At 68.9% G+C, this 112094-nt stretch carries 110 protein-coding genes and 5 pseudogenes (2 of these 115 cut by a window edge); 62 read left to right on the top strand and 53 right to left on the bottom strand.

Going from position 1 to position 112094, the window contains the following annotated elements; genetic code table 11:
* Positions 1 to 65 carry the beginning of a hypothetical protein gene (locus G6N56_RS04450; RefSeq protein ID WP_085257289.1) on the bottom strand. Its footprint begins 484 nt before the window's first position, so 65 of the gene's 549 nt are visible here — the first part of the coding sequence; the start codon lies at positions 63 to 65; its stop codon lies off the left edge, out of view.
* 107 nt (positions 66 to 172) lie between these two features.
* On the opposite strand from G6N56_RS04450, the pseudogene G6N56_RS04445 reads away from it, so the two are divergent.
* A pseudogene (locus tag G6N56_RS04445) lies at positions 173 to 319 on the top strand (cytochrome P450); the annotation flags it as partial.
* A gap of 80 nt (positions 320 to 399) precedes the next feature.
* Entirely contained in the window at positions 400 to 951 is a 552-nt protein-coding gene (locus tag G6N56_RS04440) for an FKBP-type peptidyl-prolyl cis-trans isomerase (RefSeq protein ID WP_232069301.1), read from the top strand.
* 28 nt (positions 952 to 979) lie between these two features.
* Here the strand turns inward: G6N56_RS04440 and G6N56_RS04435 are convergent, their stop codons facing one another.
* A complete protein-coding gene (locus tag G6N56_RS04435) occupies positions 980 to 1618 on the bottom strand; it encodes an O-methyltransferase (RefSeq protein ID WP_085257287.1) in 639 nt (212 codons plus the stop codon).
* A 46-nt stretch (positions 1619 to 1664) separates the two neighbouring features.
* On the opposite strand from G6N56_RS04435, the gene G6N56_RS04430 reads away from it, so the two are divergent.
* The 3 genes from G6N56_RS04430 to G6N56_RS04420 all read left to right on the top strand — a co-directional run bounded on the left by G6N56_RS04430 (position 1665) and on the right by G6N56_RS04420 (position 4271).
* Positions 1665 to 2321 carry a TetR/AcrR family transcriptional regulator gene (locus G6N56_RS04430; protein ID WP_232069212.1) on the top strand — a complete coding sequence of 219 codons (657 nt, stop codon included), beginning with the start codon at positions 1665 to 1667 and terminating at the stop codon, positions 2319 to 2321.
* A gap of 83 nt (positions 2322 to 2404) precedes the next feature.
* Complete coding sequence (locus G6N56_RS04425) at positions 2405 to 3193, top strand: NlpC/P60 family protein (RefSeq protein ID WP_142280736.1); 789 nt, start codon at positions 2405 to 2407, stop codon at positions 3191 to 3193.
* Positions 3194 to 3455: 262 nt separating this feature from the next.
* A complete protein-coding gene (locus G6N56_RS04420) occupies positions 3456 to 4271 on the top strand; it encodes a HugZ family pyridoxamine 5'-phosphate oxidase (protein ID WP_085257284.1) in 816 nt (271 codons plus the stop codon).
* Positions 4272 to 4313: 42 nt separating this feature from the next.
* On the opposite strand, the gene G6N56_RS04415 is transcribed toward G6N56_RS04420, so the two are convergent.
* Positions 4314 to 5762, bottom strand: coding sequence for an FAD-binding oxidoreductase (locus G6N56_RS04415; protein WP_085257283.1), 1449 nt, complete (start codon positions 5760 to 5762; stop codon positions 4314 to 4316).
* Positions 5763 to 5958: 196 nt separating this feature from the next.
* Between G6N56_RS04415 and G6N56_RS04410 the strand changes: the two genes are divergently transcribed.
* Positions 5959 to 6795 (top strand): LLM class F420-dependent oxidoreductase, encoded by an 837-nt coding sequence (locus G6N56_RS04410; RefSeq protein WP_085257282.1) that lies wholly within the window; start codon positions 5959 to 5961, stop codon positions 6793 to 6795.
* 332 nt (positions 6796 to 7127) lie between these two features.
* Here the strand turns inward: G6N56_RS04410 and G6N56_RS04405 are convergent, their stop codons facing one another.
* From G6N56_RS04405 to G6N56_RS04380, 6 genes are all read right to left on the bottom strand, one after another.
* The gene (locus G6N56_RS04405) at positions 7128 to 8363 is read right to left on the bottom strand and encodes an osmoprotectant NAGGN system M42 family peptidase (RefSeq protein WP_085257281.1); all 1236 of its coding nucleotides are present in this window, start codon (positions 8361 to 8363) and stop codon (positions 7128 to 7130) included.
* Between the two features lie 126 nt (positions 8364 to 8489).
* Entirely contained in the window at positions 8490 to 9263 is a 774-nt protein-coding gene (locus tag G6N56_RS28795; RefSeq protein WP_232069211.1) for a hypothetical protein, read from the bottom strand.
* Between the two features lie 174 nt (positions 9264 to 9437).
* Positions 9438 to 10172 carry a sulfite exporter TauE/SafE family protein gene (locus G6N56_RS04395; protein ID WP_085257279.1) on the bottom strand — a complete coding sequence of 245 codons (735 nt, stop codon included), beginning with the start codon at positions 10170 to 10172 and terminating at the stop codon, positions 9438 to 9440.
* A 48-nt stretch (positions 10173 to 10220) separates the two neighbouring features.
* The gene (locus G6N56_RS04390) at positions 10221 to 11213 is read right to left on the bottom strand and encodes a zinc-binding dehydrogenase (RefSeq protein WP_085257393.1); all 993 of its coding nucleotides are present in this window, start codon (positions 11211 to 11213) and stop codon (positions 10221 to 10223) included.
* 47 nt (positions 11214 to 11260) lie between these two features.
* Positions 11261 to 11965, bottom strand: coding sequence for a phosphonatase-like hydrolase (locus tag G6N56_RS04385; protein WP_085257278.1), 705 nt, complete (start codon positions 11963 to 11965; stop codon positions 11261 to 11263).
* A 13-nt stretch (positions 11966 to 11978) separates the two neighbouring features.
* The gene (locus tag G6N56_RS04380) at positions 11979 to 12722 is read right to left on the bottom strand and encodes a GntR family transcriptional regulator (protein ID WP_085257277.1); all 744 of its coding nucleotides are present in this window, start codon (positions 12720 to 12722) and stop codon (positions 11979 to 11981) included.
* 222 nt (positions 12723 to 12944) lie between these two features.
* Between G6N56_RS04380 and G6N56_RS04375 the strand changes: the two genes are divergently transcribed.
* From G6N56_RS04375 to G6N56_RS04360, 4 genes are read left to right on the top strand one after another with little or no spacing between them, the layout of a single operon-like run.
* Positions 12945 to 14378 (top strand): MFS transporter, encoded by a 1434-nt coding sequence (locus G6N56_RS04375; protein ID WP_158090744.1) that lies wholly within the window; start codon positions 12945 to 12947, stop codon positions 14376 to 14378.
* Between the two features lie 60 nt (positions 14379 to 14438).
* Complete coding sequence (locus G6N56_RS29575; RefSeq protein WP_169717543.1) at positions 14439 to 14753, top strand: DUF3253 domain-containing protein; 315 nt, start codon at positions 14439 to 14441, stop codon at positions 14751 to 14753.
* Positions 14746 to 15159: a TA system antitoxin ParD family protein gene (locus G6N56_RS04365; protein WP_085257275.1), complete on the top strand. Its 414-nt coding sequence runs from the start codon at positions 14746 to 14748 to the stop codon at positions 15157 to 15159. Before G6N56_RS29575 ends, G6N56_RS04365 begins: the two co-directional genes overlap by 8 nt.
* Positions 15160 to 15171: 12 nt before the next feature.
* On the top strand, positions 15172 to 15750 hold the full coding sequence (locus G6N56_RS04360; RefSeq protein WP_085257274.1) for an ATPase: 579 nt from the start codon (positions 15172 to 15174) through the stop codon (positions 15748 to 15750).
* A gap of 2 nt (positions 15751 to 15752) precedes the next feature.
* Here G6N56_RS04360 and G6N56_RS28785 read toward each other — a convergent pair.
* From G6N56_RS28785 to hrpA, 3 genes and pseudogenes are all read right to left on the bottom strand, one after another.
* A pseudogene (locus G6N56_RS28785) lies at positions 15753 to 17222 on the bottom strand (FAD-dependent monooxygenase).
* A 161-nt stretch (positions 17223 to 17383) separates the two neighbouring features.
* Positions 17384 to 18265, bottom strand: coding sequence for an HpcH/HpaI aldolase/citrate lyase family protein (locus tag G6N56_RS04345; protein WP_085257273.1), 882 nt, complete (start codon positions 18263 to 18265; stop codon positions 17384 to 17386).
* Positions 18266 to 18309: 44 nt separating this feature from the next.
* Entirely contained in the window at positions 18310 to 22218 is a 3909-nt protein-coding gene (hrpA, locus tag G6N56_RS04340) for an ATP-dependent RNA helicase HrpA (RefSeq protein ID WP_085257272.1), read from the bottom strand.
* Positions 22219 to 22435: 217 nt separating this feature from the next.
* Here hrpA and G6N56_RS04335 point away from each other — a divergent pair, with 217 nt between their 5' ends.
* The gene (locus G6N56_RS04335) at positions 22436 to 22615 is read left to right on the top strand and encodes a hypothetical protein (RefSeq protein WP_085257271.1); all 180 of its coding nucleotides are present in this window, start codon (positions 22436 to 22438) and stop codon (positions 22613 to 22615) included.
* A 26-nt stretch (positions 22616 to 22641) separates the two neighbouring features.
* A complete protein-coding gene (locus tag G6N56_RS04330; RefSeq protein WP_085257270.1) occupies positions 22642 to 23415 on the top strand; it encodes an enoyl-CoA hydratase/isomerase family protein in 774 nt (257 codons plus the stop codon).
* A 157-nt stretch (positions 23416 to 23572) separates the two neighbouring features.
* Here the strand turns inward: G6N56_RS04330 and zwf are convergent, their stop codons facing one another.
* Genes zwf through G6N56_RS04315 form a run of 3 tightly spaced genes read right to left on the bottom strand, consistent with a single transcriptional unit; the run spans position 23573 to position 26844 of the window.
* Complete coding sequence (gene zwf / locus G6N56_RS04325; RefSeq protein ID WP_085257269.1) at positions 23573 to 25072, bottom strand: glucose-6-phosphate dehydrogenase; 1500 nt, start codon at positions 25070 to 25072, stop codon at positions 23573 to 23575.
* A gap of 46 nt (positions 25073 to 25118) precedes the next feature.
* Positions 25119 to 26549 (bottom strand): MFS transporter, encoded by a 1431-nt coding sequence (locus G6N56_RS04320; RefSeq protein WP_197746654.1) that lies wholly within the window; start codon positions 26547 to 26549, stop codon positions 25119 to 25121.
* A 28-nt stretch (positions 26550 to 26577) separates the two neighbouring features.
* Positions 26578 to 26844, bottom strand: coding sequence for a type 1 glutamine amidotransferase family protein (locus tag G6N56_RS04315; protein ID WP_163645065.1), 267 nt, complete (start codon positions 26842 to 26844; stop codon positions 26578 to 26580).
* Positions 26845 to 27528: 684 nt separating this feature from the next.
* Between G6N56_RS04315 and G6N56_RS04310 the strand changes: the two genes are divergently transcribed.
* Complete coding sequence (locus tag G6N56_RS04310) at positions 27529 to 28347, top strand: aldo/keto reductase (RefSeq protein WP_085257267.1); 819 nt, start codon at positions 27529 to 27531, stop codon at positions 28345 to 28347.
* A 91-nt stretch (positions 28348 to 28438) separates the two neighbouring features.
* Here G6N56_RS04310 and G6N56_RS04305 read toward each other — a convergent pair whose 3' ends face one another.
* The 3 genes from G6N56_RS04305 to G6N56_RS04295 form a co-directional block, all read right to left on the bottom strand.
* On the bottom strand, positions 28439 to 29872 hold the full coding sequence (locus tag G6N56_RS04305) for a nicotinate phosphoribosyltransferase (RefSeq protein WP_232069210.1): 1434 nt from the start codon (positions 29870 to 29872) through the stop codon (positions 28439 to 28441).
* Positions 29850 to 31163, bottom strand: coding sequence for an NtaA/DmoA family FMN-dependent monooxygenase (locus G6N56_RS04300; RefSeq protein WP_158090743.1), 1314 nt, complete (start codon positions 31161 to 31163; stop codon positions 29850 to 29852). Before G6N56_RS04300 ends, G6N56_RS04305 begins: the two co-directional genes overlap by 23 nt.
* Before the next feature lie 108 nt (positions 31164 to 31271).
* Entirely contained in the window at positions 31272 to 32666 is a 1395-nt protein-coding gene (locus tag G6N56_RS04295) for a purine-cytosine permease family protein (RefSeq protein ID WP_085257264.1), read from the bottom strand.
* 552 nt (positions 32667 to 33218) lie between these two features.
* Here G6N56_RS04295 and G6N56_RS04290 point away from each other — a divergent pair.
* Both G6N56_RS04290 and G6N56_RS04285 read left to right on the top strand, forming a co-directional pair.
* A complete protein-coding gene (locus G6N56_RS04290; protein WP_232069209.1) occupies positions 33219 to 33491 on the top strand; it encodes a hypothetical protein in 273 nt (90 codons plus the stop codon).
* Positions 33492 to 33509: 18 nt separating this feature from the next.
* Positions 33510 to 33989, top strand: coding sequence for a winged helix-turn-helix transcriptional regulator (locus G6N56_RS04285; RefSeq protein WP_085257263.1), 480 nt, complete (start codon positions 33510 to 33512; stop codon positions 33987 to 33989).
* Between the two features lie 26 nt (positions 33990 to 34015).
* On the opposite strand, the gene G6N56_RS04280 is transcribed toward G6N56_RS04285, so the two are convergent.
* The 3 genes from G6N56_RS04280 to G6N56_RS04270 form a co-directional block, all read right to left on the bottom strand.
* The gene (locus tag G6N56_RS04280) at positions 34016 to 35002 is read right to left on the bottom strand and encodes an amidohydrolase family protein (RefSeq protein WP_085257262.1); all 987 of its coding nucleotides are present in this window, start codon (positions 35000 to 35002) and stop codon (positions 34016 to 34018) included.
* 47 nt (positions 35003 to 35049) lie between these two features.
* Positions 35050 to 35970 (bottom strand): DMT family transporter, encoded by a 921-nt coding sequence (locus G6N56_RS04275; protein ID WP_085257261.1) that lies wholly within the window; start codon positions 35968 to 35970, stop codon positions 35050 to 35052.
* Positions 35971 to 36104: 134 nt separating this feature from the next.
* The gene (locus G6N56_RS04270) at positions 36105 to 37682 is read right to left on the bottom strand and encodes a PecA family PE domain-processing aspartic protease (RefSeq protein ID WP_085257260.1); all 1578 of its coding nucleotides are present in this window, start codon (positions 37680 to 37682) and stop codon (positions 36105 to 36107) included.
* A gap of 299 nt (positions 37683 to 37981) precedes the next feature.
* Here G6N56_RS04270 and G6N56_RS04265 point away from each other — a divergent pair, with 299 nt between their 5' ends.
* Positions 37982 to 38530, top strand: a complete 549-nt coding sequence (locus G6N56_RS04265) for a thioredoxin family protein (protein WP_085257259.1) — start codon at positions 37982 to 37984, stop codon at positions 38528 to 38530.
* Positions 38531 to 38542: 12 nt separating this feature from the next.
* On the opposite strand, the gene G6N56_RS04260 is transcribed toward G6N56_RS04265, so the two are convergent.
* Complete coding sequence (locus G6N56_RS04260) at positions 38543 to 38806, bottom strand: alpha/beta hydrolase (protein WP_085257258.1); 264 nt, start codon at positions 38804 to 38806, stop codon at positions 38543 to 38545.
* A 159-nt stretch (positions 38807 to 38965) separates the two neighbouring features.
* On the opposite strand from G6N56_RS04260, the gene G6N56_RS04255 reads away from it, so the two are divergent.
* Both G6N56_RS04255 and G6N56_RS04250 read left to right on the top strand, forming a co-directional pair.
* Complete coding sequence (locus tag G6N56_RS04255; protein WP_085257257.1) at positions 38966 to 39628, top strand: cutinase family protein; 663 nt, start codon at positions 38966 to 38968, stop codon at positions 39626 to 39628.
* A 52-nt stretch (positions 39629 to 39680) separates the two neighbouring features.
* Complete coding sequence (locus tag G6N56_RS04250) at positions 39681 to 40331, top strand: DUF1345 domain-containing protein (RefSeq protein ID WP_085257256.1); 651 nt, start codon at positions 39681 to 39683, stop codon at positions 40329 to 40331.
* Between the two features lie 134 nt (positions 40332 to 40465).
* Here G6N56_RS04250 and G6N56_RS04245 read toward each other — a convergent pair whose 3' ends face one another.
* Together G6N56_RS04245 and G6N56_RS04240 are read right to left on the bottom strand one after the other, a co-directional pair.
* Positions 40466 to 41137: an IF2 family translation initiation factor gene (locus G6N56_RS04245; protein WP_085257390.1), complete on the bottom strand. Its 672-nt coding sequence runs from the start codon at positions 41135 to 41137 to the stop codon at positions 40466 to 40468.
* A gap of 36 nt (positions 41138 to 41173) precedes the next feature.
* A pseudogene (locus tag G6N56_RS04240) lies at positions 41174 to 41722 on the bottom strand (CsbD family protein); the annotation flags it as partial.
* Between the two features lie 159 nt (positions 41723 to 41881).
* Between G6N56_RS04240 and G6N56_RS04235 the strand changes: the two are divergent.
* The 11 genes from G6N56_RS04235 (at position 41882) to G6N56_RS04185 (ending at position 53562) form a co-directional block, all read left to right on the top strand.
* Positions 41882 to 42121, top strand: a complete 240-nt coding sequence (locus tag G6N56_RS04235; protein WP_085257255.1) for a hypothetical protein — start codon at positions 41882 to 41884, stop codon at positions 42119 to 42121.
* 273 nt (positions 42122 to 42394) lie between these two features.
* The gene (locus G6N56_RS04230) at positions 42395 to 43378 is read left to right on the top strand and encodes a sensor domain-containing protein (RefSeq protein ID WP_085257254.1); all 984 of its coding nucleotides are present in this window, start codon (positions 42395 to 42397) and stop codon (positions 43376 to 43378) included.
* 34 nt (positions 43379 to 43412) lie between these two features.
* Complete coding sequence (locus G6N56_RS04225) at positions 43413 to 44408, top strand: sensor domain-containing protein (protein ID WP_085257253.1); 996 nt, start codon at positions 43413 to 43415, stop codon at positions 44406 to 44408.
* Positions 44409 to 44601: 193 nt separating this feature from the next.
* Positions 44602 to 45897 carry a DUF7373 family lipoprotein gene (locus G6N56_RS04220; RefSeq protein ID WP_232069208.1) on the top strand — a complete coding sequence of 432 codons (1296 nt, stop codon included), beginning with the start codon at positions 44602 to 44604 and terminating at the stop codon, positions 45895 to 45897.
* Positions 45894 to 47120 carry a DUF7373 family lipoprotein gene (locus G6N56_RS04215; protein WP_085257252.1) on the top strand — a complete coding sequence of 409 codons (1227 nt, stop codon included), beginning with the start codon at positions 45894 to 45896 and terminating at the stop codon, positions 47118 to 47120. Before G6N56_RS04220 ends, G6N56_RS04215 begins: the two co-directional genes overlap by 4 nt.
* 5 nt (positions 47121 to 47125) lie before the next feature.
* Positions 47126 to 49135, top strand: a complete 2010-nt coding sequence (locus tag G6N56_RS04210; protein ID WP_085257251.1) for a serine/threonine-protein kinase — start codon at positions 47126 to 47128, stop codon at positions 49133 to 49135.
* Between the two features lie 147 nt (positions 49136 to 49282).
* Positions 49283 to 49897, top strand: coding sequence for a hypothetical protein (locus G6N56_RS04205; protein ID WP_085257250.1), 615 nt, complete (start codon positions 49283 to 49285; stop codon positions 49895 to 49897).
* A gap of 188 nt (positions 49898 to 50085) precedes the next feature.
* Positions 50086 to 50334 carry a DUF6480 family protein gene (locus G6N56_RS04200; protein ID WP_085257249.1) on the top strand — a complete coding sequence of 83 codons (249 nt, stop codon included), beginning with the start codon at positions 50086 to 50088 and terminating at the stop codon, positions 50332 to 50334.
* A gap of 341 nt (positions 50335 to 50675) precedes the next feature.
* On the top strand, positions 50676 to 50891 hold the full coding sequence (locus G6N56_RS04195; RefSeq protein ID WP_085257248.1) for a ferredoxin: 216 nt from the start codon (positions 50676 to 50678) through the stop codon (positions 50889 to 50891).
* Entirely contained in the window at positions 50888 to 52291 is a 1404-nt protein-coding gene (locus tag G6N56_RS04190; protein WP_085257247.1) for an NAD(P)/FAD-dependent oxidoreductase, read from the top strand. Before G6N56_RS04195 ends, G6N56_RS04190 begins: the two co-directional genes overlap by 4 nt.
* A gap of 14 nt (positions 52292 to 52305) precedes the next feature.
* Positions 52306 to 53562, top strand: coding sequence for a cytochrome P450 (locus G6N56_RS04185; protein WP_085257246.1), 1257 nt, complete (start codon positions 52306 to 52308; stop codon positions 53560 to 53562).
* A 12-nt stretch (positions 53563 to 53574) separates the two neighbouring features.
* Here the strand turns inward: G6N56_RS04185 and G6N56_RS04180 are convergent, their stop codons facing one another.
* The 3 genes from G6N56_RS04180 to G6N56_RS04170 all read right to left on the bottom strand — a co-directional run bounded on the left by G6N56_RS04180 (position 53575) and on the right by G6N56_RS04170 (position 55407).
* Positions 53575 to 54411 carry an MOSC domain-containing protein gene (locus G6N56_RS04180; RefSeq protein ID WP_085257245.1) on the bottom strand — a complete coding sequence of 279 codons (837 nt, stop codon included), beginning with the start codon at positions 54409 to 54411 and terminating at the stop codon, positions 53575 to 53577.
* Between the two features lie 136 nt (positions 54412 to 54547).
* The gene (locus G6N56_RS04175; protein WP_232069207.1) at positions 54548 to 54814 is read right to left on the bottom strand and encodes a DUF732 domain-containing protein; all 267 of its coding nucleotides are present in this window, start codon (positions 54812 to 54814) and stop codon (positions 54548 to 54550) included.
* Between the two features lie 185 nt (positions 54815 to 54999).
* Complete coding sequence (locus tag G6N56_RS04170) at positions 55000 to 55407, bottom strand: PPOX class F420-dependent oxidoreductase (RefSeq protein ID WP_085257243.1); 408 nt, start codon at positions 55405 to 55407, stop codon at positions 55000 to 55002.
* Between the two features lie 832 nt (positions 55408 to 56239).
* Here G6N56_RS04170 and G6N56_RS04165 point away from each other — a divergent pair.
* The 4 genes from G6N56_RS04165 to G6N56_RS04150 all read left to right on the top strand — a co-directional run bounded on the left by G6N56_RS04165 (position 56240) and on the right by G6N56_RS04150 (position 60863).
* Complete coding sequence (locus G6N56_RS04165; RefSeq protein ID WP_085257242.1) at positions 56240 to 57658, top strand: PPE family protein, SVP subgroup; 1419 nt, start codon at positions 56240 to 56242, stop codon at positions 57656 to 57658.
* Positions 57659 to 57704: 46 nt separating this feature from the next.
* Positions 57705 to 59132 (top strand): PPE family protein, SVP subgroup, encoded by a 1428-nt coding sequence (locus G6N56_RS29390; protein WP_085257241.1) that lies wholly within the window; start codon positions 57705 to 57707, stop codon positions 59130 to 59132.
* Positions 59133 to 59214: 82 nt separating this feature from the next.
* Complete coding sequence (locus G6N56_RS04155; RefSeq protein ID WP_085257240.1) at positions 59215 to 60255, top strand: class I SAM-dependent methyltransferase; 1041 nt, start codon at positions 59215 to 59217, stop codon at positions 60253 to 60255.
* A 53-nt stretch (positions 60256 to 60308) separates the two neighbouring features.
* On the top strand, positions 60309 to 60863 hold the full coding sequence (locus G6N56_RS04150) for a cupin domain-containing protein (RefSeq protein ID WP_085257239.1): 555 nt from the start codon (positions 60309 to 60311) through the stop codon (positions 60861 to 60863).
* A gap of 2 nt (positions 60864 to 60865) precedes the next feature.
* On the opposite strand, the gene G6N56_RS04145 is transcribed toward G6N56_RS04150, so the two are convergent.
* Together G6N56_RS04145 and G6N56_RS04140 are read right to left on the bottom strand one after the other, a co-directional pair.
* Positions 60866 to 62377, bottom strand: coding sequence for an FAD-dependent oxidoreductase (locus G6N56_RS04145; RefSeq protein ID WP_180150473.1), 1512 nt, complete (start codon positions 62375 to 62377; stop codon positions 60866 to 60868).
* 46 nt (positions 62378 to 62423) lie between these two features.
* Positions 62424 to 63230: a hypothetical protein gene (locus G6N56_RS04140; RefSeq protein ID WP_085257238.1), complete on the bottom strand. Its 807-nt coding sequence runs from the start codon at positions 63228 to 63230 to the stop codon at positions 62424 to 62426.
* A gap of 115 nt (positions 63231 to 63345) precedes the next feature.
* Between G6N56_RS04140 and G6N56_RS04135 the strand changes: the two genes are divergently transcribed.
* The 3 genes from G6N56_RS04135 to katG all read left to right on the top strand — a co-directional run bounded on the left by G6N56_RS04135 (position 63346) and on the right by katG (position 67438).
* Positions 63346 to 64632: a L,D-transpeptidase gene (locus G6N56_RS04135; protein WP_085257237.1), complete on the top strand. Its 1287-nt coding sequence runs from the start codon at positions 63346 to 63348 to the stop codon at positions 64630 to 64632.
* A 127-nt stretch (positions 64633 to 64759) separates the two neighbouring features.
* Positions 64760 to 65164 (top strand): Fur family transcriptional regulator, encoded by a 405-nt coding sequence (locus tag G6N56_RS04130; protein WP_085257387.1) that lies wholly within the window; start codon positions 64760 to 64762, stop codon positions 65162 to 65164.
* A 33-nt stretch (positions 65165 to 65197) separates the two neighbouring features.
* Positions 65198 to 67438, top strand: coding sequence for a catalase/peroxidase HPI (katG, locus tag G6N56_RS04125; RefSeq protein ID WP_085257236.1), 2241 nt, complete (start codon positions 65198 to 65200; stop codon positions 67436 to 67438).
* A 243-nt stretch (positions 67439 to 67681) separates the two neighbouring features.
* On the opposite strand, the gene G6N56_RS04120 is transcribed toward katG, so the two are convergent.
* Together G6N56_RS04120 and G6N56_RS04115 are read right to left on the bottom strand one after the other, a co-directional pair.
* Entirely contained in the window at positions 67682 to 68470 is a 789-nt protein-coding gene (locus G6N56_RS04120; RefSeq protein ID WP_085257235.1) for a DUF1906 domain-containing protein, read from the bottom strand.
* 29 nt (positions 68471 to 68499) lie between these two features.
* On the bottom strand, positions 68500 to 70053 hold the full coding sequence (locus tag G6N56_RS04115; protein ID WP_085257234.1) for a GMC family oxidoreductase: 1554 nt from the start codon (positions 70051 to 70053) through the stop codon (positions 68500 to 68502).
* Positions 70054 to 70363: 310 nt separating this feature from the next.
* On the opposite strand from G6N56_RS04115, the gene G6N56_RS04110 reads away from it, so the two are divergent.
* Genes G6N56_RS04110 through G6N56_RS04100 form a run of 3 tightly spaced genes read left to right on the top strand, consistent with a single transcriptional unit; the run spans position 70364 to position 73444 of the window.
* Positions 70364 to 71620, top strand: coding sequence for an MMP alpha-(1->4)-mannosyltransferase (locus G6N56_RS04110; protein WP_085257233.1), 1257 nt, complete (start codon positions 70364 to 70366; stop codon positions 71618 to 71620).
* Positions 71614 to 72381: a class I SAM-dependent methyltransferase gene (locus tag G6N56_RS04105; RefSeq protein ID WP_085257232.1), complete on the top strand. Its 768-nt coding sequence runs from the start codon at positions 71614 to 71616 to the stop codon at positions 72379 to 72381. Before G6N56_RS04110 ends, G6N56_RS04105 begins: the two co-directional genes overlap by 7 nt.
* Positions 72368 to 73444, top strand: a complete 1077-nt coding sequence (locus G6N56_RS04100; RefSeq protein WP_085257231.1) for an MMP endo-(1,4)-3-O-methyl-alpha-D-mannosidase — start codon at positions 72368 to 72370, stop codon at positions 73442 to 73444. Before G6N56_RS04105 ends, G6N56_RS04100 begins: the two co-directional genes overlap by 14 nt.
* On the opposite strand, the gene G6N56_RS04095 is transcribed toward G6N56_RS04100, so the two are convergent.
* The 3 genes from G6N56_RS04095 to G6N56_RS04085 form a co-directional block, all read right to left on the bottom strand.
* Positions 73425 to 74102 (bottom strand): class I SAM-dependent methyltransferase, encoded by a 678-nt coding sequence (locus G6N56_RS04095; protein WP_085257230.1) that lies wholly within the window; start codon positions 74100 to 74102, stop codon positions 73425 to 73427. The two genes, G6N56_RS04100 and G6N56_RS04095, sit on opposite strands and share 20 nt — an antisense overlap.
* Before the next feature lie 142 nt (positions 74103 to 74244).
* Positions 74245 to 75027 carry a class I SAM-dependent methyltransferase gene (locus G6N56_RS04090; RefSeq protein WP_232069206.1) on the bottom strand — a complete coding sequence of 261 codons (783 nt, stop codon included), beginning with the start codon at positions 75025 to 75027 and terminating at the stop codon, positions 74245 to 74247.
* Between the two features lie 14 nt (positions 75028 to 75041).
* A complete protein-coding gene (locus tag G6N56_RS04085; RefSeq protein WP_408632687.1) occupies positions 75042 to 76517 on the bottom strand; it encodes an HAD-IC family P-type ATPase in 1476 nt (491 codons plus the stop codon).
* A gap of 222 nt (positions 76518 to 76739) precedes the next feature.
* Between G6N56_RS04085 and G6N56_RS04080 the strand changes: the two genes are divergently transcribed.
* Together G6N56_RS04080 and G6N56_RS04075 are read left to right on the top strand one after the other, a co-directional pair.
* Positions 76740 to 77354: a hypothetical protein gene (locus G6N56_RS04080; protein WP_158090742.1), complete on the top strand. Its 615-nt coding sequence runs from the start codon at positions 76740 to 76742 to the stop codon at positions 77352 to 77354.
* A gap of 196 nt (positions 77355 to 77550) precedes the next feature.
* A complete protein-coding gene (locus tag G6N56_RS04075; protein WP_085257226.1) occupies positions 77551 to 78378 on the top strand; it encodes a glycoside hydrolase family 16 protein in 828 nt (275 codons plus the stop codon).
* Between the two features lie 4 nt (positions 78379 to 78382).
* On the opposite strand, the gene G6N56_RS04070 is transcribed toward G6N56_RS04075, so the two are convergent.
* Positions 78383 to 79228: a class I SAM-dependent methyltransferase gene (locus G6N56_RS04070; protein ID WP_085257225.1), complete on the bottom strand. Its 846-nt coding sequence runs from the start codon at positions 79226 to 79228 to the stop codon at positions 78383 to 78385.
* 23 nt (positions 79229 to 79251) lie between these two features.
* Positions 79252 to 79917 carry a hypothetical protein gene (locus tag G6N56_RS04065; protein ID WP_085257224.1) on the bottom strand — a complete coding sequence of 222 codons (666 nt, stop codon included), beginning with the start codon at positions 79915 to 79917 and terminating at the stop codon, positions 79252 to 79254.
* A 104-nt stretch (positions 79918 to 80021) separates the two neighbouring features.
* Here G6N56_RS04065 and G6N56_RS04060 point away from each other — a divergent pair, with 104 nt between their 5' ends.
* Positions 80022 to 81032, top strand: coding sequence for an NADP-dependent oxidoreductase (locus G6N56_RS04060; RefSeq protein ID WP_085257223.1), 1011 nt, complete (start codon positions 80022 to 80024; stop codon positions 81030 to 81032).
* Positions 81033 to 81044: 12 nt separating this feature from the next.
* Here the strand turns inward: G6N56_RS04060 and G6N56_RS28765 are convergent.
* The 3 genes and pseudogenes from G6N56_RS28765 to G6N56_RS04050 all read right to left on the bottom strand — a co-directional run.
* Positions 81045 to 81274 (bottom strand): annotated as a pseudogene (locus G6N56_RS28765) (class I SAM-dependent methyltransferase); the annotation flags it as partial.
* A gap of 76 nt (positions 81275 to 81350) precedes the next feature.
* Positions 81351 to 81575, bottom strand: coding sequence for a DUF2905 domain-containing protein (locus tag G6N56_RS04055; protein WP_085257222.1), 225 nt, complete (start codon positions 81573 to 81575; stop codon positions 81351 to 81353).
* A gap of 2 nt (positions 81576 to 81577) precedes the next feature.
* The gene (locus G6N56_RS04050; protein WP_408632686.1) at positions 81578 to 82174 is read right to left on the bottom strand and encodes an SOUL family heme-binding protein; all 597 of its coding nucleotides are present in this window, start codon (positions 82172 to 82174) and stop codon (positions 81578 to 81580) included.
* Between the two features lie 199 nt (positions 82175 to 82373).
* Here G6N56_RS04050 and G6N56_RS04045 point away from each other — a divergent pair.
* Positions 82374 to 82629: pseudogene (locus tag G6N56_RS04045) on the top strand (hypothetical protein).
* 386 nt (positions 82630 to 83015) lie between these two features.
* Here G6N56_RS04045 and G6N56_RS04040 read toward each other — a convergent pair.
* Both G6N56_RS04040 and G6N56_RS04035 read right to left on the bottom strand, forming a co-directional pair.
* Complete coding sequence (locus G6N56_RS04040) at positions 83016 to 83858, bottom strand: lysophospholipid acyltransferase family protein (RefSeq protein ID WP_408632660.1); 843 nt, start codon at positions 83856 to 83858, stop codon at positions 83016 to 83018.
* A 4-nt stretch (positions 83859 to 83862) separates the two neighbouring features.
* Entirely contained in the window at positions 83863 to 84675 is an 813-nt protein-coding gene (locus G6N56_RS04035) for a class I SAM-dependent methyltransferase (RefSeq protein ID WP_085257219.1), read from the bottom strand.
* Positions 84676 to 84758: 83 nt separating this feature from the next.
* On the opposite strand from G6N56_RS04035, the gene G6N56_RS04030 reads away from it, so the two are divergent.
* Entirely contained in the window at positions 84759 to 85337 is a 579-nt protein-coding gene (locus G6N56_RS04030; protein WP_085257386.1) for a TetR/AcrR family transcriptional regulator, read from the top strand.
* 54 nt (positions 85338 to 85391) lie between these two features.
* Here G6N56_RS04030 and G6N56_RS04025 read toward each other — a convergent pair whose 3' ends face one another.
* Complete coding sequence (locus tag G6N56_RS04025; RefSeq protein ID WP_085257218.1) at positions 85392 to 86297, bottom strand: NAD-dependent epimerase/dehydratase family protein; 906 nt, start codon at positions 86295 to 86297, stop codon at positions 85392 to 85394.
* Positions 86298 to 86479: 182 nt separating this feature from the next.
* Here G6N56_RS04025 and G6N56_RS04020 point away from each other — a divergent pair, with 182 nt between their 5' ends.
* Both G6N56_RS04020 and G6N56_RS04015 read left to right on the top strand, forming a co-directional pair.
* Complete coding sequence (locus tag G6N56_RS04020; RefSeq protein ID WP_085257217.1) at positions 86480 to 86806, top strand: hypothetical protein; 327 nt, start codon at positions 86480 to 86482, stop codon at positions 86804 to 86806.
* A 112-nt stretch (positions 86807 to 86918) separates the two neighbouring features.
* Entirely contained in the window at positions 86919 to 87560 is a 642-nt protein-coding gene (locus G6N56_RS04015; protein ID WP_232069205.1) for a PE family protein, read from the top strand.
* Here the strand turns inward: G6N56_RS04015 and G6N56_RS04010 are convergent.
* Positions 87555 to 88739: an acyl-CoA dehydrogenase family protein gene (locus G6N56_RS04010; protein ID WP_085257215.1), complete on the bottom strand. Its 1185-nt coding sequence runs from the start codon at positions 88737 to 88739 to the stop codon at positions 87555 to 87557. The genes G6N56_RS04015 and G6N56_RS04010 overlap by 6 nt on opposite strands.
* A 196-nt stretch (positions 88740 to 88935) precedes the next feature.
* Here G6N56_RS04010 and G6N56_RS04005 point away from each other — a divergent pair, with 196 nt between their 5' ends.
* Complete coding sequence (locus G6N56_RS04005) at positions 88936 to 89295, top strand: NYN domain-containing protein (protein WP_085257385.1); 360 nt, start codon at positions 88936 to 88938, stop codon at positions 89293 to 89295.
* A complete protein-coding gene (locus tag G6N56_RS04000) occupies positions 89292 to 90242 on the top strand; it encodes an NAD(P)H-dependent flavin oxidoreductase (protein WP_085257214.1) in 951 nt (316 codons plus the stop codon). The genes G6N56_RS04005 and G6N56_RS04000 overlap by 4 nt, the downstream gene beginning before the upstream one ends.
* 4 nt (positions 90243 to 90246) lie before the next feature.
* Here the strand turns inward: G6N56_RS04000 and tpx are convergent, their stop codons facing one another.
* On the bottom strand, positions 90247 to 90741 hold the full coding sequence (gene tpx / locus G6N56_RS03995; protein ID WP_085257213.1) for a thiol peroxidase: 495 nt from the start codon (positions 90739 to 90741) through the stop codon (positions 90247 to 90249).
* Positions 90742 to 90850: 109 nt separating this feature from the next.
* On the opposite strand from tpx, the gene G6N56_RS03990 reads away from it, so the two are divergent.
* Together G6N56_RS03990 and G6N56_RS03985 are read left to right on the top strand one after the other, a co-directional pair.
* The gene (locus G6N56_RS03990) at positions 90851 to 91801 is read left to right on the top strand and encodes a GlxA family transcriptional regulator (RefSeq protein ID WP_085257212.1); all 951 of its coding nucleotides are present in this window, start codon (positions 90851 to 90853) and stop codon (positions 91799 to 91801) included.
* Between the two features lie 16 nt (positions 91802 to 91817).
* Positions 91818 to 92561 carry a DJ-1/PfpI family protein gene (locus G6N56_RS03985; RefSeq protein WP_085257211.1) on the top strand — a complete coding sequence of 248 codons (744 nt, stop codon included), beginning with the start codon at positions 91818 to 91820 and terminating at the stop codon, positions 92559 to 92561.
* Between the two features lie 4 nt (positions 92562 to 92565).
* On the opposite strand, the gene G6N56_RS03980 is transcribed toward G6N56_RS03985, so the two are convergent.
* Entirely contained in the window at positions 92566 to 93042 is a 477-nt protein-coding gene (locus G6N56_RS03980) for a nuclear transport factor 2 family protein (protein ID WP_085257210.1), read from the bottom strand.
* A 53-nt stretch (positions 93043 to 93095) separates the two neighbouring features.
* Between G6N56_RS03980 and G6N56_RS03975 the strand changes: the two genes are divergently transcribed.
* Positions 93096 to 93869 (top strand): SDR family oxidoreductase, encoded by a 774-nt coding sequence (locus G6N56_RS03975; RefSeq protein ID WP_085257209.1) that lies wholly within the window; start codon positions 93096 to 93098, stop codon positions 93867 to 93869.
* 9 nt (positions 93870 to 93878) lie between these two features.
* On the opposite strand, the gene G6N56_RS03970 is transcribed toward G6N56_RS03975, so the two are convergent.
* From G6N56_RS03970 to G6N56_RS03960, 3 genes are all read right to left on the bottom strand, one after another.
* Complete coding sequence (locus G6N56_RS03970; RefSeq protein ID WP_085257384.1) at positions 93879 to 94640, bottom strand: YqjF family protein; 762 nt, start codon at positions 94638 to 94640, stop codon at positions 93879 to 93881.
* Between the two features lie 33 nt (positions 94641 to 94673).
* Entirely contained in the window at positions 94674 to 95339 is a 666-nt protein-coding gene (locus tag G6N56_RS03965; protein ID WP_085257208.1) for a hypothetical protein, read from the bottom strand.
* Positions 95340 to 95451: 112 nt separating this feature from the next.
* A complete protein-coding gene (locus G6N56_RS03960) occupies positions 95452 to 97281 on the bottom strand; it encodes a fatty acyl-AMP ligase (protein ID WP_085257207.1) in 1830 nt (609 codons plus the stop codon).
* Positions 97282 to 97523: 242 nt separating this feature from the next.
* Between G6N56_RS03960 and G6N56_RS03955 the strand changes: the two genes are divergently transcribed.
* The 4 genes from G6N56_RS03955 (at position 97524) to G6N56_RS03940 (ending at position 101312) form a co-directional block, all read left to right on the top strand.
* Positions 97524 to 98930: a TIGR00366 family protein gene (locus G6N56_RS03955; protein ID WP_085257206.1), complete on the top strand. Its 1407-nt coding sequence runs from the start codon at positions 97524 to 97526 to the stop codon at positions 98928 to 98930.
* On the top strand, positions 98927 to 99082 hold the full coding sequence (locus tag G6N56_RS03950) for a hypothetical protein (protein ID WP_158090741.1): 156 nt from the start codon (positions 98927 to 98929) through the stop codon (positions 99080 to 99082). The genes G6N56_RS03955 and G6N56_RS03950 overlap by 4 nt, the downstream gene beginning before the upstream one ends.
* A gap of 105 nt (positions 99083 to 99187) precedes the next feature.
* The gene (locus G6N56_RS03945) at positions 99188 to 99646 is read left to right on the top strand and encodes an SRPBCC family protein (protein ID WP_085257205.1); all 459 of its coding nucleotides are present in this window, start codon (positions 99188 to 99190) and stop codon (positions 99644 to 99646) included.
* An 88-nt stretch (positions 99647 to 99734) separates the two neighbouring features.
* Positions 99735 to 101312, top strand: a complete 1578-nt coding sequence (locus tag G6N56_RS03940; RefSeq protein ID WP_085257204.1) for an FAD-dependent monooxygenase — start codon at positions 99735 to 99737, stop codon at positions 101310 to 101312.
* Here the strand turns inward: G6N56_RS03940 and G6N56_RS03935 are convergent.
* The 4 genes from G6N56_RS03935 to G6N56_RS03920 all read right to left on the bottom strand — a co-directional run bounded on the left by G6N56_RS03935 (position 101299) and on the right by G6N56_RS03920 (position 106394).
* Entirely contained in the window at positions 101299 to 102462 is a 1164-nt protein-coding gene (locus G6N56_RS03935) for an LLM class flavin-dependent oxidoreductase (RefSeq protein WP_085257203.1), read from the bottom strand. The two genes, G6N56_RS03940 and G6N56_RS03935, sit on opposite strands and share 14 nt — an antisense overlap.
* A 163-nt stretch (positions 102463 to 102625) precedes the next feature.
* A complete protein-coding gene (locus G6N56_RS28760) occupies positions 102626 to 103033 on the bottom strand; it encodes a hypothetical protein (protein WP_163645081.1) in 408 nt (135 codons plus the stop codon).
* A 225-nt stretch (positions 103034 to 103258) separates the two neighbouring features.
* The gene (aceA, locus tag G6N56_RS03925; RefSeq protein WP_085257202.1) at positions 103259 to 105547 is read right to left on the bottom strand and encodes an isocitrate lyase ICL2; all 2289 of its coding nucleotides are present in this window, start codon (positions 105545 to 105547) and stop codon (positions 103259 to 103261) included.
* Positions 105548 to 105614: 67 nt separating this feature from the next.
* On the bottom strand, positions 105615 to 106394 hold the full coding sequence (locus G6N56_RS03920; protein ID WP_085257201.1) for an MBL fold metallo-hydrolase: 780 nt from the start codon (positions 106392 to 106394) through the stop codon (positions 105615 to 105617).
* Positions 106395 to 106489: 95 nt separating this feature from the next.
* On the opposite strand from G6N56_RS03920, the gene G6N56_RS03915 reads away from it, so the two are divergent.
* From G6N56_RS03915 to G6N56_RS03905, 3 genes are all read left to right on the top strand, one after another.
* Entirely contained in the window at positions 106490 to 107497 is a 1008-nt protein-coding gene (locus tag G6N56_RS03915; RefSeq protein WP_085257200.1) for a synaptic vesicle VAT-1 family membrane protein, read from the top strand.
* Positions 107498 to 107570: 73 nt separating this feature from the next.
* Positions 107571 to 108014: an SRPBCC family protein gene (locus tag G6N56_RS03910; protein WP_085257199.1), complete on the top strand. Its 444-nt coding sequence runs from the start codon at positions 107571 to 107573 to the stop codon at positions 108012 to 108014.
* A 50-nt stretch (positions 108015 to 108064) separates the two neighbouring features.
* Entirely contained in the window at positions 108065 to 108658 is a 594-nt protein-coding gene (locus G6N56_RS03905; protein ID WP_085257198.1) for a YbhB/YbcL family Raf kinase inhibitor-like protein, read from the top strand.
* Positions 108659 to 108682: 24 nt separating this feature from the next.
* On the opposite strand, the gene G6N56_RS03900 is transcribed toward G6N56_RS03905, so the two are convergent.
* Entirely contained in the window at positions 108683 to 109564 is an 882-nt protein-coding gene (locus G6N56_RS03900; protein WP_085257197.1) for a LysR family transcriptional regulator, read from the bottom strand.
* A 93-nt stretch (positions 109565 to 109657) separates the two neighbouring features.
* Between G6N56_RS03900 and G6N56_RS03895 the strand changes: the two genes are divergently transcribed.
* From G6N56_RS03895 to G6N56_RS03880, 4 genes are all read left to right on the top strand, one after another.
* On the top strand, positions 109658 to 110050 hold the full coding sequence (locus G6N56_RS03895; RefSeq protein ID WP_085257196.1) for a tautomerase family protein: 393 nt from the start codon (positions 109658 to 109660) through the stop codon (positions 110048 to 110050).
* Complete coding sequence (locus G6N56_RS03890; RefSeq protein WP_197746653.1) at positions 110047 to 111006, top strand: NAD(P)H-dependent flavin oxidoreductase; 960 nt, start codon at positions 110047 to 110049, stop codon at positions 111004 to 111006. The genes G6N56_RS03895 and G6N56_RS03890 overlap by 4 nt, the downstream gene beginning before the upstream one ends.
* Before the next feature lie 260 nt (positions 111007 to 111266).
* On the top strand, positions 111267 to 111908 hold the full coding sequence (locus G6N56_RS03885; protein WP_085257383.1) for a nitroreductase family protein: 642 nt from the start codon (positions 111267 to 111269) through the stop codon (positions 111906 to 111908).
* Positions 111908 to 112094, top strand: the start of a protein-coding gene (locus tag G6N56_RS03880) for an SRPBCC family protein (RefSeq protein WP_085257195.1). 308 nt of this gene lie beyond the right edge of the window; 187 of the gene's 495 nt are visible here — the first part of the coding sequence; the start codon lies at positions 111908 to 111910; the stop codon falls past the right edge of the window. Before G6N56_RS03885 ends, G6N56_RS03880 begins: the two co-directional genes overlap by 1 nt.

Here is a 112094-nt window from a genome sequence, read left to right as displayed (position 1 = left end):
GCTGCGGACGGCGTCGAGCCCGACACGGCGACCACGAGAGCCGCTACGAACATCGCCACGTTCACAGCCGCCAGTGTGCAGCGGGACTGGATCGCCGTCACTTCACCCGTTGGCGGCCGGCCGGCAAGGGGCACTATGTTGTCGCGTACCTCTGGACCCGGGAAAGGTCATGGAACTGCACATCGGCCTGCAATCACTTTTCGAGCGTTTCCCCCGACTGGCGCTCGCCGGGGAGCCCGTCCCGAACAACAGCACCGTGCTGCACGGAATCAAACACCTCCCCGTGAACCTCGGACCTCCACGGATCAAAACCGGGTAACTCGGGACGTTCGCCTCTTCGCCGCCTCGGGCCTACCTGCGGCGGGCCGACCAGTAGGCAGTAGCGTGGCCGCCGTGAAGTTGTTCCGGACGTATCCCACCGTCGCGCTCACCGCCTGTGTCGCAGCAACCGTTTGCACGCTCGCCACCTCGGGCACGGCGGCTGCGGCCGGCTCATGCCCCACCGCGGCGCCGCCCGCCGGCGGGTCGCCCGAGTGGACGCTGGCCGGGACCACCGGCAGCATCGGCGTCACCGGGTCCACGGACACCACGGCGCCGCGGGTGAACGTGACGACACCGTTCAGTGTCACCCAGACGCAGGTGCACACCCTGCGCGCCGGAGACGGCCCGGTGGTCCCGGCGACCGCCAGGGTCTCCGTCTGCTACATGGGCGTCAACGGGCGTGACGGATCGGTGTTCGACAGCAGCTACGACCGCGGCGCCCCGGTCGACTTCCCACTCAACGGCGTCGTGCCGGGCTTCCAGAAGGCGATCGCGGGGCAAACCGTCGGGTCCACAGTCGCGGTCGCGATGACGTCCGCGGACGGTTACCCCGACGGTCAGCCAAGCGCCGGAATCCGGCCGGGCGACTCGCTCGTCTTCGCGATCAAGATCCTCAGCGCATCGAGTTGAGCCGCACCGCGACCTCCGCGTCCCGTGGCTACATCCGGACGGTGAGCTCCAGGCCCTTGTCGAGGGGCACCGGAGTGCTGACATAGCCGTTCTGCGGGGCGCGGACGTAATCGAGGTAGGCGTGATCCGGGTCCAGGTTGACGTTGTCGCCGAGGATGAGCGAGCCGGGCTCGAGTACGGGTTCGAGAATCTTCAGCACCGTCAGGTCGAGGTCGGGCCAGCCGTCGAGAAGCAAGAACTCCACCGGCCCGCGGACCGTCTCGAGGGTCGTGCGGGCGTCGCCTTCGAGGATGGTGATCAAGTCCGAGACTCCCGCCTCGGCGAACGTGGCGCGTGCCGCCGCCAGCTTGCGGGAGCTCATCTCGGTGGTGATGATGTGCCCTTTGCCGTTGTCGCGGACCGCAGCCGCCAGGTGCAGGGTCGAAATCCCGTACGACATGCCGTATTCGACGATCGTCGTCGGTTTGACCGCGCGAACGAGGCTGTACAGCAGCCGGCCTGATTCGGGGGCCACGGAGAGGTAATAGTCCTGGCACGCGTCGGCGCGTTCTTCTACGGGATAGTCGCGCGGCGAAACTCCTTGTCGCCGTTCGGCGTCCAGGCGTGCATCGGCAAACAGCCGATCGATGATCGAGGCGTATTCCGGTTGGGTCAAGGTAGAGGTCATGCTGCCTAGAGTAGACGAAGCGTTGCGTCTAGTCTAGGGTTCGCCCGTGGTGTTTGATCGAACTGTGGCAGGTACCCAACCGCATCGCGGCAACCGGCACGGGCGCAGTGAGGCCGCGCGAGAGGCCATCCTGCGCGCCGCCGACGATTTACTCGTTGAAAAGGGGTTCGCGGGCGTCACGGTCGAGGGGATCGCCAGGGCCGCCGGGGTTGCAAAACAAACGGTCTACCGCTGGTGGAACTCCAAGACCGACGTGCTCATGGACGCCTTCCTCGAGGACGCGGCCGCCGACCTGGAGCCGCCCGACACCGGCAGCCTCGAGTCCGATCTGCGCACACACGTGCGCGACACCATCCGATTTCTGACTACTGACGACGCCGGTGCCGTCTATCGCGCGCTGGTGGGGCAAGCGCAGCACGATGAGGAGCTTGCCCGGACGTTTCGGGCCCGCTACTTGCACGACCAGCAGGTCCGGGACCAAAAACCGTTTGTCCGTGCGGTCGCCCGCGGTGAGCTGTCGCCCGAAACCGATGTGGCCTCGCTGGCCGAGTGGCTGATGGGCCCGGTTCACTATCGGGTCCTCGTGACGGGTGAACCGGTGGACGACGCCTTTGCCGATCGCATTGTCGACAGCGCCCTCTTGGTGTGCACTCGCTGGCCAACTCCGCAGCACTCGCGGCGCGCGAAGCCGAGCCCGGCCTAGCATTGCTTCGGCAGCGCGAACCGGTCGACCGAACAGAGGGCCTGTTGACGCATCGATCGAAGTTCCGAGTCATGGTCGCCTGCATGCTTTGGGGAGCGACTTCGGCGATAGGCATCGGCGTGCCTGGGTTGTCCCGCGCCGACGGCGGCGGGCTGTCCTACCCCTTCTCGTGCAGCTGGGGCTCGCTGACGGGGGATTTCGCCGGCCGTGACGAGTTGCCGCAAAGCCAAGAGCCGCCGGACACCTGGTACCGCACGGACGCCCAGGGGCACTACCAAAACGGAGGATGGGGGCCGCGGGCGGACGCCCTCCCCGCGCCGGACGTCCCCCAAAACGCGGGCTGTGATTCCGCCATCTGGAAGCGGGAACGCATCCTCGCGGTGGCCATGCGCTACATCTATTCGCCGGACAACCCGCTGGGCCTGCAATACCGCCACCACCACATCCCGGGTTGGCAGCCGCCTACCTCGACCTACGCGGGTGTTTCTGGAGAGAATCCCGACACCGACGCGCCGCAGGGATTGGCCGCCTGGGATCCTGGGCCAGGTTTGGACTGCTCCAACTTCACTGCGTGGGTCTACAACTACGGTCTGGGCATCAAGTTCGGCGGCGACGTCCATCGACAGGCGGACGGCACCGCGGGCCCGATGGGAACCCGCATCTCAGCAGACGGACCATTCGAGCCCGGCGACGTTGTCTACCTGCATCCCAAGGGGAATGCGAGCCTGGCGTCCCACGTGGTCATCTACATCGACGACGCACACATCATCGACAGTCGGGTCAGCGCCCAAAATCGTGTCGGGGTCCAGGTCCGCGATCGGACCGGCTGGTACCGGACCGCCGTGCTGGGGGCATGGCGGCCGATCGGCTGACGAGGACTCGTTCCCCCGATCCAATCAGCAGCGATCAGCCCGCGGTGAGGCTCGCGGCAATCGCCTGGAGGTTGATGCCCTGCACCCGGCCCAGGTATTCGACATGACGGCCGACGCGCCCGCCCGGAAACTGAGAACGATCAAGTTTTCCATCTCGCCCGTTGGTAGGCCGGCGGCTGGATTGGGCTCGCAAAGCCTGCGCAGTCCCGGCAGTCCGGCGTGGACGGGTCCCCGAAACCGCCGATGCAGTAGCGTCGGGATCGTGGTGATTCGTGACCATGGCGACCCTGGGGATGCGCCCTCCGCGCCGCCGCCGCTTCGGCCGCCGAGTTCGGGCGCGCGCCCGTCCGCGGCGGAGCAGGCCCGCACGATCGCGGCCGCCGCGAACGCCGCCACGCTCGCGTCGCTGACTGCCGAAGGCGACCCGTGGGCGTCGTTGGTGGCTTATGGGCTGCTCGACGGGACGGCGGTGCTGTGCGTGTCCAGCCTGGCCGAGCACGGCCGCAACCTGGCGGGCGATCCGAGGGCCAGTCTGTCCATCGTGGCGGCGGCCACCGGAGCCGACCCGCTGGCCTGCAGCCGAATCACCCTGGCCGGCAAGGTCGTTCGGCCCTCGGACATCGAACTGGACGCCGCCCGGGCGGCCTACCTGAGCGCGGTGCCCGCTGCCCGTTTCTACCTGGACTTCAGCGACTTCAGCCTGTGGCTGCTGCGGGTCGAGCGGGTGCGCTGGGTGGGCGGGTACGGCCGGATGGACTCGGCCTCCGGTGAACAGTACGCCGGGGCGGCGCCGGATCCGATCGCACCGGCCGCCGCTCGGGCGACGGCCCACCTCAACGCCGACCACGCCGACGCGCTCGCGGCGATGGCCCGGGCGTTCGGCGGCTACCCCGACACCGACACCGCAGTCTGCTCTGGCATCGACCGCTACGGCCTCGACCTGCGGGTGCACACGCCGCGCGGCGTGGCCTATACCCGCGTCGGATTCCCGGCGCCGCTCGTTTCCGCCGACCAATTGCGTTCCGCCACAGCGGACTTGGCCCGAGGCGCCGCGTCGTCCTGGACGCCGACGGCGTGATACCTGCGACGCCAGCTCGGCGCTGGGGGTGGGACCGGCGAGTCAGAAGTTCAGACTCGAGAACATGACGCGGCCCGGATCGTACTTCTGCCGCACGGCCGTCAGCCGAGCCAAGTTCGGCCCGAAGTAGCGTGCCGCCGGTTGGTTGGCCTCGATGTAATTGACGTAGCCGCCGGCCGAATAGGGTTGCACGGCTCGGTGTGCCGTGCTCAGCCAGTTGGTGGCCGCCGACGGATCATTCGTTTCGACGTACCACTGCACCAGCGACGACTGCTGGCGCCACGGGAAGGCGGTGGCGCTCGGCGCCACACTCGCCAGGGCGCCGTCGAGCGCGTGCATGATCGCCAGCATGCGGCCCGCTCCCCGGGGGAAGGCCTCGACCGCCGCGGCGATTCCCTGGGCCGCGCCCGCATTGAGGGTGGTGATCACGTCCGAGCCGCCGACGTATCCGAGCGGTGACGGGTTGAGATTGTTGACGGCCAGATACCGCACCAGATCCAAATAGTTGAACGTGTGATTCTCGGTCCCGGTCGGTTGCACCCCGACGGCCGACACGATGGCGTTGCCCACCTTGCTCGCCGACCCGACCGGGCACGTCGCGAGGATACGAGGGTGCGTGCCGAACCCATCGACGGTGTTGTCCGCCAGCGCCCAGCTGTTCCGGTCGGCGGTACGTAGCCAGTTCTGCCAGCCGACCAGCACCTGCGCGAACGACTGCGGCGGGAAGTTGAGGTTTACGACGTCGACGTCCTGGGTGGGGAACGTCGCGAACGTCAGAGAGGTCGTCACGCCGAAGTTGCCGCCCCCGCCGCCGCGCAGCGCCCAGAACAGGTCGGGATTACTCGCGGGGGACGCGGTGACCGCCTGGCCGCCGGGCAGCACGACCGTCGCCGACGTCAGTTGGTCACAGAGCAGGCCCGCGTGACGGGACTGGGCGCCCAGGCCGCCGCCCAGCGCGTGCCCCGCGGCGCCGACCGACGGGCAGGTGCCCGTCGGGATCCCCCGGCCGGCCGCGGCCAGCGTTTGGTGCATCTCATACAGACTGGTCGCGGGGGCCACCGTGACATACCCGGTGGACGCGTCGTACTTGACGTCCCCGGGCAGCTGACGCAAGTCGATCACCATGCTGCCGTTGGCCGTAGACGCCCCCACGTACGAATGCCCGCCACTGCGCGGCGCGACCTTGAGGTTGTGCGCCGCGGCGAACGCCATCGCCTTCTGCACGTCGGCCGGCGAAGTCGGCGTGACGACTGCCGCCGGTGTGAGACCGTTGTAGTTGGTGTTGAAAACCTGCTTGGCCGAGCCGAATTGGGGACTGCCCGGGAGCACCACCTTCCCGCCGAGGGCGCTGGACAGACCCTCCCACCCGGACGTATTGGGGGCCGCGGTGGCCCGTACCGAGCCGACTCGGCCCGACCCGATCAGTGCGCCGGCGGCCAACGCCCCGGCGGCGCCGCGCAGGAACGTCTGGCGCGAGATCTCACGCGCCAACGTCGGACTCCCGCGCTTGCGTCATGTCCCGCATTGTTGTCGACGAGGCGGCACGAACCGCCGCGCCGCGGGAGGCGTTGCACGACTGTTAGCGCATCGTCGCCGAAGGATCACCGACGCGGCGGCCACGCTTCGATGCCACCGTCACGGGTAAGAACAATGGGAACCCATTACTCGGAGGCAAGGAGGCGCCCTCATGCAATTCGGCCTGTGCTACTTCCCCACCCACTACGGCATGGCGCCGGGTGAGCTCGCGGCGGCCGCGGAGGAACGCGGCTTCGAGTCCCTGCTGTTCTGCGAGCACACCCACATCCCGGTGAGCAGGAAGTCCCCCTATCCCGGCGGCGGTGAGCTGCCGAAGATGTACGCGCACACCTACGACCCGTTTGTGGCGTGCACCGCTGCCGCTGCCGCGACCCGCCGCCTGAAGGTCGGCACGGGAGTTTGTCTCGTCGTGGAGCGCGACCCCATCACGACGGCGAAGGAAGTGGCCAGCGTGGACCGCCTCTCGGGTGGGAGGTTTCTGTTCGGGGTGGGGGCCGGATGGAACCGCGAGGAGATGGCCAATCACGGCACCGATGCGCGCGTTCGCATGTCCATACTTCGTGAGCGCGTCGAGGCCATGCGATCGATCTGGACCGCCGAGGAAGCCGAATACCACGGCGACTACGTGAACTTCGACCCAATCTGGTCCTATCCCAAGCCGATCCAGTCGCCGCTGCCGGTCCTGGTCGGCGGGATGGGGCCGACCGTGGAGGACCGCATTATCGACTTCGGGGACGGATGGCTCGCCCAGGACGTCACCAGCGAAAACCTTGACGCCTTCCGCGACCGGGTGGCCAAGCTGCAGCGGCGCGTCACAGAGGCAGGGCGTGACGCCGTCGAGATCAGCCTGTTTGCCGCGTCGTCGAAGCAGGAGATGATCGAGCGATATGCGGCAGCGGGCGTCGACCGGTGCCTGTTCCTCTTGCCCGACGGTGACGACTCGGAGGTCACCGGGAAGCTGGACAGGCTGGCGGAGCGGGTCTTCTGACGGTCGTCAGTCGGTCATCGCCCAACGGATTTGGTGGAACAGGCCGGCGCCGAGCGACTCTCGCACCGATGCGAGCTGACTCAACACCGTCACATTTCCGACGGTACCGCCGCACGCGAAGTCACCCGGGCAAATACCGACGATCGCGAGACCCGACCGCGGGCACTCTCACCGGGCGAAGTCGCCGAGCCTGCACCCCAGTTGCACCAACCACTTGACTTTGAGCACGAAAATCGCGACCTGTGCGCAGGCTCGGCGCCGTCAGCGCAGGCTCGAAGGCGGACGGCCGACAGCTCCCACGTAATCGGGTAAGGGCCGACGAACGTTCCGCCTCAGGTGTGGGGCCCTTCCGAGGGCGGCCAGTGCGAACCGGGCGATGCGTCGCCGGGTTCGGCATGTTCGCCGCGGGACAGCGGCACCCACTTCTCGGTCGGGGCGGGCTGCTCCGACGAGGGAAAATCGCGGAGCTTGCCCGTCGGTTTGGCATCCCATTTGGCGAACGTCAGCGGCGTCTGCAGCCACGAAAGCAGCAGGCAATAGGCCGATTCCAGCGACTGAATGTGGGTGCGCTCCCAGCCGTGGCTGCCGTCGACGCCGAACCCGACGAGCGCGGCTCGGGTGCCGGCACCGGCCTCGATCGCCGCGGCGGCGTCGGACCGATAGTACCGGAACACGTCCCGCGCACACGGGATGCCGCGTTCGTCGGCGAGCCTGCAGAGTTTTCGGGTCAGGTGGTAGTCGAACGCGCCGTGCATGTCCGCCATCGGGATCGTCACGCCGTCCTCGATGGAGTGCTGACCGGGTGCGCACACCGCGTTGTCCACCGAAACCAGTTCGGCGACGTCGGCGGGCAGGCCATGGCTGGCTCCGTGCCCGACCTCCTCGGTGATGGTGACCATGATGATGGTGCGGTGCGGCAGCACCATCTTGTTCTCGGCGACATTCTTGGCCAGCGCCAGCGCTATCGCGACGCCCGCCTTCCCGTCGAGATGGCGCGAGACGATGAAGCCGTCGGCGGTCAGCTCGGGGCTCGCGATCAGCGCGACGAAGTCGCCGATGTTCAGGCCGAGACGGACCAGGTCCTCGCGGTTCGACACCTTGCGGTCGACACGGACCTCGACATGCTCCCAATCGGTCGGCTGGGTGTCGATCTCGTCGCCGAACGCATGCCCACTGGCCTTGACCGGCAGGATCGTGCCCGTGATGAACTCGTCCGGGTCGTCGGAGAAGATCCGGACGCGCGCGCCCGCGGCGAACCGGGCCGAGAAAGTCCCGACCGGGATGATCTCGAGCCGGCCGTTGTCCTTCAGCCTCCGCACCATGCAACCGATGGTGTCCGCGTGCACGATCAGCGCCCGGTCGGTGGTGGCCGACTCACCCGGCAGCTCGGCGGTCAGCGCCCCGCGACGGGTCAGCGAGAACCGCACCCCGAGGTCGTCGAAGATGTCGCCGATCGACTGCATCACCGCGTCCGTCCGCCCCGAGGGGCTCGGAGTCTGGAGCAGCGCGAGCAGCGTGTCGATCATCCAGACGCGGTCGGCCTCGGCCATGGCCGCGGTTTGACGCAACGGTGTCTCCCTTCCCGGTCGGATCGAACCGCGTTCAACCTACCGAAAAGTCCGCCGGCCGCGACCGGCCCGGGGTATCGGATCCAAAGGTTCATCTGCCGGCGACGGGCGGTCCGGAGACACGCGTCACAGTTCGTCGATGATCTGCTCCCGCTTGCGGGCGTATTCGGCCTCCGAGACCACTCCGGTGGCGCGCAGCGTTTCCAGCTCCTGGAGCCGTTCGGTGGTCGACGGCCGCGGGGAAGAGACGTCTGACGGGTCCGCGGCGTCCTCCGGGTCCTGCGCCTCCTCGGCGTCACCCAGGACGTCGACGACGCGGACGTGGCCCGCGGCGTCGAGGGCGTCGATGAGCCGCTGGCTCGGGGCGTCTTTGGCGACCATGAAGTCGGTCGGCAAGCCCGGCTGACCGGCCTCGGCTGCGGCCCGCACGCCGGCCTGCAGATACGGATTGCTGCTCGCCTCGATCGGCACCCAGAGCACCAGCAGTTGCCGGTCGTCGGGCACTCCCCGCGACACGTTCCACTCCGGGGTGACGGTGCGAGCCTTGAAGTCCGCCCTGTCCCAGGACCTCAGCACCCGGCCGGCGACAAGGTCTCTGTGGCTCCGCTTGTCCTCGATCACGTGGACCTGGTCCCTCGTGACCGCGAGGACGAAGGTTTCGGGCAGCCCACCCGTCTCCATCTGCTTGAGCATTCCGCCCAGGTTCCCCAGCGTCGGGACGCGGCCGAAGAACTTCGCCACTCCGCGGGTGAACCGGCTCGCGCCGGCGGCCTCGGCCACCATGTCCGTCGACGCGTGCTCGCAGCGCGTCGCCGCCTCGACGGGCTGGGACAGCACCGCTGCAGCAACCGCTGCGGCCTGTTGGTTCATTCGCAGTTCGCGCTCGGACAAAGGCTTCATGCATACCGCCAGTTGAAGATTCCGCGTTTGACCAGACGAGTTTGCCATGAAGTAAGCGGTTGCCGATTTCGGCACGCTGTGTTCGTGAGGGCTTGGCGCCCAACCAGCCGAGACGGTAGGTCGTGGGCGATGGATATGACGCTTATTGTGCGCCAACCGATCCGACTCCACACGTCAGCGTGCGGTGCCCAGGGTCGTGACGAAGAGGCCTACGCCTGCGACCAGGAGCACGAGGTCGATGAGCAGGCCGTAGGTGCGGGTGTGTAAGCGGCGCACGAGCGGACGCGCCAGGAACGGGCCGATCATCAGCGCGGCCCCGATCGCGAGGCCGCGGATGACGACGGAGTGGTTCAGCGCGCCGAATTGGTCGAAGGTCGCCATCTTGGCCAGGTAGAGCATCATGGCGCTGGCGGCCTCGGTGCCCAGGAACGAGCCGCCGGTGAGCCCGTACCCGGTGAACACCGGCACGCTGAGGGGGCCGGTGGACAAGATCAGTCCGGTCAGAAATCCGACGAGCCCGCCCGCACCGCCGAGTTGCCACAGCCGAACCCGCCATTGACGCGCCGCAATGATTCTCCGTACCGGGATCATGAGCAGGAAGAAGCCGCCGAGCACGTTCTCCACGACGGTCTGGGGAATGGTGAGCAGGGTGTGCGCGCCGAGTACCGCGGCGGGCGTACCGGGAACGGCGTAGGCCAGCACCGGTCTCCAGCGAATGTGCTTCCACCAGGCCGCGACTCGGCTCACGTTCGCCATGACGGCCGCGACGGCCATGATCGGCACGGCGACGCGCGGACCGTACATGGTGACCAGCACCGGCAGCAGCACGAGTGAAGACCCGGTGCCGACCAGTCCCCCGAGCGTGCCGGCGGCCAGAGCGATCAGGAACAGCGATGCGCAGGCGAGCATGAAGTGTTCTCCCGATGCGCGCCGCGTTTCACCGCGGCCGGCGCGTGCTCAAGGGGCGATCGAATAGCGGGGCACCGTTCCGCCTGACGCCATCAGGAGGGTGGCGATGTCGTCGAGGCGGTGCGGCCGGGCGACGAGTTGCGGCCAGGGAAACCGCTCGCCCGTCTGGCGCAGGAAGTCCAGCGCGGCGGTGAGGTGGCGCGGCTCGTAGTTGTGCACCCCTGCGATGCACAACTGGCGACGCACCACCGACTCCGGGTCCACGCTGATCGGTGTGTCGGGAGCCACGGACCCGGCCAGCACCGCCACCCCCTGGACGTCGAGCGCGCGTATCCCGGCTCCCAGCGCCGCCGACGAGCCGGAGAACTCCAACAGCACGTCGCAATCGGCGTTCTCGGGGATTGACGGTTCCACTGAGGTCGCGCCGAAGCGTTGTGCGAATTGGCGTCTGGCGGGCACCGGGTCGACTGCCAGCACCGAGGCGGCTCCGGCCCAGGCCGCCGCGGCCACCGCACTCAGGCCCAGCATGCCCGCTCCCACGACCACCACTCGTCGGCCGGCCATCGCGCCTGCACGCTCGGTAACCGCCATGACCGTGGCGGTCGCGCACGCGGCGGGCGCAGCGACAGCGTCGGGCAGGTCGTCGGCGACGATCGCGATCGGCAAACCTTTCGGCAACACCGCGTGTTGGGCATAGCCGCCGGAAAGCGCCCACCCCGAATCCAGCGCTTCGTGCCCGGCCTTGCGCACGGTGCGGCATTTCGCGGTCACGCCGGCGCGGCACCGATCGCACGCGCCGCACGCCAGCGTGACCGACCAGATGACGCGCTGCCCCACCCGCAACGGGCGGCCGTCGACTGCACCAGGGTCGCCCTCCCCGAGCGAGACGATCTCACCGACGGCTTCATGGCCGAGGATCGACGGACAGGGTTGGGTGCGGCGTCCGCTGACGGTGTGGCGGTCGCTGCCGCAGACCGTGGCCAGCCGCACCCGCACCAAAACCTCGCCCCGGCCCAGCGGCGGGACGGGGACCAGTTGCATGCTGATGTTCCCGCCTCCGCGCCATACGGCGGCGAGGGTCTTTGTGGTCACGAAATGCTCGCTGCGGCAACGGGTGCGCCGATTAAGGCCGGCAGGTCGGCCACCGAGGGCAGCAGGTGCGTGTGCTTATGAGCTCCGAGTTCCTCGGCCGTGCCGGCGCCGGAGAGCACGCCGACGACGGAGGCCGCGCCGGCATTTGTGCCGGCCTCGAGATCGCGCGGCGTGTCCCCGGCGACGAGAACGCGCGCGACGTCGATGACCCCGAGGAGTTCCATCGCCCGGAAGATCATGAAGGGGGCGGGCCGCCCGGCCGGCACATCACTGCCGCACACGACGGCGTCGACGGTCGAATCCCCTTGCCAGCCCAGCGCTTCGAGCAAAGATTCGACGATTTCGCGCTCGAAGCCAGTGTTGAGTGCGACTCGAATGCCGGCCCGCCGCAGATCGGCCAGCGCTTCGGGCACGCCGGGCAGTGGCACCGGCGCGGCGGCGGTGTAGGCCGCCGTCAACCGCGCATGGAAGTCGGCGACGACGGTCCGCAGCCGCCCGGCATCCGGCGGGGGGCCGCCGGGCGGGGTGAGCAACGCCCGCAGGGCTTCGTGTTTGGCTGCGCCGTGCCAGCGCCCGATGTCGTCGGGGGTGGGCGTGCCGCCGTGCGCGACCGCGGTCTCGGCGAGTACCCGATATACCTGCTGACCGTCGTCGATGGTGGTGCCCGCCATATCCAGGACGACGAGTTCGGGTGTGATCATGCGGACCTCCTGATCAGGGCTTGGCGTTGCGGGCCAGAGCGCAGCGCGCGTCGAGGGTGTTCTCGAGCGTGAAGCTGACCAGCCCCGGCAGATAGCGGTCGTCGTGATATTCGATGACCTCGCCGTCGGCGCTGCGGGTGCGGCGTTGTTGCCGCAGCAAGGGCGCGCCCTCGGCGACGTCGAGATGCACTGCGTCGACCGGGTCGGCGGCGATCGCGTCGATGACGTGGGAGGCCGTGCGGAACTGGACGCCCTGAGACAGCAGATACGCCCACAACGACCCTGAGTCGCAATCGAAGTCGAACAACCGACGGCCGACGTGCTCGACGAACGTGGCGCGCTCGAGCATGGCCGGCTCGCCGTCGAGAAGCCGCAACCGCAGCATCTGCACCACCGGCACGCCCTCGTCGACACCGAGTTCGGCCGCCGCGGTGTCGTCGGCCCGGCGCAACGCAAGCTCCAGGGTGCGCTGTCCGGGCGTGCGGCCGATCGAATGTGCCCAGGCGGAATATGAGAGCAGAGTGTCGAACGGCTGGCCGACCGAGGAAGAACACACCACTGGCGGCTTTCCGCGCCCACCTGAGATGACCCCCTCCGCGCGCAGTGCGGCGAGCGCCTGACGCACGGGTCCGCGTGATGCGTTCCACCGGTGGCATAGCTGTGACTCGGACGGCAGCGCCGCGCCAAGTGCGAGTTCCCCCCGCTGGATCTGTTCGCGCAGGCTGTCGGCGATCATCTCGTGCAACGCCACGGTCATGAACTTGACTATACAGGTCTGGGCGAGGTCCGAATAGAGCAGGCGACCTCAAATAGACTGCAGATTAATCGTTTCTGAAATCTGACTCCGATTGCAGCAAGAAGTTGACATGGTGCACCCGGATGAATGACGGTACTTCTCATGACAAGTTGGCGGTGGACGCCGAGCCTGGCGCTCCGCTCGTGCGTTTCGCCCCATGCCCACCGCTGTCCGGAGGACGCCATGACCACAACGACGGAAGCCGGCGTCGCGAAGGCGATCGACGACGCGAAACTCGGTGTCTTTCACTTCAAGGCGGCGGCAACCGCCGGCGCCGGCTTCTTCACCGACTCCTACGACCTGAACGTGATCGGCACGGTAACGCTGTTGGCCACCACGGAGTTTCACCTCAACGGCAAGCAGATCTCCATGCTGACGAGTTCCACGCTGCTGGCAGTCGCGTTGGGCGCCGTCCTTTTCGGGCGGCTCGGCGATGTGTTCGGGCGCCGCCGCGTATACGGCCTGGAAGCGGTGCTGATGATGATCGGCGCCTTGATCTCCGCGCTGGCACCGAATTTCACGATGCTGCTGGTCGGCCGGCTGATCCTCGGGCTGGGCATCGGCGGCGACTACCCGGCCAGCGGGGTGATCATGACCGAGTACGCCAACCGCCGAAACCGCGGCCGGCTCGTCGGACTGACCTTCATTTTCTACGTGTTCGGTCAAGCGTGCGCCTACCTGGTCAGCCTGTTGGTCCTCGCCGTGGGCATTCCCGACGACACGGCGTGGCGGCTCATCCTGGGGTTGGGCGTGTTGCCGTCGCTGCTGGTGCTGTACCAGCGCAGGCACATGCCCGAGTCACCGCGGTGGACCGCCGAGCGGGGCGACGAGAAGCGGGCGCGTGAGGACTTCGAATCGTTCTCGGCACAGTCGGGCAACTCCGCCTTCTCCGCCCCCTTTGCGTTGGGCGCGCCGCACGTGGGCATCCGCTCGGTCCTCGCTAACCGGCGCGTCCTGATCACCCTGGCGGGCACCGCGGGCAGCTGGTTCTTCTTCAACGTGGCGGTGTATGGCAATGCGGTCAGCCAGCCGCTGCTCATCAAGAGCATCGCGCCGCACGGTACCGTACTGTCGAACATCGCGCTCAACGCCGTCCTGGTGGTGTGCTTCACCCTCGGCGGCGGCATCGCCGGCCTGCTCGCCTTGGATCGGGTGCCGCGACGACGGCTGCAGATCGTGGGCTTCGGACTATGCGCCGTGGCGATGCTGGTCATCGCCGTGGTGCCCAGCCTCAGCGTCAGCGTGGTTCCGTTTGCGTTTGTCTTCGGGGTCTCGCTGTTCGGAATCGCGTTCGGTCCCAACTACACCACCATGTTGCTGGCGGCGGAGTCGTATCCGACCTCGATCCGCAGCACGTGCCACGGCGTGTCGGCCGGCGTCGCCAAGGTGGGCGCGTTCGTCGGCGCACTGCTAGTGCCGTTGCTGCTGACCGGCGAGGGGCTGCGCTCGGTGATGCTCTTGGCATTCTGTTGCTACGCCGCTGCGATCGCCGCGACGATGCTGTTGCGCGAGCCGAACGGCCTCGCGCTCGACGAAGTCAGCAAGGACATTCGGATCGGCGCTCGCGCGCGGCAGACCCGCTCGGAAACCTCGCTGCCACAACCCCTCCGGGCCTGAGCCAGGGTGGCGGCACAGTAGACGGCGGCGGCTTTTCTGGAAGCGGGTGGCTAAGCCGCCATTGTTCAACGCCCGAGTGGACTTGCGTTCAACGATGTTGTCCGGCTGGCGCGCGAACCCCCCTCACGCGATGGGGACTGGGCTGCGGCGAGGGCCGTCGGCGGCCCGACCTGGCGCGACCTGACGGACGATGCCGCCGCGGCGCGTGACCTGGCGAAAGACGGCGGCGTCCTGATCACTCGGGGCGGCCGGGTCCTCGACCCCGATGGCGGATGGCGCGCCCTATTCGCATCCGCACCGCCGACGGATCGCCCCCGGCGTAACAGGACGCTACAATCGTTACAAGATGCTACGGAAGCGAGAAGTGATGGTTGACGTTGCCGCGGATCGGGTAACCCGCTTCGCTGCCGATCTGGTGGACAGCGCAGCCGCCGAGGGGGCCCGACAGAGCCGCTCGGCCAAGCAGCAACTCGACCATTGGGCGCGCGTGGGTCGGGCGGTCTCCAGCCAGCACACGGCCGCGCGCCGGCGGGTCGAGGCCGCGCTGGCCGGCGACCTCGAGCTACGTGAACTCAGCGTCGAAGAGGGCGTCGTCTTCAACGCCGAGATCGCCGCGGCGGTCGAGGAAAACCTCGTCAAAGCCCACTACGGCGACCGGCTCGCCCAGCGCGGCATCGCCACCGTGGCGCTCGACGAGGCCGGTGAGATCGTCGAATACCCGCCCGACGGACGCCCCGTCGTCGTGACCGCCGGCCGCCGGCGCGCCCGCCGCGGAAAGTAACGCCGCCGGCCGATGAACCGGCTGGACTTGGTCATCGGGCCCAACGGAGCCGGAAAATCCACCTTCGTCGAATTCACGCTCGCGCCCTTACTGCCGGGAAGCGCGTTCGTCAACGCCGACGAGATCGCCAAGCGTCGCTGGCCCGCCCATCCGACCGCGCACGCCTACGAGGCCGCCCGGGTGGCCGCCGAAACCCGTTCCCGGCTGATCGAATTGCGCCGCTCCTTCATCGCCGAAACCGTGTTCTCCCATCCCTCCAAGCTCGAGTTGATCGGCACCGCGCGCGCGGCCGGCTACACCGTGGTGTTGCACGTTCTGCTCATCCCCGAAGAGCTGGCCGTGCAGCGGGTCAGACACCGAGTCGTCGCCGGCGGACATGACGTCCCCGAGGACAAGATCCGCCAACGGTTCCAACGTCTTTGGGCGCTGGCCGTCGCCGCGATCCCCCGCTGCGACTCGGCCACCGTGTACGACAACAGCGCGCTGAAAGGGCCTCGCATCGTCGCCCAGCTCAGTGGCGGCGAATTGATCGGCGCCACAAGTTGGCCGGTGTGGGCACCGCGCGAGTTGTCAGCACGGTGGCCGGCGTGACGCTAGGCCGGCCCGAACCACGTCACCAGAGCGTTGTGCAGACCCGGGTCGCCGCCCTCCCCCGCCCACGCCACGTATCCGTCCGGTCGGATCAAGACGGCTCCGGGGGCCGGCACGGCGCCGATCGCCGGAAGTTCCCACGGGCCAGCGTATTTCGTATCGACCGATTTGACACGGTTTGAACATCGGCCGACATCCGCACCCCCGCGGTCACCGAAGTTGAGCAGCACCGGCCGGGCATCGTGCAGCAGGCTGAACACCCGGAGCGGACCGCCCCCGTCGACGAGATCGAGATCGGGAATGCGGCGCCCGAGCACCGGGTGACCCTCCCCGAGGTCGTAACGGATGTCCAGCCCGGACATCATCGCGGCGAATCGCTTGCGTGGCTCCTCCATGACCAGCACGTCGGACATGGTGTCGCGCAAGGCTTTGGTGCGGTCATCCGGACGCAGGAGCGCCATCTGGGCCATTGCGTTGCGCAGCACCCGGGCCGCGACGGGATGACGCTCGGCGTGGTAGGTGTCGAGGAGGCCGTCGGGTGCCGCGCCTTTCACCACCTGCGCCAGCTTCCAGCCCAGGTTCACCGCGTCCTGCACACCGGTGTTGAGGCCCTGGCCGCCCACCGGATGATGGACGTGCGCGGCATCACCGGCCAGCAGCACCCGCCGGTCGCGATAGGCCGCGGCCTGCCGCGCCGCATCGGTGAACCGGGATATCCAAGCGGGACTGTGGATCCCGTAATCGGTTCCGTAGACGGCGGCCAGCGCCTCGCTCAGCTCCCCCAGCGTCGCGTTTCCGGCGGGGCCGACCCGTCGCTCGGTGACCATCACCCGAACCGGTCCGTCGCCGTCGGGCTTGTTCAGGGCGTGCACACCGAGTGCGTCATGCCGGATACCCCAATCCGGTGCATTCCCCGGCTCGGAGGACATGTCCACCTCGGCCAAGCAGGTAGCTGGTCGTCGGATCCCATCCCGGAAAGTCGATCCCGGCGGCCTTGCGAACCACGCTTCGTCCGCCGTCGCACCCCACGAGATATCCGGCACGCACGGCCGAGCCGTCGGACCGCCTGATCTGGACTCCGCCGTCATCCTGGGCAATCCCCGACACCTCTTGCCCGCGATAGATCGGGACGTTCAGCTCCGCGACCCAATCCGCCAAGATCCGCTCAATCTCGTTCTGCCACAACGCAAGGCCATAGGGATGCCGGGTGGGAAGGTCGCTGATGTCCAGCCGGATCTGCGCGTAGCTCGCCACCTGGGCCACCTGCCCCGCGCCAGAAAGCGGTCGGCGATCCCGCGTTGGTCGAGCACCTCGATGGTGCGCGCGTGCAGACCACCCGCGCGCGAGCCGACCAACCGCTGGTCGGGCCGCCGCTCCACCACGGCGACGTCCACCCCGGCCAACGCCAATTCCCCTGCCAGCATCAGCCCCGTGGGGCCGGCCCCGGCGATCACCACCGCATGATCGGCCAATCTTTCGTTCTCCCGCATCGCGTCCCCCAAATGTCCGGCGAATTATGTGTTCGGCCAGCGATTTTGCGGCAGGACCCGGGTCTTGCGGCAAGCCCCCCGTTGCCCTATAAGTTGAGAATGGGAGGGGTTCCGTCGAAGAGAAGTTGGGCAAGTCGGCGGCCTCAGGAACCCGTCTGCATTTCGGAGATGAGTGCGGCCAACGTGAGGATCCGCTCGGCGTTGCGCACGTGCAGGCTCTCGATCATTCGGCCGTCGACCGTTATGACGCTGCCGCCGTCCGATTGCGCCTTCCGATAGGCCGCCACGATCTTGCGGGCCTCCGCCACTTCGTCGGGCGAGGGGCCGAACAGGTCGTTGGCGGGCCCGACCTGGGAAGGGTGAATCAACGTCTTGCCGTCGAAACCCATCTCACGACCTTGGCGCGCCTCGGACCGGAAGCCCGCTTCGTCGCTGATGTCGTTGAACACCCCGTCCAACACCACCTTCCCGGCTGCCCGCGCTCCCAGCACGGCCAGTGCCAGCGCCGGTACGACGGGTGCGCGGCCCGGCACGTGTAGCGCATGCAGGTCGTTCACGAGGTCGTTGGTGCCGATCACCAGGGCGGCCAAGCGATCGTTCGCGGCGGCGATCTCCTCCGCCCTGAGGAAGGACCGGGGCGTTTCGATCATGACCCACAGCTGCAACGATTCCGGCGCCCCGAGGGCGTCGAGCGCGCCGGTCAGCGACCGGACGTGGTCGCCGTGCTCGACCTTGGGCACGAGCACGCCGTCGGCGCCCGAACCGGCCACCGCGGCCAGGTCGTCCTCGTGCCAGTCGGTGCCCAGCCCGTTGACGCGCACCACGACCTCCCGGGACCCGTAGCCGCCCGACGAGACCGCGTCGCACACCCTCGCCCGCGAGTCCGCCTTGGCGTCGGGGCCCACGGCATCCTCGAGATCGAAGATCAACACGTCCGCGGGCAACGTCCTCCCCTTCTCCAGCGCGCGGGCCTTGTTCCCGGGCAGGTACAGGGCGGATCGGCGCGGGCGCAGTGTCGGTGCCATGGCCTCATCCTCTCCCAGGCCGGTTCGCCTCGACGCTGCCGGGATCAACCATCGCCCGCCGCGTCGATCGCGCGGTAGATTCGCTGCTCGCTGACCGGGCGCGGAGTGCCGAGCTGCTGGGCCCACAGGCTCACCCGCAGCTCCTCGATCTGCCGGGCGATGTCACGAACGTCGGTCGCCGCGGCTCGTGCGGCAGGAAGGGCGCGCACGAGTTCGTCGTAGGCGTCCTGCACCGCGTGCACCCGCCGCATCCGCTCCCGATCGCCCTCGATCGCCTGGGGCAGCCGCTCGAGGCGCCGGTGGGTGGCGGTGAGGTAGCGGGTGAGGTCGGCGAGATGCGCGCTACCAGTGGCGGTGACGAAGCCGGCCGGCAACAGCCGGTCCAGCTGGTCGCGGACGTCCGCGATCGCCTCGGCCTGTGCCGGCGGCGGCCGGGTCGGCAGCAGGACCTGCGCGTCCTGCGCGGCGGCCAGGACCCGCTGCACACGGCCGACGATATCGACAGTGGTCGCATAAAGGTTCTCCCCGACCCGGTCGCGCAGCGCCGCGAACTCGTCGCGCGTCCACACCGGCGCCGGCGCCAGCGCATCCACCGCCGCGTCGGCGCAATCCTCCAGCAGGGCCGACAGCGAACCGTCCGGGTTCACGCCGAGCGCCAGGCGGGTGCGCGGATCAAGCTGCCGCTCAACCGCTTTCACGGGCGATGGGATACTGAGACGCAGCAGGCGGCGCAGGCCGGGGCCCATCGCGGCGCCCTGCTCGGCCGACGTTGCGAAGACCCGCACGTCGACCGCGGAGCCCGCGTCGACGAACGCGGGAAATCCCCGCACGGCGCGCCCCTCGACCGCGCGCTCGACCACGCGCGGCAGCTCGTCCAGGTCGTCGGGCCAGCCGCGCAGCCCGCGTCGTTCCAGCCCGCCGACCGCGTCGGCGACGGCCCGCCGGGCCGGCGCGGCCAGCCTTTCCTGCAGCGCGGGCAGGTCCTTGCCGCGGGCGACCTCCCGACCGTCGGGCGACTCGACGGCGAACGTCACCCGCAGGTGCGGCGGCAGCTTGTCCAGGTCGAATGCATCAATAGGCACCAACACACCTGTGCGCCTGCGCAATTCGCGCTGCAATGCCGGCAACAGGGGTTCGCCGGCCGGATCGATCGCCGTCAGCACCGCTCGGGCGGTGTCGGGCGCGGGAACGAAGTTGCGGCGCAGGTCTTTCGGGAGCGAGCGGATGAGCGCGGTCACCAGCTCCTCGCGCAGTGCCGGCACCTGCCACGCGAAGTCGTCACCGCCCAGCCGCGCCAGCACGTCGATCGGCACGTGCACCGTCACACCGTCGTCGGCGGCGCCGGGTTCGAACCGGTAGGTCAGCGGCAGCGTTACGTCACCCGTCCGCCACGTGCGCGGCCGGTCGGCGTCGGCGGCGTCCGCGGTCCGCAGCAAGTCTTCGCGGGTGAACGTCAGGAGCTCGGGTGTCTTGTGCCGCTGCCGTTTCCACCACGCGTCGAAGTGCCGCGCGGAGACGACGTCGGCGGGGATGCGGGCGTCGTAGAGCGCGTAGACGTCGTCGTCCCCGACCAGTAGGTCGCGGCGGCGGGCGCGCTCCTCGAGCTCCTCGAGTTCGGCGCGCAGCCGCGCGTTGTCGCGAAAGAAGTGATGCCGCGTCTGCCAGTCGCCCTCCACGAGCGCGTGCCGGATGAACAATTCGCGCGCGACATCGGGCTCCACCCGGGCGTAGCCCACCCGGCGGCGCGCCGCCAGCGGCAGCCCGTAGAGCGTTACCCGCTCGAATGCCATCACCTCGCCGCGCTTGGCCTCCCAGTGCGGCTCGCTGTAGGTGCGCTGCACCAGGTCACCGGCGACCCGCTCGACCACCTCGGGCTGGATGCGCGCGGCGGTCCGCCCGTACAGGCGGCTCGTCTCGACCAGCTCGGCCACCACCACCCAGCGCGGCGGCCGCCTGGTGAGCACGGAGCCCGGCGCCAGGACGAACCGCGAATTGCGCGCCCCCAGGTACTCGCGTGCGTCCTCGCGGCGCATCCCGACGTGCGATAGCAGCCCGGCGAGCAGCGCCGCGTGGATGCGGGCGGCGTCGGCGGGCGCCCGGGCGTCGGAGGACTCGACGATGCCGAGATCCCGGGCGATGCTGCGCAGCTGCCCGACCAAGTCCTGCCACTCGCGGATGCGCAGGTAGTGCAGGAACTCCTCACGGCACAAGCGTCGAAACTGATTGCCCGACAGCTCTTTTCGCTGTTCACGCAGATAATTCCAAAGGTTGAGGTAGGACACGAAGTCGGAGTCGTCGTCGGCGAACCGGGCATGCTTCTGGCGGGCGGCCTCCTCGCGGTCGGCGGGCCGTTCCCGCGGGTCGGGGATGGTCAGCGCCGCGGCCAGCACCAGCACCTCCCGCAGGCATCCCTCGGTGTCAGCCTGCAGGATCATCCGGCCCAGGCGCGGGTCCAGGGGCAGGCGCGCGAGCCGGCGGCCGAGGTCGGTGATCCCACCCTGAGCGTCGAACGCGCCGAGTTCCTGCAGCAGCTGTACGCCGTCGCGGACGCTGCGCCGGTCCGGCGGGTCGAGGAACGGAAAGTTCTCGACGTCACCGAGCTGCAGCGCCGCCATCTGCAGGAGCACCGCGGCGAGGTTCGTCCGCAGGATCTCGGGGTCGGTATAGCGCGGGCGCGCCGCTAGATCCTCCTCGGAGTACAGGCGGATGCACACGCCGGGCGCGACGCGGCCGCACCGCCCGGCCCGCTGCGCGGCGGACGCCTGCGAGATCGGCTCGATCGGCAGCCGCTGCACCTTCAGGCGGCGGCTGTAGCGCGAGATGCGCGCCGTGCCCGGGTCCACCACGTAGCGGATGCCCGGCACGGTCAGCGACGTCTCGGCGACGTTGGTGGCCAGCACGACGCGGCGGCCGGTGTGCGGCGCGAAGACCTTCTGTTGTTCGGCGGTCGGCAGCCGGGCGTAGAGCGGGAGGACCTCGGTGTGCCGCAGCCCCGCCAGGGCTTCGGCGGTGTCGCGGATCTCGCGCTCGCCGGACAGGAACACCAGGACGTCGCCGGGCGGCTCGGCCTCCAGCTCGTGGATGGCGTCGACGATCGCCTCGATCTCGTCGCGGGTTTCGGTGCGCACGATCTCGTGGTCGGGGTCGTCCGGGTCCTCGCCGGGGTCGGACGGGACCGGGACTTCCAGTGGCCGGTACCGGATCTCGACGGGATACGTCCGCCCCGAGACCTCGACGATGGGTGCGCCGCCGAAGTGCGCCGCGAAGCGCTGCGGCTCGATGGTCGCGGACGTGACGATCAGCTTGAGGTCGGGGCGGCGCGGCAGCAGCTCGCGCAGGTAGCCCAGCAGGAAGTCGATATTGAGGCTGCGCTCGTGGGCTTCGTCGAGGATGAGGGTGTCATAGCGCAGCAGCCGGCGGTCACGCTGGATCTCGGCGAGCAGGATGCCGTCGGTCATGAGCCTGACCAGCGTGCGGTCACTGACCTGGTCGGTGAAGCGCACGCTGTAGCCCACGGCCTCGCCGAGCGGGCTGTCCAGCTCGTCGGCGATGCGTTGCGCGACCGTGCGGGCCGCCAGGCGGCGGGGCTGGGTGTGCCCGATCGTCCCGCGGATGCCGCGCCCCAGCTCGAGGCAGATCTTGGGCAGCTGGGTGGTCTTGCCCGAGCCGGTCTCCCCGGCGACGACGATGACCTGGTTCGACCGGATGGCGTCGGCGATATCGCGGCGCCGGTCGCTGACGGGCAGGTCGGGGTAGGCAACGGTCGGTACCGCGGCCACGCGGGCGGCAACGAGTGCTTCGGCCTTACCGATCTGGTCGGCGAGCTGATGCAGCTTCTCGGGCGTGGCGCCGCGCAAATTCTTCAGGCGCCTCCCGAGGCGCGCCGCGTCGCGGATGGTGAGGCCGTCGAGGCGTTTGCGCAAGTCCGCTGCGGAGACGGTCGGTTCGGCCACTGTGGCCAGGATAGGCGCCGTGCGGCTCGGTCCGACGCCTGGCGCGGGCGGGCGGGCGGTCGTCGGCCGGACGCGAATCCGGCCCCGCGCCGGCGCACGGCTCGCCGCTCGGCCGTATGCTTTGCCGGATCAGCAAGAGCACGGCAGGGTATTGGATAGCCACCGCCTCGCGTCGACGGGAGGCGCTATCCGCCGATGGACAGCAACGGAAAGCGATATGACGGAACCCGACAAAGAGCCCCTGAGTCGCACCGAGCAGCTGGAAAACATCGTCGACGAGCTCGACGAGAAGGTCGCCAGCGAACGGGAAGCGGAAGGCGTTCCGGGCAAGCGCAGCGACCGCGAGCACACCGAACGCGTCGGCTCGGAAGCCCTGGAGCGAGAGCCACCCGACTGAACAGCCGGGCGAAATAGGGTGCAGGCATGAGCCTCGTCACCTATGAGCTGCAAGACCACGTCGCCACTATCACCCTCAACCGGCCCGAGGCCCGCAACGCCATCAACGGCCCGCTCCGCCAGGACCTGAACGCGGCGTGGGATCGGTTTCGCGACGACCTGGACGCATGGGTCGGCATCCTGACCGCCAACGGCAGCGTCTTCTGCGCCGGAGGTGACCTCAAAGACGGTGAGGGGTCCGTCGGCACCTTCGGCGGCACCTTCTGGGAGAAGCCGACGATCAACTCCTTCGAAAGCGGCATGGAGTTGTTCAAGCCGACGATCGCCGCCGTGCACGGCCCGTGTGTCGGCTACGGGTTGACCGGGGTGTTGTTCTGCGACTTCGTGATCGCCAGCACGGAAGCCACGTTCTGCTTCCCGGAGGTGTCGCTCGGGGTGCCTACCATCGTGGGGGCCATCCGGCTGCCCGAGCGGGTGGGCTGGGCCAACGCGATGGAGCTGCTGTTGACCGGCAAGCCGATGAGCGCCGCGCGGGCCAAGGAAGTCGGGCTGGTGTGGAAGCTCGTCGAGCCCGACGAGCTACATGCCGAGGCGCGTGCGTGGGGCCGGACCCTCACCGAGGCCGCTCCCCTGGCCCAGCGGGCGACCAAGGAGGTCGCGTGGCGAACCCCGGACATGGGCTGGGTCGAGTCGGTCCGCTTCGGTGAGACGATGCGCAAGGTGGCCGCCGCGACCGAGGACGTGGCCGAGGGGCTGCGGGCATGGCGCGAGAAACGCAAGCCGCAGTGGCGGGGTCGCTGAGGGGTACGTCGGTCCCCTTCGGCCCCGGTACGGCAACGGTTTTGGACCGCCCGAGGTCCCGGAAAGTCCCCATGAGGCGATGGTGTGCGATATCGCCGCTGACAGCCCACCCGGGCATCGGTACGGTACGACCCTCAGGTGGTTGGCGCACGAAGGGCTACCCCCTGGATTCCCGCCACTCGCGCTCGAACGGCAGCCGCCACGCGTTGGGCGCGATCAGCTGGTGGATCGCGTTGGGACCCCAGGTGCCGGGCTGGTACAGCTTGGCCGGCGGCGGGTCGGCGAGCAGGTCCTCCGAACGCTCCCACAACGATTCGATGCCCTCAGCGGTAGTGAACAGGGTGTGATCGCCACGCATCGCGTCGAGGATGAGCCGTTCGTAAGCCTCCAGCACGTCGACCGAGCTGTCGATCTCCTGCGACGAGAACTGCATCGACATTTTGTCCAGCTTCATGCCGGGGCCGGGCCGCTTGCCGTAGAACGACAGCGAGACCTTCGAGTTGTCGGCGAGGTCGAACGTCAGGTGATCGGGCCCCTGGGTGCCCACGCCTGAGCCGGGCGGGAACATCGTGCGCGGGGCCTCCTTGAACGCGATCGAAATGATGCGGATACCCTCGGCCATCCTCTTGCCGGTCCGCAGATAGATCGGCACGCCGGCCCAGCGCCAGTTGTCGATGCCGACTTTCAACGCGATGAACGTCTCGGTGTCGGAATCCTTTGCCACGCCGGTCTCTTCGCGGTAGCCGTTGTACTGGCCGCGCACCACGTTGGAGGGCAGGACCGGCAGCATCGACCGGAACACCTTGTTCTTCTCCTCGCTGATGGCGAACGGCTCGAGCGCGGTCGGCGGCTCCATGACCACGAAGGCCATCACCTGGAACAGGTGGGTCACCACCATGTCCTTATAGGCGCCGGTCTCCTCGTAGAAGTTGGCCCGCTGATCGAGCCCGAGGGCCTCGGGAATGTCGATCTGGATGTGGTCGATGAAGTTGCGGTTCCAGATCGGCTCGAACAGCCCGTTGGCGAAGCGGAACGCCAGGATGTTCTGAGCCGCTTCCTTGCCCAGGAAGTGGTCGATGCGGAAGATCTGCGATTCCTCGAACGTCTGGTGCACAAAGTCGTTGAGCGCCACCGCACTGTCCAGGTCGGTGCCGAACGGCTTCTCCATCACCACGCGAGAGCGTTCGACCAGGTTCGCGTCGCGCAGCATGGTGATGACATCACGCGCCGCTTTCGGCGGAACCGACAGGTAATGCAGTCGCCGGACGTTGGGGGCCAGGTTGTTCTCGGCCTCGGCGACCGCCTCGGCGAGTGCCTCGGGTCCCATACCCTGCGGGACGTAGGTGATGACCTTGGCGAAGTTGGCCCACTGTTCGGCGGTGAGCTTGTGGGCGCCGAATGAATCGATAGCGTTCTTGGCGAGTTCGCGGAATTCGTCGACGGTGAGGTCTTCCAGCGATGTCGCGACGATCTGGATGTCGGGCGCCAGCTCGGACTGGTCCAAGTAGGCCAGGCCGGGAATCAACTTGCGTTTGGCCAGATCCCCGGTTGCGCCGAATAGGACGATGACGTGGGGGTCGAGCGCCTCGGTGTCATGGCGGCGCCGTCGTTTGTCCGGTGCCGGGTAAGAGATTGTTTGCGGGTTCGTGTTGGCCACCCCTGCGATACTTCCATCGCGGCGCGGTGTCTGCAGCCCTATGACCTCAGGCCAATTCGGCAATCGGCTCGGCGGGTGCGGCGGCCGGAACGGACGCGGCGGCGGAGACTTCGGAGCGGACGTGCTGCAGCGTCAGGCTGATCACCGCGGTCGCGGCGATGAAGGCCAGCGCCAGCCACCACCCCAGGTCGAACTCGCGGACGGAAGCGGTCGGTCCGAGCGCCGTCACCAAGATCGCCACGCCCAGCGCCGAGGCGACCTGCCGTCCGGAGTTGACCAGCGCCGAGCCCGTCGCGGCGCGGGCTGGGGGTAGCGCCGTCGCGCCGGCGGCCATGAGCGTGCTCAGCGTCAGCCCGACCCCGATTCCGCTGAACAGCATGCTGGGCAACAGATCGGTCAGGTAGTGCGGTGCGGCCTTGGCCAGCACGATCCGCCACAGTAGCGCGGCGGCGAATAGCACGCTGCCGATCGCGGCCACCGGGCCGGGCCCGATGCGGTGCACCAGCCGGGTCGACCCGAATGTGACGAACGGCACCACGGCCGGGCTCGGCGCCATGGCCAAGCCTGTGCGCAGCACGCTGTAGTGCCAAACGTTCTGGCACCACAGCGAATTGGACAACAGCATGATGGCGAAGGCGGCGCCGAAGCAGAAGAACGCGACGTTGGCGATGGCGAAGTGGCGGATCCTCAGCAGCGGCAGTTCGAGCAGCGGCTGCGGATGCCGGGCCGACCGCCACACGAACGCCCCGGTGCCCAGCACGGTGAGCGCCACCAGCGCGGCCGTGCCGGCCGAAGCCCAGCCCCAGATGGGCGCCTGCACGAGCGCGCCGGTCAGGGCGGCCACGGCGACGATCAGCAGCGCGCTGCCGACGAGGTCGGGCAGCCGCTCGTCGCGGCGGGCAGGTTCGACCGGCAGCACGCGGCGCCCGACGAGCCACGCGGCGAGCCCGACCGGCAGGTTCACCACGAACACCCACCGCCAGTCGAAGGTGACCAGGAGGCCGCCGAGCACCGGGCCGCACACCGCCGCGAGTGCCCCGACGGCGGCCCAGCCGCGGGCCACGTTGGTGCGGCGGTGCGGTTCCACCGAGGCCATCAGCAGAGCGAGGGACGTGGGCAGTTGCGCGGCGGCGCCGACGGCCTGCAGGACGCGCGCGGCCACAAGCAACGCGAGGTTCGGCGCGACGGCGCAGCCCAGCGAGGCGAGGGTGAACACCGCGATGCCGCTGAGGAACACCCGCCGCTGCCCCAGGCGGTCGCCGAGTCGGCCGGCCGGGACCAACAGCGCGGCCAGCCCGATGGCGTATGCGTTGAGCACCCAGGAGACCGCGGACAGCGAGTTGCCGAAACCGCGCCCCATGTCGACGAGCGCGACGTTGACGATCCACAGATCGAGGTTCGCCATGAACACGGCCGCCACGACGACGGATGCGAGAACCCAGCGGGGCGTCTTACGGTTTGATTTTCGAACCGTCACAACCAACACACTAGCGGAGCAGAACAGATCAGGCAGCGTCGGATCTGTCCGGTCGTACGTCCTCTGCGCGGCGCCCTTCGACGTAGGCGCGGGTGTAGACATTGCGCTCGACGATGACGAATTCCTTCCACGGCTCCGCGGACTTCGCGTACAAGCCGCCTCGGTTTCTGAGGCAGTCCTCCAGCAGCCAGGCTGCCTCGTCTGCAAAGCCGACCTGTTCCTCTTCGCTACTGCTGACGCCCGTCAGCTGATATCCGGCAAAGAGCCACCTTCCCCCCGCGGTGTTGGCCGACAACAACGCAGCGGGACCATGGCACACCGCCCAACCGGCTTGCCCGCGTCAACGAAGTTGCGCACCAATCCACCGAAGCTCGCCGAGACCGCCAGATCCTCCATCGGCCCGTGTGGTGATGGAACTGGATCAACGGCAGTCGGGTGAGCAGTTGCCGGCGAAGGCTGAGGAAGAAGGAGTCCAACCCGGGTATCGGCCACCAAGCCGGCGGGTCCTTTGCGGTGACGGCCCGCTCGAGCGGGGGCTCCAGCCCCCTTCCGCCAATGGCTGAGAAAGATACGTTTCAAGCAAGTTCCAGCTCTTGGTGGCTACGCGTCGGTCGGGCATCTCTCACGAGAATCGAGGGCGCTCAAGGGCGATCAGCGTGTCACAATAGAAACGTTACTTGCGTTTGCGGCTCCAGAGTGGAACTCCTAGACTTCAGAACTGGTTGGCGGCTCGCGCCCGATCGGCGGAGAGCCTCGCAGACTCCACACCTCTCTTACGCGTGTTTAGCGCACAAACAGGACAGGAAGAAGACCATGGCGCAATGGAGTCACTAGGGCAATATCATCACCAACGTCGACAGACACAAGAGGGCACATACACGGTCTCATCCGGCGAAGTGAAATCCATACCCCCTCAAGGTATTACGGGGACAAACCCGAGCCGTTCCTCGGTGCATCGCCGGCGGCGTAGCCATGGCTGATGGTTAGCATCGGCACGCTGCGCGACCTTGCCGCAATCGGCCAGGGAACGTGGCGGTTCGGCGAGGACCACCATAGCGAAGCCGACGAAATCACGGCTTTGCGCGCTGGCATCGATCTGGGCATGACGTTGATCGACACTGCTGAGCTCTACGCGGACGGCAATGCTGAAGTCATTGTGGGCAAAGCGATCTTAGGTCGCCGCGACGAGGTTTGCGTGGTGAGCAAGGTGCTGCCAGCCAATGCGACAGAGGAGGGGACCGTCCGCGCCTGCCATGCAAGCCTGCGTCGACTGGGAACCGACCGCATCGACGTGTATTTATTGCATTGGCGCCGTGAAGTCCCGCTCAGCGAGACGGTGCAAGCGTTCCACCGGTTGCAGGAGGCGGGTGACATCCGCGAATGGGGCGTCAGCAACCTCGACGTTGCTGATCTTGACGATCTACCCGCCGGTGCCGTTCCGGCCGCCAATCAAGTCCTATACAACATCACCCGGCGCGGCCCAGAGGCCAACCTATTTCCTAGGTCTCGCGCGTCAGGCACCACGATCATGGCGTACTCGCCGATAGAAAAGGGGCGCCTGTTGGACAGGCCCGCGTTGGTGGACATAGCCCAGGCGCGTGGGATAACACCCGCGCAGGTTGCGCTCTCCTGGGCCGTACGAGATGGCGACGTAATCGCCGTTCCGAAGGCGACTCGTCGGGCGCACATCGAGCAGAACGCTGCAGCGATGCACTTGAGGCTATCCGCTGACGAGCTGCGAGTGCTCGATGAGAGCTTTCCGGCCCCGGGGATCGTTCCGCTCGAAACCTTGTCGTGAGAAGCCGATCGCGTCTCCCGCTCAGCGCTCGCAGCGGCTAACGGAAGTCCCCTGTCGTAGCTGCGCGAAGATCCGCAGGGCTTAATCGGTTCTACGTCCCCATGTAGTAGTGCCTCGGCGTAGGACGCTCGCTGCGCTCGATGACTTCCTGAAAGTGCTGCAGCCGCAGTACCTTTCCGTCGCGAAACACCGGTTGGAGCAGGTTCTGCTCGGGTGGGATCGAATCGCGCGGCACTGTGCGGTACTGGCCATCCCGGTACTCCAGTGCCAGGCGGCCGGGCTTGGACTTCTTGACGGTGTCGCCGGTCGGGCTTTTGGAGACATCGCGCCAGCTGCCTTGGATGCACACGGCGTTGGCCTTGAAGCCGAATCGCATGGTGTCTCGGTTCACCTGCTGCAGCAGGCCACCGCCCATTCCGCAGATGACATTGTCGGCGGCGAGTCCGCGACGCTCGAGCTCCGCGTAAAGCGCTGTGTGCGTGTCTAGCACCAGACCATCGCCCTGCACCACGCGGAGGTTCGGCGGCAGCACCCTGAATCCTTTGCTGTTGATGTCGTAGCCGAAGTTCTCCATCAGCCGTTCGACGGTGTCCGCCGGGACCGTGATCACGTCACCCGAGTCGCAACGCACCGTGACCAGGCCGGGGAACGTGACAATCTCGTCGTGCAACTCCTTGCCTATGATGTTGCTCACCGCGTTCTCGTGGTTATAGGTGTCGGCGAGTAGGCCCGCCGAGTTATCGCCGGTGTAGGCCAATATCTTTCGGAACGAATCGCTTTCGTGCTCACGCCCCCACGCCGTCGTCACCGAGTGCTCCTGCAGCCAGGATGCAGCGTTGGGCATCGCCGCGTTGTAATACTGCGTGGCCGCGATGGCACCGGCGATGGTGTTGGTCTGATCAAAGTTCACCAAATGCGCCATGCCGCCCAGCGCTGCCGATTCAAACGAGCTCACACCACGAAAGCCAAAGTCTTCCAGGTACAGCCGCAGCAGCTCGCAGTGGTCCGACGTGCGCTCGAAAGCTTCGCGCAGCGCCTGCTTCAGCAGCCAGCTCAGTGTGCCGACGGTCGTCGGGTACCACACCGCTCGTAGCAGCGCGGTTTCGATGTAAGTCGTGAGCCATGCGTATTTTGGGTCGGTGTTCACGACCTGGAGGAGCACATTCCCGATCGGGAGGACCGTTCCCTCCGGAACAGCTTCGATCTCGATGGGCAGATACCCGTCGTGCTCATTGACGATGCCCTGCCATCCGTCGCGGTTGAACCGCACTCCGAGTCCGTGGCCCATGAACGCCTCGGCCTGCTGCACATCTTTCGTCGTAATCCGACGCGACAGGTACTCGATGAGGAATGCCTGGAGCCCGACGAACAGCGACACCGGGTAGGGACCCCCACGCGCCTCCAGGTAACCCGACAGGTACTCCATGCCGTCCGGGTACTGCGCGAAATTCGTGTGTTTGTTGGCGTCGATGTTCAGGATGAAGTTGCGCCAGAAAGAGCGTTCACTCATCGGAGCACAAGCCAAAGAGCGTCGAACGCAAAGTGGTTCCCGGGTAGTCGGCGGCGACGAGCCCCCTCCGCCGAAGGCAGGGGATGACGAGTCGCGCGAAGTCCTCGAAGCCACTCGGCATCACGGGCGCACACAGGATGAATCCGTCCCCACCCCCGCTGCGGAAGAGCTCTTCCAGTCCGTCGGTCACTTCGTCGGGGTCGCCGACGATCTCGGCGGCGGAGTTACTGACTCGGATTGCCGCCTGGCGAAGCGTGATGTCTTCGCCCTCGGCAGCCTGCTGAAGGAGCAATTGGACGTACCCCGACGAACCCTTTCCGTCGGGGTCGACGGCGCTGAAATCCAGTTCTCGGATCGGCGTGTCCAAGGGGAGCCCGCGCAGATCGACTCCAGTGGCCGACGACGCCCACCGGAGCGCCGTTTCTTCGTCGATGAGCGAGTTGAGCAGATCCCACCGCTCTCGTGCGATGCTCGATGTTTCCGCGACGACGACATTGACCTGGGAAAGGATGAGGCACTCAGACCGCGACCGCCCGAACTTTGCCAGCCGGGCGGTCATGTCGTCGACAAAGGCCCGGATATCGTCCGCGGTCTTCTGTACGACGAAGATGACCTCGGCGAACTGTGCGGCGAAGTCCCGGCCTCGGGGTGAGCTTCCCGCCTGCATCAGGATCGGTCTGCCTTGCGGGCTCGCGGGAACGTTCAGGGGGCCCTCGGTCCCGACGTACTTGCCTCTGTATTGAAAGTTCACCAGCTTGGAAGCGTCCATGAACCTGCCGCTTTCGCGGTCGGCGACGATGGCGTCGGCTGGGAAGCTGTCCCAGAGCTGAAGGCAGGCTTCGACGACCTCGGTAGCGCGGTCGTACCGTTCCTCTCTGTTCAGCCCGACCTCATAGCCGAACTTTCTCGCCTCGGCGTCGACTTCGGCGCCGCCGGTGACGATGTTCCACGCCATGCGGCCCTTGCTCAGTACATCCACCGATCCCAAGCTCCGCGCGATTCCGTAGGGCTCGAAATAGCTCGTCGACACTGTGATACCGATCCCGATCCTGCTCGTCGCCTGCGCCACGGTTGCGGCGACGACGATGGGGTCCAAAAGGTACAGCAGGCCGCCCTTTTCCGCCTGACCGTCGTAGAGGACCAGACCGTCGGCGAAGAAGACAGCGTCGAACTTCGCCCGCTCGAGGGTCTGGGTGAGCCGCACAAGAAAGTCACCGTCCAGGAAATCGTTCTCGGTCGCCGGGTGGCGCCAAGCTCCTTGATGAAAAATCGTGGGGCCGGTCCCCAAGAAGGCGACCAGGTGCATCGTCCGCGACATCGACTGCTATTCCTTTCTGTCTCAAGCTTGTTGGTCGTACTTCGCAACGGGCTCGGTCCGGTGCGGAGCCACTCGACTCCGCGGCCGACGGTGCTGCTACTCGACGGCCAACGTCGGGTCGAGGGAACGCACAGTTTCGGTGACGGACTTCGAACGCTGCGCGATCGCTACGTACAGACCGAACGAAACGACGTACCCGACGACCCAGGCGACGTCTATTCCTCCGAGCATGTGTGCGATCGGCCCCTGGTACAGCTCGGTGGCCATGAAGGGCACCTCGACCGCCAGGCCAATGAGGAAAACGACCCCCGCCCGCTTGTTCCAGTCGCCATAGATGCCCGCGTGCGGCATGAAGAACTGCTGCACGTCGTAATGCCCGTGCCTGACGATGTAGTAGTCGGCCAAGTTGATTGCCGACCAAGGAATGAGCACGTACATGCACATGTAGACGAACGTGATGAGGTGGGTGGTGAAGTTGCTCGAGCCGGCTAAAGCCAAAACCAAAGCCAGCACATAGATTGCGCCCAGAGCCACGAACCGGCTGTTCTTCAGGGGTTTGACAGGCCGGAAGCCTTCGTAGGTCGACACCACGCAGATCGTCGCACTGTAGGAATTGACCGTATTCATCGTCGCCGCGGCGGCAACGCACAAGACCAGCGCGACCGCACCGAGCGCGCCAACCCCGGTGTGCAATCCCTCCAATGCGTCTGCGGAGGACACGGTCGCGGCGGCGAGAGCGCCGAGAATCATCATGAGTGCCCCGCCCAACGAGCAGCCCAGGTAGGTGCACCAAAACGCGGGGCGGGAGCCCGTCGTCGACGGCAAGTAGCGTGAATAGTCCGAGACATCAGGCGCCCAGGCGAGTTGCCACGAAGCAGCGACGCTGACAACGAGGAAGAAACTCTGGACCTTGAAGTCGCCCCCTCGCAACATCGTGCTGTCGAGCGAGCCGTTCATCACCATCGCCATGATGAGGATCACCGCGAATATCCCGATGGCCCCCGCAACCACCTTCGCCATCGCGCTGATGAGCCTGAACCCGACAAAGGTGATCAAGAAACTCATCGCAATCGAAACAAAAATTGCCGTCGTCACACTGATGGCTGGAAACAGCCGGTTCACCGACTGCGCCGAGGCGATGAGAACCGACACGAAATATCCCAGCGCCACCACGACTTGTACGCTCGTCAGCACGGAGGCGCCGCGCATGCCGAACTGCCCCCGAGCCTGCAACATCTGCGGTACTCCCAGCGCAGGCCCTTGTGCCGCATGGAAGGCCATCGTCAGCCCGCCGAGCATGTTGCCAAGCAAGAGTCCCACGATTACCCACACCGTAGACAGGCCGAGGGTGACTCCGACGGCCCCTTCCACGAGGCCCAGCGGGCCCATGTTGAACGCGAACCAGATCCCGAGCAGGTCCCGTGCTCGACCGAAGCGCTCGTCCTGCGGCACTCTGGCGGTCGTCCGATGCTCGACTTCAAGTGTCTTCACTGTGCTTTGCCCTTAGTTCGCTAGATCGGTAGCAGGGCCACAAAAGCGCCCCGAAAGGCCGCCCGCCGCTGGGCGCTCGAAACTACAGACACCCCGGCGCCCGCAGAGGCTGCGCAGCAGACCCGACACGTTGCCGTAGTTGCGGGCCGGCAAGCGCGGCGGCATCCCGTTGAGCGTGGCAGCCGGTAGCAGCGCCGCCGAGATGTGGTCGTACCGTTTCTATCGAGTCTGCTGAAGCGGGGTATGGTATCTGACTGCGCCTTTGAAGCTATGATCCAGATGTCACCCCCAAATACTCGTAACGTTTCTAGTAGGTTTAGGGGTTGGCGGTCATATTTCGGCTTCGTTTCGCGTAGACGCCGGGCAGTGCGCGTTCCTTGATGCGACTTCGCACCCGGTCTCCGCGACACGAAGGCCTTCTGAAGAGCAGTTTTAATTCCTTCCAGCCGTTCGTCTCGGGCCGGGGGTGTTACTGGGGACGGACAGGTGATGCCCCTAGCTGAGGCGGAAGTCGCTAGAACCGTTACAAGTGGCATGCCACTCTGACCGCCGGTGCGCCAGCTTGACGGCGTATTTAATCGCGGCCTGGGCGGCGATTGCAGCGGGGGGAAGCCGCACAGGCCAATCGCCGGAGAAACCTTGCGGGCTAAGGTCGAGCGCGCCCTGCGTCAACTGGTGGCCCACGGTGACGAGTCCACGACGACGCGGCGCCAAAGGATCGTCGAGCACATCGCGCACGCGAGCAGTCACGTAGACCTGGATGTGCTGCTGTCGGATGAGGCGTGGCGAGAGACCGGCCGCCCATTGGTTCAACTACCGGTTTGATATGCGAACCTAGGGGTTATGTCAGAGCGCGTCGTGAAAACGCCGGGGCCGTTGCAGACCCCCGTCGTCCGGGGCAACCCGTGTTCGATCGCGGCCGCCCTGGAGATCGTCGGCGACCGGTGGAGCCTCTTGATCGTCCGCGAGGTCAACCTGGGTCACCACCGATTCGGCGAGATCGCCCAGAACACCGCCGCCCCGCGGGATCGCCTGGCGGCCCGGCTCAAGGAACTGGTCGCCGCAGGCGTCCTCGAGCGACGGGAGTACCAGGAGTCGCCGTCACGCTCCGCGTACTACCTGACCGAGGCGGGGCGCGAACTGGTCCCCGTGCTGCAAGTGCTGCGCCAATGGGGCGACCGGTGGGCCGTGGAGCAACCCCCCGTCGCGGTGCGGCACCACGACCACGCGCTGTCGATCGGCCATACCTGCGACGTCTGCGGTGAGCGGGTGGACCCCGCCGATGTGACACGGGTCCGGCTCACCGAAAGGGGTTCAGCCTGAGCGCGTTCGACACTTGCTGCCGGCGCTCAGCGGCGTATGGCGGCGCAGATCCGCTCCCAATTGCCCGACGCGACCTTCTCCCGGTCGGCCTCGCTGAGGTCTGCGTCTTGCAGGAAGCGGCGCGCTCCGCCGTCGGGCACGAACCGGTAGGGGTAGTCGGTGGAGAACAGGATGCGATCGGGGCCCATCACTTCGAGCGCCCAGCGCAGATACCGCTGACTGAAGATGCCGCTGGGTGTGACGAAGACGTTGCTGCGGAAGTATTCCGAAACCGGCTGCTTCAGCGAAGCGGCGGCGGCGAGGTTGTCGACCCGCTCGAGATAGAACAGCACCACCTCCCCCCAATGGCCAGCTATTACTTGCAGATCGGGGAATTGGTCAAAGACCCCGGCGAGGATCAAGCGGATCAGCGCGACGCCCACCTCGTAGTGCCAGCCGATGCCGTAGGTCGCGAACCCGGCGTTGACGGCGGCGTCGAACCCGCCATAGTAGACGTCCTGCACCGGCGCCGGCGGAACCTGCGGGTGCAGGTAGAGCGGCGCCCCGAGGGTGGCGGCGGTCTCGAAGATCGGCCAGAAGTCGCGGTGATCGAGCGCGCGCCCACGGCTCCGCGGGAAGATCATGGCGCCGTTGAGCCCCAGAGTTGTTACGGCTCTTTCCAGTTCGCGCGCGGCCGCGCCCGGGTCCGTGGCGGCCAGCGTCGCGAAGCCCTGCAGGCGGTCCGGGTGCGCGCGCACGGCGTCCGCCACCAGATCGTTGGAGGCGGTCTGCAGCGCCACCGCGTCGCCGGCCGGCACGTTCTGGACTCCGGGGCTCGTCAGCGAAAGAACTTGAACGTCCAGCCCGGTGTCGTCCATCGCGGCGAAACGCTCACCGTGGAGGTCGCCGAGGCGGCGCTGGAGATCGTCGCCCCCCACCGGCTCCGGCGGGTTCTGCCACTGCGGCTCCAGGCGGCCCCACGCCTCGACCACGGCGGCGGTGACGAAATGCTCTTCCAGGCCAACCGTTCTCACGACCGAGCTCCCACAGTGGTTCTTCCCGACGGATACCCTGGCATCCTTCAGGGGCAACCGATCAGCGCGTCTGCCTTCGAACGCCGTTGCGGCGACGAATCGTTGGTCGCGGGCACCTGGCTACGGCCCAGGGCGATGGTGGACGCCACCATCGCCACGCCCGCCAGGCCCAGCGCCACCGCGCCGGGACCGTGGACGTCGAGCTGCTCACCGAGCACGATCATGCCGAGCACGACGGCGACGATCGGCTCCCCCACCAACATGATCGGCACCGACGCCTGCAGGGCTCCGGCGTGAAAAGCCGCCTGCTGCAGCACGGTTAGCGTGACCGCCAGCGCGATCAGCACGTACAGGGCGGGAACGGTCAGCAGGCCGTGCCATCCGGCGACGGCGAAGCGGTGCGTGCAGATCTTGGTCAGCACGGCGATCATGCCCAACTGCACCGCGACGGCGACCGCAAGCAGCATCGCCCGCGCGTGGCCGATGGCGCGGTTGGCGGCGACCACACAGACGACCATTAGCGGCACCGTGATGACCAGGGCCAGCGTCCAGGCCGGTATGGCCGCGCGGACATGGCTGTCGCGGGGCTGCCCGACGAGCACGAAGACCGTGAGGGCCGCCGTCAGCAGCGTCGCCCATCCCCACTCGGCCCAGGTGATGTGCTGGCCGCAGAGCCGAGCGCCGAGCGGCAGCGCGAAGAGCAGCGACGAGACCAGCAGCGGCTGCACCAGCAGCAGGGAGCCGTTGGCCAGCGCCAGGGCCTGGAAGACGTAGCCGGCGATGGCCGCGATCATGCCCGCCCACCACAGCGGCTTGCGGACGACCGTCGTCGCCACCCCCGACGACATGGCCTTCTCCGCGGGCACGGCCTGAGCCACCCGCTGCCGGACGACGATGCCCACCGCGGCCCAGAACGCGGCCAGCAGTGCGGACAAAATCGCGACCGCGTGCCCGGTGACCCACCCCATGCCCCCATCAATACCCGATATCTCGGCGGGGCAAAACGGGCGGGGCCGCGCCGGGGCCAGAGTTCACCCGCCCGATACCGGCTGCACGCAGGGCAATCGCCCCGTCAGCGGCTTGGTTCAGAAGCCGCTTCCGGTCAGCTGTAGAAGGCCAGCGTGTTGTTGGCGTTGCTGATGTACGCCGGGTGCTCCAGGAAGGGCAGAGCACCGGTGTTCATCAGGCCGCTCGAGATGGGTGTCGGGAAATAATTCCCGTTGTAGGTGTACGAGTACAGCGGCGTCCCGTTGGGCGCTTCCACGGTGATCACATCTCCGGGCGACGCGTTCAAGCCGGCCGGGATGGTGCCGAACACGCCACCGTTGTCGACGATCGAGGGCACGCCGCTGAAGTCAGTCGTGGCGCCATTGTGCGTTACTGACACGTTGAGGTTGGTGATCGGCGCCCCGCTGAGGGTGGCAATGGGGTTCCCTAGATTCGTCGGTGCCCCGCCGAACGTGAGCGAGGGGTTGTTCCCCAGCTCGTTGATCAGCACGCCCTGGTTGAACGTCGGGTTCGCGAAGTGCTGGGTGGGGATGCTCGGGCCGGGGCCGGTCGCGTTCGGGCCGATGCCCAGCACGCCGCTGGCACCGTCGTTCGCAAAGAACTGCTGGAACGTGAAGCCGTTGGTGAGGGCCGACTGGATCGACGTCGGCCAGGCGAAGAGTTCGACGTTGACCGGCGTCGACCCGGTCACCAGCCCGCCGCCGAAGTTCACCGGCGCATTGAACGTGAGGTAGGCGTAGTCCAGTCCACCGCTGTACCCGCTGATGCCGAACCCGGTGGGCAGGCCCATCTGCAGCATCCCGAAGACGCCACCGACCTTCTGGAACGGGATCACCAGACCCTGCGACCCGGTGTCGACCAGCAGGGGCACCGGGGCCCCGGTGCCGACCGAGGCGTTCACCAGGGCCTCGGTGCCGCCGAACATCGTGAGTGGAACGTTGCCCGTCGCTCCGTTGCCGCCCAGCGCCACCGCGGGACTCGTCGGGATCAGCTGAGCGCCGAACAGGAACTCGGTGGGCGCGTTGATGGCGCCGATGACGTCTTGCTGCACGGTGGTGACGAAGTCCCCGATGGGGTTGCTGGTCGCCGCCGACGTCAGCGCGGCGCCCAGCGGGTTGCCGGACACCACGGCGGAAAGCTCAGATGAGAGCCCCTGCACCGCCGTCGACCACGACGGCAGTGCGGCCGCCGCGGCCGACGCACCGCCGTGGTAGCCGAGCATCGCGCCCACGTCCCGGGCCCACATCTCCTCGTAGTCGGCCTCGGCGGCGGCGATCGCGGGCGCGTTCTGCCCGAACAGGTTGGAGACCACCAGCTGCACCAGCTCGTTGCGGTTCGCCGCGACGAAGAACGGGTGCACGGTGGCGGCCTGGGCCGATTCGAAGGCGCTGACCACGGCCTGGGCCTGGGCGGCGGCCGTCTGGGCCTGGGCCGTCGCCGCGTTGAGGAAGCCCGCGTAGCGCGTCGCCGTCTGCAGCATGGCCGCCGCGGCCGGACCCTGCCAGGCCTGCTCGGCCAGCCCCGAGGTCACCGAGGTGAACGATTGCGCCGCCGCGTTCAGTTCGGTGGCCAGGCCGTTCCACGACTCCGCCGCGGCGAGCATCGGGGCGGACCCGGCGCCGGAAAACATCAGCGACGAATTGACCTCTGGCGGCCACACCAAAAAACTCATCCCCCGAGTTCCTTCCCCTAGCCCCTAGCCAATACCGCACCCTCAACCGGGAACGGACCCTAACCCCCACGCGTTCGGGCGCGTCACAGGGCCCCGGCAGTTCTTGACTCTAGGAAATCGGCGCCTGAAAATCTCGGCTTTTAACCAAACGGACGCTCCCTGCACATGTGACGTTGTCAGACCGGCACACGAGCGGGCACCCCTTGGGTGTCATGCCGTGGCGGGGCTCCGCGATTGTTCGGCTCAAAGGCCGTGCGACGCGGGAAAGGGGGCGGCCGCTGCGGCGCTACCCTGGCGGCATGGCCACCGAGTCCACGATGCTTGCCCTGGGCACCCCCGCCCCGCCGTTCACGCTGCCCGAGCCCGCCACCGGCGGCACGGTCAGCCTCGACGACCTCACGGGTCCCGCCCTCGTCGTCACCTTCATCTGCAACCACTGCCCATACGTGCAGCACGTCGCCGCCGGTCTCGCCACGCTCGGCCGCGACCTCGCCGAACTGGGTGTCCCGATGGTCGGCATCTCCAGCAACGACGTCGCCACCTACCCGCAGGACGGCCCGGACCAGATGGTCGCCGAGGCCCGCCGCCATGGCTGGACGTTCCCGTACCTCTACGACGAAAGCCAGGACGTCGCCCGCGCCTACTCCGCGGCCTGCACGCCGGACACCTTCGTCTTCGACGGCGATCGGCGGCTCGTGTACCGGGGCCAGCTCGACGACTCGCGTCCCCGCAACGACCTGCCCGTGACGGGTGCCGACGTCCGCGCCGCGGTCGGCGCCGTGCTCGCGGGCGGGCCGGTCGACCCGGATCAGCGGCCGTCGATCGGCTGCGGCATCAAATGGCGGTGAGCGCTTAGGCGCCTAATCAGCCTGGCCGCCAAGGAAATCCGTGAGCAACCCGGACACGACGTCGGGCTGCTTCACGCTGCTGCTGTGCCCGCAATCCGGGATCTGCACCAGCCGCGCGCCATCGATGAGCTCGACGATGCGGCGGCTCCTGGCGGGCGGGGTGCCGGCGTCGTCGGCGCCGACGATCACCAACGTGGGGGCGGTGATGCCCGGAAGCTTCGCCGTGCGGCGCCCGTCGTCGAAACCGCGCTCGGTCGGCGAAAAGCGGTCGTCCACGGGGCGAGGCTAGGTCCCCGGCGCGGGCCGAAGCAATAGGACACCTGGCGTTCGCCGGCAACGGGATCCACTGCCGCGAGGCCCGTTCACGCGTGGCTTTGCCGGCGTTTGGAGACGCCGCCCGCGGCGCCGCCGCCGCCCGTATGACAGCATTCGGCAATGACTTCACGCATCCTCGCCCGCATCGCCGGTGCCTCGGCAGTGACGACGTGGGCGCTGCTGACCCCGGCGGTCGCCGTCCCCGCCGCGTCCGCCGACGCCTGCTCCGATGTCGCGGTCGTCTTCGCCCGTGGCACCCACCAGGCCCCGGGCCTCGGCGACGTCGGCCAGGCGTTCGTCGACTCGCTGACCTCGCAGGCCAACGGCCGTTCCGTCGCGGTCTACGCGGTCAACTACCCCGCCAACGACGACTACCACGGCAGCTCATCGGCCGGCGCGGACGACGCCAGCGCCAACATTCAGGACACCGTCGCCAGCTGCCCCAACACCAAGCTGGTCCTCGGCGGCTATTCGCAGGGCTCGACGGTGATCGACTTGGCCACCAACCAGATGCCAGCGCCGGTGGCCGACCACGTCGCCGCCGTCGCGCTGTTCGGCGAGCCATCGAGCGGGTTCTCGAGCATGCTGTACGGCGGCCAGCCGCTGCCCACGATCAACCCGATCTACGCGTCCAAGACCATCAGCCTGTGCGCGCCCGACGACCCGATCTGCTCGGCCGGCGGCAACATCATGGCCCACGTGTCCTACATCCAGTCCGGGATGACCAACCAGGCCGCGACGTTCGCGGTCAGCAAGCTCGGCCCCCCGTCCGACCGCACCTAGGCCGCGGCGCGTCACACCGGCCGCCACCGGCAGGTGGTGCTTAGCTCGGCGTGTGAGATCCCTGGTGACGTCGTTCCGCGACACCGTCGCGGTCCGGATATTGATTGCCGTTGTGCTGGGCGTGGCAGTCGCGGTGTCGGTCGGCGAGACGATCGGCTGGCGGTTTGCACTGCTCGGCTGGGTCGTGACCGCCGGCGTGTATGTGGTGTGGACCCGCCTACTGCTCGGTGGGATGGACGCCGAGGAGACCCGCCGCTACGTGACCCGGGAAGACCCCACCCGCCTGGTCGCCGACGTGGTCGTCCTGTCCGCGAGCGTCGCGAGCCTGGCGGGCGTCGGCTACGTGGTGGCTGCCGGATCGCGCTCGGGGGTGGGGCCCATCATTGCCGCCCTTCTCGGCGTCCTGACCGTCGCAGCGTCCTGGTTCGCGGTGCACACCCTCTACACGGTGCACTACGCCCGGCTGTATTACTCGGGCGATCCAGGTGGTATCAACTTCCACGATCCGGAGCCGCCCCGCTTCCGCGACTTCGCATACGTGGCGTTCACCGTCGGCATGACCTATCAGGTCTCCGATACCGAGATTTGCCTGACGCCCATCAGGGCGGCCGTGCTCCGCCACGCGTTATTGTCCTACCTGCTCGGCGCGGTCGTCCTGGCGGTCACCATCAACCTGATCGCCGGACTGAGCAGCAAAGTGTGAGGGGCTAGCTGTCGCAACTGGCGTCGAGATAGCCGCAGTGGTGGTGATCCGCAGGCAAATCACGACCCCCGCGGCAATGTCGGCGGTTGTGGCCGCCGAGATAGCCGCGGCGGTTGGCGCGCCAGGCGAACGCGCTAGTCGGCGGACTCCTCCTGGCGTTTCTCCTTCTCGGCGTCGGCCAGTTCCGCGACCCGGTCCGCCTCGGCGCGCGTGTCGGCGGCCTCATCAAGCTTGTCCTCGGCCTCGTCGAGCATGTTCTCGGCCGCCTTGGTAGCGGCCTTCTCGGCAGCCGCGGTCCTCTGCTCGGTTTGGCGCTTGGCCGTTTCGACCGCTTCCTTTCGCTTGGCGGCGATCTCGTCGGCGTCCTGCTTTGCCGCGGCACTGCGCTCCTGGGCCGATTGCGTCGCGTCTCGCTTGCGCTCGTCGGCCGCCTCGTGCGCTTCCTTGATCTCCTGCTCGGTGGCCGCCCGAGCCTCCTGCTGGTCCTCGATCGCCTGGTCACGGGCGTTCTTCAGCTTGACGTTCGCCTGCTCCTTGCGGGCCGCCGCCTGCGCGTCGAGGCTCGCCGCCCGGCCCAGGGCGTCGCTGCGCTCGACCAGCGCCGTCCCGCGCTCGACGAGGTCCGTGTCGCCGAGGGCGTTGCCGACGGTGGCGTCGAGCATGCCCAGCGATCGCTCGTAGATCAGCCGCGCGGGCATTTCCGCGGGGATCCGGGTGATGAGCCGGTCCTCGATCACCTGTAGGGGGAACCGGGCCAGCTGGTAGTTGAATCGCAAAATCGCGGTGGGGACGTCGGAAATCTTCATCGTCTGCTCCTGTATCCGGCCCGGTTTCAGGGCAGGGTCGGCCTCGTTGGTCACGTTCTCGGCCTGACGCCGAAGGCGGTCGGCCTCCGACTCTTGGCTCTTGGCGACCTGTACGTCGCTCTGATGTTCGGCAACGGCGTCGACGACGTCCTCCGTCGCGTCGCGAAGTTCTTGCCGCTCCTCGGCTTTCGCCTGGGCCGCCTCGCGTTGCGCGTCGACTTCTGCCTGGGTCCTTTGCGTCGCGGCCTGCCGCTCGGCGGCGACCTCGGCGGCCCGCTTCTGGGCGGCTGACTGCGCTTCGATCGAGTTCTCGGCCGCCACGGCTTGAGCGTTCGCCGCGAGCCGCTGTCGGGCACCGTCGACCTTGGCTTCGGCCGCCTCTTCACGCGCGTGCTTCGCCTTGGACTCGGCGACCGCCTCCGCCGCGTTGGCTTCCTTGCGTTGGTGGGCCTGGGTCTGGTCGAGCTGGCCCTCGGCCGTCAACGAATCGTTGCCCGTGATCGCCCCGATGACCTCTTTGGCCTTGCCCTTCACCGAATCGATCAGTCCCCTACGGGCCTCGCCTGCCTTGCCGTGCTCACTCATCGAAACTCCTTGAGGCTCTTACCAAGAACCGCGCGTGATTTCCCGTGGATGCTGAAGGTGGTTCCACGGGCGAAGGCAGTCAAACCCTGGTGTGGCCTGCGTCACTCTGCGAAGCGCCGCCTCGCGGACGGCGTCGTGTGATCGGCTACGGTCGTCGGTATGTCCAAAGCGACCGGTAACGATCGAATCGACGACGTCAGCCCCGGCGACATCATCACGGTCGGGGAGCGGTCCGGCAGGGTGGTGTTCGTCGACTCCACCGACGGCGGCTACACGGTCACGATCGAGGCCGACCGCGGCGAGACATTCCAGCTCGACCTGCCCGCCGGCACGACGGTGACGAGGTCGCTCGAGTCGAAGTGGGAGTCGTCGCAGAGTCCCACCCCGCACGCCGACTGACACCCGACTAAGCCCGGGGTATCCCGGCGCGCTTTCATCTGTTGCGTCCCCCGGTTGGCGCGCATGCCGACCTTTAAGCACGCACCGCTACGTCTTTCATTTGTCCTGGCCGGGCCGTCCCATCGCGCAAAACTCGCTTGTCGCAGCACAGCTGAGTGCCTGCGAGGCGGTCCGTCCCCCCGCGATGCTACGTATTAGATGTTGCAGTGCTACGTGTATTTGTGATTAGCTTCGTAGCGTATTGCTCAGCTTCGCCCCGAAGGATGGTCCAGGATGTCCGTCAAAACCGCCCCGACAATGCCCGGTCACGCGTGGCGTGGGGGTGCCGCCCCGACGCCGCCGCCGGGGAATCCTCGGGGTTACGCCGCTGGCCCGGCCTCGACGTGGTCCCCGATGGGCGCCGCCTCGCGGCAGGGGGCGCCGGCCGGCTGGGCGCCACTGCCCCCGCCGCCGGGGTTCGGCCCGGCCCCTTCGCCGGCTTATCCCCCGGCCCCGCCCGGCGGGGCGTCCTCCCGGACGTGGGTCCTGCTGGGGGTGGCGGTGCTCGTGGTGATCGTGGTCGCGCTCGTTGGGCTGATCGCCACCGCCGGCCATTCTGACCGGCCCGCCGCGCCGGGCGCCCACCGGCCGTCCGCTTCCCAGCCGTCGGGTCCGCCGTCGGCGACGGCGACCCCGGCGCCGGCCAGGCCGGTGGCGGCGGAAGACCTGCCGGGGCTGCTGCTGGACGTGGGCGCGGTCAACAACATCATGGGCACCCACGACCTGCTGGTGAACCCCACCCTCACGACGACGCGCTTATACATCGACACCACCGACAAGCCCGAGTGCGGCGGGGTGTGGGCGAACGCCAACCGCGAAGTGTATGCCGGCAGCGGGTGGGTGTCGGTGCAAACGCAATACCTGCGCGAACCGGCCGACGCCAGCCACGAGGTGTTCCAGTCGGTGATCAGCTTCCCCACCGCCGCCGGGGCCGCGGACTTCGTCGCCAAGGAGGCGAAGGCCTGGCCGCTATGCAACGGCAGGTCGATCACGACCACCACCCCGAACCAGAAGCCCCAAACCTGGTGGGTGGCCACCGTCGGGCGTCAGGACGGCATGCTCGCGTCCTTCACGACCCGGGAGGGCGCCCGGGGATGGGGCTGCCAGCACGCCCTGATCGCGCGCAACAACGTGGTGGTCGACGTCGAAGCGTGCGGCTTCTCCGTCATGCAGCAGGGTTCGGCAATCGCCACCAAAGTCGCCGCGGGAATCCGCTAGCCCGAGCCGCAGCTACGAAAGTAAAGGACACGAGATGTGGAGCCACCCGAACGCCCCGGCCATTGGTGGGACTTGGCCCAATCACGTTGCGCCGCAGCCTTATCCACAGGGATCACAGGTCGATCCCTGGGCGCAGACCTGGGTGCGCCCGGCCGGGGGCCCGCCGAGCGGCCCCCCACCGGCGGTGCTGCCGCCGCCCGGCATGCCCTTCCCGACCCCCGGGTACCCCGCCATGGCGGCGCCGCGTGGCAAGTCCCCGAGCAAGTGGGTGCTCGCGGGCAGCGTGGCCGCCGCGGCGGCGGTAATGGCGGGCGCGGGCCTGCTGATCGCCGTCGCTGACAAGTCGAGCGCACCCGCCGGGACCACGACCGTCAGCGAGTCGCCCACCCCTGTGCCGGCCGCGCCGACGATGCAGACCCCGACGCCGACCCAGGCCCCGGTCGTGCCGATCGACGCCCTGCCCGGGCTGCTGCTGGAGCCGGCTGTCGTCAACGCGATCGAGGGCACAACCGGGATGGAGATCCGTCCCGATCCCCACGCCGGGTCCGGTTCGGGATTCTCCGACATCAAGACCGACCGCCCCGAATGCCAGGGCATCCAGCACCCCGCAATGGTCGCAGCCCTACAGGGCAGCGGCTGGATCTCGGCGCAGACCCAGGTGTTGCGCGAACCCGTCGAGGACTGGAAGCACCTGGTCAGTAACGCCGTCGTCAACATCCCCACCGCCCAACTGGCCAGCGACTATGCGGCCGGACAGGCCCAGGCTTGGGCGAGATGCGCTGGAAAGCCCTTGACCAGCAACGCAATTGGCGAAGCACCCGTCACCTGGACGGTCGGCCCCACCAGCGACCGCGACGGCACCGTGAGCGTCCTGCTGGCGCAGGAGGGCGCCGCCGGCTGGGGATGCCAGCGGGCCATGACCGTGCGCAACAACGTTGTCATCGACACCCGCAGCTGCGGCTTCAACCGCACCGACCAGGCCGTCGCGATCGCCACCAAGATCGCAGACCGGGTCCACGTCCCCAGCTAGCTATACCGGCCGCCGGGGTCGCCGTGAGGGTCGTGCTTTGCCGCTTGATCACGACCACCGGGGCAAGCTCGGTGCCAACGGACCAGGTAAGCGAGCCGAAACCAACCGGACTCGTTGTTAACATTGACTACCGTTTTGCGTCGGGGTAGGCCGTCATCACATCCGGGGGGCGCGCGCACGAAAGGGGCTTGGCTTGACCGACCTTGCGCTGCCGCGGTCGGGACTGGGGGCCGGGGGTCGGCCGGTGAAGCCGAGTCGGATCTCTGCGACCGCCCGGGTCATGGCGGCGACAGGTGCGGTGATCGCGCTGGCCGCCGGCTGCGGCGCGGTGGTGGGCGGCAGCGCGGTCAAAGCAGGCGGCCCGGCGCCCGCCGCGGCCGACCCCGCGCTGCTGGATCCCGGCAACTACCCCCGCCGCGCCCGCCCGCCGCTGGGCGCGGTGCCGAACGAGGACGCGGGCCGGGTGGTGGAGGCGCAGCGTATGGCCGACGCCGTCGTAGGCCCGTGGGAAGTGGACCGCACGCTGGTCACCGGTCAGGTCGAACACGCTTCCATCGGCGTACTGCCGACCCTGGATTCACTGGCCGGTGACCTCGCCCCGGGCATGATTGCCCAGGCAAGGGCGCACCACTTTCTGCTCGGGTTCGTCAGCGGGCGGGCGACACCGGCCCCGGCGCCCGGCCAATCCGCGGGCGTCAAAGCCAAAATTCTGGTCAACATGGTGCTGCGCTTCGCGACCCCTGAGGACGCCGCCGCGGCCGCCGGCGAGATGGCCGCCACCAACCGCGGCATCCCCCGCGACGGCGTGCCCGCGACCGAGCTCAAGATCCCCCGCTACCCCACCACGGTGGCGAACATGGCGGCCGTCCACCAGGGCTTCGAGGCCGAGTCGTTCACCGCGCACGGGACCTACGTGTTCCACGAGTACGCCGGCTCGAAGGAAAGCGCCGACGCGGTTGCCGACCTGATCGCCAAGTCGCTGGACCTGCAGGGCCCGGCGATCGACCATTTCCAGGCCACACCGGCCGATCAACTCGCCGCCCTGCCCGCCGACCCCACCGGATTGCTCGCACGCACGGTGCCCTCCACCAAGCCCGACCCCAACCACGCCGCGGTCTACCAGCCGCACGCCGCGCTGCACTTCAGCCCCGATCCGCCCGCGGCGCAGGGGGTGTTCAACGACGCCGGCGTCCAGCGCATGTCGGCCGACCTGACGTCTGTGTACGACGCCGTCGACGCACCGGGCGCGCAGCGGGGCGCCGACGGGCTGGTCCGCATCAATGCCTCGTGGGGCAGTTACAAGCCGACCGCCGGCATCAGCGGCCTGCCGTCGGCGCGCTGCTTCGATCGGGGTCCCGGGGGTCAGCTCTTGCCGCGGTTCATGTGCGTCGCCACGGTCGATCACTACGCGTTCAAGGCCACCGCCACCCAGGAACTGGACCTGCACCAGGTGATGGCAGCCCAATACCTGATGTTGACGGCGTCATGACCGGCCGGATGTGGACGCGCGCCGCGGCCGTCGGGGTGGTCGCGCTGGTGGCCGGCTGCGCATCGACGGTCACCGGCGTGGCCGTCAAGGCGCCCGGCGACAGCGGCGGGGACGGCGTCGACGTCGCGCAGCTGACCACAGGCAATTACCCGATCAAGCCGCGGGCGCCCCTCGGAGTCGCCGGGAACCCGAAGCGGGGCGGCCTGGCCGAGGGCCGCCGGATGGCCGGCTTCGTGGTCGGCCCCTGGCAGACCGACCCCGCCCTGGTCAAGTTCGAGCAGTTCAACACCGGGGTGATGAAGGGTGGAGACTCGGTCAACGCGCTGCTCGGCGCGCCGATCGGCGACGGTCTCGCCGGCCACAACTTCGTCGCCGGGTTCTCCAGCGCCCGCCACACGACGGCCGGTCCCTACAAAGGCCTGATCAACGTCGTGTTGCGGCTGGCGACTCCGGCCGACGCGTCGGCCGCCGCGACGGACATGGCCGCCAAGAGCGGGTCCCTCAGCTTGCCGTTCTCCGAAGCCCCAACCCCCACTCGACCGACCTCGATCCCCCGCTACCCGGGCACCGCCGCGGTCGGCTACAGCTGGACGCCGTCGGAAGGCAGCACCGAACCGCCACGATCGGCGGTGATCGCCCTGACCGCGCACGGCAGCTACGTCCTGGCACAGGCGGCCGACTCCGCGGCCGGCCCCGACAACGCCGCCCAAATGGTCGCCACCACACTGGATTTGCAGCAGGCGCTGATCGACAAGTTCACCCCCACGCCGGTCGACCAGCTCCCGCAGTTGCCCCTCGACCCCACCGGGCTCCTGGCCCGCACCCTGCCCCCGAAGGGCGCTGACGAATCGACGGATGACGGCGTCTATGAGCCACACGGGGACTTACACTTCCAAGATGATGCCGCTCACGAGGAAGCGCTGTTCAATTCCGTTGGCCTGCAGCAGGCTTCATTCACGTTGACCAGCGCCGTCTACCAGACACCGGACGCCGGCTCGGCGGACCGCGTCGTCGCCGACTTCGCCGCCGTGGCCACCGACTTCGACAAGCTGCGCCCGGCGGGCAGCATCACCGGCATGCCGAACGCCAAGTGCTTCGCCGCGTCCCTCGGGTTCTATTGCGTGGCGCGCTTTGACCGATACGCGTTTACCGCCCAGAACGAGCAGCTCGGCGCCGTCCACCAGATGATCGCGGCGCAATACCGCATCCTGAGCGGCAAGTAGGGCCTGTGGCGTTGTCTATCGGGTCCGTGGTGGCCGGCTACCGGATCGAGGGGGTGCTGGGCGCCGGCGGGATGGGCACCGTCTACCTCGCCCGCCATCCGACTCTGCCGCGCAGCGACGCGCTGAAGGTACTGTCGTCCGAACTCTCGCACGACGACCAGTTCCGGCACCGATTCACCCGCGAGGCCGACCTGGCCGCCACCCTCAGTCACCCCAACATCGTCACGGTCTTCAACCGCGGCGAGACCGAGGACGGTCAGCTGTGGATCGCCATGCAGTACATCGAGGGCACCGCGGCCAACGACCTGGGCGCGGCCAACCTCACCCCGACGCGGATCGTCCGCATCGTCACCGACGTGGGCAAGGCGCTCGACTACGCCCATTCCCGCCGAGTGCTGCACCGCGACGTCAAACCCGGCAACTTCCTGGTCTCGCGGCCCGGGGCCGGTGACCAGGAGCGCGTGCTGCTGGCCGATTTCGGGATCGCCCGCGCCCTCGACGACGCCACCACCCTGACCGCGACGGGATCCCTGGTGTTCACCGCCGCGTACGCCTCGCCCGAGGCGATCGAGGGCCGGGCGGTCGACCACCGCGCCGACATCTACTCGTTGGGTTGCTCGCTGTTCCGGCTGCTGACCGGACGCACCCCCTACGAGGATTTTCACGGCTTGCCGGCCATGCTGATGGCCCACGTCATGCAGCCGATCCCGCGGCCGAGCCAGTTCGTGCCCGGTCTATCCCCGGCGGTCGACGACGTGGTCGCCCGCGCGATGGCCAAGAACCCCGCCGACCGGTTCTCCACCGCGGGCGAGATGGCCGAGGCGGCGGCGGCGGCGCTCACCGGCCTCCCGTCGGAACAGTTGCGCGCCGGCGGGTCGCGAACCGCGAACTGGACAAATCTGCCGCTGTCGTATCCCTCCACGCCGCCCCCTGGCGTGCCGCAGCCGGGGGCCGGGTGGTATGGACCGTTCGGCGGCCCGCCCGCACCGGGACTGCCTGCGCCGCAACACTTCCCGGTCGGACCCTCCGGTGGGGTCGTTGCGCCGCGGCGTCGTCGGCGCAAAGCGGCACTGATCCTGGGCGCACTGGGTGTGGTCGTCGCCGTCGCGGTGGCCGCGGGCGTATACCTCGCCGGCCGGCACCACACCGGCGAGTTGCCGCCGTATCAGCCACAAACGCTGAACGCCCAGCTCGGAAATGTGCAACTGCAGCACCGGCCGATGGCGGTCGCCGCCCTGGGGCCCGGCGATTCCGACGCGGTGCTGTCACTCGGCGTGCAGCCGGTGGCAATCAGCGGAATCCAGGGCGGAATGCCGAGCTGGCTGCAGCCCCAGGTGCATTCGTCGACCCCGGTGCTCGCCCTCCCGGATCCGGGCGCCGTCGCCGCGGCCAAGCCCGACCTGATCATCGACACCGGTGACATCGACAAGCCCACGTATGACAAGTTGGCCGCCGTCGCGCCCACGCTGACCCGCCCGGCCGACATCACCCAGAACTGGGTCTGGCAGACGCAACTGACGTGGATCGCCACGGCGCTGGGCCGCACCGATGCCGCCAAGACGGTGCTGGCCGACGCGACGTCGCAGCAGACGGCGATCAGGTCGCAGCACCCGGCGTTCTCCGGCAAGTCCATCGCCGTCGTCGACATCTCCGACAGCGCCGCCACCGTGGCGCAGCGCGTGTCGCCGCCCACCAACTACATCGAAGGCCTTGGCTTCACCTACAACCAGCACTACCGGCGCGCCGGCCCGGGTGACCCGCCAGCGTTCCCGCTGAACGTCGACACGTCCTTCTTCTGGGTGGAAAACACCGACGTGATGGTCCTGCTGCGCACTGACAGCGCCGCCGGCGGCGGGGGTTACGCCGGCCTGCCCACCCCGTTCGTCGGGTACCACGGAATTTTGGTCATCGTCGACGACCCGGCGACCATCTCCGCGCTGAACACGGGCGGCCCCGCCGCCACGGCGTACCTCAACACCGCCCTGGTCAACAAACTCGCCAACCAGATCCACTGACCCGGCGCAAGGGCCGTTCGGCCCCGGCCGGCGATCCCTCCGGTGCACCCAAGCGGTTTCGTTGGACCCTCCCCGGAGGGGGTTTGGAAATTGCAGGATCGGAAACAGCTTGTGTATTAACCAATCCGATCGACACGGGAGTTCCCCATGGCCGACTCTGGCCGGCACCGCGCAGCGCAGTCTCGATCGAGGGACGGCGCCAACCCGCCGAACCGGCGCGGTGAACTGATCGCTGCGGCCGGCGGGGCCACAGTGCTGGCGGTTGTCGGCCTGTTTTCGGGCTGGGCCAACCACAGCCTCACCAGCGCGCGGCCGGTCGCGGCGACCACCGCCCCGGCGGCTCCCGCGGACACTATGGTGCCGGCGGCGCCCTCGCCCATGCGCGTTCCGCTGCGCACCTGGCTCTCCCAGGCCGAGCCGTCCATTGATGCGCTGCTGACCGCGCGCCAGTCGATCGCGTCGGCCGCGGCCAACAACGACATCGCCCGCACCGGGGCGACGTGCGAGAGCGCCAAGGACGCCGTGGGTGCCCTGCAGCATGCCCTGCCGAGCCCGGATGCCCGGCTGAACAACGCATTCCAACAGGCGATCAACAGGTACGGTGTCGGGCTGCAGTATTGCACCGCCGGCGCGCAGAACCGTGATGCTCGGGACATGGCCCAGGCGGCGACGTACATCCGGCAGGCGAACGGCGAGCTGCAGGCGGCTGTCGACCTCGCGACGGCCCAGGTGCCCCGCGAGCCGGAAGTGTTGACCGTCTAGGGCCGTTCCCGGAAGGCGTTTGCCGCTGGGTGTTTGCGCGGCACGGAGAGGGGTATCGCCTGCCCAATGGAGGGAGCGCGGCGTGAGCCATTGGGAGTTGGCGAAAAGTCAGGTGCTCGGGGTGGTCAAGAAGTGGTCGACGCCCAGCCGGGCCGGCCAGCCCGGCGGTGAAAGGACCAGTGAGAGCCATGACCTCGCAGCCACCCAATCCTGACCCGGCGAATACCCCGGACCTGGAGGCGGGCGGTGGGGTCAGCCCCGGCGCCACCCCACCGGCAGCGGGCCAGACACCCGGGGTGGCCAACCCGCACCCGCCCGGGCGCGGGCATTTCACGCCGACGGGAGTCGTCGCGGTCGTCGGCGTGTGCGTCTTCGTCGTCATCTTCGTGGCGGTCGCGGTGCTTCTCGCGATGAAGATGGTCGGCGCCGCAGGTTAGCGCGTCAGCACGGATTACCTGCGTGCGATACCGGGCATAGGTGCTCGGGAAGGGGTCTGGCATGGCGGTTGGTGCCGACGATGTCGGGCGACTGCTCGCCGCCGAGGACCTCGACAGCGCAGTGCACAACCTCGGCGGCTGAACCGCCGGACCAGCACCCCGGGCAGCAGACCTGCGAGCGATTGGCCGCGGGCGCGGCTCCTGATCAAGGAGCGGCTGGCTGCCGCGGACATGGGCGTACCGCGAACAGGCGGGCTAAATCGCCAACCCGGACGCGACGCGAACCCGACCGAAGTACTCTCGGCCCGCGGGGGTCACGTCGCCGGCGGAAGGGTCGGGTAATGCGGTTGGTGGTTGACCTCAACAAGTGCCAGGGCTATGCCCAGTGCGTCCCACTGGCGCCCGAGGTGCTGCGGCTCGTCGGGGAGGAGGCGCTCGCATACGACCCGAACCCGGACGACGCCCAGCGGCAGCGGGTAATGCGGGCCGCGGCGTCCTGCCCGGTGCAGGCGATCATCGTCGAGGCGGACCCGCCCGCGGACCGGGCCGCCAAGTGAGCACGGCCTCCCTGGTCGGTCAGCTCGTCGACAGCTTCAAGGCGGACGGCCGGATCGTCATCGTGGGTGCCTCACTGGCCGGCTTACGCGGCGCAGAGGCGTTGCGGCAGAATGGTTTTCGAGGATCGCTTACCATCATCGGCGACGAACCGTACGAACCCTACGACCGTCCTCCGCTGTCCAAGCAGGTGCTGAAGGGCTGGGTGCCGGCCGACCACACGAAGCTGCCCCGGCTGCGCCCCGTCGACGCGGACTGGCGTCTGGGTGTGGCGGCCGTGGCACTGGATCGGTCCAACCGCCAGGTGCTGCTCGCCAACGGCGACCGGGTCGCCTACGACCGGTTGCTGATCGCCACCGGCACCCGCGCGCGCCCCTGGTTCAACCCCGAGGAGGCCGCGCTGGCGGGGCTGTTCACGGTGCGCACGTGCGGCGACGCCGCGAAGCTGGCGGCCGCGCTCAAGGACCGGCCGCGGCGGGTGCTGGTGGTCGGTTCCGGTTTCGTCGGTTCCGAGATCGCCTCGGTGTGCCGCGAATTGGGGCTCGCGGTGACGGTCGCCGAGCGCGGCAAGGCGCCGTTGGTGGGCGCGCTGGGGGGCGTCATCGGGGACATCGCCGCGCAGATGCAGCTCGATGCCGGGGTGGACCTGCGGACCGGCGTGGCCGTGCAAGGCCTCGACGGAGACGCCGACGGCCACGTTCGCGCCGCGCACCTCTCGGACGGCACGGCGCTCGACGTCGACGTGGTGGTGGCGTCGCTGGGGTCGATCCGCAACGTGGAGTGGCTCGACGGTGCGCAGCTGGCCAGCGGCTTCTGGGGAGTGGCGTGCGACGCCGGCTGCCGGGCGTTCGACATCAACGGCGTGGTGACCGACAACATCTTCGTCGCCGGTGACGTCGCGCGCGCCCCGCACGTGCTCTACGAATACCAGTTCATGTCCCAAGAGCACTGGGACAACGCGGTTTTCGGCGCCGAGGTGGCGGCCAACAACATGATCAGCCTGGAACTGGGGCGGCGCCCGCACCTGCCGCTGCCGTCGTTCTGGTCCGGCCAGTTCGGCGTCAACATCAAGAGCGTCGGGGTCTGCTCGTTCGGCGACGAGATCGTCTTCACCCAGGGCTCGCCCGAGCAGCGGCGCTTCGCCGCCGCCTACGGATACCGTGGCCGAATCGTGGGGGCGGTGACGTTCAACCACGGCAAGTGGCTGCCGTACTACGCCTCGCTCATCGAGCGGTCCGCCGCCTTCCCGCCGCCCCCGCCGGGGTATGACCGGCCCGCCATCTTCGAGCCGATGCCGGCCCGCTTCCCCGACCCCCGCGAGCCGACCGCCATGCCCGACGTGGTGCTGACCGGACACGACCCGACGTCGCGCGGGGCCGAATTCCGCCCGCGCAAACGCTGAACCTGGGAGACCCGATGGACGCCGCCACCGCCTGGGCCGAGGCGATGAAGTTCGAGAACCGCCCGAACCCGTACCCGTACTTCGAGGAACTGCGCAAGGCCCCGGTGGCCAAGGTCGGCGAGAAGACTTTCGTCGTCACCGGTTACGGCGAGCTGCTCGCCTTGGCCCACGATCCGCGGATCAGCTCGGACATCAGCCGAAGCCCGGCGGGTTTCGGCGGTGAGAAGCCCGCCGGTGAGCAGCTGCCCGCCTACGGCCGCGAGGCCAGCATCATCGTGTCCGACCCCCCGGATCACGACCGCGCCCGGCGGCAGGTCATGCGCCACTTCGGCCCGCCGCACTCCCCCGACCTGATCCCCGGCATGGAACCGTTCGTAGTGCGGCTGGCCGACGACCTGCTGGACAGGGTCAAGGAACGCGGCGCCACCCGCCTGGACGTCGTCGAGGACTTCGCCTACCCAATCCCCGTCGCGGTCATCTGCAAGATCCTGGGCGTGCCCGTCGAAGACGAGCCGACGTTCCACTCGTGGATCTTCGACTTCATGATGGGCAGCGACCTCGGCCCGGAGGGCGCCACCGAGGAAGGCCGCGCCCTGGCCGAGAAGGGCCGCGCCAGCACCGCCGAATTGCTGGATTATCTGGGGTGTTTGGTGCAGAGGTACGCCCGGACACCGGGCGAGGGGTTGCTGTCCAAGCTGCTGCACGACGACGGGCCCGACGGCCCGATGCCGGCCAGGGAGACGACGTCCAACGCTATGTTGCTGCTGGTCGCGGGCCACGATTCCACGGTCAACACGATCACCAATTGCGTGCTGACGCTGCTGCGCAATCCCGGCTCCTGGGACCTGGTGCGGCAGCGCCCGGAGCTGATCCCCCGGACCATCGAGGAGGTCCAGCGGCTGCAGTCCGCGGTTCAGTTCTTCCCGAGCCGCAGCGCCACCGCCGACATCGAGATCGCCGGCACCGTGATCCCGGCGGGGTCGGCGGTGCACCTGGTCTACGCGGCGGCCAATCGGGATCCGCGCCGGTTCGACAATCCCGACCGGTTCGACCCGCTCCGTGCGGACAACGAGCACTTCGGTTGGGGCAGTGGCATACATACGTGCATGGGTGGGCCGCTGGCGCGCCTGGAGGTCAACCTGGCGCTGGAGGCCCTTTTGCGTCGCGTCGAATCGCCGAAGCTGGTGGTCGACCCGCCGCCGTATCGCCACAATCAGGTGTTCCGCGGTCCGCGGCACCTGTGGGTCGACTGGGCCGCGGTCGCCGGTTGAGCGGCCCGACTCCTACTCGACGGTGACGCCGTCGCCGACGCGAACGACGCCCGTCGTCAGCACCTCGAGGTATGTGCCCGCGCAGGGTTGCGCCCCGTGGCCGCCCGTGTCGATCCGATTCTCGGCCGCCGGGGTGCGCAGCGCCTGAGGGGCCCGCGGCAGCGGTCCGTGCTCCAGGGTGGGCACCACACATCGCGATGTGGCCGTCAGCACCCGCAGCCGCGCCTCGCCGACGGTAATTTCCCTTCCAGCCCAATCATTTTCACCGTAAGGCGGGTAGCCGGGCGGCGTGGCGATCACCAGATTCGGCCGATACCGCAGCGCTTCGACGCCGATGTGGTCCAGGGTGGCCGTCGTGATGGCGTGCAGGGGCGCCTCATCGGTGAACGAGTCGCCCGGCGTCTTCTGTGCGATCTCGAGGATGCGGCCGCCCACCTCGGCGTCCAGCCCGAGGTCCAGTAGCTGCTCCGGATCGGGGCGTTCCAGCGTTGCGCCGTCCGGCCGCTGGCGCACCAGGCGCACCGTCCGGCCCGTGAGGCGCGACAGCAGTTCGTCGACGGCGGGGTCGTCGGCCTTAACGCTCGTCCCGTCGGGCAAAGCGATACTCACCTGCCCGGTGTCACCGTTGGCGGTGCACTTCAGCAACCCGCGCCACAGCCGGGCCTGCTTGGCGCTCGCGATGTGTCCGGTCACGGCGTCGACGAGCGCGAGCCGGCGGTCGCCCGCCGCGCCGCCCTCGTCCATCAGCAGGCTGCCCACGGTCTCGCCGAGCATCGACTTCACCGGATATCGGAGCAGGCTTTGCACCCGCAGCTCTGCCGAATCTTCAGCTGGCGTCGGCTCCCGCATCGCCCGTAACCCACCCCTGTTTCCGGCTGACCACTCTGCCTGACTCCGAACAGTATGACGCCCGCTCGGGGGCGGTATCGAGGAGGCCCGCGCGAATGCCGCCCCACCTACGGCATCCGCGCGGACCGGCGGCCGATTAACCCGGGCAGTAGTTGGATTCCGCGGCGCTCACCATCGAGGTGACGTCGGCGAAAGTGATGCCCTTGGGGCCCAACGTGCTGTGAATGTCGGTCGCGATCTGGTCCGGCGTCTTGCCGCCATTGCGGTCGGCGCAGATCTGGTGGCCCATCGCGATGATGTCTGAGTCGTCCCCTGCGGGCCAGGTGAATCCGAGCTTTTGCATTTGCGCGATGAACGCGTCGTCGGTGGCATCGGCGAGCGCAATCGCCGTGCTCGCCGACAAGGCGGCCCCTATCATCACGGGGACAGCGAGTTTGGCAAGCCAACGGGGTGGGAACATTTGGCGACCCTCTTTTCTTGTCGTGCTTCGCGGTGCGGTCAGTATATGAGCGCTTGATCGGACCGAATATTAAAAATAGGGAAACCCTGAATCGCTGGTAAAGTGCCGCGTATTCGGTGACGGCGGCCCTACGCGGTGGTTCCCGCCAACGTGACCCGCAGGACCACCCGCGGTTTGCGGCCGCGGGCCGCAATAGTTTCGATGAGCGTGACAAGCCGGTATTCGAGCCCGTACTTGCGCTTGACGAGCGATTCGATGCGGGCGACTTCCCCGGGTTCGGTGATGACCTCGGCCGTGCCGTCGGCGACGGCTTGACCGCCGGGCACCTTGCCCGTCCGGCCGCAGGGAGCCAGGGAGACCCGCGCGTCGCGTCGAATTCGCTTGACCTTCACCGCCTCCGCCGGCGTCCAGAACCACAGCAGGTCGCCGTCGCGCACGGCCCACATCGGCGAGGCGACGGGGTTCCCGTCGCGCTTGAACGTCGTCAAGGAAACGAACTTCGCGTCTCCGAGTCGCGCTATCTCGTTTCCGGCCATGCTCTGTCAATACCCGATCCGCTCGCGGCGCTCAACTCCGAAGACGGTGATCGACCCCGTTTCAATTTGCCCGGAGTGGTGGGCGACGATTCAACACCGTCATTACGCGAGGTGTAGACGGTGATATGACAACAATTGCCGAGGGCATCTAATGGATCTTATCTTCGGTCACCGCATTGCGTAGGCATGCCGGCGGGGTTCGGACGAATTCGGAAGGTTCACCGATTTCCGGTGCGAAATTCCTGCGGGCGGCGCACTGACCGCTCCGCGGCCCGACCACCCCCGGGGGTGAGCGCGACCCGGAACGCGCGGCGCTGTGCCGTCGGTAACGTCGTGGCAACGACTCGGTGAACGCCGGCGACCGCCGGCGGGGCGCGCGACGGAAGCCAGCAACCGAGTCCCCCGCCACGAGTTTCCCAATCGGGAACCCGGGTGACCGGCGACTTCGCTTCGAGCAAGCCGCCGCGTCAACTAATATCAGCACCGTTGGGAAGTCAATGCGAATCGCCGGGAGCTGCTCGACAGCGCATATCCAGGCTGAGTAGGGGGCGAGGATTTGCGCTGGTGGACAGCCTATTCCGGCATACCGTCCGAAACCGGGCGGGCGCGTCGAGCACACGGCAAGGGATGCCCCGCAACGCTTTCGGTGGACAATCTGCGCACCGCGGACGGGAGTGGCAGCAATGGGAATGGGCTCGTCGCGCGGTGCTGCCAGCAAATCCGTAGGCCGGGTGCGGTTGCTCCCTGACGCCGGAGGCCAGCACCGACCGTCCGGCGACCTCGACGCGACCACCGCGGCGGCCTGCCGAATCGGCTGCGGTTAGGGGCCGGCGTGGACTACTCGATCTTCCCGCCGGAGGTCAACTCCGGCCGAATGTATCTCGGCCGCGGTGCTGAATCGATGGCGGCCGCGGCCGAGGCCTGGGAGGGTTTGGCGGCCGAGCTGCACGCGACCGCCAACGCGTATCGGGCGGTGGTGTCCGGACTTGCGGCCGGCCCCTGGCAGGGTCCCTCGTCGGCGTCGATGGTGGACGCGGCCGCGTCGTTCGTCAACTGGCTCAGCAACGTAGCGACGCAGGCCGAGGAGGCCGCCGTACAGGCCAGGGCCGCCGCCGCGGCTTACGAAGAGGCGTTCGCCTCGACCGTGCCGCCGCAACTGGTGGCCGGCAACCGCGCACTGTTCACGCGGCTGGTGGCGACCAATCTCTTCGGGCAGAACACCTCTGCGATCGCGAACACCGAGGCCCAGTACGTCGAGATGTGGGCCCAGGACGCCGCAGCGATGTACCGATACGCGGCGTCGTCGGCGTCCGCGACGACGCTGACACCCTTCACCGCCCCGCAGCAGAACACCAACCCCACCGGCGGGTCCACCCAGGCGGCGGCCGTCGGTCAGGCCACCGGCACCTCGGCCGGCCAGGCGCAGAGCGCCGTTTCCTCAGTTCAGCAAACATTCAGCGCGGTACCCAGCGCGTTGCAGAGCCTCGCGACGGCGTCCCCGGTGTCCGCCGCACCGACGGACTCGCTGGCGACATTGTCCGACCTGATCACCGTGTTCGTGGATCTGCCGGCGGGCCTGGTGGGCATCTTCGGCGACATCCCGCTGAGCACAGTGGGTGCCGTGGCCCTCCCCATCGACATCGTCAGCTACTACATCGGCGTGCACACCGACGACATCGTCAGCGGCTGGAACGGCGAACAGAGTTGGCCCGGAACGGGACCGGCGCCGGTCAAGGAGTTCCCGGCGACCCTGCTCAACCTGCCCCCGGGCACGGTGCCGCCCGCCCCGAGGGTCTCGGCCGCGCTGGGCGAAGCCCACACGGCGGGCTGTCTGTCGGTGCCCGCGACGTGGACGATCGCCACGCCCGCGGTACGCCCCGTCTCCTACGCCCTGCCCGCACTGCCCGCCGCCACTACCGGCGCGGTCGAGGGCGCGGCTGCGGGGTCGAGCACCTTCGGGCAGATGGCGTTGGCGGCGCTGGCCGGGCGGGCCATCGGCGGCACCCTGGGGACCGGTGCCGGCGGCGGCGGGGCGCCCGCAGCCGACCGCGTGCAGGCCGCCGCGGGTGAGGCCGACACCGCGCCGGGGTCGGCGGCCGACGGTGAAGCGGGAGCCCCGGAGATCCCGCCGCCGCGCGCGGTCGTCACAGGAGTGGCGGCCGAGCTGCGCGAATTCGCCAAGCTTCGCGACGAGGGAATCCTGACCGAGGAAGAGTACGCCGAGCAGAAGAACCGACTGCTCGGTCGGTGAACCGCCCTTCGGGATACTGCGACTTTTCGAAAAGGAATGCGCTGCAATGGATTTCGGGATGCTTCCACCGGAGATCAACTCCGGCCGGATGTATGCCGGTCCCGGCTCGGCGACGCTGCTGGGCGCAGCGCAGGCCTGGGCGCAACTGGCCGACGAGCTGTACGCGACGGCCGGCGCGTACCAAGCGGTATTGGTCGAGCTGACCAATGGACCGTGGGCGGGCCCCGCGTCGGCGTCGATGACGGCGGCTGCCGCACCCTACGTGGAATGGCTCAGCGGCACCGCGGCGATCGCGGAGGAAACCGCCGACCGAGCGACCTCCGCGGTCGCCGCCTTCGAGACGGCGTTCGCCACCACGGTGCCACCACCGGTCGTCGCGGCCAACCGCAGCCTGCTTGCGGTGTTGGTGGCGACCAACTTCTTCGGACAGAACACGCCGGCGATCGCGGCCGCCGAGGCGGAATACGCCGAGATGTGGGCCCAGGACGCCGCGGCGATGTACAGCTACGCGGCCTCGTCGGCGTCCTCGACGGCGCTGACGGCGTTGAGCCCACCGCCACAGAACACCACCCCGGGCGGCCCGGCCGGTCAGGCAGCCGCGGTGAGTCGAGCGGTCGGCGCACCCGCCGGCGATGCGCAGAGGGTGGTGTCCGCGGTCCCGCAGCTGCTGTCCTCGGTGCCTGGGGCGCTTCAAGGCCTCGCGACCGCTGCGCCGGGGGCCTCGTCCGACCCCCTGACCCCGCTGACCGACCTGATCACCTTGTTGATCAGCGCGCCGAGCGGCGCATCCACCCTGGGTGTGCTCTTCCCCATCTCGATCCTTGACGGGGCGATTGACTTCCCCTACGCCGTCGCCAGCGGCCTGCTGGGCTACCACACCGACGTCATCGTCAGCGGCTGGGACGGGGTCGAGGCTTGGCCGGGGATCCGACCCGCGCCCGTCACCGATTTTCCGGCGACCTTGTGGAATTTGAACGCGGGGTGGAATTTGAACGCGGGGTGGAATTTGAACGCGGGGTGGAATCTGAACCCGGGCACGGTGTCGGCCGGGCTGGCTGAGGCCAAGGCGGTGGGGGCGTTGTCCGTGCCGCAGGGCTGGACCGTCGAGGCTCCAGACGTGCACCCGCTGGCGCTGACGTCACCGCTCACCGGCGCCGACTCCGCGGCGGCCGCCCCGTTGGAAATCGACTCCAGCGCCACGCTCAGCGACATGGGACTGGCGGGCATGACCGGGCGCGCCATGGCCGGGCCGCCGGGCGGCGGTGCGGACGGCGGCACGGTCACCGGGCAACGGGTCGTCGCCCGGTTCGGCGACGCGGCGCCCGACCGCGATGCCGAACCCACCCGCGCCGAACCGCGGGTCGTGGTCACCGGAGTCGCGGCCAGGATCCGCGAGATCACCAAGCTGCGCGACGGGGGGCAGCTGACCGACGACGAATACGACCGGCTGAAAAATCAACTGCTCGGGCGCTGAGCCGCGACCGTTCTAGCCGGGGCGAGCCGACCGCGCGCCGCCAGCGTTGGTGTCGGGCCGGACGGTCCTGTAGAAGGGTCTGGTGGAAGACGGCCCACCCAGATCCTTCGACCCGTCGGTGCTGCGCGAGGCGATGGTCCGGCGGTTGTACCGCCGCTCAACGGCCGAGGGCCAGATCACCGTTCCCGCGGTCCCGGGCCTGATCGACGAGTACGTGCAGCTGTGCGCCAACCTCTGCGCCAGCCTGGGCGTCGCCTACACGGACGAACAGTCCGTCCAACTCAGGGTGGTGCTGGAGGCGGAGCTGGCGAAGGCGTTCAAGGCCTCCCCTCGCTCCGACATCGTCATCTCGTTCAGCGTCCCCTTCGGCACCGGGCTGAACTACCGCGTCAAGGCCCAATGGCGCAGCATCGAGGCCGACTACGAGCAGTGGGTGGGCTTCCGCGCACCGCCGCTGTTCGGCACCGAACCGGACGCGCGGGTGATGGCCCTGGCCGCCGACGTGCGGGACCCGGCGGCGTACCGGGTGCTGGACATTGGGGCGGGGACCGGACGCAACGCCCTGGCCCTGGCCCGGCGCGGCCACCCGGTGGACGCGGTCGAGATGACGCCGAAGTTCGCCGAGGAGATCCGGTCGGCGGCCGAGGTCGAATCGCTCTGCGTGCGCGTCATTCAGAGCGATGTCTTCACGGCCCTGGAGGGAGTCCACGGTCAGTACCAGCTGATGTTGCTCTCCGAGGTGGTGTCCGACTTCCGCACGACAAACGAGCTGCGGGGCGTGTTCGAACTCGCCGCGGACTGCCTGGCTCCCGGCGGAGTGCTGGTGTTCAACACCTTCGTAGCGCGTCCCGGTTACACCCCCGACGCCGCCGCCCGCGAGTTCGGCCAGCAGTGCAACACGATGCTCTTCACCCGCGACGAGGTAGCGGCATCCGCGGCGGGGCTGCCGCTCGAGCTGGTCGGCGACGATTCGGCGTACGACTACGAAAAGGCGCACCTGCCCGAGGGGGCATGGCCGCCCACAGGCTGGTTCGACGGGTGGGCCGGCGGCCTCGACGTGTTCGACGTCGAGCGGGAGCAGTCCCCGGTCGAGTTGCGCTGGCTCGTCTACCGCAAGGGCTGATGCCAGACGAATCATATTGTGGCAGAATATGATTGAAGAGAGGCGGGGGAACCATGGAATCGAACCGGAGAGCACTGCTCATGGCGGCGCCGCTGATGCTGGCGGCGCTGGCCGCTACCGAGGCCGCCACGGGGGCCGACACGGCGGCGAAAGCCGACGTCGCGTTGTCGCCGCCGCCCGAAAACGGGCCGGATCCCGCCGAGACATTCGTCCTACCCTTCGACCGGATTGCGTTCGAATCCTGGGGCAATCTGCCGGCCCACAGCGGCGAAATGGCGAAGCTGTACGGCGACTTCGACAAGCCCGGGCCGTACCTGGTGATGATGAGATGGAATCCCGGGTGGTTCAGCGCACCGCACACGTATGCGACCGACCGCATCCAGGTGGTGGTGTCGGGCACGTGGTTCGTCAACAGCGGCAACGACTTCCGGCCCGAGGACGCCGTGCCCGTCGGCGCCGGGGGCTACGTGAAACGGGCCGCGCGAACCCCACACTACGACGGGGTGCCGGCCAGCCAGCCCGACCCGGCGGTCATCGCCGTGTTCGGGGTCGGCCCGGTCGACATGCGCCTGGCAGACCCGACGCAGCCGTCCTGGCGTCAGGTCTGAATTCAGCTCGACTTGGTCAGATCGCGGGTGGCCGGCCCCTCCAGGAGCGTGCCGTCGGGCGCGAACCGCGACCCGTGCAATGGGCATTCCCACGCCTTATCGGCGTCGTTCCAGTTGACGATCCCGCCCAGGTGCGTGCAGACCGGCGAGACGCGGTGCTCAGTGCCGTCCACGCGGCAGCGGGCTTGCAGGTGCCACGGCGGTCCGCTGACCACGCCGCCCTCGTCCGGGCCCGGGCCGCGCCGGCCGATACGCGTCGCGGGGGTCACCCAGCCCTTGGCCAGGTCGAAACCCACCTCCGCGTTGAACTGCATGGCGGTGAATACCCCGGAGAGCTCGTGCGCGCTCCAGCTGGCGAACGCGCGCGACCAGTCCATCCGCCCGCCCAGGATGCGGCTCGACAGCGCCAGCGCCGCGGCGGCCCCGTTCGTCATCCCCCACTTGTTGAAACCCGTTGCGACGAAGATACTTTCGTTGTTCGGCAGGATGGGGCCGACGTACGGCAGGTCGTCGATGGGCGTGTAGTCCTGTGCGGACCAGAAATGGGTCTGCTCGGCGCCGGGGTAGTGCTGCCGGGTCCAGGACGACAGTTCTTCGAGGTCCTTGGAGGGGCTGCGGCTGCGGCCGACGGTGTGGCTGGCTCCGCCCACGATCAGCCGTTCGCCGTCCGCGGCGGGCGCATAACGGACCGAGCGCGTGGGCGAGTCGGTGGAGATCATCATCGGCCGCGTGATCTCGCCCGGCACCCGGTAGGCCAGGCAGTACGAGCGGCTCGGCTGCAGCCGCGCGAAGAACCCGCCGCGGTCCAGGATCGGGATGCCGGTCGCGAGCACCAGTCTGCCGGTCTCGAGTTCGACCTCGCGTTGGGCCGCGTCGTTGACGTAGACGCGCAGCTTGTCGCCGCGCCACGACACCCGGCGGACCCGGGCGTGTTCGACGAGCCGTCCCCCGCGGTCGGTGAATTCCTCGGCGAGTGTGTCCAGGAACGGCATCGGGTCGAATTGCGCCTGCTCCGGCAGCCGCACGCCGCCGTGGTACGGGAAGGGCACGCCCGCGTCGTCGCTCCACTCGACCGGCAGGCCGACCGCCTGGCACGCCTTCAGCTCGGCCTTCGCCGACGGGACGCCCTTCGCGGACTGGGCGTAGGTATAGGCGTCCTCCCGCTGGACCGCGACCCCGTGCGTCTCGCAGTGGTTGATCACCCAGTCCTGGCCCTCGCGGTTGCCCTCGACGTAGGCGCGGGCCAGGTCCTTGCCGTGCTTGGCCAGGATCTTGGTCATGTGGGTGCCCTGCAGCAGGCTGATCTTGGCGGTGGTGTTGCCGGTGGTGCCGGCGCCGACTGTGCGCGCCTCCAGCACCAGCACCTCCTTACCGGCGCGGGCGAGCAGCACCGCGGTCATCAGGCCGGTGATCCCGGCCCCGACGACGATGATGTCGGCGGAACGAGGTCCGTCCTCAAGCCGGCTTGCGGACCAGGGGGGTTCGACGCGGTCGGACAGCCATAGCGAGGTCACGACTGCACTGATACCCCGGCAGCCCCGGGGGTAACCGCCAAGCGGGTCACCCGCGTTCGAGCTGCGCTTTCGCCCCCCTGACGACTTGCGCGGCGGTGCGGCTGGCCCGCTTGGCCTTCTGGTATTCCCCGTCGGCGGCATCGAGTTCGCGCTCGGCGGCGCGCAGACCCGCGAGCGCTTCGTCGCGGCGGTGTTGAGCGGCGGCGCGGTCGGCTTGCCGCGCGGACAACGCCTCGTCGGCCTCCGCCAGGTTGCGTTCGGCGCCCATGACGACCGCGGTCAACTCCTCCCGCCGGCGCGCCGCCCCGTCGTCGGGCCGTTGCGCGGGCGGACCCGATCGTTTGGCTTTCCGGCCCCTCTTCGGCGGGGGCCCGGGCTCCGGGGGAAGGTCGGCGGACGCGCCGAAACCCGACCACTGCTCGGGACCCGTCAGGCGCCCGAGGCGCGCGCGGACGTCGGGGTCGGCGATCGCGGCCTGCAGCGTGCTGGTCACGTCGTCGCGCGCGGTCGGCGACGGCGTCCGAATCCGGGCCGTCTCGAACGCGGTGCGCGCGAGCTGACCGATGAGTTTGTGCTGCTCGGCCGACAGCTCGCGGATCCGGTCGCCGTCCATCGCCGCGTGCGCGTCGCGGAGCCGGTCCCCCAGGTCGCCCAGCCGCCGCGCGGTGTCCTGGTGCTCGAGGGCCAGCCGATTCACGATCCACGCGGACGTTGTGGGCTTGCGAGACGCGGAGATTCGCTTCGCGGCGGCGGTGTCGCCGCGCTTCCTTGCCGCGGCCGCCAACTTGGCGCGTTCCGCGGTGAACGCCTCGGGTCGCTCCCGGTAGAGAGCGTCGAGTTCGTCGTCGGCCATGACGCCATGATCCCCCGAAGCCAAGGCTGTGAGGCACCCGTCTGTTTCGGATCGTGTCCCCCGGGCTACCTCATCTATAACTTTCAGCCCACACGAATCAAGGATCCGGCACCCAATGACGTCAGAAAACAGCGATCAGCTCGTCCGGCGGATCCTTAACGTCAAGCGGCCCCGCCGAGTGTTGCTGGCCGCGCTGGTGCTCATCGCGGTCGCCGGCGTGGTGTACGCGGTGGTGACCCCGCAATGCGCCGGCGGAAGCTGCGGAAACCACACCGCCGCCTCGAAAACTTCTGGACCGGCCCAGGTCTCGATCACGCCCGGCGCCAACGCGCGCGACGTCGACCCGCTCGCCCACGTCACGGTCAAAGCCGACGCCGGCACGCTGACCGACGTCCATATGGTCAACGAGAGCGGCAAATCGGTCGAAGGCGTGATGACTCCGGACAACACCGTCTGGAAGCCGACCGTCCCGCTCGGGTACGGACGCACCTACACGTTGACCGTGAGCAGCCGCGGCCCGAATGGCGTTGCGTCGACCCAAGTGTCGTCCTTTTCGACGTTGCAGCCCTCCAACCAGACCAAGGTCTCCTTCACCACGACGTCGGAGGCGGCGCTGAAGGACGGCGGCACCTACGGGGTGGGCACCGTGGTCGTCGCCCACTTCGACGAGCAGATCGCCGACCGGGCGGCGGCCGAGCGGCAGCTGAGCGTGACCGCCAGCCCCAAGGTCGAGGGCTCGTGGTTCTGGGTCGACGGCCAGAGCGCCCACTGGCGACCCGAGCACTACTACTCGCCGGGCACGACGGTCACGGCGGAAGCCAAGATCTACGGAATCGGCCTGGGCGACGGACTGTTCGGGCAGGATGACACCCGGGTTTCCTTCAAGATCGGGGACGCGCACGTCTCCATCGCCGACGATGCCACCCACCAGGTCAGCGTCTTCGACAATGGCGCCCTGGTCCGCACCATGCCCACTTCGATGGGAATGGGCGGCACCGAAAAGGTCGGCGAGCAGACCATTTCGCTGTGGACCCCGCCGGGCGTCTACACCGTGCTGGACAAGGGCAATCCGGTCATCATGGACTCCTCGACGTTCGGGTTGCCCAAGAACTCCCGCCTCGGATACCGCGAGACCATCAACTGGGCCACCAAGATCAGCACCGACGGCATCTACCTTCACGAGCTCGACGCCACGGTGTGGGCCCAAGGGCACCAGGACACCTCACACGGATGCCTGAACCTCAACGCCGACAACGCGAAATGGTTCTACAACTTTTCGGTTCCGGGCGACGTGGTGGAGGTCCGCAACAGCGGCGGCCCCCCGCTGAAGCTGGCGCAGAACGGCGACTGGACGCTCAGCTGGGACCAGTGGCGTCAGGGCAGCGCTTTGAAGCCGGCGTGATGGTATGGCCTGTGTCTCATCGACTGTGAGATGTGCGCGGCTTCACAATAAAGTCTTGACTCATTCCAGATAAGTGCGTCATATTGATGCGGTGTCAGCGACGGGCGATCACGCGGAGCTGCTGCGAATGGCCGATCTGCGGGTGACCCGTCCCCGGATCGCGGTGTTGCAGGCCGTGGACGCCCATCCCCACGCCGACACCGAGACGATCTTCTCGGTGGTGCGCGGCGCCCTGCCCGAGGTGTCTCGACAGGCTGTCTACGACGTGCTCAACGCGCTGACCGCCGCGGGTTTGGTTCGGCGCATCCAACCGTCGGGGTCCGTCGCCCGCTACGAGTCGCGGGTCGGCGACAACCACCACCACGTCGTGTGCCGGTGCTGCGGCATCATCACCGACGTCGACTGCGCGGTCGGTGAGGCCCCATGCCTGACCCCGGCGGACGTCGACAACGTTCTCGACGGCTTCGTCCTCCACGAGGCCGAGGTCATCTACTGGGGCGTCTGCCCCGAATGTGCAACAGCCGGTTCCTAGTTCGCAGCCCGTTTCACCGAAGAAAGGAATGCCGTGTCCTCCGAAATCTCCGAAAGCCGTCCACCCCACGAAGATTCCAAGACAGCCAGTAACAGCGAGAGCGAGAACCCCGTCATCCCCTCGCCCGAGCCGAAGGCGCGCGGACCGCTGACGAACCGGGACTGGTGGCCCGACCAGGTCGACCCGTCGACGCTGCAGCCGCACAACCCCAAGTCCAGCCCGCTCGGCGACGACTTCGACTACGCGGCGGAGTTCGCCAAGCTCGACGTGGAGGCCCTCAAAGCCGACATCTTCTCGGTGATGACCACCTCGCAGGACTGGTGGCCCGCCGACTACGGCCACTACGGGGGGCTGTTCATCCGGATGAGTTGGCACGCCGCGGGCACCTACCGCATCTTCGACGGTCGCGGCGGCGGCGGCCAGGGCATGCAACGCTTCGCCCCGCTCAACAGCTGGCCCGACAACGTCAGCCTCGACAAGGCCCGCCGGCTGCTGTGGCCGGTCAAGAAGAAGTACGGCAACAAGATCTCCTGGGCGGACCTGATCATCTTCGCCGGCAACTGTGCCCTGGAGTCGATGGGCTTCAAGACCTTCGGCTTCGCGTTCGGCCGCGAGGACGTGTGGGAGCCCGAAGAGATCCTGTGGGGCGAGGAGGACACCTGGCTGGGCACCAACAAGCGCTACTCGGGCGAGCGTGACCTCGCGCAGCCCTACGGCGCCACCACCATGGGGCTGATCTACGTCAATCCCGAAGGGCCCGAAGGCAAGCCGGACCCGGTGGCCGCTGCGAAGGACATCCGCGAGACGTTCGGCCGGATGGCGATGAACGACGAGGAGACCGCCGCCCTCATCGTCGGCGGGCACAGCTTCGGCAAGACCCACGGTGCCGGCAACGCCGACCTGGTGGGTCCCGAGCCGGAGGCCGCCCCGATCGAACAACAGGGCCTCGGCTGGAAGAGCTCCTACGGCACCGGCAAGGGCAAGGACACGATCACCAGCGGTCTGGAGGTGGTCTGGACCTCGACCCCGACCAAGTGGGGCAACGGGTTCCTGCAGAACCTCTACGGCTACGAGTGGGAGTTGACGAAGAGCCCCGCCGGGGCCTGGCAGTTCACGGCCAAGGACGGAGCCGGCGCCGGGACCATCCCCGACCCGTTCGGCGGTCCGGGCCGCGCGCCGACGATGCTGGTCACCGACGTGGCACTGCGCGAGGACCCGATCTACCGCCGGATCACCCAGCGGTGGCTCGAGCACCCCGAGGAACTGTCCGAGGCGTTCGCCAAGGCCTGGTACAAACTGCTGCACCGCGACATGGGCCCGATCAGCCGCTACCTCGGCCCGTGGATCCCCGAGCCGCAGCTGTGGCAGGACCCGGTCCCCGCGGTCGACCACGAGCTGGTCGACGAGCAGGACGTCGCGTCGCTCAAGAGCAAGGTGCTGGAGTCCGGCCTGTCGGTTCCGCAGCTGGTCAAGACGGCGTGGTCGGCGGCCGGCAGCTACCGCGACACCGACAAGCGCGGCGGCGCCAATGGCGCCCGGCTGCGGCTCGAGCCGCAGCGGAACTGGGAGTGCAACGAGCCCTCCGAGCTGGACAGGGTGCTGCCGGTCCTGGAGAAGATCCGGCAGGACTTCAACGGCTCCGCGTCGGGCGGCAAGAAGATCTCGCTGGCCGACCTGATCGTGCTGGCCGGATCGGCGGCGGTCGAGAAGGCGGCCAAGGACGCCGGGTACGAGATCTCTGTGCACTTCGCGCCCGGGCGTACCGACGCCTCCCAGGAGAACACCGACGTGGAGTCGTTCGCGGTGCTCGAACCGCGGGCCGACGGGTTCCGCAACTACGTCCGACCCGGCGAGAAGGCCCCGCTGGAGCACCTGCTGATGGAGCGGGCGTACCTGCTCGGGGTGACGGCTCCGGAGATGACGGTGCTGATCGGCGGCCTGCGTGCGCTCGGCGCCAACCATGGCGGCACCAAGCACGGGGTGTTCACCGACCGCCCCGGCGCGCTGACCAACGACTTCTTCGCCAACCTGCTCGACATGGGCACGGAGTGGAAGCCGTCGGGAACCGCGGAGAACGTCTACGAGGGCCGTGACCGGGCCAGCGGCGAGCTGAGGTGGACCGCGACTGCGAACGACCTTGTGTTCGGGTCGAATTCGGTGCTGCGCGGGCTGGCCGAGGTCTACGCCCAGGACGACAGCCACGGCAAGTTCGTGGAGGACTTCGTCGCGGCGTGGGTGAAAGTCATGAACAGCGACCGGTTCGACCTCAAGTAGTCAGCTCAACACTGCGACGCCCCGGGAGCCACCCGCACCCGGGGCGTCGTCGCGTTGGTGGGCGTTGGCGTCGCGCGGTTGCCCGTCACGGGCGCCCGTCGCGGGCGCCCGCGACATATAAACGACGCACACGACTCGCCGGTTGGGGTCGCGCTGGATTATGTCTCGCGGTCGGGGACGCGGACGGGGACGCGGACGCGGACGAGCCGTCGAATGGCGAGCACCCGGACACCCGAGAATGGATCAGCGGGCGAAATCCCACTGGCCATAGTCGGCGGCGAGGACGTCGTCGATGTCGACGTTGATCCCGCCCAGCAGCGGACTGGGATTCGACGGGCTGTTGACCACCGCTTGGTAGAGCACCGCCGCGGGCTCGCGGTCGCCATGCGACCACGAGCTGGTCTGCCACGCCCACCGGTGCCCCGGCGTGCTCGAGTGGCCGATCACCCCATCCCTGATCGCCCAGCCGCAGGCCTTGGCATGCCCGTAGATGCCGGTGCGGCCGACGCCCAGGGCGGAGTTGATCCCCCGGAACCAGTCGACGGCCGGGCCGTTCCAGGTGTTCTCGTCGATGTCGTCGTCGACGCTGAAAAAGATTGGGGCAGAGGGAGGCCCACCGGCGGCTGAGTGCAGCCCCATGGCGGTGTGGGCGTCGGCCACTCCGCCGTCGTAGCCGCGGGTGTAGTCCGACGGGTCGGGCCAGCCGGGCTTGCCGTACTGGAAGTTGCTGACGATCTGCAGGCCCGCCGCGCGCAACGCGTCGGCGTACTCGCGGGTGATGGGCTTGGCCTCGAAATTCGCGCCCGGCCGCGACGCCGATACGTAATTGACCACCCCGTCGTAGCCGGCGGCCTTGATCTCGTCCGGTGAGATCCGCCGCTCGGCGAAATCGATCAGCCGGGTGGCGGCGGCCGATGCCACCGGCGCGGCCAGGCCGGCGGCCGCGCCCAGCAGGACGGGCGCCAGCGCGTATTTGAGGAGGTCGCGCCGGGTGACCGGGGGCGGTCCGGGTGGTGCAGCCGAGTCGGGCACCGCGCGATGGTAACAACTCGGCGCCCGGCTCAGAAACGATGCTCGGCCTTGATGAACTCGGCGGCGCGCTCCCCGATCACCACGCACGGCGCCATCGTGTTGCCGCTGGTGATGCGCGGCATGATCGATGCGTCGGCGACGCGCAGATTCTCGAGGCCATAGACCTTCAGGCGCCCGTCCACCACGGACATCTCGTCGCGGCCCATCTTCGCGGTCCCCGACTCGTGCCAGTAGGTGCTGACGGCGTCACGAAGGTAGGCGTCCAGTTCGGCGCCCGACAGGTCGCCCGGCATGACCTCGCGCGCGACGAAGGGTCGCAGTTCGGGGGAGTTGCCGATCTCCCGGAGGGTCTCGATGCAGGCGATGGCCGTCTTGAGGTCCTCGGGTTCCGACAAGGCGTTCGCCTCGATCCGGATGGGATCGTCCGGGCCCGGTCCCGACAACCGCAACCGGCCGCGGCTGGCGGGGTGGGTCGGTGAGCCGAACAGGATCCAACTATTCAGGGGCAGACCAAATTTGGCGACGTTCTCGGGGGTCGACTTGGGAAACGGCCCCAGGCAGGCGAACAGGTCCGGTCCGTCGACGCCCGCCGCTCCCGAGTCCCAGAACAACGCCGCCCCCGCCAGAGCGGCGGGCTGTACACCCTCGGGGAATTCCCAGACGACGTCGAACCCGAAGTGGTCCTGGAAGTTGCGCCCCACTCCGGGCAGGTGGTGGCGGGCTGTCACCCCGGCGCCGCGTAACTCGTCGGAGTCTCCGACGCCGGATTGCATGAGGACCTTCGGGGTGTGGATCGCGCCAAGGGACAGCACGACCTCGGCCTCGGCGGCGACGTGGTGGGTCTCTCCGCCGTGGCGGACCTCGACGCCGGTGGCGCGGTTGCCGTCGAAGGTCACCCGCGTGACCAGCGCGTGCGGCACCACGGTCAGGTTCGGCCGGTCCAGGTAGGGCGCGGTATAGGTGCGGAAGACCGACTGGCGCTTCCCCTCGCGGACCCTCAGGTCGATGAAGGCCGCGCCGCGGGCGCTCTCCATCATGCGACCGTTGGGGCTTTGGAAGGTGGGGATGCCGTGGGCCCGGGCCGCGTCCAGCGTGGCTGCCGCGATCGGATGCGTGTCGCGCGCCGGCTCGACGAACACCAGGCCGCCCCTGCCGCGATGGTGGGGCTCGCCGACGCCGTGCCAGTCCTCGATCTGCCGGTAGAGGCCGAGGACGTGCTCGTAGTCCCACGCCGGTTCGCCGGATTCGTCCGCGAAGTGGTCCCAGTCGTTGCGGTGCCCGCGTGCCCACACCATGAGATTGATGCTGGAGCCACCGCCGAGGGCCTTTCCCATCGAGAACGGGATCGAACGCCCGTGCAGCCGGGGGTCTGGTTCGGACACGAACGCCCAGTCTCGCTCGCTCCCGAGATTCGTCGGCCACTGCCCCGCCTCGGTTACGCCGGGGACGTCATCGCTGCCGCCGGCTTCCAGAAGCAAGACCCGCACGTCGGCATTCTCGGCGAGCCTGCGGGCGATCACCGACCCCGACGACCCGGCCCCGCACACGATGACGTCATAGCCCGGCTGCAGCACAGCATCCACCGAAGGCTCCTTCTGCTGGGTATTCTTAGGTATACCTAGGCGACGGGGCCGCGGCCCGAACGGTTCAACGGTTCCGCCAAGTGGTCCGCACGTCGCTGTGAACGCCCGAGTGGCATGATCTTCGCGTGGGGGACATTTCCGGTACGACCCGCGCGCGGCGCGGCGATGTTCGAGGTCGTTGCGCTCGCTTAGGCAGGCGAACTATAGTCTGGACACATGTCCAGTTTGCTGTCACGGAGTTCGGGAGTCCGTTGACGGCGTTGGATTCGGCGCCATTCCGCCACCGTTCACCAGCACAGAAGAGTTGAGTATGCGAATTGCCTTGCTGTCCTACCGTAGTAAGACCCATTGCGGCGGACAGGGCGTCTACGTGCGACATCTCAGCCACGGGCTGGTGGAGCTCGGTCACGACGTCGAGGTGTTCTCCGGGCAGCCGTACCCGGACCTGCTGGATCCGCGTGTGCGCCTGACCAAGGTGCCCAGCCTGGACCTGTATCGCGAGCCCGACCCGTTCCGTGTGCCGCGGCCAAGCGAGATCCGCGACTCGATCGATCTGCTGGAACTGCTCACGGTGTGGACCGCGGGCTTCCCCGAACCGCGGACGTTCACGCTGCGGGTTGCCCGGTTGCTGGCCCGGCGCGCGGGCGACTTCGATGTCGTCCACGACAATCAGAGCCTGGGCTCGGGGCTGCTGACCATCGCCGGCGCGGGGTTGCCGGTGGTGGCCACCGTGCACCACCCGATCACCCGCGACCGGGTGCTCGACGTCGCCGCCGCGCCGTGGTGGCGAAAACCATTCGTGCACAGGTGGTATGGGTTCTCCAAGATGCAAAAGCAGGTGGCGCGGCGGATTCCGGACCTGTTGACGGTGTCGTCGTCGTCCGCCGCGGACATCGTTACCGATTTCGGCGTCTCCCCCGCCCAGCTGCACACCGTGCCGCTGGGCGTGAACACCGAACTGTTCAAGCCCGGAACCGAGCCGCGGCGGCGCGGGAGGGTCATCGCGATCGCCAGCGCCGACACCCCGCTGAAGGGTGTCCGCACCCTGCTGCACGCGGTCGCCCGGCTGCGCACCAGCCGCGACCTCGAGCTGCGGTTGGTGGCGAAGGTGGAGCCGAACGGCCCCACCCACAAGCTCATCGCCGAGCTGGGGATTTCCGATATCGTCCACATCACCAGCGGGGTCTCCGACGCCGACCTGGCCGCGCTGTTCGCCTCGGCCGAGGTCGCCTGCATTCCTTCGCTCTACGAAGGCTTTTCGCTGCCGGCCGTGGAAGCCATGGCGAGCGGCACTCCGATCGTCGCGAGCCGGGTGGGCGCGCTGCCGGAAGTCGTCGGATCCGACGGCGCATGCGCCGAGCTGGTGCCGCCCGCCGACGTCGACGCGCTCACCCAAGCGCTCGGTAATCTCCTCGACTCGCCGGAGAAGCGGCGGAGACTGGGCGGGGCGGGGCGGGCGCGCGCGGTCAACGTCTTCAGCTGGGAGGCCGTGGCCGCGCAAACCGTCCGTGTCTACGAGCGGGCTATCGCGCGCGGGGACGGCGCCGAAGGCCAAAGCCTATGCTGACGGTCGATTTCGATCGGCTCGGCGTCGGTCCGTCCGTCAAGGTCATCGACGTCGGTTGCGGGGCGGGCCGGCATGCCTTCGAAGCGTATCGGCGCGGGGCAGACGTCGTTGCCTTCGACCAGAACGCCTCAGAGCTGCGCTCGGTGGAGACGATCCTGCAGGCCATGGCCGAGGCCGGCGAGGCGCCCCCCGGGGCGTCGGCGACGGCCGTGCTCGGCGACGCGCTGCGGCTGCCCTACGCCGACGAGACGTTCGACTGCGTCATCGCGTCCGAAATCCTCGAGCACATCCCCCAGGACGACGCTGCCATCGCCGAACTGCTCAGGGTGCTCAAAGTTGGTGGCACTCTGGCGGTCAGCGTGCCGCGATGGCTGCCCGAGCGGGTGTGCTGGCTGCTGTCCGACGAGTACCACGCCAACGAGGGTGGCCACGTGCGCATCTACCGCGCCAGCGAACTGCGCGACAAGATCCGCAGCGGCGGCATGGAGTTGACGCACACCCATCACGCGCACGCCCTGCACTCGCCGTTTTGGTGGCTCAAATGTGCTGTGGGAGTGTCGAATCCGGAACACCCGGCGGTGGCCGCGTACCACAAGCTGCTGGTGTGGGACCTGATGCGGCGACCGAAGGTGACCAAGCTGGCCGAGTCGCTGCTCAATCCGCTCGTGGGCAAGAGCGTGGCGATGTATTTCACCAAGCGGCGCGCCGTTGAGAGCGGGGAAAGCGCTGCGGGACTGGGGTACTCCGTTGCGTCGGTTTGATCCGCCGGGGGTCCCGGGCGTCGTCACCCCGGAGCAATGCCGGCAGACCGCGCATTCGATCGCCGCGGCGCAGGAATCTTCGGGGGCCATCCCCTGGTTCGAGGGCGGTCACACCGATCCATGGGACCACGTGGAGTGCGCGATGGCGCTGACGACGGCGGGACTACTGGAGCCGGCCCGGGCAGCGTTCGAGTGGAGTCGACGCACCCAGCGGCCCGACGGGTCCTGGCCGATCCAGACGCGCGCCGGGACGATCGAAGACGCCAACAGCGACAGCAACTTCTGCGCTTACATCGCCACGGGAGTGTGGCACCACGTGCTGATCACGCGCGACAAGGCCTTCGCCAAGCAGATGTGGCCGGTCGTGCGAAAGGCGATCGACTTCGTCATCGACCTGCAGTTCGGCTACGGCGAAATCTATTGGGCGCGAAGCGAAGCCGGACCCGTCCCAGAAGCCCTCCTGACCGGGTGTGCCAGCGTGTTCCACAGCATGAGGTGTGCGCTGGCGCTCGCCGGACTCGTCGGCGAACCGCAGCCGGAGTGGGAGCTGGCGCTCGGGCGACTCGGCCACGCCATCGCCGCACATCCGGAAGCGTTCACCGAAAAGGAACGCTATTCGATGGATTGGTACTACCCCATCCTCGGTGGCGCGCTGCGCGGCCCGGCGGCGGCCGCGCGGATCAGGCAGCGCTGGGACGACTTCGTGGTCGGCGGTTTGGGGATCCGCTGTGTGGACGACCGCCCCTGGGTGACCGGCGCGGAGACGTGCGAACTGGTGATGGCCCTCGACGCGCTCGGCCACCGCTCGACCGCGCACGAGCAGTTCGCTGCCATGCAGCACCTGCGCGAAGAGGACGGTTCCTATTGGACGGGCCTGGTCTTCGCGGACGGCAAGCGCTGGCCCGAGGAGCGCACGACGTGGACGGGGGCGGCCATGATCCTGGCCGCCGACGCGCTGACGGACACCACGGCGGCCGCCGCGATCTTCCGCGGGGACGTGTTGCCGATGGGCCTGCAGACGGACTTCGATTGCGAGTGCGTCGTCAGCGGGCCGGGGCGCTGATCCGCTCCCCCGGCGTGCCGCCGACGCGTTCGAGCACCCGCAGCGAGCCGGTCGCGGACACCTGCCGGAACTGACCGGAATCCACTGCGCGGCAGTAGATCAGATACGGCGGACGGCCGCCGTCGCGGGGGTCGGGAAACACGTCGTGGATAACCAGCGCCCCGCCGACGGCCACCCACTTCGCCCAGCCGTCGAAATCCTGGTTGGCGGCGATTTCCGAATGACCCCCGTCGATGAACAAGAACTGCAGGGGCGCCCGCCACGCCCTGGCCACGACCGGTGACTTGCCCACCACGGCGACGACGTTGTCGTCGAGCCCCGCGGCATCGAGGGTGCGGCGAAACGTCGGCAGCGTGTCGAACAGCCCGGTGACCTCGTCGACCATCGACGCGTCGTGGTACTCCCAGCCGGCCTGGTGTTCCTCCGAGCCGTGATGGTGGTCCACGGTGTAGAGCACCCCCCCGGATTGCCGTGCGGCCGCGCCGAGGAGCAGCGTGGATTTTCCGCAGTAGGTCCCGATCTCGACGGCGACGCCGCCGTCGAGGTAGCGCAGCGCGGCGTCATAGAGCGCGCGGCCCTCGTCGGCCGGCATGAAGCCCTGCACCTGCTCGGCCAGCGCGAACAGACGCTCGGTTGAGGGGACGTCGGTGCGGCTCATGACCTCAACCTATAGGCCTGCCCGGTAGCGCCGACGACGTGGCCTCCCCGGCATCGTCTTGCCATCCTGCTGTGTTGCTTCGATTGCCGCGGCGGGTGTCCCACAAGTCCTTTTCGTCGGTAAGCGTGCAGCCAGTATCGGCTCAGCTCGACCTGGTCGAGTGGACGACAGTGCACGGCAGGTGAACGCGTCCGCCGTCGATGAGCGGCAGGATGGTGGCCATCCGCTCAGCCATGTCGCGCATTTGTCGGGCTTGCGCAGGTGACATTTGTCGGAGGACTGCGTCCGGGAGTTTCCCGAAGCTGCCGGAGAAACCCGCGGCGTTTCCGAGAAACGTGGTGGGGCCGAGGAAGTCGATGCGCCAGCCGGCATTTTCCAGGGTGTCGCGGATATCGAGTTCGGATACCGCCTCCATCGGCGCGATGACACCGTTGACGTCGTCACCGGAGAAGCAGTAGAGAAACCAGCGGGCGCCTGGCTTTGTCGAGCGGTGCAGCGCGGCTGCGTAAGCCCGCCTGCCGTCTCGGTCCAGGCAGTGGTACATCGCGCTGTCGACTACGGTGTCGAACTTCCCGTCGTAACCGGTCAATTCGGTGATGTCGGCGACCTCGAAGCGTACCCGCACGCCGGTGGCGGCGGCGCGTACGCGGGCCCGTTCGATCCCCGTCGGCGAACTGTCGAGGCCGGTCACGGAATAACCTTGGCGGGCAAGGTAGATCGCGTTGTCACCCAGGCCGCAGCCCGCGTCAAGTACTTCTCCCCGGATCGCACCGAGCGCCACGAGTTCCATGAGTCGCGGCTGCGCCTGCCCCACATCCCACGGGATTCCGGCGGGGGCGGGGGCGCCCGGAAACGCCGACGCTCCGCGATAGAGGCGTTCATAGGATTCGCGGTTGTGACGGAAGGCTTCCGACGCCGGTTCCACAGGGTGGTCCGTGCTCATTGGAGTCGTCGCTGAATATTGCCGACGTGCAACCTATTTTGCCGTTCGCGGCGCGGATGGTGGTCGAGCCAATGGTAGGCGGCGAGTTTGATCCGGTCGTTGAAGAGGAAGCACGCCACCGCGTAGGCCCACACGAAGCCGGCCCAGCGCCACCCGAGCGGGGTCATCGCCACGCCGTACACGGCGATCAGGGTGGCGATGGATTGCGCCGTGACGACCGCACCCAGCAGCAGCCGCGCCGGTGCGGGCCGCGACCAGAAGGGTCCGCGGGAGCGCGTCAGGAAGATGGTCAGCTGGCCGGCGACCGACAATTTCAGGTAGATCATGGTGCGGATCACGCCATGGCTGAGGCCAAACGCCTTGTCGGCGATGAAGAACAGCGTGAAGGTCGCGACGACGCCGACGACGCCCAGCACGGTCGCGATGGTCAGCACGGCGCGCATGTCCCACTTGACGGGCTTGGGTGAGCCGCGCACGTGATCGTAGGCGATGGTCAGAATCGCGCCGTCGTTGAGCAGTGCCAGAAACACGATCATGGCGGCGGTGACCGGGAAGAAGTTCATGAACACCACGGCCAGGGTGATCAGGAGCAGCACCCGGATGGTTTCGGCGATGCGGTAGGTGGCGTAACTGGTCAGCCGAGCGAAGATTTCGCGGGCCAGCCCGACCGCCGACACGATCACCGACAACCCGGGCGCCAGCAGGACCACGTCGGCGGCCGCGCGGGCCGCGTCGGTCGCCCCGGACACCGCGATCCCGGCGTCGGCCTGCCTGAGGGCGGGGGCGTCGTTGACACCATCGCCAGTCATACCGACGATGTGCCCACGGGCCTGCAGCAGCCGCACGATGCGGTACTTGTGTTCGGGGAACACCTGCGCGAAGCCGTCGGTCGCTTCCACCCGGGCGCCCAACTCGTCGTCGTCAGCGGAGCCGTCGAGAATGGCGGCGTCGAGGATCTGGTCGCCCAGGCCGACCTGCCGGGCGATCTCGCGGCCGATGGGGACCTGATCGCCGGTGACCATCTTGACGTCGATGCCGAGTTTCTTCGCAGCGGCGATGGTCGCGGCGGAGTCCTCGCGGGGCGGGTCTGCCAAGGCCAGCACGCCCATCAACCGCCAGGTGTCCTCACGGTCCGTCTTGGCCACGCCGAGGGAACGGTACCCGCGGGCGGCGAACCGTTCGACGACGTCGCCCACCTCCGCGCACGCGCCGTCACCGTCGCAGAGGGCGGCGATGACCTGTGGCGCGCCCTTGCTGACACGGAAGGTCTCACCCTCCACGCCACGCACCAGAGCCTCGGTGCGTTTACTCACCGGATCGAACGGAACGAAGCCCAGAAACTCCAGCACCGGATTGCGGCGCCGTTCGGCGATCTCGTTGAGCCCGTGGCGCTCGAGCCTGTGCGTGGCCTCGTTGGTCGTCAAACCCGCCCCGGAGCTGTCCAATTCGTTCAAGAGCTGCGGCAGCGGCAATTCGATCAGCTTGTCGGTGGTCTCCGTCAACCCCGCCTCCCCTTGGGCTCGCCTCGCGGCGATGCTCGTCGGTGCCAACGTTCGCAGCTGCGCCCGCGGTGCTCATAGGGCCCAATGCCCTTATTTCGACGAACCTAGTTCGACGGACGAAGCCTTGATCGCTACCCGAACGGGTGTTCAGAGCCGACGGATGCCGACCACTGAGCGCGAGAAGCACCGCCGATGTCTCAAACGATGGCGAACAGCGGGCCGAGCGGTCTGGCCCGTGTCGGTCGCGCTGAGGATGCTGACGTCGGTCAGATTGTGGGCCGCGATGTGGCGCTCGAATTCGGGCAGGAGCGCGTAGCGGGGCGGGGCGGGATTCGCCGCGAGAATACGGTGGCCGTGCAGCGGGGAACTACTACATTTCGTCATAGATTCGCCGTGTTCGGCATCCCGCAAAGCTCGCTTAGCGATGCAAGTTCGGCGTTTTGTTATTGCACAGTTGAAGTTGAGGCCGTTATTGCACAGTTGAAGGGGAATCGGCAGACAGGCCGCCACCGGCAGGGCGGACGTCACGCCGGCACCCGTTTACGCGGGGGTGTCGCCGCTGGAGTACGACCTCATGGCGCGCATTCCGACGGCGATATCACGATCCCGGGCGTGCGCCCGCCGACGGGCGACGACCGACGGGTGCCGGCCGATGGCCTCGACGCGTTCTCGCCGCGCGCGCTGGGCCGCGAGCCAACGCGGATGGGATTCGAGGAAAATAACCGTCGCTTCGGATTCATTCGCCACGATTGTCAACTCCCCTCAGAGCAACTGCCAAGGCTACCAGCGGTAGTTATCGGCCTGTAATCAAGAATGCCCGGGGCATCCTGAGACCAAACCACCTCGCAAGATGAGAATTGGCCATGAATTTTCCCGCAATCCCTCGGCGACTTCCGCGGCACCGTCGGTTCCGGTCGGGCCGCGGTCCAAACCATAACGGCGACCACTGACACGAATTGCGGGTTCGGCTGCGCGGGGCGGCGGCTGCTATCGTCCCTTGCTTATGCCGGAGATGGATCGTCGCCGCATGATCTTGACGACAGGGATCGGTGTGCTGGCGGCCGCGCTGCCCGTCACGAAAGCCCAGGCCATGCCGGGTCCCGCGCGACCGCCCGCCGCTCCCAGCGGCCAGACCGGGACGTACGTCTTCCAGGACGAGTTCGACGGTCCCGCCGGCTCGGCCCCCGACGGCTCGAAGTGGGCGATCGCGCGGGCGCGCGAACAGATCAAGGACCCGACCTACTGGGAGCAGCCCGAGCACATCGGCCAATACCGGGACGACCGCCAGAACGTCTTCCTCGACGGTAAGTCGAACCTGGTCCTGCGCGCCGCCAAAGATGGGCCCACCTACTACAGCGGCAAGGTGCAAAGCCTGTGGCGCGGGGGCGTCGGGCACACCTGGGAGGCCCGGATCAAGCTGGACTGCCTGACCGCTGGCTGCTGGCCCGCCTTCTGGATGGGCAACGAGGGCGAGGGCGAAATCGACACGATGGAGTGGTACGGCAACGGCAACTGGCCGGCAGCGACCACCGTCCACGCCAAGGCGAACGGCGGCGAGTGGAAGACCCACAACATCGCGCTCGACAGCGCCTGGCACACCTGGCGATGCCAGTGGGACGAGGCCGGCATCCGGTTCTGGAAGGACTACGCCGACGGGGCCCAGCCCTATTTCGACGTCCCGGCCAGTTCGCTGCCGGACTGGCCGTTCAACGGACCCGGGTACACCGTGTACCCCGTCTTCAACCTCGCCGTCGCGGGATCGGGTGGTGGCGACCCGACCTCGGGAACCTACCCGGCGCAGATGCTCGTCGATTACATCCGCGTCTGGTAATCGCTCAGTGCGTCAGCAGGGCGGTGGCGCTCCACGGCCGAGTGCCCGGGTGGCGCGGATCCGGTTGGGGCAGCCAGGCCAACGGGCGCATCGCCAGCGGCAGGCGATGAAATCGCCGGGCGGCCAGGTACAGCGCCTCCACTTCGACTGTCCGCCAGCCGAGGCTTTCGAAGTAGGCCAGCCCGTTCTCGGGCGCAAACTTGAACGGCGCGTTCTGCAGCATGCCGGCCATCTTCTTGTTCATCATCTTCTTGAGGCCGGGCCCGGCGAAGTCCAGCATCCACCAGGCGACCTCCGGCCTTCGGATCGCGCCCGAGAGCGCGGCCACGTCGCGTTCTTCCAGGTACATCAGCAGGCCCTCGGTCAGCACCAGCGCTCTGGTCGCTCCGGTCAGCGCCTCGTCGAGGAAGGCGTCGCGGGCCTGCGGGTCGGCGAGGTCGACGGCCGCCCGGGTCAACCGGCAGCGTGGCACCTGGTCGGCTAAGAGCTGCGTCTTCTCGGCGAGCAGCTTGGGCAGATCCGCCTCCACCCAGGTGAAGTCCGGCGGAAGGTCCAGACGGTAGGGGCGGGTGTCCAGCCCGGCGGCCAGGTTCAGCACCCTGTCGCAGCCGTCGGCGATCGCGGCGGCGATGGCGTCATCGATGAGCTTCGTCCGGGCGACGAGCCACCAGCCGTTGCGGGTGCTCCGTGGAACCGCGGCGACGATCGCCCGGCCGTGTTCGCCGGCGAGGCGTTCGGCGAGCGGGTCGCGAAACAGGGCGTCGGGGCGGGCCGATTCGGTCGCCCGGTGCAGTGCCGTCCACCGTGCCGTGTCGGAGACATGGGTGATGGAGTGCCCTGGGCCTGACATACGGTGCGTTATAGCACCGCCGTTCAGGTGCCGGCGAACCAGGCGGTGGTTATCGTCCGCGTCTGCGGCGGTGGAAAGCGGTCGTTGCCGGGCGCGCCCAGCGGGCCGACCTTGACCGACCACACCGGACCCGACCTGTCGATGCAGGTCCCGGGTGGCTGGTCGGGGAGGCACAGGACGGCGACGCTGGTGACGTCGGCGCCGCACCCGTAGAAGCCGACGTACCCGTCGGTCCGTCCACCCCAGGCGCCGCCGTTGCGTGCCAGGCAGCGCGTGCCGTCGTCGAGCGTCAGCGCGAACGGGGTCGGCTCGGAGGGGTGCTGCACGGGTGGCAGCGGGCCCGTGTAGTTCACCCGATGGAGTCGCATGTCCCAGGGGTTGTCGACGCAGAGCAGCGACCCGGGCGTCGAGGGCCAGCACGTGGCGGCGTCGGCCGCGCTCGGGGAGCAGGAGTAGATGTTGTCGGCGACCGCCGAGGGGGACGACGTGGTGCAGTCGCTGACGGTGGCGACGTTGCCCTGCGGCGGCGCCTCTTGATAGCCGTTGATCGGCTGGCCGCCGGGTCCGACGGCCACCGCCGTGATCACCTGGGTGGGCGGCGGATCGGCGGCGGCCGATCCGGCCGTCAGCGTTGCCACCAGCGCCGCGACGGCGATCCATACCAGGGCAATGCGTGACACCACATTCATGAGCTGACCTCCCCGTCCGAAGAAAACCCTTGCGAGCCTTCGTGCAGACTAGAGCGCCGACGCCGCCGCGGTTGCCTTCTCGCGCCGATTGGTACGGTGCGCTGATGGCCGTACGCAACCGCCGCTTCCTGCTCCGCGAACGACCCACCGGGCGGATCGGCCCGGACACCTTCGAATTGAGCGAGGACACGGTCCCCGACCTCGGCGAGGGCGAGGCGCTGGTGCGGGTCGAGTGGATCTCGCTCGACCCGACGAATCGGATGTGGATCAACGACACGCCTACCTACCTGCCGCCGGTCGCGATCGGCGAGGTCATGCGGGCCGCCGCGCTCGGCGAGGTCGTTGCCTCGAAGAATTCCCGCTACCCCGTCGGCCAGAAGGTGCAGGGCTTGCTCGGCTGGCAGGAGTACGCGGTCATCACCGACGCGTCGTTCTTGACGCCGGTCGACGTCGCCGACGGCATGTCGCCGAGCACCTACCTGGGCGCGTTGGGATCTACGGGGCTGACCGCGTGGGTTGGCATCCACGACATCGGCAAGCCGCAGCCCGGGCAGACGGTCGTGGTGTCCGCCGCGGCGGGTGCGGTCGGGTCGGTCGCCGGGCAGCTGGCCAAGGTGGCCGGTGCGCGGGTCGTCGGGATCGCCGGCGGTCCTGAGAAGTGCGCACTGCTCACCGAGCAACTGGGCTTCGACGCGGCGGTCGACTACCGCGCCGACGACTGGACCGCCCAGCTCTCGGCGGCGACACGCGATGGCGTCGACGTCGACTTCGAGAACGTGGGCGGCGACATCATGGACGCGGTCTTCGCGCGGCTCAATATCGGTGCGCGCGTTGCCCTCTGCGGTCTGATCTCCGGCTACAACGCGGCCGATCCCCCACCAGGTCCGCGGGCGTTCGGGAACGTGCTGATTCAGCGGGCAACGGTACAGGGCTTCATCGTCCTCGATCACTTGGGGCGGGCGTCGCAGGCGGCAACCGAGATCGGCGGGCTCATCGCCGCGGGTAAGCTCACCCCGCTCGAGACCGTCGTCGAGGGATTCGAGCAGCTGCCCGACGCGATCAACATGCTGTTCGACGGCAAGAACGTCGGCAAGCTTGTGGTCAAAAGCGACTGAGGCTCAACCGAATTCGAGCAGCCGACCACCCGTCGCCCTGGAGTGCGCGGTGAGGTAGCTGATGGCGCACCGGTCGACGGCCAGCGGTCGCAGGGACCTTTGCGTCCGAATTTCTCGAAGTCGAACGCTATGGATTCGACGAGCTTGATGGCCATCGGGTCATCGATGATCGGATCGGGTCGGGCGGCCTGGTGGGCCCTTCCGCGCAGGGTCAGCAGCGCCGTTTCGGCGACGCCGGTCAGCTGGCCGGCGTCCCCCTATTGGTTGACCTTCCCGTCCATCAAGCCGATCCGTGCCGGGCCGACCGCGCCTGCCGGGTCACCGTCGGAAAAGATAGTGCACGACCGATCCCACGAGGGTCGCGGCCACCGACACCAGGAGCATGGAGACCACGGGAACGTAGATGCGCACGTTGCCGCGCTCGACCCGGATGTCACCCGGGAGGCGGCCGAACCACGACAGGCCACCCGCCCACAGCAGTATGCCGAACAGCACGACGAGTATCCCCGCCGCGACAACGAGTGGGCCGATGTTCCTATCCATGGCTAGGTCGGCGTGGACGCCGGGTCGACGGGGACCGCGATCTCGTTGCGGCGGCGCATCGGCAGCGTCCAGGGCGGATCGTAGAACCAGGTTTCGGGCCCTCCGACCGGCTCGATGCCCTTGTCCCGCAATGTCTTCAACAGCTCATTGGTGCGGCGCGCCACCCCTTTGGGGCTCCAATCACCGCTGAATCCGAGGACGGCCACCGTCTGGGCCGGCACGGGGACCAGCCGGACCTGGTCGTCGTTGGGCATCGGGAGGGTTTGCATTGTCCACTTCGCCGGCATGAAAAACCTGATGGTCCAGCCGTTCTCGGCGCGCGCGGACTGAACGACGGGCGCCGTCATCGAAATCGACTGGGCGCCGTGGTTTCCGCCGAAAATGTACCCCGCCAGCCGGCGGAACCCGACATTCCGCGCACCGTTCTCGTCGTCGACGACCGTCGTCTCGGCGGCGATGCGCGCCCCGTAGCGGCGAATCTCCACGGTGTCCGTGAGCGGGTGGCGCTTGAACTTCGGCTCCTCGAGGCCGACGCGGATGCCGCCCACCGCCAGCACCGACTCGGCGACCTGCCCGGCGAGCCTCATCGGATTGATCATCGACATCGTTCCCTTCCTCGGTTCGGGTGCGGCCGGCGCCTACGTCGCGGAGTCCCCTTGCATTGACCCACCTGCGTCCCGGCGCCGCAAGCACCGCGGGTCGCGGCGCCAACGTTGGGATTGGTAGCCACCGGCGCGGGCTGTACTTACCGCAACGACGACGCCAACGGGGCGGCGCCACACGAAAGGAAATCAGCAAATGAAGCTCGTGCCCACCGGCATCGAAGAGCAGATCAACCGCGTCGACCGTCAGCGCAGCCTGTACATCGGGATCAGCGCCGGCCTGGTCGCCCTGTGGAGCGCCTTCCGCCTGTTCTGGGTCCTTCTACATCGGGATGGCGTTCGGTTGGTTCATGGGGGCGATGGTCTTCCAGCTCGTGCTGTGGGGAGTCGTCGGCGCCGCGGCCGGCGTCGCCGCCGTCGGATTCCTCACCCGCTACAGCAAGGGGTCTTGAGCCCCGTCCGCGTTGCGGGGCAATCCCCCGGCGCGCCAGACATAAACTATTGCGAGCCCTGTCGGCGTGTCGTCGCAAGGGGTTATGTGTCGACGCGCGGGGTGTTGCCACGTGCGGGCGCTGGGCCGGTTCCCGGCGGGCCTGCGAGGCAATCCCCCGGCGCGCCAGACATAAACTATTGCGAGCCCTGTCGGCGTGTCGTCGCAACGGGTTATGTGTCGACGCGCGGGGTGTTGCCACGTGCGGGTGCTGGGCCGGTTCCCGGCGGGCCTGGGAGGCAATCCCCCGGCGCGCCAGACATAAACCATTGCGAGCCCTGTCGGCGTGTCGTCGCAACGGGTTATGTGTCGACGCGCGGGGTGTTGCCACGTGGGCGCGCCAGGCGCTTATGGGACGACGGCGCCGCTCCACGCCAGCGGGTTGAGTTCCCGAAACGGGTCGGTGGTGCGCACCCGTTGCAGGTCAGCCAGGATCTGCTCCAGCGCCCGTTGCGTGCGCCCCTTGACGATGTCCACCCACCGCTCGCCGCTCACCCCCAACGGCGTCGTCGTGTCGATGGGCGCGCCGAACCGCAGGTACATGCGCTGTGGCCGCGGAATCCAGGTGGGGCCGATCCCCCGCAGCAGCGGCATCGCCATGTCGGGGCGGCCGTTCAGCCGGCGGCCCAGTGCCTCGCTGAACCGGCCGTAGACGCTGTCCCGAGTGGTCAGGCTGCGGTAGACGTCGTCGCCGCCGACGAGACCCGCCGGCACGATCGGGTAGCCGTTCTCCACCGAGAGCCGCGCGAACCCGGCGCGGCCCTGCCAGCGCAGGGTGTACTCCTCGCCCTTGAACTTGGGGATTTCTCGGCCGCCGCCGGGAAACACGAGGATGGTCTGGTCGTGGCGCATGAGTTCGCGGGCCGTCTCCGGTGCGCCCACCACGCCACCGAACGCCGCCAGCAGGTCGGCGGGAAGTCCACGCATCCGGCCGAACCCGCGGTCCGCCAGGGGGCGCACCCGGGTCCCGATTTCCCGACGCACCGCGTCGGAGATCAGGAAGATCTCCGAGCCGAACTGAGTGTGGTTGCCCACCAACAGAAATCGGCCGTCACGCGGCAGGTTTTCGACGCCGTCGACATAGGGCCGGGACAGGCCGGAGACCGGTCGCAGCCAGCCGGTCACCGAGTCGAGCGCCCGGCGCAGCGTCCGAACCCGGACGTTCGGCCGCATGATCGCGGTCAGGTCCATGCTCTCAACCACGGTCGGCCGCGTCCGATCGGGAGAACACGACGGTGATCGAGGGCGGGCCGAACCGCGTCTTCGAGGGCAGCACCTCGACCCGCATTGCCGGATCGGCGGCGCGCGCAAGGGCTTCCAGCGCCGACGGGCTGTAGGCGCGCAACGCGCTGATGAACCCGTCGTGCAGGCCGGGCCACACCCACGACCACGGCAGCAGGATCAGGTTGACCGGCAGCGCCAACACGGGAAACAGCATGGTGGCGAACGGATTCTGCCGTCTGAGGTCGATGACCAGGAATCGCTTGCCCACCCGGGTGGCCTCGGCGATGGCGCGGCAGGCGACGGCCGGCGGTAGATGGTGAAAGGCCAGCGCGAACACGACCAGGTCGTAGCTGTTGTCCGCGGCGTCGATCGCCGTGGCATCGATCACCTGCGCGCGGGCCCGCGGGTGGTCGCCGAGCTCTCCGCCGGCGATGTTGGCCACCGAGGTGGGGTCCACGTCGCTGACCGTGACGGTCGCCGTCGGATGCTGCTCGAGGATCTGCGCCGACAGTTTGCCGTGGCCGGCGCCGAGCTCCAGGATCCGCGGGTTGGGGACGTCCGCGACCACCTCGAGCGCGGTGCGCGCGTGCTTTTCGTGCTGGCTGGTCAGGGCGCCCAGGCGATCGAGCATGCCGATGACCCGTTGCTTCACCTCGTCCGGCACGTCGTCGCGGTCGAGGTACTCCAGCGCATCCGTCTCGAATCGCCGATCGAGCCACGACGCGTCGGGGCCGCCCCTCGGCATGTTGGCAATCGCCTGATCCAGTACATCGTTGGCAGCCATCGGGGCGCCTCCCTCTTCTCGCGAACTTCGTCGTCGCCACCACGATAACAAACGAACCAGTTCGTCTGATTATGATGTTCCTCGTGAGAACCCGAACCGAGCTGCGCGGCGAGATCCTGGCGGCCGCTCGGGCGGAGTTCGCGCAGTACGGCCTGGCCGGCGCGCGCATCGACCGCATCGCCCGGGCGGCGAACGCCAGCAAGGAAAGGCTGTATGCGCATTTCGGCGACAAGGAGACGTTGTTCCGCGACGTGGTGAGCACAGACGGCGCCGAGTTCTTCCGCGCCGTCGAGCTACACCCGGACGCCGTCCCCGAGTTCGTCGGCGGGGTCTTCGACCTGGCCCAGAGCCGGCCCGAGCATTTGCGGATGATCACCTGGGCGAAGTTGGAAGGCTTTCCGCTGGACAAGCCCGAGTTCGACGGCGAACACCCGCCCGAGCGGGCCATCGCGGCCGTAGAGCAGGCGCAGGCGGACGGCCACGTCGATCCCGCGTGGGAGCCCCAACAGCTGCTGGTGTTCCTGTTCGCCATCGGGTTGGCCTGGGCTCACTGGCCGGACCCCGCTGCCGCGACCACCGACCCGGACGTCATCGCCCGGCGCCGCGCGGCCGCCGTCGAGGCGGCAGCCCGCATCGTCGAGCCCCGTCCGCGCGACACATAACCAGCGTCGACGACACGCCGACGGGGCGCGCGCCGCGTTATGTCTGGCGGGTTGTCATCCCGCAGTGACGAGTTCCGGGTGGAACTTGGCTGCCATGCGCCGAAGACCGTCGCGCCAGTCGACCATCGTCTCGCCGACGAGTTCGCGCATCCGGGTGGCATCGGTCGGGTTGCCGCGCAGCGCCTGCGCGCTCTCCTCGAAGACCGGTTCCTTGCCGACGAGTGAGCCGAGGTAGCCGCACCACTCTTGGATGCTGACGGTCTGCTCGCCACACCAGTTGACGGTGGTCGCCGGGACCGACGCCGCGGCGAGCAGCTTCGGGATCGTCGCGATGATGTCGTCCTCGTGGATGGGGTTGTACCGGGCGGGCCCGCCGGGCGGGACCGGGATCGGAATGCCGGCCAGCATCATCTCCATGTGGTAGAACGGCCATCCCCCGTTGTTCCCGTACGGGACGTTGAGCCGGGCGATCGTGGTGGGAACACCGAGCACCCGGGCCGTCGAGCGGGCGACGACCTCGCCCGCGATCTTCGAGATGGAATACGTGGGGAACAGGGGCTTGTGGTTGTCCCCCAGGGCGGCACCCTCGGCGCGGGGTTCGTCGCCCGGCGGATCGTAGACCGCCGCCGACGAACAGTGCAGGAACGCCTTGGCGCCGCGGCAGTGCGCCATCAGCGCGCCGACCGACTCCGCGTTGGCCGCGAGGTCCTTGTCCCAGTGCCCGCTCTTCGCGACCGCGAGATTCAGGACGTAGTCGAAATCAGTTGGTAGGTCTCCGAATTCGCCAGCCGCCAGGTTGACGGTCTGGCACCGCACCCCGGCCTTCTCGAGAGCGTCGCGCGCGTCGGGGTTGGTGAACCGCGCGATGCCCCATACCTCGTTGTCGCGGGCAAGCGAATTTGCTACGGGAGTGGCGATCTGGCCGGTCGGGCCGGTGATCAGGATCTTGGAGCCGCGCATGCGCTGATGTTAGGCCAGCGCCCGGCGGTTCGTCCGCGTGGTCCGGCAAACCCGACGACCGTTGCCCGGCCTGATCCTATGTGGTCCCCGCATACGTTGCCCCGCAACGCCGTACGCGGCACCGACCGATTAGGGTCGATGGTCCCTACTCCCGGCGGCGCGGGTGCGACATCATTCGACACATGACGCAACCAGACGAACGCGCCGCCGATCCGGCGATCGTGAGCGAACAACCCCCGTACGACGAGCGGCCGAGCGGGCTGTTCCAGGTGGCCGCGGCCGTCGGCATCGTCGCGGGCACCCTGTTCGTCGTCGCGGTGGTCTTCTTCGCCGGCTTCTTCCTGGGCGGCTCGTCGGACGGCTATGGCGACGGGCGCCCAGGCCCGATGGGTGCCGGCGGGCGGATGGGTACCTGTCCCATGATGGGCGGAGGGATGGTGCACCCGATGATGCCCGGCGGCATGATGGGTCCGGCTCCGGCGACGGTCCCCAACCACCCACGCCCTTAGCCGGAAAGTGCGCCTGAGCCGGTCCGCGGGGCTTTAAGATCGTCGTACTGGCCAACGCGGCCGGAATGGCTAGGCGTCACTGGCGTCATAGGAGCGGTCTCACGTGGAACCGATGTCGATTGATCCCGCCGCCGCCGCGATCGGTGCCCAGTTGCTCGAAATCGCCACCCGCGCACTTGGTTCCGGCGCCGCGGCGATGCCGTCATTGACCGCGTTAGCGCCGGCCGGGGCCGAAGAAGTGTCGATGCAGGCGGCGACCGCGTTCGCGGCGGAGGCCGAGGCGATGCTGGCATTCAACGCCGCGGCCCAGCAGGAACTCGCCCGCGCGGGAGCGGTGGTGACGGAGATCGCGCAGATGTACGCACAGGTCGACGGGGAGGCAGCCGGATCGCTGACGGTGGGCGCCACCCGAATCGCAAGCCAGGCGTTCGGGGCGGGCGCAAACCTCGCCGCCGGACCCACGTCCGCGGAGGCCCTCGCCGCGGCGGCCGCCCGCACGCCACTGCTCGGGAATCTGGTCGAAGGCGTCACGGCGACCAACCCCTCGACGGCGGTGCCGGCGGCGGCCAGCGCCGCGTCCACTGTGCTGGGCGCCGGGGCCGCCCCGCTGAACTCGATCGGCCAGGTGGCATCGATGGGTGGCGCCACCGCCGGCCCGGCGGCCTCGTCCGCCGCGCCGACCCTCGCGTCGTCGGATGACCGGGACGGCGGGGACCACCGCGGCGACGAGGATCCCGGCGAGCAGCTCCTATAGCCCCGGCTGGTCCTCGACGATGCCCAGCCATACCTGCGCGGCGTCGATGGCGACCTTCTCGCTGATGAAGGCGTGCTGCGTCCCGGTGTAGATGTCCCGGAAGGCCCGCTCGAGGCGGGTGCCCTCGCGAATGGAGCTCGTGCCCGCGACGAGATGGGCCCACTCGGCGCAGGCCCGCGCCGTGTCGGTGGCGTAGACGGCCGCGACCCGCATGTCGGCCCGCAGTGCCGGGGTCAGCTCCTGGCCCGCGCCGACGGCGTCCTCCGCCGAGGTGAACGCGTCGAGCACCAGCAGGCGGGCCGCGCGCCACGCCGCCCGGTGGTGGGCCAGCCCCTTCTGGAAAGTGGGCCGGCTGGCCAACGATGCCATGTCGCTCATCCGAAACTTCGTCGCCGCCAGTTCCTGGACGTCGTCGAGCATGCTCTGGGCCACCCCCAGCGCCCACGACGCGTGGCCGGCGGCCGTCACCGGCATCAGCCCCATACGCGTCGCCGGCGAGGTGCCCCGGTGTGGCTGCCGGACGAACAGTTCGAACGTGCGGCAGGCCGGCACGAACACGTCCTGCGCGCTGTAGTCGTACGAACCGGTTCCCTTGAGGCCCTGCACATGCCAGCCGTCGTTGAAGCTGATCTGCTCGCGCGGGACGACGGCCACCCGCATCTCCGGGACACCCTCGCTGATCCAGCGCATCTCCCCGCCGTCCAGCGGAAGGAACCCGGCCGCGACGTATTGCGAGTGGCCCACGCCGGAGCCGAAGTTCCACGCCCCGTTCAGCAGGTAGCCGCCATCGTCGGCGATGCCCTGCCCATTGGGAAAGAACTGACCGCCCAGGGTGACGCGGTTGTCGTGCGCCGCGAACACCTCGGCGAAGCCCTCGTCGGGCAGGTACGCCGCGGCGGCGAACGACGACGGCAGGTTGGCAATGCCGATCCAGCCGAATGAGCCGTCCTGCCAAGCCATTTCGATCCAGGTTTCGATCATCTCGGCGAACGACGGTTCGACACCGCCGGCGGGCGCGGGGTTGAACGCGGACATCAGCCCGCAGGACCACATCTCGTCGACGATCCTCGCGGTAAGCGTGCGCTCCCGTTCGGAGGCCGCGGCCTCGGCCCGCACCAGGTCGCGCATGCCGCGCGCCAGCGAAACAACCCGGCTGCCCGTGTCGGCTATCGACGTCATTGTCTTCTTCCCATCATCGGCGGCCCATCATCGGGTGCGACGAGAAAACTGTAATCGGTGGCCGGGCAAACTACCCGCAGGCGCTCGCGCCCCCTACGCTTGCGCTGGTATCCGAACGGCGAAGGAGAAGCGGGTGACCGACCCCGGTGCGGCGAAGGGCAGGCCCGGGGAGTTTCACCGCTGGATCGTCGACGCCATGAATGTCATCGGGAGCCGCCCCGACGGGTGGTGGCGGGACCGCGGCGGCGCCGTCGCCGCGCTGGTGGAGAAGCTCGACCGGTGGGCCGCCGCCGAAGCCGCGGACGTCACCGTGGTGCTGGAGCGGCCGCCGCGGGCGCCGATCCCCATCTCGGTCGTCGAGGTCGCGCACGCGCCGCGGGCGGCGCCGAACTCCGCCGACGACGAGATCGTCCGCCTGGTGCGCTCCGATGCCCGGCCCGGCGGGGTGCGGGTGGTGACGTCCGACCGGGCGTTGATCGAGCGGGTGCGGAGCCTGGGTGCCGCCGTCTTTTCGGCCGACGGCTTCCGCAACCTCGTCGACCCCCGCGACCGATGAGCGCGCTCGGGCCGAACCGGGTCTGCGCCCTCGCGCGGATCGACGTCCCGATCATTCAGGCGCCGATGACCTACATCGCCGGCGCCCGGCTGGCGGCGGCGGTGTCGAACGCGGGCGCGCTCGGTGTCATCGAGACCACCTCCGAGCAGGGCCGCGCCGACCTGCGGCGGGTGCGCGACCTCACCGACCGCCCGGTGGGCGCGAACATCGCGCTGCTGTTCAACCGCGACCCCGCAGTCGTGGATCTTCTGACCGACAACGGTATTCGGTTCGTGACCACGTCGGCGGGCGACCCGGCGCTGTTCACCGCCCGGCTGCACGACGCCGGCATCACCGTGTTCCACGTGGTGGGCACCCTGGCCGCCGCCAGGAAGGCGGTCGACGCCGGGGTGGACGGGCTGGTGGTCGAGGGCGTCGAGGGCGGCGGGTTCAAGAACCGGCTCGGCGCGTCGACCATGGTGCTGCTGCCACTCGTGGCGGCCCACGTCGACGTCCCGATCGTGGCCGCGGGCGGGATTTGCGACGCGCGGTCGATGGCGGCGGCGCTGGTGCTCGGCGCCGAGGCGGTGCAGATGGGCACGCGGCTGCTCGCCTCGGCGGACTCCCCCGTGCACGGCAACCTCAAGGATGCCGTGCTGCGCGCCGACGAGACCTCCACCGTCCTGCTGCCGCTGGACGGCAACCGCGTGATGCGCGTGATCCGCACCCCGGCGGCCGAAAAGCTCCAGGTGGCAACCTCTTCCGGCGAAGGTGCGGCGGCCCTGCAGCGGGTGCGGCGGCTCTACTTCGACGGCGACCTGGACGCCAGCGTCGCGAACACCGGTCAGGTCGCCGGCCGGATCGCCGACCTCCCGCCCGCCGCCGACATCGTCGCGACGATGTGGGCCGGGTGCCGGGAGGCGCTGGCCGCTGCGGCCCAGCGCCTCCCGCCGGTCGGCGGCGACTGAACCGTCAGCCGACCGCGGCCAGCGCCGCGTCGTAGTCGGGCTCCTGGGCGATCTCGGGCACCAACTCCGTGTAGGTGACCTTGCCGTCGGCCCCGATCACCACGATCGCCCGGGCGAGCAGGCCCGCCATCGGGCCATCGGCGATGGTGACGCCGTAGTCCTCGCCGAAGCTGTCCCGGAAGGCCGACGCGGTCTTCACGTTCTCGATGCCCTCGGCGCCGCAGAACCGGGAGAAGGCGAACGGCAGGTCCTTCGACACGCACACCACCGAGACACCGCCGCCGGCGGCGCGCTCGTTGAACTTGCGCACGCTCGTCGCGCACACCGGGGTGTCCACCGACGGAAAGATATTCAGCACCACGGGCTTTCCGCTGAACTGGTCGCTGCTGACCGGACCGAGGTCCCCGCCGGTCAGGTTGAAGGAGGGGGCCGTCGAGCCGACGGACGGGAGTTCGCCGACGGTCTTGATCGGATTTCCACGCAAGGTTATCTGTGCCATGGGCACAGTCTGCCAAGGCCCGCGCGAGCGCCTCGGGCCAGGTGCCGTGTCCTAAATCGTGGGCTACCCGGCGTAGACGACATGCCGCCGGCTGGCCAACACTGAATGCATGGTCCGAAACGTGGTCATCGTCGGGTTTCCCGGCGTGCAGGCGCTCGACGTGGTGGGTCCGCACGAGGTGTTCTCGGGCGCCGCGCTGCTCACCGAAGGCGGCTACCGCGTCGTGTTGGCTTCGGCCGCCGGTCGGCCGGTGTCGACCGCGACCGGCTTGAGCTTCGTCGGTGAGCCGCTGCCGGATCCGGAGGGGCCGATCGACACGGTCGTGCTGCCCGGCGGGGGTGGTATCGATGGCGCGCGAGGCGACGCCGAGCTGCTGGCCTGGGTCAAGGCGGTCTCCGAAACCGCACGCCGGGTCGTCACCGTCTGTACCGGGGCCTTCCTCGCCGCCGAGGCGGGGCTGCTGGACGGCTGCCGGGTGACCACACACTGGGCCTTCGCCGGCCGGCTGGCCCGTGAGTTTCCGTCCGTGCAGGTCGATCCCGACCCGATCTTCGTCCGCAGCTCGGAGTCGGTGTGGACGGCCGCGGGCGTCACCGCGGGAATCGACCTCTCGCTGTCCCTGGTCGAGGACGACCACGGCACCGAGGTCGCGCAGACGGTCGCGCGCTGGCTCGTCCTGCACCTGCGCCGCTCCGGTGGGCAGACGCAGTTCGCGGCGCCCGTGTGGATGCCGCGCGCCAAGCGCACGTCCATCCGGCAGGTGCAGGAGGCCATCGAGGCGGAGCCGAGCGGTCCGCACAGCATCGGTGAGCTGGCCCGCCGGGTGGCGATGAGCCCGCGCCACTTCACCCGCGTGTTCACCCACGAGGTCGGCGAGGCCCCCGGTCACTACGTCGAGCGGATTCGCACCGAGGCCGCCCGCCGCCAATTGCAAGAGACCGACGACACCGTCGTCGCGATCGCCGCACGGTGCGGCTTCGGCACCGCAGAAACGATGCGGCGCAACTTCATCCGCCGAGTCGGGCTGTCGCCCGACCAGTACCGCAAAGCCTTCGCCTAGACAGATGGGGACGACAATGACTCAGATCGCCTTCGTGGCCTATCCCGGGTTCACCGCGCTGGACATGATCGGCCCCTATGAAGTGCTGCGCAACCTGCCCGGCGCGGAGGTGCGGTTCGTCTGGCACCGGACGGGACCGATCACCGCCGACTCGGGCGTCCTGGTCATTGGGGCCACCCACACGCTGGCCGAAACCCCCGGCCCGGACGTGATTCTCGTGCCGGGCGGCCCCTCGACCCCGGTGCACGCTCGCGACGGGGCGCTCCTCGACTGGCTGCGCGGGGCCAGCCGCAGGGCCGCCTGGACGACGTCCGTGTGCTCGGGTTCGGTGATCCTGGCCGCCGCTGGCCTGCTGACCAACCGGCGCGCGACGTCGCACTGGGTGACCGTCCCCGCCCTGAGGGCGTTCGGCGCCATCCCCGTCGGTGACGAGCGCATCGTGCGCCAGGCCAACGTCGTGACGAGCGCCGGCGTGTCGGCCGGCATCGACCTCGCGCTGTGGCTGGCCGGCGAGATCGGCGGCGAGGCCCGCGCGAAGGCGATCCAGCTCGTGATCGAATACGACCCGCACCCGCCGTTCGACTCCGGTCACGTGTCGAAGGCGTCGGCGGCCACCAAAGCCGCTGCTACCGCGCTGCTTTCGCGCGACAGCGTCAACCCCGCCAACCTGAAGGCGACGACACTGCTCGCCTGGGAGCAGGCGCTAGGCGCGGTGCGCTCGCGGCGGCAGCGGCGGGGCAAGCCCGTCACCGCAGAGTAGGCGGCTACCCGTTCGGCTGCAGGATCTCGGTCGAGGCGAGCTGGCCGCCCGCCTGCAGCCACTCCCCCACCACCCGCGGCGCGTCGCGGTCGGGGTTGTAGATGTCTTCCTCGCTGGAGAACAACCCGTCGCCGGCGTAGACCAGCCGCGTCCAGTTCGGGAACCAGAACGGCTCACCCTCCGGGTCCGACGGGTGATCGAGCAAGTTCTTGATCATCAGGACGACGGCGTCGTTCTCGTCGTCGTAGGCGATCCAGTCGGACGGAAATCGCATGTGCGGGAACGGAGCCATGACGGCGACGATCCAGTCGCGCACCGCCTCACGCCCGTGGAAGACTCCGTAGTGGTGCTCGGTGTAGACGACGTCTTCGGTGAAGAGGTCAGCGAAAGGTCGCCAGTCCCCCGACGCGCTGCATCCCTCGACGACGGTTGTGTAGTTCCGGACGGCTGCGTCGATTTCGGCCCTGCTGAATTTGCCCATGGCGGACAGACTAGAACGTGGTGACAAGCCGTACGCGTGGATGGGGATACCGAATGAGTGTGATGGAGTTGTTCGACTTGCGCGGGAAGACGGCTCTGGTGACCGGGGCGTCCAGCGGCATTGGCAAGAAGGTCGCACGGGCGTATCTGGAGGCCGGAGCCCAAGTAGCCGTTGCCGCAAGGCATTCCGACACGCTGGAGGGGGTCGCGCACGAGCTGACGGCGGCCGCCGGTGCGGGCAGGGTGCTGCCTATTCGCTGCGATGTCACGCAACCGGACGAGGTCACCGCCATGGTGGACCGGGTGACGGGCGAGCTCGGCGGCCTCGACATCGCCGTCTGCAACGCCGGCATCATCGCGGTCGAGGGGATGCTGGACATGTCGCCCGAGGAATTCCAGCGCATCCAGAGCACCAACGTCTACGGGGTGTTCCTCACCGCCCAGGCGGCGGCCCGGGCGATGGTCGGGCAGGGCCGGGGCGGGGTGATCATCAACACCGCCTCGATGTCCGGCCACATCATCAACGTCCCACAGCGCGTCGGCCACTACTGCACCTCGAAAGCGGCGGTGATTCAGCTGACCAAGGCGATGGCGGTCGAATTCGCGCCGCACCGGATCCGCGTCAACAGTGTCAGCCCGGGCTACATCCTCACCGAACTCGTCGAGCCGCTCGTCGAGTACCACGTCCAGTGGGAGCCGAAGATACCGATGGGACGGCTGGGAACGCCCGAGGAGCTCGCCGGCCTGTATCTCTATCTCGCGAGTGACGCGTCCAGCTACATGACCGGGTCGGACCTCGTCATCGACGGCGGATACACCTGCGTCTGACGCGCCCGATCAGCGAACGACCCAGGGTCGCCCGAAGCGGGTCCGCATTTCCGGTGAATGCAGCGCGCGTAGCCGCTCGCCGGCCGGGTGCGCCCCGGCGGCGCCGACCAGATCGTCGCTCAGCTCCACGATCTCCGCGGCCCGCAACGGCCACGGCTCGTGCTCGTTCGGCACCCACCACGTGCGGCCGGCCTTGCGGGTGTGCGCGCCCCACCGGGCGGTGAGCCACACCTCCAGTGCGGTCGGTGCGACGACATCGCCCACCATGACCGTCAGGTGGCTGCGCAGGCCACGGTGTGGCCAGCGGCGCACGCTGTGGTACGTGAGGCGGTCGCCGTCCCGGGCCATCCGCATCCTGGCCCAGGTGTAGGGGACGCCCACCGTCAGCCGAATGACCGGCACGACGGCCAGGCGGGCCGTCTCCAGGGACCGGAACAGGACGCCGTGGCGGCCGGCGCCGTCGACCGAGTACAGGCGGACGTTCGTCTCCAGGAAGCTGCCGAAGTACGGAATCCCCACCGCCGAGCCGACTTTGGTGCTCCTCATCGCGAACGGGACCAACCCGACATACGTGGCGCCGGCGAAGACGTCGGGCCGGGTCCCCGGCGGGAACAGGTCCTCGACGCTCTCGGGCCGCACCGGCCAGTGGACGAAGGTCACGTCGCACCAGCGCTGGTCGAAGGTCGTGGGACCGGGAAGAGGCGGGGCGGTGACGGGGTATCCCGCGAGCAGGGGTTCCCCGCTGGGGTCGCTGGGTGCCGCGCCGGTCACCCGCTCATGGTGGCAGTTCACCCGGCGGCACACCTAGCCTTCCAGTTCGCCAAAGATCCCCCGCTCGATGCCGGCCTGGGTGGTGGCCGGCAGAACGACGAGCCCCTCGAGTTCCTTGCGGGCCCGGTCGTACGCACTCTGACGTTCCTGGGGCGCCGCCGCGGAATCCGATGCCACCCGCAAGAGGCTCTGGGCGCGTGCAATCCGCTGCTGATCCGCCCGGGAGAAGTCGTTGCGGCGCCGGCGGACCGCTTCGGACTCGGCGACGGTGAACGCGGTCACGTAGTCCTCCACTGCCGTCCGATACTGCGCGGCGGACTCCGGGTCGTCGACGAGGTCCTCGGCTTTGACGGGACGCAGGAAGTCGGCTCGCAGCTTGGCCTTGTGAAAGGCGATCGTGAGGGGGTCGCGCATGTCGGTCATGAGCGGAAAGTCGAGCAGCTTGGCGACATCGAGCTCGTAGTCGAGCCACCGCGCGTCGGTGCGGCTGTGCTCCTCGATGACCCGCCGCAGCGACCTCCATTGCGCCGCCTGGTTGTTGGCGGGGCGCGGGGTGTCGGCAACCTGCGGGGGATCGAGCCGGTCCGGCTCGTCGGCGCGCCGCCGGTGAGTGGCGAACGCCTTCACCGCTGCCATGATCACACCCGCCAGCGGCAGGAGCACGATCAGTAGCTCGAGCAAGCGGAACACCAGGCCCATACGGCCAGGATGCCATCACCGGCGCGAGATCCGCCGCGCCGAGCGTGGGGCCTGCGTAGGAATGCCGGGCGTATCGCGTGCGCAGGGCCCACGCTCGGCGCCCCCCGGGAGCTCAGTGCACGCCCAGCGTGCCGGCGAGGTACTGGGCACGGCACGCCCGTCGGGCGAGCTTGCCGCTGGTGGTGCGCGGGATGGCACCGGCCGGCAGGAATAGGACGTCGCTGACCGGCACGCCGTGGCGCCCCGCCACCGCGGCACGGATCGCCTCGATCGCAGGCGCCGGGTCGTCGCGACTGGTGCCCGCCGCGCGCTCGGCGACGACGACCAGGCCCTCGCCGGCGGCGGTCGGCGCGGTGAACGCGGTCACGTAGCCGCGCCGCACCATCGGTGACGCCTGCGCCGCGGTGGCCTCGATGTCCTGTGGGTAGTGGTTGCGGCCCTCGATCGTCACCAGGTCCGCGACGCGGCCGGCCACGTAGAGCTGACCGTCGAGATAGAAGCCCAGATCCCCGGTCCGCAGCCAGGTGCGCGCGACGGCCGACCCCTCCGCGTGGCTCCCCCGCTCGAGCCTCGCTTGCAGCTTCGCGCCGAACGCCAGCTGCGTCTCCTCCGGCAGGCCCCAGTAGCCGCGGCCGACGTTGTCGCCCTGCAGCCAGATCTCACCGACACGGCCGTCGGGCAGTTCCGTCTCGGTGTCGGGGTCGACGATCACCGCCCAGAGGCTGCGCGCGACCCGGCCGCACGACACCTGCGCCACTGCGTTGGGGGCCTCGGCCGCGACGGGCACCGCGCGGCCGGCGCCCAACTGCTCGCGGTCGAGGTGGACGACCGACGGCACCGCGGCCGGGTCGATGGTCGCCACGAACAACGTGGCCTCCGCGATGCCGTACGACGGCTTGAACGCCGTGCGCGGCAGCCCGTAACCGCCGAACGCCCGGGTGAACGTATTGATCGCGTCGATGCTGACCGGCTCGGACCCGATGATCATCACCACGTTGCTCAGGTCGATGTCGTCGCCGGGGCCGGGCAGGCCCCGCTGGGCGGCCCACTCGTAGGCGAAGTTCGGCGCCGCGGTGACCACGCGGCCCTGCCGCGACCCGGCCGACAGCGCCTGGATCCACCGCAGCGGCCGGCGCACGAACGCGGTCGGCGCCATCAGCGTGGAATGCCCGCCGTATACCGCGGGAAAGCCGATCATCGACAGCCCCATGTCGTGGTAGAGGGGCAACCAGCTGACGCCGTGGGTGTTGCGGTCCAGCAGGTCGATCGACAGGATCATCTGCACGAGGTTGGTGCCGACCGCGCGGTGCGTGATCTCCACGCCGACCGGGGGTCGCGTCGAGCCCGAGGTGTACTGCAGGTGGGAGACGTCGTCCATCCCCAGCTCGGTCGGCGCGAAGTGTTCGCCCTCGGAATCGGGAATCTCGTCGATGACGACGACGTCCGGCCGCGCCCCAGTCGGCAGGGTGGCCAGGAACTTCTCCACCCCGTCGCGTGCCGCCGTCGTCGTGAGCACCGCCGTGGGCTCCGAATCGCGCAGCGCCGTGTCGAGGCGTTCGGCGTGCCCGGGCAGCTCCGGGGCGAACAGCGGCACGGCGATCGCGCCGGCCTTGATCGCGGCGTAGAAGCCCGCGACGTAGTCGATGCCCTGGGGCGCGAGGACCGCGACCCGCTCGCCGCGGTCCGCCACCCGCTGCACGCGCGCGCCGATCGCCTGCAATCGGGCACCGAACTGGGTCCAGGTCACCTCGGCGGCCTGCCCGTCGACCCCGCGGCTGTAGTCCAGGAAGCGATACGCCACGGCCTCGCCCACGTTGGCGATGTTGCGGTCGATCAGCGATATCAGCGTGACGCCCGGCGGCAGCGCGACGCCACCGTTGGCGTCTACACAGTCCTCGATCTGAAGCAGGCCGGGGACGGCCGTCGAATTCTGCCGATCCATAGAGCGCAGTCTAAGTGGCGGGCAGCAGCGAACCCGGCTTCCCCGGGGCCGCCACCTCGGCGGGTCCGGTGTCCCGTGTGTCGATCCTCACCGGCCAACCTGCCGTCGCCGTGACAATCGTGATTGTCACCAACCGCGAGCGTTCCCGAATTCACCTTTTGGCAACACGTTTGGAGTTGCCTGAGTCGGGACTTCGGCGGTCCGGTGGGACCGCCATCCGAACGACGAAACCAAGGAGACCGATGACGGCGACAGCGGAGCGGCGGGTCGAACGTCGCGGCTTCGTCCAGGCCCTGACCTCCGTATGCGTCCGGTATGTCGAACGCTTCATGCCGGACCCGTACCTGTTCGCGGTCATCCTCACGGCGATCGTCGTCGCCCTCGTCGCGCTGCTGGTCCGGGGCGCGACGCCCACCGGCGTGCTCAAGGCGTGGTACGGCGGGGTGTGGGGGCCGCAGAACATCTTCACCTTCGCCTTCCAGATGGTGCTCATCCTGGTGACGGGGTACACGCTCGCCGAGGCGCCCGCGGTGAAGCGGGGCATCGTCCATGTCGCCGGCAAGCCCAAGAACCAAGTGCAGGGGGCCTTGTTGTGCTTCGGGGTCAGCGCCGCGCTTTCGCTGCTGAACTGGGGACTCGGCCTGGTGGCGGGCGCACTGCTGGCGCGCCAGGTCGCCAAACGCTTCACCGACTCGCATTTCGGCTACCTGACCGCGACCGGGTTCATGGGCTACATCGTCTGGACGCAGGGTCTGTCGTCGTCGATCGCGCTGGCCAACACCGACGGCACCAGCCCGATCAACGTGATCCACAAGATCACCGGCATGACGGTCCCGCTGAGCCTGACCGTCTTTCAGCCCTACAACTGGATGGCCGTCATCGCCGTGATCGTGCTCGTCGGCATCGCGATCTGGCGCATGGAACCCAAGGAGGTCCTGCAACCCGATCCGGCGGTCTTCGACGAGGAACCCGAACCGCCGGCGCCCACCGGCAAGCGGACGTTCGCGGAGTGGCTGGAGAACCTCTGGATCCTCAACGTCGTCGTATTCGCGGCCGGGATCACCTACTTCGTGCTGAGCGGCTTCGCGCTGAACATCTCGTCGATGATCATGCTGTTCACGGTCACCAGCGCGTTGCTGCACGGCACGCCGATCCGCTTCATCCGCGCGTTCTCCGGCGCGGCGAAGGTGTCCGGGCCCCTGCTGCTGCAATACCCGTTGTACGGCGGCATCGTCGGGCTGTTGGGGTACCTGCCCGCGGGCTCGGGAAAGGCGCTGCAGGCGGTTCTCGCCGAGGCGCTGGTGCGCGGAGCCGATCAGTACACGCTCCCCTTCCTGACGTTCCTCGGCTCGGTGGTGATCTCCCTATTCGTGCCGTCGGGCGGCGGACACTGGGCGGTGCAGGGCCCCATCGCCGTCGATTCGGCGCTGGCGATCGGTCAACATTCGCCCACCTACCTCGGGCTGATCTCGATGTCCGTCGGCGACGGGGAGGCGGTCGCCAACATGATTCAGCCTTTCTGGCTACTGCCGGTTCTCGCCATCGCGAAGCTCAATGTCCGCCAGGTGATGGGATTCACCGTCATCGCCTTTCTGATCGGCTTCGCGGTGTCCAGCACTGCGGTCCTACTCGCACCCCACTTCCTGTGACGGGCAACGGCGTGGCCCCGTCACCCGTCGCGCGGGTCGGGGCCGCCTACCGCAAGATCGCCGAGGCCGGCCGGCTCGTCGCCGTGAAGGACAACATCGACGTCGGGGGCGGCCGCACCGCCGTGGGCCTGATGGCCGGCGGCCGCCGGTGAGCGGGCCCGCCCGGACGAGCCCGACGGCGTGCCCGCGCCGGCGGGAGGTAGCGTACGCGCCAGTTCCAGTCAGCGGCCGCGAGCCGTTATCACCGGGAGGCGGGCATGTCGGGCCGGAAATTCTCGTTCGAGATCAACCGCACCAGCGCCGCGCCGGCGGCGACGCTGTTCCGGCTCGTGGCCGACGGGGCGAACTGGTCGAAGTGGGGAAAGCCGATCGTGGTGCAATCCAGCTGGGCCCGCCAGGGCGACCCCCCGCCCGACGGGGTGGGCGCGATCCGCAAGCTCGGGATGTGGCCCGTCCTCGTGCAGGAGGAGACCGTCGCGTACGAGAAGGATCGCCGCCACGCCTACAAGATGGTCGGCCGCACCCCGGTCGACGACTACTTCGCCGAGGTGGTCTTCACCCCCAACCTCGCGGGCGGCACGGACATCCGCTGGACCGGCTCGTTCGTCGAGAGGGTTCCCGGGACCGGCCCTGCGTTCCAGGCGGCGCTGGGTGGCGCGGTGCGGTACTTCGCGGGCCGGCTGGTGAAGGCGGCCGAGCGCGAGTCGGGGCGATAGCGCAGACCGGTTGGCTGCCAAGCCCTTTCAATGTCAGTAGGCCCGGGTCCGTTGGCGGGCCGCCCCCGAAGTCCTTAAGCTGGGCTAAGTGGTTGACGTCGTAGTGGCGGGCGCGGGTCCGAACGGGTTGATGCTCGCCGGGGAGCTGGGGTTGGGCGGGATCAAGCCCGTGGTGCTGGATCCGATGCCGGGTCCGAATCCGGAGCGGCGGGCCAACGGCGTTATCGGTCAAGGGGTTCGGATTTTGGACCACCGCGGCCTCTACGGCACGCTCGCCGAGACAACCGAGCCGCCTCGGCTCAATCCGCGCGCGATGTTCGCGGCGTTCCCGTTGGATCTCACGCTGGTGCCCGATCCGCAGCTGTTCCTCCTGCCGGTGCAACAGCCCACACTGGTTCGGGTGCTCGCCGACCGCGCAGCCGAGCACGGGGCCGACATCCGCTGGGGCCACGCCATGACCGGCTTCGACCAGCACGCCGGCGGCGTCACCGTGCACGTCGCGGGCCCGGACGGGGCCTACGATCTGGACGCCGAGTATCTGGTCGGGGCCGACGGTGGCCGGAGCGCGACCCGGAAGCTGGCGGGCATCGATTTTCCCGGGATGTCGTCGCACGACGTCGTCGTGCGGATGGGATTCGACGTCCTGCCGCCGCAGGACTGGGTCGACCCGCTCAGGGGCGGTCTGGACATCCCCGGGTACGGCCACATCCCGCCGCTGCAGTTTCACCGGGCCGATCATGGCGTCGTCGCTTACGGCGCTCTCGGGGGACGTGCGGCGATGATCGTCTTCGAGTTGGACGACGCGCCGCGCGAGTACCCCCGCGACGATGACGTCCACTTCGAGCCCATGAGCCTCGCCGAGCTGGAGGTCAGCGTCAAACGGGTCCTGGGCGCCGACGTGCCGCTGCGACCGGCATATCCGGACACCCCCCTGGACCTGCGTCGGTTCTCCGGGATCAACTCACGTATCGCGTCCCGCTACCAGCTGGGCCGGGTCATCCTCGTCGGCGACGCGGCCCACGTCCATTCCCCCATGGGCGGGCCGGGACTCAACCTGGGTCTGCAGGACGCGGTGAACCTCGGCTGGAAACTCGCCGTGGTCCTCAACGGCCGCGTCGCGCCGACCCTACTCGACAGCTACGAGGCCGAGCGCCGGCCCGCCGCGGAGCGCGTCATCATGCACAGTCGGGCCCAGCTCGCGCTCGTCCGGCCCGGACCCGAGGTCACCGCCCTGCGCCAACTGTTCTCCGAGCTGGTCACCGATCCGAACATCGCCCGCCGCCTCGGAGACCTGATCTCGGGGGCCGAAAACCGCTACGGCGCCGGGCCATTCGGCCATCCGCTGGTCGGCTACTGGGTGCCCGACTTCGGGGTCGGGACCGTCGACGGCACGCGGCGGATCGCCGAACTCGCCCGCAGCGGGCGGCCGCTCCTCGTCGACCTCACCGAGGGCGCGACCGTGGCGGCCGCGGTCCCCGGCGACCAGTTGACGGTCGCCACGGGTCGCGCCGTCGGGGAGATCGCCGCGACCGCCGTGCTGGTGCGCCCCGACGGTTACGTGGCGTGGGCAACGTCGGCGGCCACGCCCGATGCGGACGAATTGCGGGAGCTGCGTGCCGCTCTCGCGCGATGGTTCGGCATCGGAAGAACCGCTACGTCGAACTGACCTCGTCCTGATACTTCTTGGTCATGTGGGCCACCGCGTCCAGCTGCGATTGCGCGAGGCCTTCGCGGGCCTGACCCGCGCGGGCGGCAGCGTCCAGCGTCGGCTGCGCCTGCCCCTGGAAGTGCGGCATCACCTCGGCGGCGAACAATTCCGCGGACCGCTTGGTGGCGGCCGGGTTGGCCCACTCGTGTCCCATCTGCAGCATGCAGCCAAACCCGCCGGATTGATCCCAGAGCCGCTGCACCTGGGCCCGCGCCCGTTCGGGCGTGCCGATCACGCCGGCCCCGTTCTCGTTGATGACATCGATCATCTCGTCGAGTTGCTCGCCCGGCATGGTCATCTGCGGGAAGGCGGCCACCTTCTGGAAGTAGCGGAACCAGGGCTCGATGCCGAACTTCACCTCTTCACGGGCCTGCTCTTCGGTCTCCGCCAAATGGAACAACCCGACTAGGCTCCAGTGCTTGCGGTCCACCCGGCTGCCGAAGGCCGCCGCGCGTTCCTCGACGATGTCCCAGTGGTAGGACAGCGCGTTGAACCCCTCGACCGTCAGTGTCGCCCCGATCGACAGCAGGCCGATCCCGTGCTTGCCGGCCAGCCGCGCGCCGGTGGGCGAGGCGACCGCCGCAACCGCGAGCGGGATGCCGCCGTCGGAGTACGGGGCCAGCTGCAACTTCGCGTCGAACAGCTGGTGCGTGGCGGTTTTCGCCGAGACGGTTTCCCCGGCGAGCAGGCGGACGACGATGTCGAGGTTCGTCTCGAGGAGTTCGCGGGTGTCGGTGGGGGTCAACCCGATCATCGCCGAGTCGGTGGGTAACGAGCCGGGACCCATCCCGCCGATCACCCGACCGTGGGTGAGGTGGTCGAGCAGCATCAGCCGGTCGGCGACCCACAGCGGGTTGTGATATGCGAGCGAGATGACTCCGGTTCCGAACCGGATCCGCTTGGCGCGCTGCGCCGCGGCGGCGATGAAGACCTCCGGCGAGCTGATGATCTCGCTGCCCGCCGAGTGGTGCTCGCCCAACCACACTTCGTCGAAGCCGAGGGCGTCGAGGTGTTCGATGAATTCCAGGTCGCGCTGCAGGGCGAGAGTGGGGTTGGTGCCCGCGCGATGAAACGGGGCGATGAAGTATCCGAACCTGAGTTTCGCCATGGGGATCCCTTGCGTCCGAGTTGCGGAGAACCATAACTCGGATGCCCCGGTCCGCCCTAGGCCATCGGCCGGCAATGGCCGATGTCTGTTCCTGCTCAGCCGATGGGGCCGGGGTATCCCGGCCCCACCGACTAGGGGAGCAAGTCTTTCGCGCCGTCAGGCTCTAGAAACCGCCGCAGACGTTGCCGACGCAGCCGCCGCCACCGCCCGGTCCGCCGCCACCCCCGCCGACCCCGGGGATGCTGCCGCCGCCACCGCCGGGTCCGCCGCCACCGGTCGGGCCGCCGGGAACGCTGCCGCCGCCACCGCCGGGTCCGCCGCCACCGGTCGGGCCGCCGGGAACGCTGCCGCCCCCGCCGCCGGGTCCGCCGCCACCGGTCGGGCCGCCGGGAACGCTGCCGCCCCCGCCCGGTGTGGTGGACGGCGCCACGCTCGACGATGGAGTCGTCGTAGTCGTCGGCGTTGTGCTGCTGCTGCCGGGACCCTTGTTACCGCCACCGCATCCGACGGCCAGGATCAGCATGGCCCCGCCGCCGAAAATCGCGACCGCAGTCCTCAGTTCGTGCCTCATCGCAAACCCCGCTCTCCGCTCGCAGTCCTGCTGTTCCTTACCCCGGCGTCAGCACCCACAAACACAAAGCCGTCGCGGGATTCCGCGCCAAAGATGCCGATGGCCCATCACCTCGTGGTGACGGGCCATCGCGGGTGGCACGGTTCCGCAGTTTTCGCCGGAAATGCGGCCGGCGAACCGGTGGACGAAGGGACGCGGCCCGGGGCGGCCGGGCGGGCTACCTATCTACCCCTCCTTGGTGATCAACTTCCGCAGCGCGACGCGGTCGGGCTTCAGCAGCTCCTCGATGCGCGGCCGGTTGACCTCGGCGACGATGATCTCGCCAACCTCCTGGTTGACCTCACTGAAGATGCCGTGCGACTTCATCTTCGAGGTCTGGTACAGGTTGTCCTCGGTGGGCGTGACGTAGTACACCGCGTCGGCCTTGAAGCGGTGCACCAGCCAGAGGTGGATGAGTGTCATCAGCCGCTTCTGGCGCAGCTTCTCAGCAAACGTGTTCTGGTCGCGCACCGTGAGGATGCTGCGGCCGTGCCGGTCCAGGATCGGGTCGAACACGACGTTGGCCAGCTGCTCGTCGCCCTTGCCGTAGATGCCGAGTACCAGCACGTCGGAGCCGGCCCGCCGCGGCCGCAGCTGCACGCGCAGCTTCTCGCCCAAGTGGTAGTGCTCGCTCCACAGCGTCAGCCACTCCTCCAGCAGCTTCTTCGGCACCTCGGTCTGCACGAGGTGCTGGTGCTGGGTCGAACCCTTGCCCATGGCCTTGGTGGTCGCCGTGCGCCCGGAGGACGCGGCCAGCGCGGCGTCGCTGCGCGGCCCGCCGACCAGGGTCTGCGGTGTCCGGTACGGGGACTCGACGAGGCGCATCTTGCGCTGCAGGCGCGCCAGCGCGAGCATGCCGTCCTGCCGCAGCGCGGTGGCGAACTCCTCGGCCGCGACACCATCGATCTGGTGTCCGCCGTAGGTGATGAAGTTGAAGACGAAGCCCATCTTGCCGAGCTCTTCGGGGAAGCGCCGCATCTCCTCGTCGGTCATGCCGGTGGTGTCCCAGTTGAACGACGGCGAGAGGTTGTAGGCCAGCATCTGGTTGGGGAACTTCGCGTGGACGGCCTCGGCGAACTGCCGGGCGTCGGCGAGATCGGCGGTCTTGGTCTCCATCCAGAGAATGTCGGCGAACGGCGCCGCCGCCAGCGACTTGGCGATCGCGTAGGGAATGCCGCCGCGGATCTGGTAGTAGCCTTCCGGCGTCTTCGCCAGCTCGCAGTCCCAGCCGGGATTGACGCCCAGGTCCTTAGCCTTCTCCCGTGCGACGTAGAGGGACGCCGTGGCGGCGAAGGCCCGCCACTCCTCGGGGCTCATTGCGACCGGCTCTTCCTCGCTCTCGCCGAAGGCGAGCACCTCGGCCACGGCCTCGCCGTAGGTCATCAGCCCGGCGTCGTCCTCCCAGGCCGCCACGAACCGCGACTCGACCTGGTCGAAGAGGTCGTCGATGGACGCCTGCCCGTTCTCCCGCCACGCGTTGACGGCGTCGGAGATGAGGCCCTGGATCCCCTGGCGCTCAAGCCAGGCCGTGGCGGCGGCGTACTCGGAGTCGGCCATCGCATACAGCAGGTGGCCGTTGAGTTCCTTGACGCCCAGCTCGTAGAAGCGCCGAACCAGGGCGAGGAAGCACGCCTTGTACGACGGAATGTTGAGGTTGGTGGCGCCGAGGAGGAACGGCTGGTCGCGTTCGTCGGCGCGGCTGTCGATCAGGTTGGCCGCCTCGGCATCGGTCCGCGCGACGATGATGCCGGGCACCCGCATGACGTCGAGCTGGAACCGGGCGGCGTTGAGGCGTTTGATCTGTTCGTCCGACGGCACCAGCACCTTGCCGCCCTGGTGACCGCATTTCTTGGTGCCGGGTCGCTGGTCCTCGATGTGGTAACCGGGGACGCCCACCTCGACGAAGCGCCGGACCAGGTTGCGCACGTGCGGGTCGCCGCCGTGCCCGGTGTCGGCGTCGGCGATGATGAACGGCCGGTAGTCGTAGGCCGGAGTCGTCGCGCGCTGCTGTTCGCTCATGTGCAGCCGCTGGAAGTGTTGATTGCGGTCGGCCGTGAGCAGGGCGCGCACCAGGACCGCGGCGTCGTCGGGCACCTGGCTGAGCGGGTAGCTGGCCAGGTCGGGCCCGGGGTCCTCGGTGGTGGAGCCCTTCGCCGAGGTCGCCCAACCGCCGAGGTAGATGCCCTCAATGCCCATCCGCTTCATGCTCACCGCCTGGCCGGGCGAGTAGGGGCCAAAGGTCGTGATGCTTTTCTTCGCGGCGAACAGTTCGCGCAACCGGTCGTAGAACGCGGCCGCCGCGTCGCGCGCGACCGTGTAGTCGGTGGGAATGGTGCCACGCTGTTCCACCACCTGGCGTGCCGTGTAGAGGCGCGTGATGCTGTCAAAGCGCGGGCCCTCGAAGTACCGCTGCGTGGCGGCAACCTCGTCTTGAAACGATGTACGGACCTCGGTGTCCGTGTCGATGATGGCCATGGGATTGGGCTCCTCTTTCGGCGCGAATTCGCTGCTCGTGAGTCTATCCCCGGGAACGACGGTTCAATCAGGGGTCAATAGTCCCGAACTGGTCCCGAGACCGAACCGTTGTCCTGGCCTCTTCCGGCGACGGGGCCCGCCAGCGGCCCGCGCTGAGAAGCCAATCCCGCTGTCGGAGAACGAAACCGGCGTCCACTATGCGTCCGTGCCCCGGCACGTAGACTGCCTCGGGGCCGCCGATCGCCAATACCCGGTCGAGCGTCGCGGGCCAGGCGGCCACGTCCGAGTCCGCGTCGATGACCGGATCGCCGGACTCTTCGACGAGATCACCCGTGAACACGACGACCGGGTTCGCGTCGTCCGCCGGGGGCACCACCACGACGAGATCCGACCCGGTATGGCCCCGGCCCGGGTGGGCGATCGTGACGGCGCGGTCACCGAGGTCGACGACGGCGTCCAAAACGGCGTTCCGCGGGGTGCGCAGGGCCGCGATCGCGCGGTCGATCTCCGCGGCGTCGGCGCCGTGGCTCAGCGCGTCGGCACGGAGCCGATCGGTCTCCGACGCCAGGTAGGAGACGACCTCGGGCGCACAGTACACCTCCGCCCCGGCGAACGTCGAGGATCCGAGCACATGATCGAAGTGCTTGTGGGTCAGTACAACTCGTGTGATCGGTCCGCCGGCGATGCGGCGGGCGTCGGCGTCGATCGCGGCCGCTTCCTCCAGGGTGGTGCCCGCGTCGACGAGCAGCGCCCCGGCGCTCCCCCGCACCAGCCCGACCGTGACGTCGCAGAACGGCAACCGGCAGCGGTGCACGCCGCGGGCCGGTTGTTCCCAGGAGAACTGCACCAGAGGAACCTAACCGCCCGACGTGCCGGGTGCTCCCCCGCCGCGGGGTCTGGAACCATCGACGGATAGTCCCGCTCGCCGCGGAGGAGCCAACAGTGCGCGCAGTCGTCATCACCAAGCACGGCGACCCGTCGGTCCTGCAGGTGCAGGAGCGACCGGAACCTCCGCCGCCGGGCCCGGGCCAGCTGCAAGTCGCCGTCCGCGCCGCGGGCGTGAACTTCGCCGACCATCTGGCGCGCGTAGGCCTTTATCCGGACGCGCCGAAGCTTCCGGCGGTGGTCGGCTACGAGGTCGCCGGGACCGTCGTGGCCGTCGGCGACGGCATCGACGCCACCCGCGTCGGGGAGCGCGTCCTCGCCGGCACCCGATTCGGCGGCTACGCGGAAACGGTCAACGTCGCGGCGACCGATTCCGTGCCACTTCCCGACGCGCTGAGCTTCGAGCAGGGTGCTGCCGTGCCGGTCAACTACGCCACCGCGTGGGCCGCGCTGCACGGCTACGGGTCGCTCCGGGCCGGCGAGCGGGTGCTGGTGCACGCCGGAGGCGTAGGCGTCGCGGCCATCCAGTTCGCCAAAGCCGCCGGGGCGGAGGTGCACGGCACCGCGTCACCGGGCAAGCACCGGAAACTGGCCGAGTTGGGCGTGGACCGGGCGATCGACTACCGCCGCGACGGCTGGTGGCAGGGCCTGAAAGATTCGAGCCCGTACGACATCGTGCTCGACGCCCTCGGCGGGACGTCGCTGCGGCGGTCTTACGCCCTGTTGCGGCCCGGCGGAAGGCTTGTGGCATACGGTATTTCGAACCTCCAGCAGGGTGAGAAGCGCTCGCTGCGCACGGCCGCCCCGCAGGCTCTGGCGATGCTGCGCGGCTTCAATCTGATGGACCAACTGTCGGAGTCGAAGGCCGTGATCGGGCTCAACATGCTGCGGCTGTGGGACGACCGGGGCACGCTCGAGCCGTGGATCGCGCCGTTGACCGAGGCGTTGCACGTCGGGACGGTCCGCCCGGTTGTCCATGCGGCGGTGCCGTACGCCGAGGCGGCCGAGGCGCACCGCATCCTGGCCGCCCGGGAGAACGTCGGCAAGGTCGTGCTGGTGCCGTAGCGGTCCCGCACCTCGTTTCGAGCCTCGTTTCGAGCCTCGTTTCGAGCCGAGCCCCAACGGTTATCTTCATCCCATGGCTGTCACCGAGTCCCGCGAGATCCAGATCGAGGCGACGCCCGCCGAGGTCATGGACGTGCTGTTCGACCTCGAGTCGCTGCCGCAGTGGTCCTCGGTGCACCAAGAGGTCGAGATCCTCGAACGCGACGCCGAGGGCCACCCCAGCAAGTCTCGCCAGGTGGTCAAACTCGTGGGGGTCAGCGACGAGCAGGTGCTGTGCTACACCGTTCACGACGACGGGGTGAGCTGGACGCTCGATCACGCCAAACAGCAACGCGCCCAGGAGGGTCGGTACACGTTGACGCCCGCGGGCGACGGCACGCGCGTCCGTTTCGAGCTCACCGTGGACCTGCTGATGCCGGTCCCGGGGTTCCTGGTCAAAAGGGGCGCGAAGAGCCTGATGGACACGGCCACCAAGGGGTTGCGCAAGCGGGTGCTGGAGGTCAAGAAGCGCGGCTGAGGACCCGGCCCGGCCTTCCATCTTCCGTCGCGGTCGGCGACACTTTTCGCATGGAATCCTCGATGGCTCGGGCATGCGCCGTCGGTGGCCTGGCTCTGGCACTGGGGCTGGCCGGCTGCGGCGGCGGCGGTAGCGGTCACCTGACGGCGCCGCTCACCCCGAAGGTGACGACGCTCGGGCGGATCATGGCGCAGGCGCCGCCCGACGCACCGTTGGCGATCAGCAGCCCCGCCTTCGCCGACGGCGCGCCGATCCCCGGGCAATACACCTGCAAGGGCGCCAACATATCTCCCCCGCTGACATGGTCGACGCCGTTGGGCGCGGCACTCGTCGTCGACGACCCGGACGCCGTCCACGGCACCTTCGTCCACTGGATCGTGGTGGGGATCCCCCCGGGCCCGGGAAGCACCGCGGACGGCCAGACCCCCGCCGGCGCGACCAGCCTGCCCAACTCGGCGGGACGGGCGGGCTACAGCGGTCCGTGCCCGCCCGCCGGCACCGGGGTGCACCATTACCGGTTCACGCTCTACCAGCTGCCCGCAACGTTCCGGCTTCCGCCGGGACTCGCCGGCCCTCAGGCGGTGCAGGCAATCACCGGCGCCACCGCCGCGCAGGCTCAATACACGGGCACCTTCGGAGACTGACGCCGCGGCGCCCAACGCGCACGATCACACCGAACGGAGGTCCGCAGCGCTGGCGAGGGCGGCCTCGATGAAACGACGAAGCACTGCATTGCGGGGGCGTCGCAGGGAAGCCAGGGCGACGGGGCTGTCGGGCGCCCCGCGCAACGCGATGAACCGCACGCCCGGGTGAATGTTGCGCCGGATGGCGACGTCGGGGATGACGCCGATGCCGCGGTCGGCGGCGACGGATTCGATCCACTCGTCGAAATTCGCTGTGGGAACAATTGTTTCGGGTCCGGCGCCGGCGGCCCACGACCACGGTCCGGTGGTGCCGCTGGTGGTGTTGACGACGAGCGGCCACCGCGGGACTTCCGACCAGTCCAGTTCCGCTCTCTGTGCCAGGGGCGAATGGACGGCGCAGACGGCCACCCGTGACTCCTCGAAGAGGTGCACGACCCGCACCTCGGTCGACCGTACCCGGCCGCGCACCACCGCGACGTCGACCTTTCCCTGCAGCACGGCGCCCAGCGCGTCGTCTGTGCGGACCAGCATGACGGTGGTGCCGGTGGCCCGCTCGAACCGGGCCACCGTGTCCTGCGCCCACGGGTCGGGCAGCAGCCAGCTGAACCCGAGCCGGATGCTCGATTGTCGGCGCACGGCGGCGAGCCCGCGCTCGAACTCGGCGAGGACGCGTTCGGCGTGGTCGAGGAACGCGCGCCCGGCCGCGGTCGTCTCGACGTGGCGCGAACTCCGGTCGAGCAGCGTCACCCCGAGCGCATCCTCGAGTTGCCGGATGGTGCGACTCAGGGCGGGTTGGGTGATGCTGAGCTCGGTGGCGGCGTGAGTGAACGACGCCAGCCGCGCCACCGCCTCGAACGCCCGCAGGTGCCGCAACTCGACCCGCCCGCCGGCCGCCTCGCCTCCCATGCCTGGGAAGCATAGATCCACCGAAGCGGGCATTTCACACCCGGTTTGCGCGGACCTAGCGTGGTAGGCAAGCACACGAAGTTCGGAGGAGAAATGCCGCTTTTGTACGTCGACCTCATCGAGGGCCGAACACCGTCGGAGGTCCAGGAGCTGCTGGACGCGATTCACGACGCCGTCGTCGAGGCGTTCAGGGTCCCGCCGCGCGACCGCTACCAGGTGGTGCGCACCCACCCGGCGCACGAGATCGCCGCGCTGGACACCGGTCTGGGGCTCACCCGCTCACCGCGGCTGGTGATCGTCCACGTGGTGAGCCGGCGCCGCACCCGCGTCATGAAGGAGCAGTTCTTCAAGCTGCTCGCGGCCAACCTCGCCGACCGCTGCGGCCTCGACTCGGCCGACCTGATCGTCTCGATCACCGAAAACGGCGACGAGGATTGGTCTTTCGGCGAAGGCCGGGCGCAGTTCCTCACCGGTGAGTTGAAGTGAAGACCCGCCTCACGGAGTTCTTCGGCATCGAGCATCCCGTCGTGTCGGCGCCCATGGCCCTGGCATCGGGGGGCCGGCTCGCGGCGGCGGTCACGTCGGCCGGCGGGCTGGGGCTGATCGGCGGCGGCTATGGCGACGCCGACTGGCTGCGGCGCGAATTCGACCAGGCGGCGGGCGCGGGGGTCGGGGTCGGGTTCATCACCTGGAGCCTCGCCCGGCAGCCCGCCCTGCTCGATCAGGCACTGGCGCGGCAACCGGCGACGGTCATGCTGTCGTTCGGGGACCTGCGGCCCTTCGCCGACCGCATCCACGCGGCCGGCGTGCCGGTGACGGCCCAGGTGCAGAATCTCGATCACGCCCGCCAGGCCCTGGACGCCGGTGCCGACATCCTCGTCGCCCAGGGCGGCGAGGCGGGCGGGCACGGGATGAACGTCCGGTCCACCTTCACGTTGGTTCCCGAAGTCGTCGACATCGTCGCCGAGCGCTCGCCGGACACGTTGGTGCTCGCCGCCGGCGGTGTGGCCGACGGCCGCGGGCTGGCCGCGGCGCTCGCGCTCGGGGCCGACGGTGCCGTGGTAGGCACCCGGTTCTGGGCGTCGCACGAAGCGCTGGTGTCGCCGCGGGCGCAAGAACGGGCGATCCGTGCCAGCGGCGACGACACGCTCCGCACCCGCGTGTATGACGTTGTGCGGCAACTGGATTGGCCCATCGAGTTCAATGAGCGGGCGGTGGGCAACGCCTTCTTGGCGACCTGGCACGGCAACGAGGACGGACTGCTCGCGGCGCTGCCGGACGCCGTGGCCGCCTACGAGAAGGCTGTGCTGGCAGAGGATTTCGACGCCGCCGCAATCCTTCTCGGCGAAGGGGTGGGCCGCGTCCGTGACGTCCGCCCCGCAGCGGACATCCTCGCCGACATGGTCGGCCAGGCCGAAGCCATCCTCTCGCCCCGCTGGTAGGGGCTCTACCACAGGGGTGCCCCGCGGAGATGCGCAACCGCCGGCTGTTGTCGTGCTCCCGCCGTCGACAGGGACGTCGTCGACCGGCACGTCCTGTAGATCAGCGCGCTGGGCGCGCAGCACGAGCCGTTCCACTCGCGCCACGAAGGATGACTCTGTCGCGCATTGGGAGCCGGCGAACGTCGGGCTGGCAGGTCGACCTGGACACCGGCGCTGACCATCTGGTTTCCTCGATGCGGAAGAGGATCGGACGGACGCTGATGGACATCGCCTCGGTCGACGAACTGCTGACCACCACCCGCGCGGTGCGCAAACGCCTCGACCTGGACCGCCCCGTCGGTCGCGAGGTGATACTCGAGTGCATCCGGCTGGCGATGCAGGCGCCGACCGCGAGCAACGCGCAGGACTGGCGGTGGCTGGTGATCACCGACGCTGACAAGCGCGCCGCGATCGGCGATGTCTACCGCCGTCTCGGTGCCCAGTACCTGGCCCACGCCGCCGAAGAGGCGTCCGATCCGCAGACCCGGCGCGTCTACGCCAGCGCCTTCGGCCTAACCGACACGCTGGGCCGGGTCCCCGTGCACGTGATCCCCTGCCTGACGACGCGCATCGACAACTCCAACCTGCTGACCGCCGCGTCGGCCTGGGCGTCCATCATCCCGGCCGGCTGGAGCTTCATGCTCGCGTTGCGCTCGCGCGGGTTGGGATCCGTTTGGACGACAATGCATTTGGCCAAGGAGCGTGAGGTGGCCGAGCTGCTGGGCATCCCGGCCACCGTCACCCAGGCCGCGCTGTTCCCGGTGGCGTACACGGTCGGCACCGACTTCCGGCCGGCCGCGAGGCCGCCCGCGGAGACTGTCACCTATTGGGATACCTGGGAACAACCCGTCGGAGATAGCTGATGCAGTCGTATACCGTGCGATTTCACGTCGACGCCCCGCCGAAGAGGGTGTGGCGGGTGCTTCATCCGCCCGCGCCGCCGAACGCGCCGCGGCCGCGGGTCCTCACCTGGCCCACCGGCAGCATGGAGATCCTCAACGAGGGTAACGAAGCCGGTGAGGGCCTGGTGCGGACCTGCGTCTTCGAAG

Origin of the sequence: Mycobacterium saskatchewanense, from assembly GCF_010729105.1 — a bacterium.
Taxonomy (GTDB): Bacteria; Actinomycetota; Actinomycetes; order Mycobacteriales; family Mycobacteriaceae; genus Mycobacterium; species Mycobacterium saskatchewanense.
The sequence above is the reverse complement of the archived record's forward strand: the minus strand, read 5'-3'. Positions and strand labels throughout refer to the sequence as shown.

Excerpts from the sequence above, each read along its gene's own strand:
- G6N56_RS03985 (WP_085257211.1), top strand. The coding sequence starts at position 91,818 with ATGACTCAGATCGCCTTCGTGGCCTATCCCGGGTTCACCGCGCTGGAC.
- G6N56_RS04360 (WP_085257274.1), top strand. The coding sequence starts at position 15,172 with ATGAACCGGCTGGACTTGGTCATCGGGCCCAACGGAGCCGGAAAATCC.
- G6N56_RS04345 (WP_085257273.1), bottom strand. The coding sequence starts at position 18,265 with ATGGCACCGACACTGCGCCCGCGCCGATCCGCCCTGTACCTGCCCGGG.
- G6N56_RS04225 (WP_085257253.1), top strand. The coding sequence starts at position 43,413 with ATGTGGAGCCACCCGAACGCCCCGGCCATTGGTGGGACTTGGCCCAAT.
- G6N56_RS03935 (WP_085257203.1), bottom strand. The coding sequence starts at position 102,462 with ATGGCGAAACTCAGGTTCGGATACTTCATCGCCCCGTTTCATCGCGCG.
- G6N56_RS04230 (WP_085257254.1), top strand. The coding sequence starts at position 42,395 with ATGTCCGTCAAAACCGCCCCGACAATGCCCGGTCACGCGTGGCGTGGG.
- G6N56_RS04335 (WP_085257271.1), top strand. The coding sequence starts at position 22,436 with ATGACGGAACCCGACAAAGAGCCCCTGAGTCGCACCGAGCAGCTGGAA.
- G6N56_RS28760 (WP_163645081.1), bottom strand. The coding sequence starts at position 103,033 with ATGAGGCACGAACTGAGGACTGCGGTCGCGATTTTCGGCGGCGGGGCC.
- G6N56_RS04140 (WP_085257238.1), bottom strand. The coding sequence starts at position 63,230 with ATGGCCGACGACGAACTCGACGCTCTCTACCGGGAGCGACCCGAGGCG.
- G6N56_RS04410 (WP_085257282.1), top strand. The coding sequence starts at position 5,959 with ATGCAATTCGGCCTGTGCTACTTCCCCACCCACTACGGCATGGCGCCG.
- G6N56_RS04095 (WP_085257230.1), bottom strand. The coding sequence starts at position 74,102 with ATGAGCCGCACCGACGTCCCCTCAACCGAGCGTCTGTTCGCGCTGGCC.
- G6N56_RS03885 (WP_085257383.1), top strand. The coding sequence starts at position 111,267 with ATGGACATCGCCTCGGTCGACGAACTGCTGACCACCACCCGCGCGGTG.
- G6N56_RS03945 (WP_085257205.1), top strand. The coding sequence starts at position 99,188 with ATGTCGGGCCGGAAATTCTCGTTCGAGATCAACCGCACCAGCGCCGCG.
- G6N56_RS04385 (WP_085257278.1), bottom strand. The coding sequence starts at position 11,965 with ATGATCACACCCGAACTCGTCGTCCTGGATATGGCGGGCACCACCATC.
- G6N56_RS04070 (WP_085257225.1), bottom strand. The coding sequence starts at position 79,228 with ATGTCAGGCCCAGGGCACTCCATCACCCATGTCTCCGACACGGCACGG.
- G6N56_RS04285 (WP_085257263.1), top strand. The coding sequence starts at position 33,510 with ATGTCAGAGCGCGTCGTGAAAACGCCGGGGCCGTTGCAGACCCCCGTC.
- G6N56_RS04300 (WP_158090743.1), bottom strand. The coding sequence starts at position 31,163 with ATGCACCTGGTCGCCTTCTTGGGGACCGGCCCCACGATTTTTCATCAA.
- G6N56_RS29390 (WP_085257241.1), top strand. The coding sequence starts at position 57,705 with ATGGATTTCGGGATGCTTCCACCGGAGATCAACTCCGGCCGGATGTAT.
- G6N56_RS03910 (WP_085257199.1), top strand. The coding sequence starts at position 107,571 with ATGGCTGTCACCGAGTCCCGCGAGATCCAGATCGAGGCGACGCCCGCC.
- G6N56_RS04275 (WP_085257261.1), bottom strand. The coding sequence starts at position 35,970 with ATGGGGTGGGTCACCGGGCACGCGGTCGCGATTTTGTCCGCACTGCTG.
- G6N56_RS04265 (WP_085257259.1), top strand. The coding sequence starts at position 37,982 with ATGGCCACCGAGTCCACGATGCTTGCCCTGGGCACCCCCGCCCCGCCG.
- G6N56_RS04435 (WP_085257287.1), bottom strand. The coding sequence starts at position 1,618 with ATGACCTCTACCTTGACCCAACCGGAATACGCCTCGATCATCGATCGG.
- G6N56_RS04000 (WP_085257214.1), top strand. The coding sequence starts at position 89,292 with ATGAGCGCGCTCGGGCCGAACCGGGTCTGCGCCCTCGCGCGGATCGAC.
- G6N56_RS04035 (WP_085257219.1), bottom strand. The coding sequence starts at position 84,675 with ATGGCTGCCAACGATGTACTGGATCAGGCGATTGCCAACATGCCGAGG.
- G6N56_RS04270 (WP_085257260.1), bottom strand. The coding sequence starts at position 37,682 with ATGAGTTTTTTGGTGTGGCCGCCAGAGGTCAATTCGTCGCTGATGTTT.
- G6N56_RS03980 (WP_085257210.1), bottom strand. The coding sequence starts at position 93,042 with ATGGGCAAATTCAGCAGGGCCGAAATCGACGCAGCCGTCCGGAACTAC.
- G6N56_RS04010 (WP_085257215.1), bottom strand. The coding sequence starts at position 88,739 with ATGACGTCGATAGCCGACACGGGCAGCCGGGTTGTTTCGCTGGCGCGC.
- G6N56_RS04080 (WP_158090742.1), top strand. The coding sequence starts at position 76,740 with ATGTCTCAAACGATGGCGAACAGCGGGCCGAGCGGTCTGGCCCGTGTC.
- G6N56_RS04075 (WP_085257226.1), top strand. The coding sequence starts at position 77,551 with ATGCCGGAGATGGATCGTCGCCGCATGATCTTGACGACAGGGATCGGT.
- G6N56_RS03905 (WP_085257198.1), top strand. The coding sequence starts at position 108,065 with ATGGAATCCTCGATGGCTCGGGCATGCGCCGTCGGTGGCCTGGCTCTG.
- G6N56_RS03960 (WP_085257207.1), bottom strand. The coding sequence starts at position 97,281 with ATGGATCGGCAGAATTCGACGGCCGTCCCCGGCCTGCTTCAGATCGAG.
- G6N56_RS04025 (WP_085257218.1), bottom strand. The coding sequence starts at position 86,297 with ATGCGCGGCTCCAAGATCCTGATCACCGGCCCGACCGGCCAGATCGCC.
- G6N56_RS04310 (WP_085257267.1), top strand. The coding sequence starts at position 27,529 with ATGGTTAGCATCGGCACGCTGCGCGACCTTGCCGCAATCGGCCAGGGA.
- G6N56_RS03990 (WP_085257212.1), top strand. The coding sequence starts at position 90,851 with ATGGTCCGAAACGTGGTCATCGTCGGGTTTCCCGGCGTGCAGGCGCTC.
- G6N56_RS04365 (WP_085257275.1), top strand. The coding sequence starts at position 14,746 with ATGGTTGACGTTGCCGCGGATCGGGTAACCCGCTTCGCTGCCGATCTG.
- G6N56_RS04235 (WP_085257255.1), top strand. The coding sequence starts at position 41,882 with ATGTCCAAAGCGACCGGTAACGATCGAATCGACGACGTCAGCCCCGGC.
- G6N56_RS04040 (WP_408632660.1), bottom strand. The coding sequence starts at position 83,858 with ATGGACCTGACCGCGATCATGCGGCCGAACGTCCGGGTTCGGACGCTG.
- G6N56_RS04065 (WP_085257224.1), bottom strand. The coding sequence starts at position 79,917 with ATGAATGTGGTGTCACGCATTGCCCTGGTATGGATCGCCGTCGCGGCG.
- G6N56_RS04135 (WP_085257237.1), top strand. The coding sequence starts at position 63,346 with ATGACGTCAGAAAACAGCGATCAGCTCGTCCGGCGGATCCTTAACGTC.
- G6N56_RS04215 (WP_085257252.1), top strand. The coding sequence starts at position 45,894 with ATGACCGGCCGGATGTGGACGCGCGCCGCGGCCGTCGGGGTGGTCGCG.
- G6N56_RS04425 (WP_142280736.1), top strand. The coding sequence starts at position 2,405 with ATGCTTTGGGGAGCGACTTCGGCGATAGGCATCGGCGTGCCTGGGTTG.
- G6N56_RS04005 (WP_085257385.1), top strand. The coding sequence starts at position 88,936 with ATGAATGTCATCGGGAGCCGCCCCGACGGGTGGTGGCGGGACCGCGGC.
- G6N56_RS04110 (WP_085257233.1), top strand. The coding sequence starts at position 70,364 with ATGCGAATTGCCTTGCTGTCCTACCGTAGTAAGACCCATTGCGGCGGA.
- G6N56_RS04390 (WP_085257393.1), bottom strand. The coding sequence starts at position 11,213 with ATGCAACTGGTCCCCGTCCCGCCGCTGGGCCGGGGCGAGGTTTTGGTG.
- aceA (WP_085257202.1), bottom strand. The coding sequence starts at position 105,547 with ATGGCCATCATCGACACGGACACCGAGGTCCGTACATCGTTTCAAGAC.
- G6N56_RS04380 (WP_085257277.1), bottom strand. The coding sequence starts at position 12,722 with ATGACCGTGGCGTTGCACGAGATGATCGCCGACAGCCTGCGCGAACAG.
- G6N56_RS04015 (WP_232069205.1), top strand. The coding sequence starts at position 86,919 with ATGTCGATTGATCCCGCCGCCGCCGCGATCGGTGCCCAGTTGCTCGAA.
- G6N56_RS04200 (WP_085257249.1), top strand. The coding sequence starts at position 50,086 with ATGACCTCGCAGCCACCCAATCCTGACCCGGCGAATACCCCGGACCTG.
- G6N56_RS03955 (WP_085257206.1), top strand. The coding sequence starts at position 97,524 with ATGACGGCGACAGCGGAGCGGCGGGTCGAACGTCGCGGCTTCGTCCAG.
- G6N56_RS03900 (WP_085257197.1), bottom strand. The coding sequence starts at position 109,564 with ATGGGAGGCGAGGCGGCCGGCGGGCGGGTCGAGTTGCGGCACCTGCGG.
- G6N56_RS03975 (WP_085257209.1), top strand. The coding sequence starts at position 93,096 with ATGAGTGTGATGGAGTTGTTCGACTTGCGCGGGAAGACGGCTCTGGTG.
- G6N56_RS04180 (WP_085257245.1), bottom strand. The coding sequence starts at position 54,411 with ATGCGGGAGCCGACGCCAGCTGAAGATTCGGCAGAGCTGCGGGTGCAA.
- G6N56_RS04055 (WP_085257222.1), bottom strand. The coding sequence starts at position 81,575 with ATGGATAGGAACATCGGCCCACTCGTTGTCGCGGCGGGGATACTCGTC.
- G6N56_RS28795 (WP_232069211.1), bottom strand. The coding sequence starts at position 9,263 with ATGAAGCCTTTGTCCGAGCGCGAACTGCGAATGAACCAACAGGCCGCA.
- G6N56_RS04050 (WP_408632686.1), bottom strand. The coding sequence starts at position 82,174 with ATGATCAATCCGATGAGGCTCGCCGGGCAGGTCGCCGAGTCGGTGCTG.
- G6N56_RS04020 (WP_085257217.1), top strand. The coding sequence starts at position 86,480 with ATGACGCAACCAGACGAACGCGCCGCCGATCCGGCGATCGTGAGCGAA.
- tpx (WP_085257213.1), bottom strand. The coding sequence starts at position 90,741 with ATGGCACAGATAACCTTGCGTGGAAATCCGATCAAGACCGTCGGCGAA.
- G6N56_RS04170 (WP_085257243.1), bottom strand. The coding sequence starts at position 55,407 with ATGGCCGGAAACGAGATAGCGCGACTCGGAGACGCGAAGTTCGTTTCC.
- G6N56_RS04205 (WP_085257250.1), top strand. The coding sequence starts at position 49,283 with ATGGCCGACTCTGGCCGGCACCGCGCAGCGCAGTCTCGATCGAGGGAC.
- G6N56_RS04105 (WP_085257232.1), top strand. The coding sequence starts at position 71,614 with ATGCTGACGGTCGATTTCGATCGGCTCGGCGTCGGTCCGTCCGTCAAG.
- G6N56_RS04255 (WP_085257257.1), top strand. The coding sequence starts at position 38,966 with ATGACTTCACGCATCCTCGCCCGCATCGCCGGTGCCTCGGCAGTGACG.
- G6N56_RS04185 (WP_085257246.1), top strand. The coding sequence starts at position 52,306 with ATGGACGCCGCCACCGCCTGGGCCGAGGCGATGAAGTTCGAGAACCGC.
- G6N56_RS04375 (WP_158090744.1), top strand. The coding sequence starts at position 12,945 with ATGACCACAACGACGGAAGCCGGCGTCGCGAAGGCGATCGACGACGCG.
- G6N56_RS04150 (WP_085257239.1), top strand. The coding sequence starts at position 60,309 with ATGGAATCGAACCGGAGAGCACTGCTCATGGCGGCGCCGCTGATGCTG.
- G6N56_RS03965 (WP_085257208.1), bottom strand. The coding sequence starts at position 95,339 with ATGGGCCTGGTGTTCCGCTTGCTCGAGCTACTGATCGTGCTCCTGCCG.
- G6N56_RS04195 (WP_085257248.1), top strand. The coding sequence starts at position 50,676 with ATGCGGTTGGTGGTTGACCTCAACAAGTGCCAGGGCTATGCCCAGTGC.
- G6N56_RS04245 (WP_085257390.1), bottom strand. The coding sequence starts at position 41,137 with ATGAAGATTTCCGACGTCCCCACCGCGATTTTGCGATTCAACTACCAG.
- G6N56_RS04130 (WP_085257387.1), top strand. The coding sequence starts at position 64,760 with ATGGCCGATCTGCGGGTGACCCGTCCCCGGATCGCGGTGTTGCAGGCC.
- G6N56_RS04060 (WP_085257223.1), top strand. The coding sequence starts at position 80,022 with ATGGCCGTACGCAACCGCCGCTTCCTGCTCCGCGAACGACCCACCGGG.
- G6N56_RS03895 (WP_085257196.1), top strand. The coding sequence starts at position 109,658 with ATGCCGCTTTTGTACGTCGACCTCATCGAGGGCCGAACACCGTCGGAG.
- G6N56_RS04330 (WP_085257270.1), top strand. The coding sequence starts at position 22,642 with ATGAGCCTCGTCACCTATGAGCTGCAAGACCACGTCGCCACTATCACC.
- G6N56_RS04395 (WP_085257279.1), bottom strand. The coding sequence starts at position 10,172 with ATGCTCGCCTGCGCATCGCTGTTCCTGATCGCTCTGGCCGCCGGCACG.